Raw genomic sequence first — 113,252 nt, 5'->3', positions numbered from 1 at the left:
CGGCGTCGTCACCGGCCTGCTCGGCGGCGGCTACCTGGTGTGGCTCCTGGCCACCGAACGCAGGGCGGGCCGGATATGAGCCACCCGCACGGGCCGGGCAGCGCGCGTGAGGGCGCGCCCGGCTCCCACGACGCACCGCACGACGAATCGAGGACGGACATGGGGCACCCCGGCTCGCCCGCCCGGCTGCGCGGCGAAGGGCTCACCCTCGCCTACGACCAGCGCACCATCGCCGAACACCTGGACGTCGCCGTCCCCGACGGGTCCTTCACGGTGATCGTCGGGCCCAACGCCTGCGGCAAGTCCACGCTGCTGCGCGCCCTGTCCCGGATGCTGCGCCCGCAGCGGGGGCACGTGCTGCTGGACGGCGAGGACCTGCACCGCAGGTCCGCCCGCCAGGTCGCGCGCACGCTCGGTCTGCTGCCGCAGTCCTCCCTGGCGCCCGACGGCATCACCGTCGCCGACCTCGTCGCCCGGGGCCGCTACCCGCACCAGAGCCTGCTGCGGCAGTGGTCGAAGGCGGACGAGCGGATCGTCGGGGAGTCCATGGCGGCCACCGGCGTCGCCGACCTGGCCGGCCGGTACGTGGACGAGCTGTCCGGCGGGCAGCGGCAGCGGGTGTGGATCGCCATGGCCATCGCCCAGCAGACGCCGCTGCTGCTCCTGGACGAGCCGACGACGTACCTGGACATCCAGCACCAGGTCGACGTGCTCGACCTGTGCGCCCAGCTCCACGAGGAGCAGGGCCGCACCCTGGTGGCCGTCCTGCACGACCTCAACCACGCCGCCCGGTACGCCACCCACCTCATCGCCATGCGCGCGGGCCGGATCGTCGCCGAGGGGCCGCCCGGCGAGGTGGTCACCGCGCCGCTGGTGGAGGAGGTCTTCGGCCTGCGCTGCCAGGTCATCGACGATCCCGAGACCGGTACGCCGCTGGTCATTCCCGCCGCCCGCAGGCGGGCCGCCGTGTAGCGTCGGGGGCATGGACCGCCTGTACGCCGCGGGTGCCGACGCCGCCGCGGAGCCCGCGCCCGCCGCAGACCTCGGGGACGCCGCAGCGCCCGCGCCCGCCCCGGCCGCCCCGCCCGCCGCCGGGGCGGCGGAGACCGGACCGGCCGGGGCCGCCGCCGGGCCGCCGGAGCCGGAGGCCGGGTCCCGGCCGCTGGGCGTCGGCGTGCGGCCCACCGGCCACCCGGGCGTGGACGCCGGCCTGCGGCGGCTGGAGGCCGCGGACCACCTCGCCGTCGCCGCGCACCTGTCGGTGTACGAAGATGTGCACCGCGGCCTGCGCACGACGCTGGCCGCGCTGGACGAGCACGAACCGGGGAGCTGAACCACAGGTGGCCGCCACACGCCCACGCCGCGTACGTCTCGACGCGGAGCTGGTGCGCCGCGGACTCGCGCGCTCCCGCGAGCACGCGGGAGCGCTCATCGCCGCCGGACGGGTCACCGTCGGCGGCGCCACGGCGGCCAAGGCGGCCACCCAGGTCGAGACGGCCGCCGCCCTCGTCGTCCGCGCCGACGACAGCGACCCCGACTACGTCTCGCGCGGCGGGCACAAACTCGCCGGTGCGCTGGCCGCGTTCACCCCGCGCGGTCTGCGGGTCGAGGGCCGCCGCGCCCTGGACGCGGGCGCCTCCACCGGCGGCTTCACCGACGTGCTGCTGCGCGCCGGAGCCGCCCGGGTCTTCGCCGTGGACGTCGGCTACGGCCAGCTCGCGTGGAGCCTGCGCGGCGACGAGCGGGTCGTCGTCCGCGACCGCACCAACGTCCGGGAGCTGACGCCCGGACACCTCGACGGCGAACCGGTCGGCCTTGTCGTCGGGGACCTGTCCTTCATCCCGCTCGGTCTGGTGCTGCCCGCGCTCGTCAACTGCTCGGCTCCCGACGCCGACCTCGTACTGATGGTCAAGCCGCAGTTCGAGGTCGGCCGCGAGCGGCTGGGCAGCGGCGGCGTGGTGCGCGGCGCGGCGCTGCGGGCCGAGGCCGTGCGCACGGTCGCCCGGCAGGCCGCGGCCCACGGGCTCGGCGTCCTCGGCGTCACCGCGAGCCCGCTGCCCGGACCGTCCGGCAATGTCGAATACTTCCTGTGGCTGCGCGCCGGGGCACCCGACCTCGACCCGGCCGACGTCGACCGAGCCGTGACGGAGGGGCCCCAGTGACGACCGGACCGCAGACGAGCACCGCACGCACCGTCTTCCTGCTGGCCCACACGGGCCGCCCCGCCGCCGTGCGCAGCGCCGAACTCGTCGTCCAGGGCCTGCTGCGGCACGGGCTCGGCGTCCGGGTCCTCGCCGACGAGGCGCGCGACCTGCCGCTGCCCGCGACCGTCGAGGTGGTGGAGGCGGAGCCCGTCGCGGCGGCCGGCTGTGAACTCCTCGTCGTGCTCGGCGGCGACGGCACCCTGCTGCGCGGCGCCGAGTTCGCCCGCGCCTCCGGCGTCCCGATGCTCGGCGTCAACCTCGGCCGCGTCGGCTTCCTCGCCGAAGCCGAACGCGACGACCTCGAACGCGTCGTCGGCCGCGTCGTCGCCCGCGACTACGAGGTCGAGGAGCGCATGACGATCGACGTGCTCGTCCGCACCGGCGGGCGCGTCGCGCACACCGACTGGGCGCTCAACGAGGCGTCGGTGGAGAAGGCCGCCCGGGAGCGGATGCTGGAGGTCGTCACCGAGGTGGACGGCCGCCCGGTGTCCCGCTTCGGCTGCGACGGCGTGGTGTGCGCCACACCCACCGGCTCCACGGCCTACGCCTTCTCGGCCGGCGGCCCCGTGGTGTGGCCCGAGGTGGAGGCGCTGCTCGTCGTGCCGATCAGCGCGCACGCCCTGTTCGCCAAGCCGCTGGTGACCTCGCCCGACTCCGTCCTGGCCGTCGAGGTGCAGCCGCAGACTTCGGGCGGGGTGCTGTGGTGCGACGGGCGGCGCACGGTCGAGCTGCCCGCCGGCGCGCGGGTGGAGGTGCGGCGCGGCACGGTGCCGGTCCGGCTCGCCCGGCTGCACCACGCGCTGTTCACCGACCGTCTCGTGGCCAAGTTCGCGCTGCCGGTGGCCGGATGGCGCGGCGCGCCGCAGTGACCGTGCCGCCCGCCACGAGCGCCGCGCCGCGCGGCGACACCCCCTGGGCGGGGCTCGGTCCCGCAAGCGGCCCGGAACCTCGTATGGTCGTATCCGTGTTGGAGGAGATGCGGATCCAGGCCCTGGGCGTGATCGACGACGCCGCGTTCGAGCTGTCCCCCGGCTTCACCGCCGTGACCGGTGAGACGGGCGCCGGCAAGACCATGGTCGTCACCAGCCTCGGGCTGCTGCTCGGCGGACGCGCCGACGCCGCCCTCGTCAGAGTGGGCGCCAAGTCCGCCGTGGTGGAGGGCCGCATCGCCGTGCCCGCCGGCGCGCCCGCCGCCCGCCGCGCCGCGGAGGCCGGGGCCGACCTGGACGACGGCGCCCTGCTCATCACCCGGACCGTCTCCGCCGAAGGCCGCTCCCGCGCCCACGTCGGCGGACGCTCGGTGCCCGTCGGACTGCTCGCGGAGCTGAGCGACGACCTCGTCGCCGTCCACGGCCAGACCGACCAGCAGGGCCTGCTGCGCCCCGCCCGGCAGCGCCAGGCGCTCGACCGGTACGCGGGCGACGCGGTCGCCGGGCCGCTGGCCCGGTGGACCGGAACCTACCGCAGGCTGCGCGCCGTCACCGCCGAACTGGACGAACTGACCACCCGGGCCCGCGAACGCGCCCAGGAGGCGGACCTGCTGCGGTTCGGCCTCCAGGAGGTCGCCGACGCCGGGCCGCGCCCCGGGGAGGACACCGAGCTGGCCGCCGAGGCCGGACGGCTCGGGCACGCCGAGGCACTGGCCTCCGCCGCGGCCACCGCGCACGGCGCGCTCGCCGGCGACCCGGCCGACCCCGAGTCCGTGGACGCCGCCGCCCTCGTCGCCGGCGCGCACCGGGCCCTGGACGCCGTGCGCTCCCACGACCCGGCGCTCGGCCAGCTCGCCGAACGGCTCGGCGAGGTGCAGATCCTCCTCGCCGACGTCGCGGGCGAACTGGCCGGATACGCCGACGACCTGGACGCCGACCCGCTGCGGCTGGCCGCCGTCGAGGAGCGCCGCGCGGTGCTGACCCAGCTGACCCGCAAGTACGGCGAGGACATCGCCGCCGTGCTCGCCTGGGCCGAGGAGGGCACGGCCCGGCTCGCGGAGCTGGAGGGCGACGACGAGCGCATCGGGGAGCTGACCGCCGAACGCGACGCGCTGCGCACCGAGCTGGCCGGACTCGCCCAGCTCCTCACCGAGGCCCGCGCGGACGCCGGGAAGCGCTTCGCCGACGCCGTCACCGGGGAGCTGGCGGAACTGGCCATGCCGCACGCCCGGGTCTCCTTCGCGCTGCGCCGCGCCGACGACCCGGACGGCCTGGACGTCGACGGCCGCACCGTCGCCTTCGGACCGCACGGCACCGACGAGGTGGAGCTGCTGCTCGCCCCGCACCCCGGCGCCCCGCCGCGTCCCATCGCCAAGGGCGCCTCCGGCGGTGAACTCTCGCGCGTCATGCTCGCCGTCGAGGTCGTCTTCGCCGGGACGGCACCGGTGCCCACCTACCTGTTCGACGAGGTGGACGCGGGCGTGGGCGGCAAGGCCGCCGTCGAGGTCGGCCGCCGGCTGGCCCGGCTGGCCCGCACCGCGCAGGTCGTCGTCGTCACCCACCTGCCGCAGGTGGCCGCCTTCGCCGACCGCCACCTCGCCGTCCGCAAGACGAGCGAGGGCTCGGTGACCCGCAGCGGCGTGCAGGCCCTGGACGGCGAGGAGCGCGTGCGCGAGCTGTCGCGGATGCTGGCCGGCCAGGAGGACTCCGAACTGGCCCGCGCGCACGCCGAGGAACTGCTCGCCGCCGCCCGCGCGGACCGCTGAGGCGGCGGCCTCCCGTGCCCGGCCGTCCGCCGCCCGCTCCGTTCGGCCCGCCCCCGCAGGGCCGGCTGCCGCTGCACACCGTCCTGGTGCTCGGCGCCGCCGGCACCGCCACCGGCGCCCACGTGCGCTCACTGGCGGCCGGGCTCGCCGCCCGCGGCGTCCGCGTCACCGTCTGCGCGCCGCACGAGGCCGAGCGCCGGCACGGGTTCACCGCCGCGGGGGCCCACTTCGCGGCCGTCCCCGGACAGGGCGGGGCGCAGGCGCTCGCCGTGCTGCGCGCCGTCAGCGCGGACGCCGACCTGGTGCACGCGCACGGGTTGCGCGCCGGTGCGCTGGCGTCCCTCGCCCTGCCGGCCCGGCGCCGCGTGCCCCTGGTGGTCACCTGGCACGCGCGCGGCCAGGCCGAGGGGGTGCGGGCGTCCCTGACGCGGATGCTGGAGCGCCGGGTGGTGCGGGCCGCGCACGTCGTCCTCGGCGCCAGCACCGACCTCGTGGACCGGGCCCGCCACCGGGGCGCCCGCGACGCCCGGCTCGCGCCCGTCGCCGTGTGCGACGGGGAGGCCGCCGACGGGACCGGCGGCGGCGACCGCGCGGCCCAGTCCCCCCGCCACAAGGCGCGCGCCGACCTCGGCGCGGTGGAACGGCCGCTCGTCTTCGCCCTCGGACGGCCGGGCCCGCACCAGGGCCACGGCACGCTGCTGACGGCCGCACGGGCCTGGCGGCACCTGGACCCGCAGCCCCTCGTCGTCATCGCCGGCGACGGGCGGGGCCGTGCGGCGCTCCGGCAGCGCATCGACGAGGAGGGGCTGCCCGTGCGGCTGCTGGACCACGCCGAGGCCGCGCTGCGGCTGCCCGCCGCCGCGGACGTCGCCGTGCTCTGCGGCCGGGGAGCGGCCCGCCCCCTCGGTGTCCAGGAGACGCTGCGGGCGGGGGTGCCCCTGGTGGCGGCGCGGGTCGGCAGCGTGCGGGAGCTGGCGGGCGACGCCGCGGTCCTGGTGCCGCGCGGCGACGCGGAGGCCCTCGCGGACGCCGTCGCCGCGCTGCTGGCCGACCCGGCGCGGCGGGCCCGGCTCGCGGCGGCCGGACGGGCCCAGGCCGCCGCCTGGCCGAGCGAGGACGCGACCGTGGCGCAGGTCCTCAGCGTCTACGACGAACTGGCCCGGCGCGGCTGAGGCTCAGGAGGAGTCCCGCACGACGAGGCGGGCCTCCGTGACCACCGGTGCCAGCCGCCGCGCGCCGTCCGCGTCCGCGCCGCTGTTCAGGACGCGCAGCAGCAGCCGGGCCATCAGGGAGCCCATCTCCTCCACGTCCTGCCGCACCGTCGTGAGCGGGGGCTCCGCCCAGGCGCCCGGCGCCAGGTCGTCGTAGCCCACGACGGCCACGTCCTGCGGCACCCGGCGGCCCCGCGCGCGCAGGACGTGCAGCGCCCCCGAGGCCATCAGGTCGCTGCTGGCGAAGACGGCGTCCAGGTCCGGCGAGCGGTCCAGCAGCTCGGCCATGGCCCGCTTGCCGCCCTCGGCCGTGAAGCCCCCGGTGGCGACCAGCGCCGGGTCGGCCTCCGTGACGCCGAGCGCGTCCCGGTAGCCGGCGAGCCGGTCCAGCGCCGACGTCATGTCCAGCGGGCCGGTGATCAGCGCGATCCGGCGGCGGCCCCGCTCCAGCAGGTGCGCGACGGCCTGCCGCGCGCCGCCGCGGTTGTCGGTGTCCACGTACAGCAGCCCGGCGTCCCCCGCGGGGCCCGTCCACCCGGGGCGCCCGCCGAAGACGGTCGGGACGCCGGAGGCCGCGGCCATGCCGGGCAGCGGGTCGCCGCCGTGCAGGGAGAACATGAGCGCGCCGTCCACGTGCCCGCCGGACAGGTACCGTCCGATCCGCGCGTGGTCGCCGCGGCCCTCGGAGAGCAGCAGCAGGAGCTGGAGGTCCTCCCGGGACAGCTCCCGGCTGATGCCGCGCAGCTGGCGGGCGAAGAACGGATCGGAGAACACCCGCGTCTCCGGCTCGGCGATGACGACGGCGACGGCCCCGGTGCGCCGGGTGACCAGCGAACGGGCCGCCTGGTTCGGCACGTACCCGAGCGCCGCCACGGAGTGTCTGACCCGCTCGATGACCTCCTGGCGCACTCCCGCACCGCCGTTGACGACCCGGGAGACCGTCGCCCGGGACACTCCGGCGTGCGCGGCGACGGCTTCGAGCGTGGGACGGGATGGGGGCACGTGCTGACTCCTTGCTGTCACGACCCCCTGACGCTACCGCCCCGGTGCCGCCCTGTGCAGGGCGGCCCGGAGCCGCCGCTCCCGCCCCGCCGGGCGGACCGCCCGTCCGGCGGAACCGTCCGTCCGCCGGACCGCGCGTCCGTCCCCGTCAGCCGCCGTAGGCGCCCGAGGCCGTGAGCCGCAGCGCCGTGTCGATCATCGGCACGTGGCTGAACGCCTGCGGGAAGTTGCCCACCTGGCGCTTGCGCTTGGGGTCCCACTCCTCGGCGAGCAGCCCGAGGTCGTTGCGCAGGGAGAGCAGCTTCTCGAACAGCTGCTGCGCCTCGTCCACCCGGCCGATCATCGCCAGGTCGTCGGCCATCCAGAACGAGCAGGCCAGGAACGCGCCCTCGTCGCCCTCCAGCCCGTCCACGCCCGCCGCGGCCCCGGCCGTCGGGTAGCGCAGCACGAAGCCGTCCTCGGTGGACAGCTCCCGCTGGATCGCCTCGATGGTGCCGATGACGCGTTTGTCGTCCGGCGGCAGGAAGCCCATCTGCGGGATGAGCAGCAGCGAGGCGTCCAGCTCCCGGGAGCCGTAGGACTGCGTGAAGGTGTTGCGCTCCTTGTCGTAACCCTTCTCGCACACCGTGCGGTGGATCTCGTCGCGCAGCTCCCGCCAGCGCTCCAGCGGGCCGTCCACCTCACCGGACTCGATGAGCTTGACCGTGCGGTCCACGGCCACCCAGGCCATCACCTTGGAGTGCACGAAGTGCCGGCGCGGCCCGCGCACCTCCCAGATGCCCTCGTCCGGCTCGTCCCAGTGGTCCTCCAGGTACCGGATGAGCTTGAGCTGGAGCAGGCTCGCGTAGTCGTTGCGGGCCAGGCCCGTCATGTGCGCCAGGTGCAGCGCCTCGGTGACCTCGCCGTAGACGTCGAGCTGGAGCTGTCCGGCGGCGCCGTTGCCCACGCGCACCGGCGTGGAGCCCTCGTAGCCGGGCAGCCAGGTCAGCTCCGTCTCGCCGAGTTCCCGCTCGCCGGCGATGCCGTACATGATCTGGAGGTTCTCCGGGTCGCCCGCGACCGCGCGCAGCAGCCACTCCCGCCAGGCACGGGCCTCCTCGCGGTACCCGGTGCGCAGCAGCGAGGACAGCGTGATCGCCGCGTCCCGCAGCCAGGTGAAGCGGTAGTCCCAGTTGCGCATGCCGCCGATCTCCTCGGGGAGGGACGTCGTCGGCGCGGCGACGATGCCGCCGGTGGGCGCGTAGGTGAGGGCCTTGAGCGTGATGAGGGAGCGGACGACCGCCTCACGGTAGGGGCCGTGGTAGGTGCAGTGGGCCACCCAGTCGCGCCAGAACTCCTCGGTGTTCGCCAGCGCCACCGCCGGTTCGGGCAGCGGCGGGGGCGGCAGGTGGGACGCCTGCCAGCTGATGGTGAACGCCACCCGGTCACCGGGGGCCACGGTGAAGTCCGAGTACGTCGTCAGGTCCTTGCCGTGCGTCTCGGCGTCGGTGTCCAGCCAGACGGAGTCCGGCCCGGCGACGGCGACGGTGCGGTGGTCCACCTTGTGCACCCACGGCACGACCCAGCCGTAGGAGAACCGCATGCGCAGCGCCGAGCACATCGGCACCCGTCCGCTGACGCCCTCCACGATGCGCACGAGCTGCGGGGCGCCGTCGCGCGGGGGCATGAAGTCCGTCACCCGGACCGTGCCGCGCTCGGTGTCCCACTCGGATTCCAGGATGAGGGAGTCCCCGCGGTACCGCCGCCGGGTGGCCGGGGCCGGAGCCCCGCCGCCCAGGGGCGTGGGGCCCAGCCGCCAGAAGCCGTTCTCCTCGGTGCCGAGGAGCCCGGCGAACACGGCGTGCGAGTCGAAACGCGGCAGGCACAGCCAGTCGGCTGTGCCGTCCCGCCCGATCAGGGCAGCGGTCTGCATGTCCCCGATGAGTGCGTAGTCCTCGATGCGCCCGGCCACATGCATCTCCAGTCGAACGGCGTGCCGCCCCCCGTGGGACGTGCGGAATCAGTGGTCTGCCCTGCGAAATTCCGAGCAGCATACGACGGGGGCAGGACTTTTGCCCCGTGGTCACGATAGGCAGAAACCATCCCCGCGGTCACATCGCCGGGTCATCGGCATGCACCTGGCGTTCATCGTCGCACCTCTCACTCGACTGATACCCTGGTAGCCCGTGGAGCGGCGGGTGAATGCCCCCCGAACCTCAAGCAGCGGCACCCCTGCCGGACTCCGGCCCGTCCCGGGGTGGCCGCCAGCGCACCCCACCTCGCGACCACGGGAGCCCCCTCTTGGCCATGCCGCCCAAAACCATGACGACCAAGCACCTCTTCGTCACCGGAGGTGTCGCCTCCTCCCTCGGCAAGGGCCTCACCGCTTCCAGCCTCGGAGCGCTGCTCAAGGCGCGGGGACTGCGGGTCACCATGCAGAAGCTCGACCCGTACCTGAACGTCGACCCGGGCACGATGAACCCGTTCCAGCACGGCGAGGTCTTCGTCACCAACGACGGCGCCGAGACGGACCTGGACATCGGCCACTACGAACGGTTCCTCGACGTGGACCTGGACGGGTCCGCCAACGTCACCACCGGCCAGGTCTACTCCTCGGTCATCGCCAAGGAGCGGCGCGGCGAGTACCTGGGCGACACCGTCCAGGTCATCCCGCACATCACCAACGAGATCAAGCACCGCATCCGCCGCATGGCCACCGACGACGTGGACGTCGTCATCACGGAGGTCGGCGGCACGGTGGGCGACATCGAGTCGCTGCCGTTCCTGGAGGCCGTGCGCCAGGTGCGGCACGAGGTGGGCCGGGACAACGTCTTCGTCGTGCACATCTCGCTGCTGCCCTACATCGGGCCGTCCGGCGAGCTGAAGACCAAGCCCACCCAGCACTCGGTCTCCGCGCTGCGCAGCATCGGCATCCAGCCCGACGCGATCGTGCTGCGGGCCGACCGCGAGGTGCCCACGGCCATCAAGCGGAAGATCTCGCTGATGTGCGACGTGGACGAGGCCGCCGTCGTCGCCGCCATCGACGCCAAGTCGATCTACGACATCCCCAAGGTGCTGCACGCCGAGGGCCTGGACGCCTACGTGGTGCGCCGCATGGACCTGCCCTTCCGCGACGTGGACTGGACGCAGTGGGACGACCTGCTCTCGCGCGTGCACCAGCCCGACCACGAGGTGACCGTCGCGCTGGTGGGCAAGTACATCGACCTGCCGGACGCCTACCTGTCGGTGACCGAGGCCATCCGCGCGGGCGGGTTCGCCAACCGCACGCGGGTGACGATCAAGTGGGTCACCTCCGACGACTGCCGCACGCCCGGCGGTGCCGAGCGGCAGCTCGGGGACGTGGACGCCGTCTGCATCCCCGGCGGGTTCGGGGAGCGCGGTGTGGAGGGCAAGGTCGCGGCCATCCGCTACGCGCGCGAGAACAAGGTGCCGCTGCTGGGCCTGTGCCTGGGCCTCCAGTGCATCGTGGTGGAGGCCGCCCGCAACCTCGCGGGCATCGAGGGCGCGGGCTCGACGGAGTTCGACTCCGGCGCGCCGCACCCGGTGATCTCCACGATGGCCGAGCAGCTCGACATCGTCGCCGGGGAGGGCGACATGGGCGGCACCATGCGGCTGGGCATGTACCCGGCGAAGCTGGCCGAGGGCTCGATCGTGCGGGAGGTGTACGGCGGTGAGCCGTACGTCGAGGAGCGCCACCGCCACCGCTACGAGGTGAACAACGCCTACCGCGGGGAGCTGGAGAAGAAGGCGCAGCTCGTGTTCTCCGGCACCTCCCCGGACAACAAGCTCGTCGAGTACGTCGAGTACCCGCGCGAGGTGCACCCCTACCTCGTCGCCACGCAGGCCCACCCCGAGCTGCGGTCCCGGCCCACCCGGCCGCACCCGCTGTTCGCCGGCCTGGTCAAGGCGGCCGTCGAGCGCAAGCAGGGGGTCTGAGCGATGACCGGGAAGCTGACCGACATCCCGCAGGAGTGGCCGGTCACCGCCACCTCCGTCCCGTTCACCGGCGCCAAGACCGGCGTGCGGACCGACGAGGTGGAGCTGCCCGACGGCACCGCCGTGCGCCGCGACTACCAGACGCACCCGGGCTCCGTGGCCATCGTGGCCCTGGACGAGGAGGGGTGCGTCGTCGTGCTGCGGCAGTACCGGCACCCGGTGCGGCACAAGCTGTGGGAGGTCCCGGCCGGGCTGCTGGACGTGCCGGGGGAGAACCCGCTGCACGCGGCGCAGCGGGAGCTGTACGAGGAGGCGCACGTCAAGGCCGAGGACTGGCGGGTGCTCGTCGACGTCTACCCGAGCCCCGGCGGCACCGACGAGGCCGTGCGGGTCTTCCTCGCCCGGGACCTGTCCGAGGCCGCGGGGGAGCGGTACGCGGCCGAGGAGGAGGAAGCCGACATGGAGCTGGCCCGGGTCCCGCTGGGCGACCTGGTGCGCGGGGTGCTCGCCGGTGACCTGCACAACACCTGCCTGGCGGTCGGCGTGCTGGCGCTGAGCGCGGTGCTGGCGGGGGACGGCCCGGACGCCCTGCGCCCGGCCCAGGCACCCTGGCCCGCCCGTCCGTACCGGACCTGAGGGCGGGGGCCGGGCGCGCCGGGGCCGCCCGGCCGGGCCGCCGGGCCCTCCGCCGCCCCCCCGTCCGGCCGGGTGCGGGCGGGGGTGCGGTGACCCGATGCGGTGATATGCCAAACCGCCGAACCGATCGTCAGCCTGTCGCGTAGCGCTGCGTGACCGGCCCTGCACTACGCTCGCCGCGTGACGGATCAGGCGGTGCACAGCAGTGTCAGCGGTGCCGGCGACGCCCAGCGGGCGGCGTCCGCGGCACCGGCGTTCACCGGCCGCGCGCGGGAGCTGGCCGCGCTGCGCGAGGACCTCGGGCGGTCCGGCCTGGACACCCTGGCCGGGCGTACCCCGCCGCGCGCCCGGGTGCTGCTCGTCGCGGGACCGCCCGGCTCGGGACGGACCGCGCTCGCCGAGGAGTTCGCCCGCCGGGTCGCGCCCGACCACCCGGACGGCGTCCTGCGGACCCGCCTCACCGATCCGGGCGGCGCGGTGGTGCCCATCGAGCGCGCCGCCCGCGAACTGCTGGACGCCCTCGCCGTGCCCGCCCCGCCCGGCGCGGACGAGGACGAGCTGACCGAGGCCCTGCGCACCGCCCTGCGCGACCGCAGGGCCGTCCTGCTCCTGGACGACGTCGCCGCCGCCGAGCAGCTCACGGAACTGCTGCCCGACGCCCCCGGCTGCCTGGTCCTGGCCACCGCGGAAGGCCCGCTCAGCGGCGTCTGCGGCGTCCGCCCCTGCACGCTCGGCCCGCTGGCCGCGGGGTCGGCCGTCGCCCTGCTCGCCCGCCGCGCGGGCAGCGACATCCGCATCACCGTCGACCCGCGCGCCGCCGAACTCCTGGCCGAGGGCTGCGAACGGCACCCGGCCTCCCTCGTCCTGGCCGGGGGCTGGCTCGCCGCCCACCCGCACGCCTCCGTCCTGGACGCCGCCCGTGCCCTGGCCGCGACGGCGGGCCGCGGCACCCCGCTGGAACGCACGTTCGGGCTGGTGCTCGCGTCGCTGCCCGCCCCCGCCGCCCGGCTGCTGCGTCTGCTGTCGCTGGCCCCGGCCGGGTACGTGGACCCGGCGCTCGCCGCCGGACTGGCCGGCTGTTCGGTGCCCGCCGCCCGCGGCGCGTTGCAGGAGTTCGTCCGCCGGGGCCTGCTGCACACCCTGCCCGGGGACGCCTACCGGGTGCCCGGCTGCCTGGACGGGCTGCTGCGCGCCGAGCTGGAGGCCAGGGAGCGCCCGGGGGAGGTGCAGCTCGCCCGCGCCCGCCTGCTGGAGCGGGCCCTGCGCCAGCTGCACGCCTGCTGGGCCGTCACCGAGCCGCCCGGATCGGCACCGCGCCGGGAGCTGGCCGGGCAGCCGCGGCCGCTGCGGTTCGAGACCGCGCGGGAGGCCGCCGCCTGGCTGGACTCCCGGCTGCCGGCGCTGCTGGCCGGGGTGCGGCTGGCGGTGGCCGACGGGGAGCTGGACACCCTGGCCCGGCGGTTCGTCGCCGCTCTCGGCCGGGCGCTGAACGCCCACCGCTCCCCGGAGCGGACGGCCCCCGAGCAGTACCGCCTCCACGAACTGGTCCTCACGGTGGCCGAGCGGCGCGAGCTGCACCGCGAACGGGCCGCCGCGCTGCTGAACCTGGGCGACCTCGACGCCTGGGCGGGACGGCCGCGCGCCGCGCTGGAGCGCTACCGGACCGCGCTGGCCGCCGTACGGGCGGACGGCGGCGGCGACGTGGCGGCCGGAGTGCGGGCGATGGACTCACTCGGCGGCACCTACCTCGGGCTGCGGGACTGGCAGCGGGCCGCCGACTGGTACGGACGGGCCCTCGCGCTGTGCCAGAACCACGGGGACCAGGAGGGCGTGGCACGGCTGCACGGCCGGATCGGCGCCGTCCACCTGGGCGCCGGGCAGTGGGGCGAGGCGCTGCGGTCCTGGCGGGCGGCGGCCGGCGCCTACCGGCGGCTGCGCGACCCGGCCGCGCACGCCCGGGCGCTCGCCGAGGTGGCCAGGGCCCAGGAGGGTGCGGGACACCTGCACGACGCCCTGCGCACCTGCCACCAGGCACGGGAGCGGGCCCGCAAGGCGGACGACGCCCGCCTGGAGGCGGCACTGACCCTGCGGCTGGCCGACGCCTGCGCCCGGGTCGGGGACGCCGAGGCGGCCGCCGCCCACCGCGCCGCCGCCGGACGGCTGACGGACCGGGACGCCGGAGGCGGACCCGGCACCGCCCCGGCGGGCGGCCCGCTGGTGCGGCCCCGCCCCGGGCCGCCGCCCGCCGGGGGCGGGACGGCGGGCGGCGGCGGAGGAGGAGCCTCCGCGGCCGTGACCGGGAACGTCGTGCCGCAGCCGGGCGTCAGCGTCCCGCCCGGCGCCGTTCCGCGTTCCTCCACCTGAACCACAGGAGGCCCGGAGCCTACGAAACCCACGGTGATTACGGAAAAGGTTCCTCCTTTGTAAGGCTGGACACGACACCATCCTTCATTAGACTGGTTGAGCCGCGGCCATCCCGGTCGGTAGCCGGCTGCTCCCGTCACAGGCCCGTTCGTGGCGCCTACCGGCGATCCCGGTGGCGGGGCGGGCCTGCGCAGCCGCACGCGCGGTGTCTCCAGCACCCCCGAAGTCAAGGACCGTGATCGACGTGAAGGTCGGCATCCCCCGCGAGGTCAAGAACAACGAGTTCCGCGTGGCCATCACCCCGGCCGGCGTCCAGGAGCTCGCCCGAGGCGGCCACCAGGTCTACGTGGAGCAGGGCGCAGGGCTCGGCTCCTCCATCACCGACCAGGAGTACGTCGCCGCGGGCGCCGCGATCCTGGCCACCGCCGACGAGGTGTGGGCCACCGCCGACCTGCTCCTGAAGGTCAAGGAGCCGGTCGCCGAGGAGTACCACCGGCTCCGCAAGGACCAGACCCTCTTCACCTACCTGCACCTGGCCGCCTCCCGCGAGTGCACCGACGCCCTGCTGGAGTCCGGGACCACGGCCATCGCCTACGAGACGGTCGAGACCGCGGGCCGCGCGCTGCCGCTGCTCGCCCCGATGTCCGAGGTGGCGGGCCGGATCGCCCCGCAGGTCGGCGCCTACCACCTGATGCGCTCGGCCGGCGGCCGCGGCGTCCTGCCCGGCGGTGTCCCCGGCGTGCACGCGGGCCGGGCCGTCGTCATCGGCGGCGGCGTCTCGGGGTGGAACGCCACCCAGATCGCGGTGGGCCTCGGCTTCCACGTGACGCTGCTGGACAAGGACATCGCCAAGCTGCGGGAGGCGGACCGCATCTTCGGCACCCGGGTGCGGGCGATCTCCTCCAACTCCTTCGAGCTGGAGAAGGCCGTGCTCGACGCCGACCTCGTGATCGGCGCCGTGCTCGTCCCCGGCGCGAAGGCGCCGAAGCTGGTCACCAACGAACTGGTCTCCCGCATGAAGCCGGGAAGTGTCCTTGTCGACATCGCGATCGACCAGGGCGGCTGCTTCGAGGACTCCCGCCCCACCACGCACGCCGAGCCCACCTTCCGGGTGCACGACTCGGTGTTCTACTGCGTCGCCAACATGCCGGGCGCCGTGCCCAACACCTCCACCCACGCGCTGACCAACGCCACGCTGCCGTACATCCTGGAGCTGGCGAACCGCGGCTGGGCCGCGGCCCTGCGCCGGGACGCGGCACTCGCCAAGGGGCTCAACACGCACGACGGCAAGGTCGTCTACGGTCCCGTCGCCGAGGCCCACGGGCTCGCCAGCGTCGAACTCGCCGACCTGCTGGGCTGACCGGCCGGCCCGCCCCCGCCGGACCGGCCGGGCCGGGGGTGCCGCCGTGTCAAGGCGGCGCGTCAACCCGCCGGTCCGTCAACCCACCGGCTCCGCCCGGGCCTCGGCGACCGAGGCCCGGGCGGAGCCGTCCGTCGTGGTGGCGCCGACACGCGGGCCACCGGCACGCTGACCCAGGGTCAACACGCGGGGAACGTGACTGTTTAACCGATTCGTGCGCCCCCGAAACCTCGGTGCCGACTTCTTACGCCCTTGACAAGCGGGTGTTCGGTTCCCGACACATCGTGCCGACTCCGGCGGATTGTGTTGCTGCGGACTACCGACACGCCATAGAGTCACCAATCGTCGGCATGGTGCCACGCTGACCTGTCTAGAAGTTTCCTGGTCGCCAAGGAGGTAAGACGACTTGTGAATGAGTCGACATTTGCTCCCGGAGGTGGTCATCCAGGAATGCCCGCGCCGGGGCAGGGGCCCGCAGGGCGGGGCGCTGTCGGCTCCGTCGCTGTCCGCACCTTCACCGCACACCAGGACCTCACGAGCATGACAGCCCACCAGAGCCACCCCCGCACGGACGGACACCAGGTGAACGCCATGGCCGGCAACCCGCCGTCGGACGGCTTCCCCGAGCCCACCGGCGAGCTGCCCGAGGGACACTTCTACGACCCGGACGCCGAGTTCGAACCCGACCCGGAGTACGCGGCCACCCTCGCACCCGACGCCGCGCGCCAGCGCCGCGAGCGCATCGGCCCGACCGGACGGCCGCTGCCGTACTTCCCGATCCCCGGCCCGGTCAGCGAGCACGGCCCGGCGAAGATCATCGCGATGTGCAACCAGAAGGGCGGCGTGGGCAAGACCACGTCGACCATCAACCTCGGCGCCGCGCTCGCCGAGTACGGACGGCGCGTCCTCCTCGTCGACTTCGACCCGCAGGGAGCGCTCTCGGTCGGCCTCGGCGTCAACCCGATGGAGCTCGACCTCACCGTCTACAACCTGCTCATGGAGCGGGGCATGTCCAGTGACGAGGTGCTGCTCAAGACCGCCGTCGCCGGGATGGACCTGCTGCCCAGCAACATCGACCTGTCCGCCGCCGAGGTGCAGCTCGTCAGCGAGGTGGCCCGCGAGTCCACCCTCCAGCGCGCGCTCGAACCGCTGCTGCCCGACTACGACTTCGTCGTCATCGACTGCCAGCCCTCGCTCGGCCTGCTGACCGTCAACGCCCTGACCGCGGCGCACAAGGTGATCGTGCCGCTGGAGTGCGAGTTCTTCGCGCTGCGCGGTGTCGCCCTGCTGACGGAGACCATCGAGAAGGTGCAGGAGCGGCTCAACCCGCAGCTCGAACTCGACGGCATCCTCGCCACCATGTACGACTCGCGCACCGTGCACAGCCGGGAGGTGCTGGCCCGGGTGGTCGAGGCGTTCGACGACAACGTCTACCACACGGTCATCGGGCGCACGGTCCGCTTCCCGGAGACCACGGTCGCCGGCGAGCCCATCACCACCTACGCGTCCAACTCCGTCGGTGCCGCCGCCTACCGCCAGCTCGCCAGGGAGGTGCTCGCCCGGTGCCACGCCGAGTGAGTCTCCCGGCAGCCGACGAACTGTTCCGCACGACCGGGGGGAACGGCGTACAGCCTTCGGCCCCGCAGCAGACACCGCAGCAGGGCCCGCCCCCGCAGGGCCGGCGCCCCACGGGCGGCGAGCAGCCCGCCGCCCCCGACGCGCCCCGCCGGAGGCCGGGCCCGCCCGCCGGCCCGGACGGCGAGCGGACCACACCCGGCCAGGGCGAGCCGGAGGGCGCCGAGCCGGACGAGCACGGCGGGCGCGAGCGCGGCTCCGCGCGCCCCGCCGCGCCGGGACGGCCGGACCGGCAGCCCCCCGCGCCGCAGCCCCCGCAGCCGCGCGGCCGCCAGGCCACCGGCGGGCAGGGCCGCAGGCCCCGCGCCCCGCGCCGCCCCAGCGGGCGCGAACGGCACGACGAGAAGATCACGGTCTACGTCTCCGCCGAGGAGCTGATGGACCTGGAGCACGCGCGGCTCGTCCTGCGCGGCGAGCACGGCCTCGCGGTGGACCGCGGCCGGATCGTGCGCGAGGCGGTGGCCGTGGTCCTGGCCGACCTGGAGTCCCGCGGCGACGCCAGCATCCTGGTGCGCCGGCTGCGGGGCAGGTGACCGGGCGGGCAGACCGGCGGCGGTCCCCCGTGCGCCACGGGCCGCTCCGCCGCCCCTGGCCGGTAGTGTGCCCCACGCCATGAGCACGTCCGACCCACCCGGCCCCCGCCCCGTCCGCCGCCGCCTGGGCCCCGGCCCCGCGTCCGGCCCGGACCCCGCGCCCGCCCCGACCGGCGCGGGGGAGAGCACCGCGGCGCCGAGGGACCCGGAGGCGCCCGCCCCGCCCGCCGACGCCGGGCAGCCCGGCCCGGCGCCGCCCCCGCCCGGCGCGGCGCCTCCGCCCGGGGACGTCCGCGCGGCGCCCGACGGTGGCGGGGGAGGGGCGGACGGCGGAGGCGGCGAGGCGGAGAACGCGCGGTTCACCGTCGTGCTGGACAACTTCGAGGGCCCCTTCGACCTGCTCCTCCAGCTCATCGCCAAGCACAAGATGGACATCACCGAGGTCGCCCTGTCCCGGGTCACGGACGAGTTCATGGCCCACCTGCGGGCCATGGGCCCGGGCTGGGACCTGGACCAGACGACGGAGTTCCTGGTCGTCGCGGCCACCCTGCTCGACCTCAAGGCGGCACGGCTGCTGCCCTCCGCCGAGGTGGAGGACGAGGCCGACCTCGCGCTGCTGGAGGCCCGTGACCTCCTGTTCGCCCGGCTGCTCCAGTACCGCGCCTACAAGCGGGTCGCCGACGTCTTCGCCGGGCGGCTCACCGAGGAGGCCCGGCGGCACCCGCGCACCGTCGGACTCGAACCGCACCACGCGGAGCTGCTGCCCGACGTGGTCATCCGCATCGGCCCCGAGGGCTTCGCCCGGCTCGCGGTCAGGGCCATGCAGCCCAGACCCAGGCCGCAGGTGTACGTGGACCACATCCACGCGCCGCTCGTCAGCGTGCGCGAGCAGGCCGGGATCGTCGTGGCGCGGCTGCGCGCGCTGGGCGAGGCCAGCTTCGCGGCGCTCACCGAGGACGCCGCGGACACCCTCACCGTCGTGGCCCGCTTCCTGGCGCTGCTGGAGCTGTACCGGGAGCGCGCGGTCACCCTGGACCAGGACGAGGCGCTCGGCCCCCTCACCGTCCGCTGGAGCGGCGGCGAGCGGGCGGCGCCCACCGTCACCGACGAGTTCGACCGGGCACCGCAGCCGGCCGGTCAGGAGGAGAGCCACCCATGAGCGAGCAGCCCGACACCCCCGCCGGGGCCAGCCGCGTCGCCGAGCTGGAGCTGGGACCCGCCCTGGAGGCGGTGCTCATGGTCGTCGACGAGCCCGCCACCGAGGAGCACCTCGCCCGCGTGCTCCAGCGCCCCCGCCGCGCCGTCGCCGAGGCGCTGCGCGAACTGGCCGACGACTACGCCCGCACCGGCCGCGGTTTCGAACTGCGGTACGTCGCCGGGGGCTGGCGCTACTACACCCGCCCGCGCTACGCCGACGCCGTGGAGAGCTTCGTCCTGGACGGCCAGCAGGCCCGGCTGACGCAGGCCGCGCTGGAGACGCTGGCGGTCGTGGCCTACCGCCAGCCGGTCAGCCGCTCGCGCGTCTCGGCCGTGCGCGGGGTGAACTGCGACGGCGTGATCCGCACCCTCCTCCAGCGGGGCCTGCTGGAGGAGGCGGGCACCGAACCCGAAACAGGTGCGATCCTGTACGTGACGACGCACTACTTCCTGGAGCGGATGGGCCTGCGCGGCCTGGACGAGCTGCCGGAGCTCGCGCCCTTCCTCCCCGAGGCGGACGCGGTCGAGGGCGAGAGCCGGGAGGGCGTGCCGTCGTTCGATGCAGACGACGACAGCGGCGACGCTCGGACGTAAGACGGATTCTCATGCGAAGCAGCGGCAGGAACAGCAACCGGAACGACCGGGGCGCGGGCAGCGGCCGCGACGACAGGCGCCAGTCCTCGGGGCGGCCCCGCCCCGAGGAGCGCCGCTACCCGGACACCGGGTCCGGCGCGGGCGGCCCCGGCGGCGGCCAGGGCGGCGGTAAACCGGGCGCCCGCGGCGGCAAGCCCGGCGCGGGCGGCAAGCCGGGCTCCGGCGGCGGCAAGCCCGGGACGGGCGGCGGCAGGCCCGGCGCCCGCGGCGGCGCGCAGGGCAGGAAGCGGACGGCGCCCGCGCGCTCCCGCGAACTGGACGCCCAGATCGAGGAGCGCAACCGCGCCCGCCACGACAAGCCCCAGCTCAAGCTCCCCAAGACCTTCGACGAGCCCGAGGGCGAGCGCCTCCAGAAGGTGCTGGCCCGCGCGGGCATGGGCTCCCGGCGCGCCTGCGAGGAGCTGATCGACCGGGCGCGGGTGGAGGTCAACGGGCAGATCGTGCTGGAGCAGGGACTGCGCGTCGACCCCGAGAAGGACGAGATCAAGGTGGACGGCCTCACCGTGGCCACCCAGTCCTACCTGTTCTTCGCGCTGAACAAGCCCGCCGGGGTCGTCTCCTCCATGGAGGACCCCGAGGGCCGCCAGTGCCTGGGCGACTACGTCCAGAACCGCGAGACGCGCCTGTTCCACGTGGGGCGGCTCGACACCGAGACCGAGGGCCTGATCCTCCTCACCAACCACGGGGAGCTGGCCCACCGCCTCACCCACCCCCGCTACGGCGTGCGCAAGCACTACCTCGCCGCCATCCAGGGGCCCATCCCGCGCGACCTGGGCAAGCGGCTCAAGGACGGCGTCAAGCTGGAGGACGGGTACGCCCGCGCCGACCACTTCAAGGTGGTCGAGAACACCGGCAAGAACTACCTCGTGGAGGTCTCCCTGCACGAGGGGCGCAAGCACATCGTGCGCCGCATGCTCGCCGAGTCGGGCTTCCCCGTCGACAAGCTGGTGCGCACCCGGTTCGGGCCGATCCCGCTGGGCGACCAGAAGTCCGGCTGGCTGCGCAGGCTCACCAACACCGAGGTCGGCATGCTGATGAACGAGGTCGGCCTCTGACATGCGCACCGCCCTCGTCATCGGCACCGGGCTGATCGGCACCTCCGCCGCGCTCGCGCTCACCGCCCGGGGCGTCACCGTGTACCTCACGGACCGGGACACCGAACAGGCCAGGACCGCCGCCGCGCTCGGCGCGGGGACCGCGCAGCCGCCCGAGGCGCCGGTGGACCTCGCCGTCGTCGCCGTCCCCCCGGCCCGGATCGCGGAGGTCCTGGCCGACGCCCAGCGCCGCGGCACCGCCCGGGGCTACCTCGACGTGGGCAGCGTCAAGGGCGTGCCGCGCCGGGAGCTGGCCGGGCTCGGCGGCGACCCGCGCAGCTACCTCGGCACGCACCCCATGGCGGGGCGGGAGCAGTCCGGGCCGCTGGCCGCCACCGCCGACCTCTTCGAGGGACGGCCCTGGGTGCTCACCCCGGGCGCCGAGACCGACACCGAGGTGCTCAACCTGGCGCTGGAGCTGATCGCCCTGTGCCGGGCGGTGCCGGTGATCATGGACGCCGACGCGCACGACCGGGCCGTCGCGCTCGTCTCGCACACCCCGCAGCTCCTGTCCAGCCTCGTCGCCGCCCGCCTCACGGAGGCGGACGAGACGGCCGTGCGGCTGTGCGGGCAGGGCATCCGGGACGTGACCCGCATCGCCGCCTCCGAGCCGAGGATGTGGATCGACATCCTCTCCGCGAACCCCGGGCCCGTCGCCGACGTGCTGGCCGCGGTCGCCGGCGACCTGGACGAGACGGTGCGCGCCCTGCGGGCCCTGGAGTCCGCCGACGAGGCCAAGCGCGGCGCGGGGGCGGAGGGCATCGCGGGCGTGCTGCGCCGGGGCAACGCCGGACGGGCCCGCATCCCCGGCAAGCACGGCCAGACGCCGACCGCCTACGCCACCGTCGCCGTCCTCATCAGCGACCGTCCCGGCGAGCTGGCCCGGATCTTCGCGGACGCCGGGGCCGCCGGGGTCAACATCGAGGACGTCCGCATCGAGCACGCCACCGGGCAGCAGGCGGGCCACGTCCAGCTCATGGTCGAGCCGCAGTCCGTGACCGCGCTCACGGAGGTGCTGCGCGGCCGGGGCTGGGCGATCAGGCAGTCGTAGCCAGCCGGTAGCCTGGGGCGGGGCCGAAGGCGCCCCGTTCGTCCGGCGGTATCCGCGGACCGGCCCCGCCGTCCGCCCGCCCGCCGCACCACCGTCCGCCGTGATCCAGAGAGGTCCTCTTCACCGTGGCTGCAACCCTCCAGGGCGCGACCCCCGGTCCGCAGGGCGCCCCCGCGCCCGTCGTCGTCGCCATCGACGGCCCCTCCGGCACGGGCAAGTCCAGCACCTCCAAGGCGGTGGCCGCCACACTGGGCCTGAGCTACCTGGACACCGGGGCGCAGTACCGGGCGATCACCTGGTGGATGCTCACCCACGGCGTGGACGTGAACGACGCCCGCGCGGTGGCCGGGGCGGCGTCCCGGCCCGACGTCGTCTCCGGCACCGACCCGGCCGCCCCCACGATCACCGTGGACGGCGTGGACGCCGCGGGCCCGATCCGCAGCCAGGAGGTGACGGCGGCCGTGAGCGCGGTCAGCGCCGTCCCCGAGGTGCGTGAGCGGATCACCGCGCTCCAGCGCGCCATCGCCGCCGGGGCGGCGCGGGGCATCGTCGTGGAGGGCCGGGACATCGGCACCACCGTGCTCCCGGCCGCCGACCTGAAGATCTTCCTCACCGCCTCGCCCGAGGCCCGCGCGGCGCGGCGCAGCGGCGAGCTGAACGGCCGCGGCGGCGGGCAGGCCACCGACCTCGGGGCCACGCGTGAGGCGCTGCTGCGCCGGGACGCGGCCGACTCCACCCGCACGACGTCCCCGCTGGCCAAGGCGGCGGACGCCCTGGAGGTGGACACCACGGAACTGACCCTGGAGCAGGTCGTCGAGTGCGTCGTCACGCTGGTCCAGGAGAGGCAGCGGCCGGCGTGAGCGACCACGGAAGACCGCTGCCCAGCGCGCGCGGCGCCGCGGCCGGGCGGGGCATCGGCATCGGGCTCATGCACGGCCTGTGGCGGCCCCGGGTGCTGGGCGCCTGGCGGGTCCCGTCCGCCGGGCCCGTCATCTTCGCCGTCAACCACGCGCACAACCTCGACGGCCCGATGCTGATGGGCACCGCGCCGCGCCCCGTGCACTTCCTCATCAAGCAGGAGGCGTTCGTCGGCCCGCTCGGCCGGTTCCTGCGCGGCATCGGGCAGCTCCCGGTGGACCGCTCCACCGTCGACCGGGCCGCCGTCACGGACGCGCTCGGCGTGCTGGAGCGCGGCGGCGCGCTCGGCATCTTCCCCGAGGGCACCCGCGGCGCGGGCGACTTCGCCGCGCTGCGCGCCGGGCTCGCCTACTTCGCCGTCCGGTCGGGCGCGCCGGTGGTGCCCGTCGCGGTGCTGGGCAGCGCGGGACGGCGCAGCCGCGCCGTCCCGGCCCTGCCGCCGCTGCGCAGCCGGATCGACGTCGTCTTCGGCGATCCGGTCGGGGTCGGCGGCGGACGGCGCACCCGGCGGGTGATGGACGAGGCGACCGGGCGCCTCCAGGAGCGGCTGGCCGCCCACCTGACCGCCTCCAGGCGGCTGACCGGCCGCTGAGCCACACTTGACCCGTGCCACCCGCCCGACCAGGCGGCCCCACCCAGCAAGGACAGGACGTCATGAACGAGCAGACCCCCTCCGGCGACGAGCACCAGCACGGTGAGCTGGCGGACGCCGAGTACGCGGAGTTCATGGAGCTCGCCGCGCAGGAGGGCTTCGACGCCGAGGACGTCGCGGGCGCGCTGGACGAGGCCGGGCACGGCCCGCTGCCGGTGCTCGCCGTCGTCGGCCGGCCCAACGTCGGCAAGTCCACCCTGGTGAACCGCATCATCGGCCGCCGCGAGGCCGTCGTGGAGGACCGGCCGGGCGTGACCCGGGACCGGGTCACCTACGAGGCCGAGTGGGCGGGCCGCCGCTTCAAGGTGGTGGACACCGGCGGCTGGGAGCAGGACGTGCTCGGCATCGACGCCTCCGTCGCCGCCCAGGCCGAGTTCGCCATCGAGGCCGCCGACGCGGTGGTGTTCGTCGTGGACGCCGCCGTGGGGGCCACCGACACCGACGAGGCCGTGGTCAAGCTGCTGCGCCGCGCCGGGAAGCCCGTCGTGCTGTGCGCCAACAAGGTGGACGGCCCCTCCGGCGAGGCCGACGCGGCGATGCTGTGGTCGCTGGGCCTGGGCGAGCCGCACCCCGTCTCCGCGCTGCACGGCCGGGGCACCGGCGACATGCTGGACGAGGTCCTGAAGGCGCTGCCAAAGGCCCCGGCGCAGACCTTCGGGACCGCGCTGGGCGGGCCGCGCCGCGTCGCGCTCATCGGCCGCCCGAACGTCGGGAAGTCCTCACTGCTGAACAAGACGGCGGGCGAGGAGCGGGTCGTCGTCAACGAGGTCGCCGGCACCACCCGGGACCCGGTGGACGAGCTGATCGAACTGGGCGGCAAGACGTGGAAGTTCGTGGACACCGCCGGCATCCGCCGCCGGGTCCACCTCACCGAGGGCGCGGACTACTACGCCTCGCTGCGGACCGCCGCCGCGCTGGAGAAGGCGGAGGTCGCGGTCGTCCTCGTGGACGTGAGCGAGTCGGTCAGCGTGCAGGACCTCCGCATCATCTCCATGGCGGTCGACGCCGGGCGCGCGCTGGTGATCGCCTACAACAAGTGGGACACCCTGGACGACGAGCGCCGCTTCTACCTGGAGCGGGAGATCGAACGGGATCTGGTGCAGGTCCAGTGGGCGCCGCGGGTCAACATCTCGGCCCGCACGGGGCGGCACGTCGAGAAGCTCGTGCCCGCCATCGAGACGGCGATCGAGGGCTGGGAGACGCGGGTGCCCACCGGGCGGCTGAACGCCTTCCTCGGCGAGCTGGTGGCCTCCCACCCGCACCCGGTGCGCGGCGGCAAGCAGCCGCGCATCCTGTTCGGGACCCAGGCCGGCACCCGGCCGCCCCGGTTCGTGCTGTTCGCCTCGGGCTTCCTGGAGGCCGGGTACCGGCGGTTCATCGAGCGGCGGCTGCGCGAGGAGTTCGGTTTCCCCGGTACCCCGGTCCACATCTCCGTGCGGGTGCGGGAGAAGCGCAAGAAGCGCAAGTGAGGCCCACGGCGACGGCCCGCACCCCGACACGGGGGTGCGGGCCGTCGCCGTGGGCGCCGTGCGGCCGGCCGCACGCGCCGCCCCGGCCGTGGCGGGCTCACCGGCCGTGCCCGTCGCCGGGCGGCAGGGCGGCGGGCAGCGCGGCGACGCGGCGTCCGCGCTCGTCGTACCAGCCGCCCTGGGCGGTGCCGGTGCCGCGTACCGTCCCGAAGCCGTCGAACCGCAGGTCCTCCTCGCCGGACCGGTCGCCCGGCAGGGCCCGGAACAGCCGCCGGTACTCGTTGTACAGGGCGTCGAAGATGGGCGTCGCCGAGTGGCCCCGCCGCTCCTGCGCCGTCTCGTAGGACGGCCGCATGCCGGGGATGCCGGGCACGTGGCCGACGTATCCGGGGTACGGGTGGCGGGCGCGGGAAGGTTCGTAGGAGTGCACGCCTGGGCCAACGAGGGCACGGCCCCGCTGGATGCGGGGCCGGGCGGGGGAATCGGGCCGGGCGGCCGTCAGGTGCCGGCCAGCGGCATGGTGGCGGCCACGAGCACGCCGCGTCCGGCGGCCTGCTCCAGCGCGTCGCGCATCAGGTCCTCACGCGGCTGCTGCCCGATCGAGCCGACCGGAGCGGCGTAGACGACGACGGAGTTGGTCTTGTTGGCGGTGGCCCGCCATTCGTCCGTCACCGGCAGCGGCTGGTGCGCCTGCCACCAGGAGGTGGGCTGCCGCCCCTCCTCGGCGGGCTGGAGCACCGCGTGCAGCCGGCCCATCGCCATGAGGACGGACCAGCCGCGCAGCGGGTCCGGCGCCTTGCCGACGTCGGTCACGGGCATGAACCCGGCCTCGATGAGCAGTGGCAGGAACTCGTCACCCCCGCCGGTGGTGCCGGGGCGGGAGATGGCCGTGGTGGGCTCCACCACGATCGCGGGGTGCAGCTGTTCGCCGATGAGCACCTGACCGCACGTCACGCCGAGGACGGCCTGGCCCTCTTCGGCGCCCTCGGGGGTGTCGGCGGCCGGGGACGCCCCGCCGGCGGCCTCCCCGGAGATGGTGCGCACGGCGCTCTGGATCTGCTCCTCGGTGACCCGGACGATCTGCGAGGGGATGCAGTGGGCGTGGGCGAAGGCCAGCACGGCCGTCTCATCGCCGACGAAGAGGACGGTGCTGGTGCGCTCCCGGCCGGTGCTGCCGGGGGCGCGGCACGAGGTGCAGTCGTAACTGGCGGGCACGGACTCGCCGGTGAGCAGCTTGGCCGCTTCGGCTTCGCCGATCTCGGCGCGTACGTCGTCGCTGACGTCGAGCATGGAGGACACAGAGGGCTCCTGGCTTTCGGTACTGGTTCGTCTGGACAACGGAGGACCTGTGGTGACGGTCACGCGTCCGGCCCTGTTTCATCCCTCATCCGGATGCGTGTGGTGATCAGTGCGTCGAATTCGGTCACGGATAGTCAAATGCCGTGCAAGCCCCGCACGTTCTTGCGGTGAGGTGAAACACAACCCGGCGCGGCGACGAACTGCCATTTCACGCCCTAAGCGGGCGAATCGGGCAGGAATTGGCCGATGTTACTGAAGGTAACAAGCAACTGACCTGCGACGCAACGTTGTTGTTTGTCCCTCATGACGGCTTCTCCCTACATTCGACAACTGTGTGCACCGAGCACCGCCCGGGGCAGTCCGCCGCACACACGCAGTACCGGACACCACCCGTCGGCGGACGGCCCACGGTCCACGGCACGGGACGCGGAAAGCGTCACGCGGCCGTGCCGTTCCGGGGGACCCCGGGTCCATGGAGAGGAACTACATGTCCATTCGTCGTGGCAAAGCAGTACGTGCGGGCGCGCTCTCGCTGGCCGCCGCCACTCCGCTGGCACTGCTCGCCCTCGCCTCCGGCCCCGCCCAGGCGGCGGACGCAGGAGTGTGGGACCGCCTCGCCCAGTGCGAGAGCGGCGGCAACTGGCAGATCAACACCGGCAACGGCTACTACGGCGGCCTCCAGTTCTCGGCCTCCACCTGGGCCGCGTTCGGCGGTACGGCCTACGCCTCCACCGCGGACCGCGCGAGCCGGGCGCAGCAGATCGAGATCGCCTCCAAGGTGCAGGCCGGACAGGGCTGGGGCGCGTGGCCCGCCTGCTCCGCCCGCCTGGGACTCCAGGGCAGCCCCCCGGCGTCGTCCGGCGCGCAGGCGCCGGCCCAGCAGCCCGAGGCCGCCCAGCCCTCCCGCCAGGCCGCCCCGCCCCGGGACTCCGGCAGCGCGGCCAACCGCTCCGCGCCGCGCACCGGGCACGACCACCCGCAGGCGAACTACACCGTCAAGGCGGGGGACACCCTCAGCCTCATCGCGCGGGCGCACGGCGCCGACTGGCGCGCGGTGTACGAGGAGAACACGGACGTCATCGGGGCCGACCCGGACGTCATCCGGCCCGGACAGCGCCTGAAGGTCTGACCCCTTCCGGTCCCGTCCACGGCCACCCGCCCCGCCGGTCACCGACCGGCGGGGCGGTCCCGCGCCGGGAGCCCGGCCCGCCGCCCCGGCCCGCCGGGACGCCCCTTCCCGAGGACCAGGTGAACACGTGAGCTTACGGACGCAACCCGCGAGCGGCACCGGCGGTCTCACCCAGTACCAGGCGGACGGCGGCGACGGCGGACCGCCCGCCCGCCGTGGCGCGAAGGAGGCCGAGGCCATGACCGCCCCCGCGGGACGCTCGCCGCACCGGGTGCGGCCGCGGGCCGACTGCACCGCCGACAGCGCCGGAGGGCTGACCTTCGACATCGCGCACGGCGCCGCCTCCGGCCCCGGCGCGGCCGCCGACGCCGGACGCTGGGACGCCGCGCTGCTCCTGCGCCGCCGCCCGGCAGCGGGGGAGCGAGCCGCCGAAGAGGTGCGGCTGCCGCTCGTCCCCGCCGGGCCCGGTGCCCTGCGCGCCGTGCTTCCGAGCACGATGCGGCTCACCGAGGGCGTCTGGGACGCCCACCTCAGCACCGGCGGCGGCACGTGCGGACGGCTGCTGCCGGGCACCGACGACCTGCGCTCGCTGGTGGACCGGGTCCCGCGCGCCGACCGCACCTGGCTCGGCGTGCGCATCCCCTACACCACGGGCCGGGGCCACCTCGCGCTGCGTTCCTGGCACCGCTGGCCGCACGCCGAGGCCGGCGACCTGCGTCTGGCCAAGGGCGTCCTCACTCTGCACGGCCGTCTCTACGGCGCGGCGCTGGCCCGCGGGGCCCGGCTGGAGGCCCGCACCCCGGGCGGCGGGGAACCGGTCGCGGCCGGGCCCGCCCGCGAGGACGGGGACGGCTTCGCGGCGCGGCTCCCGCTCGCCGGAGCCGCCCGTGACGCCGCGGGCGACGCCCAGTGGGAGGTGTGGCTGCGCCCGGGCGCAGCCGCGGCGCCGGTCCGCGTCGCCCGCATCCTGGACGACGTCAAGGACAAGCGGCGCTCCCTGCGCTACCCGGCCGTCCCGCTCGCCGGAGGCGCCCGCCTGGTCAGGGCCTGCTACACGTCCGCGAACGAACTGGCGGTCCGCCTGGAGGCGGGGCCGCCCCGCGGCTGACCGCACCCGCCCGGCGGCGGCGGGCGGGTGCGGGGGCTGGCAGACTCGGCGCCATGGTGGAGACCTCGGCACGTCTGCTGCGTCTGCTGTCCCTGCTCCAGACGCACCGCGAGTGGTCGGGGGCCGACCTCGCCGAACGGCTGGGCATCAGCGCGCGCACCGTGCGGCGCGACGTGGACCGGCTGCGCGGGCTCGGCTACCCCGTGGACTCCGCGACCGGCACCGCGGGCGGGTACCGGCTCGGCGCCGGGGCCGAACTGCCGCCGCTGCTGCTGGACGACGAGGAGGCCGTCGCCGTCGCGGTCGGCCTCAGGGAGGCCGTCGGGGCCGGAGTGCAGGGCATCGAGGAGTCCTCGGTGCGGGCGCTGGCCAAGCTGGAGCAGGTCCTGCCGCACCGGCTGCGGCGCCGGGTCGGTGCCCTGACCGCCTACACCGTCCCGCTGCGCCGCGGGCACGACGGCGCGGAGGGCGTGGACCCGGACACCATCACCGAACTGGCCCACGCCTGCCGCGACCACCAGGAGCTGCGCTTCACCTACCGCTCCCACGACGGCGGCGCCACCCGCCGGACGGTGGAGCCGCACCGGCTCGTCAGCAGCTACCGGCGGTGGTACCTCGTCGCCTGGGACGCGGACCGGGCGGACTGGCGCACGTTCCGCGCGGACCGCGTCACCCTCACCCCGCCGCACGGCCCCCGCTTCACGCCGCGCACCCCGCCGGCCGAGGACCTGGCCGCCTACGTGAGCGAGGGCATCTCCACCCGCGCCTACCCGGCCCGCGCCACCGTGCTCCTGCACGTGCCCGTCGAGGAGGCCGCGCGGTGGCTGTCCCCGGCCGCGGGGACGCTGGAGGCGGTGGACGCCGGGAGCTGCCTGCTGCGCACCGGCGCCAGCTCACCGGTGGCCATGGTGGTGCACCTGCTGATGCTCGACGTCGAGTTCGAGGTCCGCGAACCGGCCGCACTCGTCAGCCACCTCACGGCCATGCGGGACCGGCTCTCCCGTGTCGCGGAAAGGTCGGCACCGGCGGGACAGGCGCCGGGGGAAGTGCGGCCCCGCGTCAATTCGGCGCCGTAAGGGCAGGGGTTTGGCCGCTGGAATCCGGGGCAGCAGCCCGTGAATTGGACCCGCTTCACCGCCCGGTAATTCGCCTCCGCCGAAAGGCCCGGAAGAGTGAAGCGGAGCCGGGAACCGCTCACGCAGCGCTGTGACGGAAGAGTGACACCGTCCTCACGAGGTCCGCACTTCCCGGTGCTGCCGTACGCGCCGTACGGTGGCGGTATGGCACAGATACCGCTCGGATCGGCCGAACCCGACGACGACCCCGAGGCGTACGCGGGGATGCCCGTGCAGGACGCCGGGGAGCTGGCCCGCTCCCGGGGCTGGAGCACGGTGCGGACGCTTCCGCCCGACGCCGTCATCACCATGGAGTACCAGGCGGGGCGGCTGAACCTCACCGTCGAGAACGACACCGTCCTGCGGAGCTGGAAAGGCTAGCGGAAGGGCTGGGGAGCCCCGCGGCGGGCCGGGGCGCCACCCGTACCGGGAGGACCCGGCCCGCCGTCAGGTGCGCGGTCCCAGCGGCGCGGTGCGGCCCGGCGTCCGGTCGGACGCCGGGCGGCGGCTCCCGGCCGGCGTCACCGGTGAGCGCTCGGAGCGGACGGTGTACGGCCGGGCCGCGTGCGCGGCGTGCGCCGGGTGGGCGTGCCGCGCCACCGGCTGCCCGGCGCCCCGCGCGGGCTGGCCGCCGCCCTCCGCGGCCGTCGACGCCGCGTCCCGCGGGGCCGCGTGCGAGGCGCGGGGCCCGCCCGCGGCGACGGCGGCGGGGCCGGGCGCGGGCGCGACACCGCCCGTCACCACCCGTCCGGCGGCCCGCAGGCGTGTCCAGTAGGCCAGCACGTGCTCCTCCACCCGGGCCGCCAGCGGCTCGCACCAGGGGAGCGCCAGGAGGATGAGCAGTCCGGCGGCCCAGCCGAGGAGCACGTCGCTCAGCCAGTGCGTGCCCAGGTAGACGGTGGTGGCCCCCACACCGAGCGCGAAGACGGCGGCGACGACCGACAGCCGGCGCCTGGCGGGCTGGGTGCTGGCCAGATAGGCGAGGATGCCCCAGGTCACGACCGCGTTGGCGGTGTGCCCCGAGGGGAATATGTCCCCGGTCAGGAACATCTCGTTCGAGCCGAGTGAGGTCGCGTAGTGCGGCCCCTCCCGGCCCATGCCCAGCTTCGCCGCGCCCACGGTCACGTTCAGCAGCAGCAGCGCCGCGCCGAGCATCAGCAGCGGGCGCAGGGTGCGCTGCCGCCAGGACCGCCAGCCCAGCCACGCCGCCACCAGGACGGCGGTCGGCCCGCGCTGCCCCAGCACCACGAAGTAGTCGAGGAAGGGGTGCAGCTGCGGCCACTGCTTGTAGGGACGGAACAGCATGAGCTGCCAGTCCAGCCGCACGAGCTGCGACGTCCGCAGTACCGCCGCCACGATGGCCACGTAGAACGCCAGCGTGGCGACGAAGAGGGACCTGCGGACGACGCTCATCCCCGGGGCCGGGTTCGGCGGCCGCGCGGGCTCCTGTTCCAGGCGGGCGAAGATCCGGTCGGTACGCACCCAATCGACATTACAGCGGGTGACGGCACGGGACGGCACGGAACCGGCCTTCGTAATGCCGATGTGATGTGGATTCTGTCTCATCCGGCGGTCCGGGAGGCTGTTTTACCGGGAAATGGGGCACGGGGGTTTTCCTATCCAAGGCATTCGCGGGGGCGGTGGCCCTTATTGGCCGGGTCTTTCGGCGTAGTCCATCCGTGCTTAACCTGCCGGAGCCCCCGCGCGGGGCCCGCCGCCCCGCGCGCCCGGCCTTCAAGGGCCGGGGCCGCGGCGTGAACCACGCCACATGACCGGGCGCGGGACTCGCGTACGCTACGGACCACTCGCCCCCCGCGCCGCCGGTCCCGGCTCAGCCCGCGTCCGCGTCCCCCCGGCCGCAGGGGCGCACGGAGGAGGTGCGTACATGCCCGGCATGCCCGGCACGGACCCGGCAGCCGTCCCGGCCGGCGTTCCCGCTCAGCGTCCGGGTCCCCGCCGCGGCGGACGGAAGGACGCGTCCCGCTGGACCGTCCTCGCCGTCCTGTGCGGCAGCCTGCTGCTCGTGGCCGTCGACGCCACCGTGCTGCACGTCGCCGTGCCCGCCGTCACCGCCGACCTGCGTCCCGGGCCGGTCGAGCTGCTGTGGATCGTGGACGCCTACCCGCTGGCGTGCGCCGCGCTCCTCATCCTCTTCGGCTCGCTCGGCGACCGGATCGGGCGGCGCCGGGTGCTGCTGCTCGGCTACGCGGTGTTCGGCCTGGCCTCCGCGCTGGCCGTCCTCGCCCAGGGTCCGGGCACCCTCGTCGCCGCCCGCGCCCTGCTCGGCGCCGGCGGCGCGATGATCATGCCCGCCACGCTCTCCCTGCTGCGGCACGTCTTCCCCGACCGGCGGGAGCGGGCGCTGGCCATCGGCGTCTGGAGCGCCGTCGCGGCCGTCGGAGCCGCCGCCGGGCCGCTGGTGGGCGGGGCGCTGCTGGAGCACTTCTGGTGGGGTTCCGTCTTCCTCCTCAACATCCCGCTCATGGCCCTGGCCGTCCCCCTGGGCCGCTGGCTGCTGCCGGAGTCCACCGGCCGGGCGACGGGCCCCTGGGACGCGGCCGGGGCGCTGCTGGCCGCCGCGGGCCTGTTCTGCGCCGTCCTCGCCGTGAAGCGGGTGGGGGACGGGCAGCTCCTGAGCCCGGCCACCGCGGCCCTGCTGGCCGCCGGGGCGGGGCTGCTGACCCTGTTCGTACGGCGCCAGCGGGCCAGGAAGCACCCCCTCGTGGACTTCTCGGCCTTCGCCCGGCCCGCGTTCGGCACCGCCGTGGGCTGCATCGTGCTCACCGTGCTCGCGCTCGTCGGCCTCGCCCTGCTCGCCGCCCAGTACCTCCAGCTCGTGCTCGGGCTGTCACCGCTCCAGACGGGCCTGCGGCTGCTGCCGCTGTCCGTCGCCGCCATCGCCGCCGGACTCGCCGGACCCCGCCTGCTGCGCGCGCTGGGACCGCGCACGATGGTGGTCTGCGGCTTCGTGGCCACCGCCCTCGCGGTACTGAGCCTCACCACGCTGGGCCTGCGCGATGACCCGGCCGTGTGCGCGGGTGCCTTCGTGCTGCTCGGCCTGGGCCTGGAGACGGTGCTCTTCGGCTGCTACGAGTCCATGCTGAGCGACGCGCCGCCGGAACGGGCGGGCGGTGCCGCGGCCATCGGCGAGACGGCCTACCAGCTCGGGGCGGGGCTGGGCATCGCGGTGCTCGGCAGCGTCATGAACCGCGCCTACGGCTCGGCCGTCACGGCGGCGCCGGGGGTGCCGCCCGGGGCCGCCGACGCCGCGGCGCGCTCGCTCGGTGAGGCGTACGCCGTCGCGGCCGGGCTGGACGGCGCGGCCGGCGAGCTGCTGCGCGACTCCGCCCGGCTGGCCTTCGTACAGGGCCTGCACGTCACCCTGCTCGTCAGCGCGGGCCTGCTGCTCGCCGGGGCGCTGGCGGCGCTGCGGCTGCCGCGCACCGCCTCCGGCGTCCCCCCGGCCGCGCCGTCCCTCCCGGCCGCCCGCTCCGGTGCGCCCGCCGTGCCCGGCGCGCCCGAGGAGGGGCCGCAGGACGGCGCTGGACGGTTCCCCGCCCCGTCCGCGCCGGCGGACGGACCGCCCTTGCCGAGCCGGGTTACCCGCCCGTAACGTCCGTGCGAGACGTCCCCTTCCCCGCCGCGCAACCCCACGGAGGCCGCGCATGTCCAGCCGCACCCTGCCGCCGTTCGACCCCGCCGATCCGATCGGGCTCGACGACCTGCTCGGCCCCGAGGAACTGGCGGTGCGCGACACCGTGCGGTCCTGGGCCGCCGACCGGGTGCTGCCGCACATCGCCGGGTGGTACGAGAGCGGGGAACTGCCCGTCGTGCGGGAACTGGCCCGCGAGCTGGGCCGCATCGGCGCCCTGGGCATGTCCCTGGAGGGGTACGGCTGCGCGGGCGCCTCGGCCGTGCAGTACGGGCTGGCCTGCCTGGAGCTGGAGGCCGCCGACTCCGGCATCCGCTCGCTCGTCTCGGTGCAGGGCTCGCTCGCCATGTACGCCATCCACCGCTTCGGCTCCGAGGAGCAGAAGCAGCGCTGGCTGCCCGGCATGGCGGCCGGCGAGACGATCGGCTGCTTCGGGCTCACCGAACCCGACCACGGCTCGGACCCCGCGGGCATGCGCACGCACGCCCGTCGCGACGGCGGCGACTGGGTGCTCAACGGGCGCAAGATGTGGATCACCAACGGCTCGGTCGCCGGGGTGGCCGTCGTCTGGGCGCGGACGGACGAGGGCGTCCGCGGCTTCACCGTCCCCACGGACGCGCCCGGTTTCTCGGCCCCGGAGATCAGGCACAAGTGGTCGCTGCGCGCCTCGGTCACCAGCGAACTCGTCCTGGACGACGTGCGGTTGCCCGCCGACGCGGTGCTCCCGGGCGTGACCGGGCTGCGCGGTCCGCTCAGTTGTCTCAGCCACGCCCGCTACGGCATCGTGTGGGGCGCCATGGGCGCCGCCCGCGCCAGCTTCGACGCGGCGCTCGCGTACGCACGGACCCGGGAGCAGTTCGGGCGGCCCATCGGCGGCTTCCAGCTCACCCAGGCCAAGCTGGCCGACATGGCCGTCGAACTGCACAAGGGCGTCCTGCTGGCCCACCACCTCGGACGGCGGATGGACGCGGGGACGCTGCGGCCCGAGCAGGTCAGCTTCGGCAAGCTGAACAACGTGCGGGAGGCGATCGAGATCTGCCGCACGTCCCGCACGATCCTGGGCGCCAACGGCATCTCGCTGGAGTACCCGGTGATGCGGCACGCCACGAACCTGGAGTCGGTGCTCACCTACGAGGGCACCGTCGAGATGCACCAGCTCGTGCTGGGCAAGGCGCTCACCGGCTGCGACGCCTTCCGCTGAGCCGCCGGGGCCGCTGGGCCGCGCCGTGTAGCCGTGCCGCCGCGCCGCGCCGTGCCGCCGTGCCCGCCCGGAGCCGGAGGGCTCCAGGCGGGCAGGTCAGCTCTGGTTGAAGAAGCCGCTCTCCCCCGGGCGGCGCCGCTCGCCGCTGACGACCTGGTAGTCGCCCGGGGTCAGCAGGAAGACGCGGGTGGCGACCCGCTCGATGGAGCCGCGCAGCCCGAAGGTCAGCCCGGCGGCGAAGTCGATGACCCGCTTGGCGTCGCCGGACTCCATGGTGGTGAGGTTGACGATGACCGGGACGCCCTCCCGGAACAGCTCGCCGATGGTACGGGCGTCCCGGAAGCCGTCCGGGGTGATGGTCGCGATGCGGGTGCCCGCGTCCTGAGCGGTCTCCGCCGTCGCCCGGATGCGCGGGTCGGTGACCCACGGATCCCGTGCGGCGTCGCCGGGTTCCGGGTCCTCGGCGTAGTCGTCGTCGTAGTACCGCATCTCGCTGTCGTCGACGAGGCCCAGCCAGGCACTCGCCTTGCGCACCGATCCCATGGACGCCTCCTCTCGCATGCGGTCCGTACCGTCCGCACGCCTATCGTCGTCCATCATGCGGAGGACGCGCCAAGCGGATATACGTCGCGGACGTGATTCGTGACAGTTCTGGTGCACACACCTGCCCCGTGGAACAGGGGATGTGCGGTATACGAGTGTGCGAGTAGGAAGGATCATCACGAACCGCCGCGTGGGTGAGGTGCGCGGACAACCGGGTGAGAGACCCCACCATCGGGTGACGCGGCGTCATGGCAACGTCCCCGCAAGGGAGTGCGCGGCCCGTTCCGCGCGCGGCGGCGGCCTCCGGCCGCGCGGCGCGTCCTGCGGTGACGGGCCGTTGTGTGGCAGGTTGAGCGCATGAACGCTGAAACACCATCAAATCCAGCGAACCCGGTCATGCCCGGCTCGTCGGCGGTGCAGCAGTGGCAGGAGTGGCACCAGCGCCGTCTGGAGACGGTCGTCGCCCCCTACGGCCCGCTGTCGGTGACCGGCACCCACTGGCTCGCCGACGCGGACGGTGAGGGGTGCCTCGAAGGCGTTCCCGGGCGGTGGCACGAGACGCCCGACGGCAGGGGCGTGGTGCTGCGCGCCGACGTCATGGACGCCCTCACCGTCGACGGCGAGGTGCTGGCCGGTGAGCGGACGCTGGGCACCGAGGCGGTGAGCGGGGGCGCGGAGCCCGCCCGCGTCGGCTGGGGCGAGCGGCGGCTGGAGCTGCTGCGCCGCGAGGGCCGGTGGGCGGTGCGGGTCCACGATCCGGCGGCGCCGGCGCGCCGGGCCTTCACGGGCATCAGGACGGCTCCCCACGACGGACGCTGGGCGCTGCCCGGCACCTTCCACGCCTACGAGGGCACGCGCCGGGTGCCGGTGCCGAACGCGGACGGCCGTGAGCGCGGGCTCGAACTGGGCGGCGAGGTGCGGTTCATCGCCCCGGACGGCAGCGTGCACGCGCTCCAGGTCTCGGTGGTGGGCAGCGGTGCGCTGTGGGCCGTCTTCGCGGACGGCACCAGCGGCCGGGGCAGCTACCGGTTCCGCTTCCTGCGCACCGGCGCGCCCGCCCCTGACGGCTCGGTCACGGTGGACTTCAACCGGACGACGCTGCCGCCCTGCGCGTTCGCCGACCACTTCCTGTGCCCGCTGCCGCCCCCGGGCAACGTCCTGGACCTCGACGTGCCGGTGGGCGAGCGGGACCTCTCCGGCTGACGCCGCGCGGCCCCGCGACGCCCAAAACCCCCGGGAGCCGTGCGGCACCGGGGGCTTCGGCGTGGGCGGGGCGGGGCGCGGACGCGCGGCGGGCCCGCCGGTGCCGTGCGCGGAGGGTCAGCCGCGCTCGGCCGCGACCAGTTCCGCGATCTGCACCGCGTTCAGCGCGGCGCCCTTGCGCAGGTTGTCGTTGGACAGGAACAGCGCGAGGCCGTGCTCCACCGTCTCGTCCCGGCGGATGCGGCCCACGAAGCTGGGGTCCTGGCCCGCCGCCTGGAGCGGGGTGGGGATCTCCGAGAGCGCCACGCCCGGCGCGCCGGCCAGCAGCTCGCGCGCCCGCTCCGGGCTGATGGGCCGCTCGAAGCGGGCGTTCACCTGGAGGGAGTGGCCGGTGAACACCGGCACGCGGACGCAGGTGCCCGAGACCTTCAGCTCCGGGATGTCCAGGATCTTGCGGCTCTCGTTGCGGAGCTTGTGCTCCTCGTCCGTCTCCTCCTGGCCGTCGTCCACGATCGAGCCCGCGAGCGGGAGCACGTTGAAGGCGATCGGGCGCTTGAACTTGTCCGGCGCCGGGAAGTCGACGGACGAGCCGTCGAAGGCCAGCTGCGTGGCGTCGGCCTCGACCGCCTTGCGGGCCTGGCCGTCCAGCTCGGCCACGCCGGCCAGCCCGCTGCCGGACACCGCCTGGTACGTGGAGACGACCATGGCGGCCAGCCCGGCCTCGTCGTGCAGCGGGCGCAGCACCGGCATGGCGGCCATGGTGGTGCAGTTCGGGTTGGCGATGATGCCCTTCGGGCGCTCCAGCGCGGCCTGCGGGTTGACCTCGGAGACCACGAGCGGCACCTGCGGGTCCAGCCGCCACGCGGAGGAGTTGTCGATGACGACGACCCCGGCCGCCGCGACCTTCGGCGCCAGCTCCCTCGACGTGGCGCCGCCGGCGGAGAACAGGGCGATGTCCAGCCCCGTGTAGTCGGCCGTGGCGGCGTCCTCGACGGTGATCTGGCCGTCCTTCCAGGGCAGCGTGCGGCCCGCGGAGCGCGCGGAGGCGAACAGCCGCAGCTCCTCCACAGGGAAGTCCCGCTGCGCCAGGATGTCGCGCATCACGCTGCCGACCTGGCCCGTGGCTCCGACGATGCCGATCCTCATGGGGCTCCTTCTCTCCGTGCGTGGGTGTCCCGGCTCGGCCCCTACCCCGCTCTGGGAATCCTATGACGTGCCGGTTCTTTGACCTCCGTCACACCGCGTGACGGGCGCGGGGGGTCCTTCCATCGTAGCCAGGGCGCCGGTGCCCGGTCCGTGCCCGAGGCGGCGGGCCCCGGCCCGTGGCCGGGGGCGGCGGGGCGTGACGCCCGTCTCGCACACGAGCGCCCGCTTCCGTTCGAACGGATATTCGATACGGGGTTAGGGTGGGAGCGCAAGGACGGACGGACGTCGTGGTCAGGGGGTGGCTGGTGTGGCGAGGAGGAGCGGATGGGCGGCTTTACGCACCTGCACGTCGCCTCCGGCTGCTCCGTGCGGTACGGCGCCTCGCACCCCGAGCGGCTGGCCGAGCGGGCCGCCGAGCGGGGGATGGACGCCCTCGCGCTGACCGACCGGGACACCCTCGCCGGGGCCGTGCGGTTCGCCGGGGCCTGCGAGAAGGCCGGAGTGCGGGCGGTGTACGGCGTGGACCTGGCCGTCGCGGAGGGCGCGGACGGCGCGGAGGGCGGTGCCCCGGGCGGCCCGGCCGTGCGGCGCCGCGCGCCCGTGCGCGGCGGGGCCTTCCGGGACGAGCCCGCGCAGCGCGTGGTGTTCCTCGCCCGGGACGGCGCCGCGGGCTGGGCCGAGCTGTGCCGCCTGGTCACGGCCGCCCACGCGGGGCCCGGGGAGCGGCCGCTCCTGGAGCGGGCCGACCTGCCCGCCCGGGGGGTGACCGCCCTGCTGGGGCCGCGGTCGGACGTGGGCCGTGCGCTGGCCGCCGGGCGGCCGGACCGCGCGGCCCGGCTCCTGGGGCCGTGGCGCGAGGTGTTCGGGGACGACCTGCGCCTGGAGGTCGTCGGCTCGGTGCCCCGGCGGGAGGCCGCCCGGATGCTGGGTCTGGCCGCCGAGCAGGGAGTGGCCCCGGTGCTGACCAACGCCGTGCGCTACGCCGACCCCGGGCTCGGTCCCGTCGCCGACGTGCTGGACGCCGCGCGGCGGCTGGTGCCCGTCGACCCGCGCGGCGGGCTGGACAACGGCGAGCGCTGGCTCAAGGACCCCGCCGGGATGGCCGCCGTCGCGGAGGAGATCGCCGGGGCGGCCGGGTTCCGCCGGGACCTGGCACACCGGCTGCTGGCCCGCACCGAGGAGACCGCGGCGCGGTGCCGGGTGGACTCCGGGGACGACCTGGGCATCGGCAGTGCGCACTTCCCCGAGGCCCACCTGGTGGGGGCCGGGGCCAGGACCGCCGACCGGGTGCTGCGCTCGCGCTGCACCGCCCAGATGGTCGCCCGCCGCTACGACCGTGACCGGCGCCGCTGGGACCGGCTGGAGGACGAGCTGCGGATGATCGCGGACCATGGCGTCGCGTCGTACTTCCTCACCGTCGGGCAGGTGGTGGACGACGTGCGGGCGATGGGCATCAGGGTGAGCGCGCGCGGCTCGGGCGCGGGTTCGCTCGTCAACCACCTGCTGGGCATCGCCGCCGCCGACCCGGTCGGGCACGGCCTCCTGATGGAACGCTTCCTCTCCGAGCACCGCGAGGCGCTGCCGGACATCGACGTGGACGTCGAGTCCGCCCGCCGCCTGGAGGTGTACCGGGCGGTGTTCGAACGGTTCGGCGAGGAGCGGGTGGCCACCGTCGCCATGCCGGAGACGTACCGCGTCCGGCACGCCGTCCGGGACGTGGGGGCCGCGCTCGGCCTGGACCCGGCCGAGGTGGACCGGCTGGCCAAGGCGTTCCCGCACATCCGGGCCCGCGACGCCCGCAGCGCGCTGGCCGAGCTGCCGGAACTGCGCGGCATCGGCGCCGAACGGCACGGGCCGCGGATGTGGGAGCTGGTCGAGGCGCTGGACGGCCTGGTGCGCGGGGTCGCCATGCACCCGTGCGGGCTGCTGCTCTCCGACGCCGCCCTGCGCGCCCGCACGCCGGTCGTCCCCACCGGCGGCGAGGGCTTCGCCATGTCCCAGTTCGACAAGGACGACGTGGAGCGGCTCGGGCTGCTCAAGCTGGACGTGCTCGGGGTGCGGATGCAGTCCACGCTGGCGTACGCCGTCCGGGAGGTCGAGCGCACCACCGGGGAGCACGTCGACCTGGACGCGCTCCCCGGGCTCGACGGCACCGGCCCCGGCGACCCGGCGACGTACGAGCTGATCCGCTCCGCCGAGACGCTGGGCTGCTTCCAGATCGAGTCGCCGGGCCAGCGCGACCTGATCGGGCGGCTGCGGCCGTCCACGTTCCACGACCTGGTGGTGGACATCAGCCTGTTCCGCCCGGGGCCGGTCGCCGCCGACATGGTGCACCCGTTCATCGAGGCCCGGCACGGCCGCAAGCCCGCCCGCTACCCCCACGAGGACCTGGTGGACGCGCTGCGCGAGACGTACGGCGTCGTCGTCTTCCACGAGCAGGTCATCGAGATCGTGCACACCGTCACCGGCTGCACGAAGTCCTTCGCGGACGAGACCCGCAGGGCGCTGGCCGACCCCGCGCTCCAGCCGCGCATCCGGGCCTGGTTCGAACGGGAGGGGGAGCGGCGCGGCTACGACCGTCCGGTGGTCGAGCGCACCTGGGCGATCGTCGAGGCGTTCGGCGCGTACGGCTTCTGCAAGGCGCACGCCGTCGCCTTCGCCGTGCCCACCTACCAGTCGGCCTGGCTCAAAGCGCACCACCCGGCGGCGTTCTACGCGGGCGTGCTCACCCACGATCCGGGGATGTACCCCAAGCGGCTGCTGCTCGCGGACGCCCGGCGGCGCGGGGTGCCCGTCCTCCCGCTGGACGTGAACCGGTCCGGCGCGGCCTATCGGATCGAACTGGAGTCCGAATCCGGGCGGTGGGGGGTGCGGCTGGCGCTCGGCGAGGTGCGGGGCATCAGCGCGGCGGACGCCGAACGCATCGAGGCCGGGCAGCCCTACCAGTCGCCCCACGACCTGCTGGAACGGGCCCGGCCCCCGCGCCCCGTCGCCGAGCAGCTCACCCGCGTCGGCGCCCTGGACGCCTTCGGCGGCAACCGGCGCGACCTGCTGCTGCACCTGGCCGAGCTGTACCGCGGGCGGCGCTCGGGCGGCGGTGCCGGGCAGCTCCCGCTGGACGCGGCGGCCCCCGCCGGGGAGCGGGCACCGGCCCGGCCCGCCGCCCGCACGGCACCGCCCCCCACCCGGGCGGCGGTGCCGCCCGCCGGCCTGCCCGACCTGGACCGCGACGAGCGCCTGGACGCCGAACTCGACTCCCTCGGAATGGACATCTCCCGCCACCTCATGAGCGAGCACCACGCGTTCCTGGCCGAACTGGGCGTCCGCCCGGCCAGCCGGCTGCGCGAGGCGCGGCACGGCGAGACGGTGCTGCTGGCCGGGGCCAAGGTGGCCACCCAGACCCCCGCGATCCGCTCCGGACGGCGGATCATCTTCGCCACCCTGGACGACGGCACCGGCCTCAGCGACCTGACGTTCTTCGAGGACAGCCACGCCGCCTGCGCGCACGCCGTCTTCCACTCCTGGGTCCTGCTGGTGCGCGGCACCGTCCAGGAACGCGGCCAGCGCGGCTTCACCGTGATGGGCACCGCCGCCTGGGACCTGGCCGAACTGGCCGGGCTCCGCCGCACCGGCGGCCTGGACGCCGTCGCGGCCCGCCTCGCCGGACCGCCGCCCGGAGGGCCGGACGCGCCGGGCGGCCCCGGCGGGCCGGAGGCGTCCGCGCGCGGCATCCGGATGGCCACCGGCTACACGATGCACCCGTGGGCCGACCTCCAGCCGCCCGGCGAGTCCGCCAAGGCGGGCCCGGGCGGACGCAGGCTCTGGCACGCCAGTCCGGGAAGCGCGGGGTGACGCCGGTGGGCACCGTCCTGTACGTCCACTTCGGCGGCTGCGCCGAGGAGCGCTACCCGGAACTGCTCGGCCTGCTCGCCGACATCACCCCCGTGGTGCAGGCCCTCCCGCCCGACGCCGCGCTCGCCGACGTCCGCGGCGCCCTGCGCTACTTCGGGCGGACCGCCGTCGAACTGGCCGAGGTCATCGCCCTGCGGGCGGCGGCCCACCACGGCGTCCAGTGCACCGTCGGAGCCGGGGGCAACCCGCTGCTGGCCCGCATGGCCGCCCAGGACGGCCCGCCCGGCCGGGTGCGCTCGGTACCGGACGACCCCGGGGACGTCGCCGCCTTCCTGGCGGACAAGCCGGTGGCCGCCCTCCACGGTGTCGGCCCCGCGACCGCCCGCGCGCTGGGCACCTACGGCCTGCACACCGTGGGCCGGGTGGCCGCCGCGTCCCCGGTCACGCTCCAGCGCATCCTCGGTGCCTCCGCCGCCCGCCGGGTCCAGGCCCGCGCCCAGGGCAGCGACCCCACCCCCGTCGTGCCCAGCGCCCCGGCCCGCTCCGCCGCCGCCGAGCACCGCTTCGGCCGGGACGAGCTGGACCAGGAGCTGCGCCGCCGCGCCCTGCTCACCCTCGCCGACGGCCTCGGCTTCCGGATGCGCCGCGACGGCCAGGTGGCCCGCGCCCTGACCCTCACCGTCCGGTACGCCGACCGCTCCACCACCACCCGCTCCCGCACGCTGCCCGAACCCACCGCGCACACCCCGGCGCTGACGGCCCTGGCCTACGCCCTGCACGACGCGCTCGGCCTCCAGCGGGCCCGGGTGCGCTCGCTCGCGCTGCGCGCGGAGGACCTGACCGCCGCCGGACTCGCCGCCCGGCAGCTCTCCCTCGATCCGGGCGAGGAGCGGGCGCGCCGGGCCGAGGCCGCCGCCGACCGGGCCCGCCACCGCTTCGGCGCCGGTGCCGCCCACCCCGCCGGGGCGTTCCCCCCGCTCGACGACGCCGCCTGAGCACCGGCCGCTCCGGCGCGGGGAGCACGCGCCGGCGCGGCCCGGCTCAGGGCCTCTAGAGCGGGCCCTTGCGCCACGGCCCGGTGATCGCGAAGGTGATGCCGGGCGTCTGGATGTTCACGAACAGCCAGTTGCCGTTCTTCGGCTCGAACACCGAACCGGCCCACTCCGAGCCGGTGTGGTCGGCGGCCGGGACGTCCTTGCCCGCCGTGCCGCCGCGCAGGTCCACGGTGTTGGCGGCGAAGCGGAAGATCTCGCCCTCCTGGGTGAGCCCGTGCACGTACTCCGTGCCGCCGCCGTCCTCGCACAGCACCAGGCCGCCGCGCGGGCTCACGCACATGTTGTCCGGCGCGTTCAGCACCTCGGGGCCGGGCGAGGCGAACAGCACCCGGAACCGGTCGGTGGCCGGGTCCAGCTCGAAGACCTGGCCCTGCCCGGCGGGGCCGCCGTCGGTGGAGATCACGTAGATCCGGTCGTTGCCGTACCAGGCGCCCTCAAGGCGGCCGAACACCGCAGCGCCGTTCGCCTGCGCCTGACGGCGCACGGTGTCCTGCGCCGGGTCGGCGTCCTCCACGGGGACCCAGGAGACGGTGCCGTAGGCCACGTCCCCGTCGCGCCGCGTGTCGTAGGAGGTCCCGCCGATGCGCAGCGCCTCCAGGCGGCCGCCCCTGGCGAGGTTCCCCGGCACCGTGGGCGTGAACCGGTACAGGCAGGCGTCACCGCGGTCCTCGGTCTCGTACACCCGGCCCGTCGCCGGGTCGACGGCCACGGCCTCGTGGTTGAACCGGCCCATGGCCGTGTGGGGGACGGGGTTGCCCTTCCCCTGCGAGGGCACCTCGAAGACGTAGCCGTGGCGCTTGCCGACCGTCGTGCTGAAGGTCTCCTCGCAGGTGAGCCAGGTGCCCCACGGCGTCGGCCCGCCCGCGCAGTTGCGGATGGTGCCGCCCAGGCTGCCGTAGGACTCCAGCCAGCGCCCGGCGTCCGGGTCGAACACCAGCGTCGTCGTGCCGCCGCCGGCCGCCGGGTTGTAGGCGGGGGAGGTGAACGCGTCCCCGGCCCCCCGCTCGTGGTTGCGGACCAGGTGGACCCGGTCGCCGTGCCGGAAGGCCGCCATGCCGTCGTGCGCGCCCGGGGTGCGGACCCCGTCGTCCATGGGGTCGTTCGTCCAGCCGTAGGTGACGTACTCGAAACCGCGCGGCAGCGCGAGCAGCTCCAGGCCGGTCGTCTCGTCCTTCACCGGCCGCAGCGGCCCGTACCCGGGCCCGAAACGCGGCTTGCCCGGGGCCGGGGCCGCGACCGCGTTCCGCGTGCTGAGCGACTGGAACGCGACGGTCGCGGCGGCGACGCCGGCGGCGCCGCGCAGGAGGCCGCGCCGCTCCACCGGGAAGGCGGTCGGCCGCTCGGCTGAGGTGTCTGCCATGGGGTCCCTTTCGGACGCGTGCTCGTGAACAAGGCGCCCTCACCCTAGGAAGGCATGCGTCGGCCCCGTCCCAACAGGAGGAGACCGTTCGGGAAACGTTCGCACGGCCCGGCACCGCGCGCCACGGCACTTCACGCCACGTCACCGCAGGCGGCGGGGACACTCCACCGGCCCCGCGCGGCTGCGCCGGGCGGGTGAGCCGCCGGTATGGCGTCCCGCCCCGTCCGGCGCGGACCCCCATGCTCGGCGGTGCGTGGACGGTGCCGTCACGGGCCCGTGCGGGGACCCCGCACCCAGGCCACGGCCCGGCCCGCGAACACCTCGATCAGGAGAGAACTGTGCTGAAGACCGTGAAGACGTCCGTCGCGCTGACCGTCGGCGCGCTGGCCCTCGGCGTACTGGGCGCGGCGCCGTCGCTCGCCGACGACCAGGACCCCAAGGCGGGCACCGCGACCGCCAACGAGACCGCCGACCACACCCAGGAGGCCCAGCCGCAGCCGGGCTCCGCCGCGGAGGACGAGCAGGCAGCCGCGTGGGCCCGCCACGGCCGCGTCGTCTCCCGCGCCGCCCTCAACGTCCGCGCCGAGCCCACCACGCGTTCCCGGGTGCTGGGCAGCGTGCGCTCCGGCGCGAAGGTCGCGCTGGCCTGCAAGGTGCGCGGCCAGAACGTCCTGGGCAACGACATCTGGTACAAGCTCGACGACCGCAAGGGCTGGCTGACCGCCCGCTACGTGCGGAACCTCGACACCATCCCCTGGTGCCGCTGAGGCACCGCCGGACGCCACGGGCCGGGAACGCGCGACGCGTTCCCGGCCCGTGGCGTGCCGCCCCTTGCCCCTATCGTCATAGGGCCGGACGGAACGCGCCCGGCGTCCGTGTGACCGCGGACCTCTTCCCGTCCCGCCCAGCCGTCCAGGAGCATTCGTTGTCCCTGCACATCGCCGTCGACCCCGCCGGGCCGACCGCCCCCTACGAGCAGTTGCGCGCCCAGATCGCCGAACAGGCCCGCGACGGCCGCCTGCCGGCCGGATACCGGCTGCCGACCGTGCGCGGGCTCGCGGCGGAGCTGGGTCTCGCGGCGAACACCGTGGCCAAGGCGTACCGCGCCCTGGAGGGCGACGGCGTCGTGGAGACCCGGGGCCGGGCCGGTACGTTCGTGGCCGCCGCCGGGGACGCGGCGGCGCGGGCCGCCGCCGAGGCCGCCCGCGCCTACGCCGGGCACGCCCACCGCCTCGGACTGGACGAGGCCGCGGCGCTCGGCGCCGTCCGCGAGGCCCTCCGGGCCCGCTACGGGGCGTAGCGGATCCGGACCGGGGGAGCGGGGGAGGGGAGCGGCGCGGGCACCGCGCGCGTCAGGTGATCGGCTTGAACGCCGGGCCGAAGCTGTCCATCGTCACGGTGAAGCGGGTGGTCCTGTACTCGTCCCGCAGCTGGCACCGGTGGCCGGTGTCGGTGTTCAGGTCGACCGCCTCGGCGGCGGGGATCTCGTCGCACGTCAGTGCCTCGACGTACGGGTCGTCCTCGCCCTTCTGCTTCCAGAAGGTGTCGTACACCGCCTCGGCGACGAGCAGGCCCTTTTTGGGGACCGCCTTGTACTGGGTGAGGAAGTCACCCTCCTGGTAGCTGTCGCTGATGACGATCTCGTACGGGATCTCCACACCGTCGTAGGTCACGGTGCACCGGCTGGTCGCCCCGGCCTCCCGGGTGACGCCGTCCGGGCACGTGGCCGTGGTCTCACCCGCGACCTTGGCCGAGCGGAGCACGTTCGCGCGCAGCTTGTGCTCCACCTTCCGCGCGAAGTCCGCCGAGCTGTCCGGCTCGTCCGGGGGCTGGAGGGCGTCGTCATCGGTGTCGAGGACGTCGGGGCGGGGGCCGGTGACCGCGACCGGGAGGTCCTCCTGCTCGCTCGGCTCGTTCTGCTCCTCCGCGGCGGCGCCCCCCGGTCGGCTGTCGCCGTCGCCGGAACCGTCGTCGGAGCCGCAGCCGGCGGTCAGTGCGGCAGCCGCGACGACACCTATGAGGATCTTGGGGAATCGCATGGCCCGCACCTTAGTACGGGCGTGAAGTTCCCTCCCCTCAGGGGGGTTTCGCCAACCCGAGGAGTGGGTAAGGGGCGCCGCGCGCACCCTCGACTCCCGCATGGCCGTCGTTCCGCTCTGTGCGCCTGGAACACAGCGAAGCCCCACCCTGCGCGGGGCACGGTGGGGCCGCTTCGACACTGGTGGCTGGCCGTCTGGTCAGACGGCGCTGAACTCGCCGCTCTTGACGCCCGCCACGAAGGCGGCGAACGAGCCAGCCGGGATGCCCAGAACCGGACCGGCCGGGTTCTTGGAGTCGCGGACGGGGACGGTGCCGCATGTGGCGGCGAGGTTGGCGGCGACCTCGACGCACTGGCCGCCGTTTGCGCTATACGAGGACGTGAACCACTGCGGGTCTTCGGTCGTCACGGGGTGTCCTTTCGAAGTTGCTCGATCATGGCCACGGAAGCCGCTTGGGGCATGGCTTCGGCCTGCAACTGATGGTAGGCCCGCACCAAGGGTTGAAGGAATCTGGTATCTCGCTCTAGGCGGCCCTGTAGCGCGGACTCGGCGTACGCGACATAGGACCAGTCGGGAAGGGTCAACAGGGTCACGGGCAGATGGAACGCCCGCCGTTCGCCAAGTGCGTATGGTGCCACTTGGAGGATCGTGGAGGGCAGTCCAGCGAACTCGACCAGCCGATCTAGCTGAGCTGCCATGACGTCCGGACCGCCCACGGGCCGCCTGATGCAGCTCTCGTCTAGTACCGCGTGAACCATGGGCGTTGGTGTGCGCTCTAGGGACGCCTGGCGCTCCAAGAGCTTGGACAGACGTTCTTCTGCCTGCTGCTCCGTGCTCGCTCCTCGCAGCACTTCACCCCTGGTGACCGCGGCGGCGTACTCCGGGGTTTGGAGCAACCCCGGGATGATGCCCAGCTCAAAGAGTCGGATCTCTACGGCGCGTACCTCTTGTGCAACGTAGTCCGGGAACCCTTCCAACAGCGCCGTATGCCGAACCGCTCGGCACTGGCGTTGGAGCCTGTCCCCCGTACCTAGCACTCTGTCAGCGTTTGCCGCGAAGCGTTGAGTTGGTGGGCGTCGACCAGTTTCGACGGCGGAAACGTGCGTTCCGGTACAGCCCATGCGCGTTCCCAGCTCGTCCTGCGTCCACCCGCGTTCGTCACGAAGCTGCCGTAGACGCTGGCCGAAGCGTGCCGAGGGGGACTCTTCGGGGTCCAGTTCCTTTCGGTTCACCATGCCGAGTTCCTAACTCTCCGAGCAAATGACGCAAGTTGATGACACCGCGCCTGTAGGTCACGCTGAGCCGTCTTGGTAGTGGAGTCACTACGGAGAGGAGCGGCCGTGCCTGCGCAGAACATTCCCACAGACCGACGCGACCCCGTACCGGAAACGGGCACGTTGATAGTGGACACCCGCGATAACCGGGTGGGTGAGTTCCGCGGGGTCGCTGGCCCCTGCTGGTCGCTGCGGCCGGTCTGCGGCGGTGCCGAGTGGGAAGCGGAGCCCGAGCACGTTCGCCCCGCCGAGCCGATAGAGCGCCTGCGTGCCGAGACCGCCCGCGCCAACGCGCGGAGCCGGGGTGAGTACCTGTGACCACGCCTGCCCGCCGCACGTTCGGGTTCGACAACTGGGGCCGCGAGGACGACGCCCCTCCCCGGGCGAGGTGGCGAGGTGCCCGGGTATGACCGGATATCCCGAGCCGTCGGGCTACTGGTGCGACGTGCGCGCCGAGGGGTTCGTGTACGGCACGGGCGAGAGCGTCCCCTACGTCCTGGGCACCTTCCCGACCATTTCCCCGGTCCTCGCCCTGCGCTGGCTCCGTAGTCAGGCGCTGCGGATCGCGGACCGGCTCGACCCCGACCCACAGCGCTCGGCGTGGGTCCGGCCGTTCATGCGCCGCCCGTCCGTCCCCGCCCCCGACTGCCCCACCGGGCTCCGGGCCTGGGTCGCGGAGCCGGACGGGGAACGCATGGCGCGCGCGCACGTCAAGGCCGGGCATCCGCTGTGCGTCGCGTTCCCGGATGAGGACTGCACGTACACCCTGTCCGTCTGGCCGGTGCACCTGCCCGCCGACGAACCCGCCCAGCCGATACCCGAGCCGATACGCCACCGGATCGGTCAGTCGTCGCACTCGTCGTACGTGCTCGCCGAAGCCCCGTGGGGATGCGCCGCCGCGGTGCCGCGCGTCGACGGCGACCGGCGCTACGAGACCCCGCCCCCGCCACACAGGTCCCCGTCCCATGGACAGCACGGGGTCCGCGACGCGCTCTGTGGCGGGGGCGGCACCAACCCGGTTCGGCATACCGCTTGATGACCGGCCCCGCACACACCACCAGCCACACCACGGAAGGAACCACCATGACCACGCTCCTTGAACCGCCCCCCGCGTCCCCGGCTCCCGGCCTCACCTCGCTTGAGCTGGAGATCACCGGAAAGTGCCAGCTCACGTGCACGCACTGCCTGTCCGAGTCCAGCCCCCAAGCCACGCACGGCACCATGACCCCCGCCGACTGGCGCACAGCGATCACCGACGCGGCAGCCCTCGGCGTGCGCTCCGTCCAGCTCATCGGCGGCGAACCGACCGTTCACCCGCACTGGCAGGAGTTCGCGCAACCGGCGCTCTCGCTCGGGCTGCACGTGGAGGTCTACAGCAACCTGTTCCACGTCGCCCCCGACTGGTGGGACCTGCTCACCCGCGACGGCGTGACCCTGGCGACGAGCTACTACAGCAACGATCCGGCAGAACACGACAAGATCACCGGACGCACGGGGAGCTACGCCCGCACCCGGTGCAACATCCGGGAAGCCGTCACCAGGGGTGCGACCGTCCGGGCCGGCCTGGTCGAAGTCCTGCCGGGGCAGCGCGTCGCCGAAGCCCGCGCCGAGCTGGAATCCATGGGCGTCACGCACATCACCACCGACCGGGCACGAGCCGTCGGACGCGCCGCCCTGCCGGGGCAGTCCCCGACGCTGGAGGAGATGTGCGGCCGGTGCACGCGCGGACGGGCCGCGATCCTTCCCGACGGTGACCTCACCGGCTGCGTGCTCTCCCGCGACTTCCCAGCGGGCAACGTCCGGGAGACCCGACTCGGCGATCTGCTCGACGGGCAGGCATGGACGGAACTCGCCGCGAAGATCCCGGCACCGAGCGGTGCCCGGTGCTCGCCGGATGACTCCGCGTGTCAGCCGGGGCAGCCTGCTTGTCTGCCGAAGTTCCCGAACTCTCCGGACGGTGCGCGATGACGGAATGGACCGAACATGCCGCCGCCCTGGCGGACGAAGTGACGCACCCGCAGTCGCGGTGGCGTGACGCCGTACGCTCCACCCCCCGCCACCTGCTCGTACCCCGCTGGTGGTGGGCCGAGCAGGACGGCGCGCTGCTGGCGGACGGCCCGGCCGACCCCGAGCTGTGGATGCGCGCCACCTACAGCAACACCACCCTCGTCACGCGTATCGGGGCGCTGCACGCCGACCATGCCGAGCCCGGCAACCGGCCCGCATGGTGGCCCACCTCGTCGTCCACGCTGCCTTCGCTGGTAGTGCAGATGCTGCGGCATGCCCGACCGGCTGAGGGGATGAAGATCCTCGACGTGGGCACCGCGTCCGGGTACTCCACGGCCCTCCTGTGCCACCGCTTCGGCGCACAGCACGTCACCAGCGTGGACGTGGACCCCTATCTCACCGACGCCGCCCGTGACCGGCTCGCAGAAGTCGGGCACCGCCCCGAGCTGGTGACCGTGGACGCCACGAAGGAACTCCCCGGCACCTATGACCGGATCGTGGCCATGGTGGCGATGCCCCGCGTACCCGCCTCGTGGTTGCGTGCCCTGCGGCCCGGCGGACGGCTGGTCACCACCCTGACCGGGACGACCATCATCATCGGAGCCCAGAAGACACCGGACGGAGGCGCCGTCGGCCGGGTCGAACGCGACTGGGCCGGATTCATGCACGCCCGGCACGGCCCCGCCTACCCGCCCCGCCTCATCGAACAGTTCCCGCAGGCCAGGGAACAGGAAGGGGAAGAGGTCAGCACCGGTCGCTACCCCGTGCTCAACGTCTCCGACGCCTGGGAGGTGAGCACGCACCTCACGCTCACCGCCCCGGGGGTGGAGACCCACTACGAAGAACTCGGCGACCGTCGCACGGCATGGCTGTTCCACCCGGACGGTTCGTGGGCGCGTGCGTCCGCCGAGTGGACCGACCCGCCCGAGGTGCACCAGAGCGGCCCGCGACGCCTGTGGGACGCCCTCGAACGCATCCGTAACCGGCTGAACACCGAAGGCGCGTTGCCGCTCTACGGCGCCCACGCCCGCATCACCCCCGACGGCGTGGTGCACCTGTCACGCGGAAAGTGGCACGCCTCGATCGGCGACCAGTAACCCCCGGCCCCCTTGCGGGTGCCACCACGTCTCCCGCCCGTGTGCTGCCCCTGTGGCACACGGGCGGGGTCCCCACACCCCGACCAGAACCCCGACCAGACGAAGGCCCTGTTCATGCTCCAGTGCACCGCCACCGCGCTCCTGCACCCGCCCGAAGAGGTGAGGCGCCTGACCCCGCCGGAACGTCTCCTGGAACCCGGCTACGTCACGTGCGAGCTCGGCGAGGGCCACGACGCCGCCCACGCGCGGATGCTGTGGGCGGACGCCGAGGACGACGGCGCCCTCTGGGTCCGCTGGAAGGAAGGACGGGCCACGTTCACCGAACTGCGCTGGTGCACCGCCCTGAGCCCGCAGGACGACGGATGCGGCCTGTTCACCGACCACCCCTCCGCCCACTCGTGGGACGTCACCGACCCCACCCGGGAAGCCCTGGTGAAAGCACTGGAACTACGCCACCCCCACCTGTTCCCCGAACCCAGCAGGCCGCACGCGCCCTAACCGTCCTGGTGCCCGCCCTCGCGGGCCCTCACAGGTACAGGCCCTCCTGGACGGGGCCGGGCTGGGCCGGGACGCCGGCGGGGGAGACGCCGCGGCGCAGCGCGTACAGCTCGGCGAGCGTGGCGCCGTCCGGGCCGACGCCCTCGGAGGTGCCCAGCCAGTTCACCGCCTCCGGGCGGGTCAGCGGGCCCACCTCGACGCGGGCCAGGCAGCGCCCCGGGCGCACGACGGCCGGGTGCAGCCGCTCCAGGTCCTCGTTGGTGGTGATGCCGACGAGGACGTTCCGCCCCTGGCCCAGCAGACCGTCCGTCAGGTTGAGCAGCCGGGACAGCGCCTGGCCCGCCGCGTGCTTGGCCTCGCCGCGGATCAGCTCGTCGCAGTCCTCCAGCAGGAGCAGCCGCCAGCGGCCCTTGCCGCCCGAGCCGTCGTCCTCGCCGATGGCGATGTCCATCAGGTAGCCGACGTCGTTGAACAGCCGCTCCGGGTCCAGGACGCAGTCCACCTGGCACCACTCGCGCCAGGAGCGGGCGAGCGTGCGCAGCGCGGACGTCTTGCCGGTGCCGGGCGGGCCGTGCAGCAGGAGCAGCCGTCCGGCGATGTCGTCGGGGGTGAGCTTCATCAGCCCGGTCAGCGACTCGGCCACCGGAGCCGTGTAGTTGCCGCGCACCTCCTCCCACGACCCGGCGGAGATCTGCCGGGTCGTGCGGTGCGGGCCGCGCAGCGGCGAGACGTACCAGAAGCCCATCGTGACGTCGGTGGGCTGCGGCTCGGGCTCGTCCTCCGCGTCCTGAAGGGCCTGGCGCAGCCGCTCGTCGGCGAGTTCCGCGCTGACGGCGGTCACCGTCACGTCCGCGCGGCGGCTCCACCGCGACACCAGGACCGTCCAGCCCTCGCCCTCGGCCAGCGTCGAACGGTGTTCGTCCTCCCGCGCCGAGCGCAGCACCCGGGCCTGCGGGGGCAGCAGGGAGAGGTTCTGGCGGGCCCGCTCCACCGAGCGGCGGCGGGCGTAGGGCTGCGCGCCGGAGGCGAAGCGGGTGAGCAGCAGGGCGTCGATGACGTCGCAGGGCGAGTCGGCGTCGTCCATGGTGAGCCGCAGCGGCACGGCGGCGTCGGGGGCTACGGCATGCGGGTCCTCGGTCTGATCGGGCATGGCGCCCATGATCCGTCACGCGCGCCCCCGGCGCACGGCATTTGCCCTGTCGGCTGCCTGGGCACCGCCCGGCGGGCTGACTACGGTGGGAGCATGGCACGTCACCCAGTGGCAACGAAGGCGGCAGCGGCGGCAGCGTCCCCCAGACGGCGGGCGGGGGCGGCGGCCGTTGTCCTCACGCTCGCCCTGCTGCTCGCGCTGTGTACCGGAACGGCCGCGGGCCCGCGCGACGACAGCGCCGGCCCGTCCGCCCCGGGCCCGTCCGCCGGGCCGCCCCGGGCAGACCTCGGCTGGGGCTTCACCCACACCCGGGCCAGCGCCGACGGCGGGACGGACGCCGCCCGGCGCCGCGCCGTGCGCACCCTCACCCCGCACCGGCTGCCGCAGAACCAGCACCTCATGGGGTGGGGCGCCGAGAACCCCGAACCCTCCCCGGGCCGCTACGACTTCGCCGCGCTCGACAGCCGGATCGCCTTCATCCGCGAGACGCAGGGCGTGCCCGTCCTCACGCTGTGCTGCGCCCCGGACTGGATGAAGGGGGGACGGGCCGGGCACACCGACTGGGACGACCTGGAGAAGGCGCCGCTGCCCGAGCACTACGCCAACTTCGCGCGGCTCGCCGGGCACGCCGCCCAGCGCTACCCGCAGGTGCGGCACTTCCTGGTGTGGAACGAGCTGAAGGGCTTCTTCGACGACGAGCGGGGCCGCTGGGACCACGAGGGCTACACCGAGCTGTACAACCTGGTGTACGCCGAGGTGAAGCGGGTGCGCCCCGACGCGCTGGTCGGCGGGCCCTACGTCGTCATGGACAGCGTCACCGGGGACAGCCCGCACGCGTCCGCCGAACTGCGCGGCGCCTGGGGCAGCGCCGACCAGCGGGCCCTGGACGCGGTGCGCTACTGGAACACGCACCGGATCGGCGCCGACTTCGTCGTCGTGGACGCCTCCAGCTACACCAAGGACAGGCGCCTGCTGCCCGACGCCTTCGGGGCCACCGCCAAGTTCACCGACATCGGCCGCTGGGTGCGCGGGACGACGGGACTGCCGCTGTGGTGGGCCGAGTGGTACGTCGAGCCGGGTGACGCGCACGACCGCCGCGACGACTGGACCGAGGGCCACCGCCTGGCCGTCCAGGCGGCGGGCCTCATCGCCATGGCCCGCGGCGGTGCCGACACCGGCCTCTACTGGAACCCCCAGCTCCGCGAGGGCCGGTGCCCCGGCTGCCTGTGGGAGGGCACCGGCGAGGCGTCGGGCGGCGGACCGCTGCCGATACTGGACCTGCTCACCCGCTTCGCCACCGCCTTCGGCCCCGGGACCGGCTACGAGAGCGTCACCGCGCACCCCCCGGCGGGCCTGCACCTCCTCGCCGACGACCGCACGGTCCTCGCCGTCAACCCCGGTACCGAGCCGGTGCGCACCCGGATCGACGGCCGCCCGGTCGAGCTGGCCGGACACGAGGTGCGCTGGCTGGACCGCTGACCGGACGGACGCCGCCGAGAAGGGTTGTCAGGACAGCGTCATCAGCCGGTGGACCAGCGCGGCCGCCGCCACGAGCATCAGCGGCACGGTGAACCACAGCGTGGCGGGCAGCCACGCGTCCCGCCGCGGACCGGGCGGCGCGAGCACCCGCAGCAGTTCGCGGCCCGTGAGCAGGAGCAGCACCAGCAGCACGCACAGCGCCCCGGTCACCGACCAGTCGGTCCACGTCACCCGCGGGCCCGGCGGTCCCGGGTCCGCGGCGGCGCCCGCGCCCGGGGGCGGATCGCGCAGCGTGTACACGGCGGCGTCGCGGTGCTCGAACACCCGCCGCAGCTCCGGCCGCGCCTCCAGGGCCTCGCGCAGCCGCGCCTCCCACGTCGCCGGGTAGCCCGCGTCCAGCTCCAGGTACGCGGACTGGCCCGCGTTCACCATCAGGAGCCCCCCGGGACCGGCGGCGCGCAGCCCGGCCACGAGATCGTCCGTACGGGTGGGGTCGGTCGGCGCCTGCACGGGCAGGTAGCGCACCCGCTCCATGTCGCGCGCGCCCCACGGCAGGGCGGGGGTGAGGTTCGTCGCCGGATCGCTGCTGAGCCACAGCAGCCCGGCCGACGGACGGTCGTGGGCGTACACGTACTCCATCGCCGCGACCTCCCCCGGCCGCACCCGCTCGAAGCTCTCGTTGCCCCACCGCGCGACGAGGAACCCGCCCAGCAGCACCAGCCCGGCCAGCAGGGCGGCGCCCGGTGCCGCCCACCGGCGCACCCGGCCCGGCGCCCCGGCGCGGTCCCCCTCCCGGGGGAAGAACGCGAGGGCGGCCAGCAGGCAGGCGCCGGGGGCGGTGAACAGGAACACCCGCAGCGCCATCTCGCCGCCGTACGACTGGAGCCCGAAAGCGCCGAACGGCACGGCGGCCAGCAGCAGCAGGCAGCGGTCGCCGTACCCGGCCCGGCGTCTGCGCCACGCCCCGAAGGCCGCCAGCGCCAGCGTGCCGCCCGCCAGGGCGACGCGGGTGTACAGCACCAGCTTGTGCGTCTGGCTGCCGCCCTCGATGCGGCCGGCCACCGAGGAGGACACGTTACCGGTCAGGCCGCCGAGGCCGCCGAACAGCTCGTCGAAGTGCCCCGACCAGTACGACTCGGCCAGGAACCCCACCCAGGCGGCCACGAGGACGGTGCCGAGCAGCGGCAGCCCGCGCGGCCCGAGCCGCCGGGCGAGCAGCAGCCCGCCCGCCAGGCCCAGCATCACGAACGGCGTGAGCTGGTGCGCGGTCACCGACGCCGCGAACAGGGCGAGGACGACGCCCAGCAGCACCGCCCGGGTGGAGCGGGACACCTCCGGGACGGCCGCCTCCCCCGGCGTGCGCGGACCCGGCCGCGCCGGCCGCGGGCGCAGCCACCGCAGCAGGACCGCGGCGAACGCCAGGTACAGCAGGTAGGTGAACCCCTGCGGTGAGAAGTAGTCCTGGCCCACCCAGCCGCACAGCACGAAGAACCAGGCGGCCGTCCACCGGGCCCGCCAGTGCACGCGGAAGGCCCGCAGCAGCACCGCGAAGGGGGCCAGGTACAGCACCTGCATGGCCGTCGGCCACCAGCGCAGCACGCCGGTGAGGTCCTCGACGCCGCACGCCTGGGCGACGAAGGCGGTGACGGCGAAGAAACCGGGCCAGCTCCACCGCGCGTCCAGCTCAGGCGCGGTGACGCCGGTGCGGTCGATGTAGTCGAGGAAACCCAGGTGCTGCCAGGCGGTGGCGAACCGCGGCTCGGCCTCCACCACCGCGGGGACGGCGTGCAGCGCGAGGAGGGTCAGCACGAGCGTGGCCCCCAGCAGCGCCCGGTCGGGGACCCGCCGGGCCAGCGCGAGCCCGAAGCACACGGCGAGCCCCGCGGCGCCCAGCAGCGTCGGACCGGGCAGGACGGAGACGAGCCCGAGGCCGCCCATCGCGTCCAGCTCCGCCTCGCCGAACCCGCGCAGCGGCACCCAGAACAGCGCGGTGGCCGCCGCGAGTCCAAGCCACCGTGCGAGCGCCGCGGGCGGGGGCCGTCCGGGCCCCGCCCACCGCGCCGGGAGCCGGGCGCGCAGCCGAGCGGCGGGGGAGGGGCGCGGCTGCGGGTCCGGGCGGCGGTCCGGGCCCTCGTCCGGGCCCCCGCCCGCCGGCGGGCCCCCGCCCGTCCCGCCGCCGTCCGCGCCCCCGGCCGTGGCACTGGCCGTCCCGCCGTCCGCGCCCCCGGCCGTGCGCGGGCCGTCCACCGTCCGCGCGGAACCGTCCGCGCCGCCGGGTCCGCGCAGCACGCCGCGCAGCCGCACCGCGGCCACCACGGCGACCACGCCGAGGCTGGCGACCTCCGCCATCCCGGCCCCGGCCAGCCCCAGGGCGGGCAGCAGCACCAGCGTCAGCGTCAGCACCAGCGTGCACAGCACGCCCTGCAACCAGGCCAGCCCCGCCGTGCGGCTGCGCGCCCGCAGCACCGCGAAGTACAGCTCGATGACCACCCGCAGCAGCGCCCCCACGGCGTACCAGCGCAGCAGCCCGGTGGCGGACGCCGCGTAGCCGGGGCCGAAGACGCCGAGGATCTGCGGCGCGAACACGAACAGCAGCGCGCAGACGGGGACCATGATGCGCAGCATCCGGCCCAGCGCCGCCCGGCAGTGCGCGGCCAGCAGCGCCGGGTTGTGCGCGCCCTCCACGGTCAGCGAGGACCCCATGTTGAGCGCGAGCAGGTTCACCGTCCCGGAGATGGTGACGGTGACGTAGAAGTACGCGTTGTCCGCGGCGCTGACCTGCGCGGCCACCAGCACCGGCACCAGGTAGACCACGGCCAGCGAGAACAGCGCCCCGGTGTAGTCCCCGGCCAGGAAGCGGCCCATCTCCCGCCACGGCGCGGGCCGGGCCGCCCGTGCCGTGGCCGCGACGTGCCGGGGCACCAGCCGCCGCAGCACCAGCCATCCCAGGGGCACCACGGAGACGGCGATGGCCGCCGCCCACGAGACGAACACCCCGGCCGTCGGCACCGCCGCCGCCAGCCCCACCAGCAGCGCCAGCTTGACCACCGAGAACGCGGTGTTGCCGGCCGGCACCCAGGCGGCGCTGCGCAGCCCCGTGAGCACGCCGTCCTGGAGGGTCAGCAGCGACCAGCCGACCACGGCGGCGACGAACCCGAGCCCCGGCAGCCAGCCGCGCAGGAACCCGTACGAGGGCCCCCACAGCCCGAGCGTCAGCAGGAACACCGTGGCGGCGAGCGCCACCAGCAGCGAACTGGCCGCGTACGTCCGCAGGATGAGCGTGCGGGTGGTGCGCCCGGCCACCGGGATGAAGCGGGCCAGCGCCCCGATGAGGGTCACCGCCGTCAGCCCGGCCAGGAACTTCATCGCGGCGATCGCCGCCGATCCCTGGCCGACGGCCTCGTCCGAGTAGTAGCGGGCGGCCACCAGCCAGTACCCCAGGCCCAGCACCGCGCTGATGCCGGTGTTGACCATCAGCGCGTAGGCGTTGCGGAACAGGTGGCCACCGCCGGCGGAGGCCCGCCCGGGAGGGGTGTCCCGGGCCCGCGGCCCGGCGGTGGTCGTCGTCACGGCGTCAGACACGAAAGCGCTGAACCCTTCCCGCCGCGACTCCCGCCGCGGCGCGGGCCCGGCGCCAGACGCCGTAGCCCGTGGTGAGTGCCCGGTCCCCCGCGAAACTGCGGGCGACGCCGACGCCGTCCACCAGCCGGGCGAACTCGGCCGGTGTGGTGGTGCGCCGGATGGTCAGCCGGGCCAGCGAGTACGGTCCCTGGCGCCGCGCGTCGGCCAGCGCGTTGCGGACGGCCAGCGACTGCGTGAAGCCCGCCGTCCGCACCGCGTCGCGCACCCGGCGGCTGGAGTAGCCGAACGGGTAGGCGAAGGAGCGCGGCGCCCGGCCGAGCGCGTCGGCCAGCAGCGCCCGGCAGTGCCCCACCTCCCGCCGCAGCGCCGCGTCGCCGAGCTGGTCGAGCTGCGGATGGGAGTGGCTGTGCCCGCCGATCTCCACCCCCGTGTCGGCCAGTTCGCGCAACTGCGCCCAGTCGAGCATGGCGTCGGGCGCGCCGCCGCAGTGCTGCGGCCCGCGCAGCCACCCCGTCGCGGCGAACAGGGTGGCGCTGAACCCGAGCCGGGTCAGGACGGGCAGGGCGTGCCGGTGGACGCCCGCGTAGCCGTCGTCGAACGTGACGAGGACCGGACGCCGGGGCAGCGGGCCGCCGCCACGCCACGCCCGGGCCAGTTCGGACACCGTCAACGGGGTGTGGCGCCGTTCGGCGAGCAGTTCCATCTGGGCGGCGAACGCCTCGGGGGAAACGGACAGCCGCCGGGCGGCGGGCGCCGGGAAGCGGGCGATCGTGTGGTACATGAGGATCGGTACCGGGCCGTTCACCGTGGTTCCTCCTCCCGGGCGGCCCGGTCCGCGCCCTCCCGGCCCGTCCTCGGCGCGGGAGCGGCGGCCCCGGCGGCGAACCCGGCGCCGCGCCGGGCCCGCACCGAGCCCACCGCGTAGCCCGCCACCGCAGCGCCCGTCCCGGTGAGGACGGCCACGGCCCGTCCGCCACCGCCCGCGCGGGCGGCCAGGAAGTCGCGCACGCCCCGGCCCAGCGCGGCGGGCAGCACCCGGGTGGCGTACCGCCGTTCGCTGGACAGCCCGTCCCGGGCGCCCACGCTCCGGGCGACCAGCGCCTTGGACACCCCCTCGGCGTACGCCCGGGTCACGAGGTACGCGAGGCGCTCCCGGACGGCGGGCACCCGGTGGTGGATCACCGCGCGGTCGTCGATGAGCAGCACCGCGTCGGGGCGGGCCTGGGCCAGCCGGATGCACAGCTCCGTCTCCTCGCAGCCGAGCGGGAGCCGGTTCCCGTCCCGGCCGATCCCGCTGGCGAACCCGCCCGTCGCGGTGAACGCCGAGCGCCGGAAGGAGGCGTTCCCGCCCAGGACGTTGCGCACCCGCACCCGTCCGGGCGGCAGACCGCGGTAGGTGCAGCCCACCGCCCAGTCGAACTCCTCGGGGAACCACGGCGGGCGGCGGCCCGACGCCCACAGCGGTTCGGTCCGGCCGCCGACGGCGAGGACGGCCGGGTCGGCGAAGGCGTCGGCGAAGTGCCGCAGCCAGTCCGGTTCCGCGACCGCGTCGTCGTCCAGGAAGGCGATCAGGTCCCCGGCCGCCGCGGCGATGCCGGTGTTGCGGCCGGCCGACAGCCCGCGCGGCCCGGCGTTGGCGAGCACCCGCACCCCGGGCGTGCCCGCGTAGTGTCCGGACAGGCGGTCGAACAGCGCCGGGTTGTGGTCCACGACCAGCAGGGTCTCCAGGGCGGGCAGCGACTGCGCCCGCACCGAGGCCACGGCGGCGAGGATGTCCTCCCAGCGGTCCTCGGTGTAGACGCACACCACCACCGAGAACGCGGACGGCGTGCCGTGCGTCACCGGCCCTCCCGCAGGGCCATCGGACGTGCGGCGGTGCCCCGGCCGCGTCTGCCGCCCTCGCGCAGGATCACCGACAGCACCCGCAGTCCGTCCCGCACCGCGTTCAGGTTGCTGACGCCGTGGATGCGCTCGTACTCGTGGCTGGGTATCTCCTGGACCCGCAGCCCCGCCTTGACGACGCGGATGTTCATCAGGGTCTCCACTTCGAACCCGTTGCAGTCCAGGGCGATGTCGTCCAGGCATCTGCGCCAGAACGCGTTGTATCCGTAGCACAGATCGGTGTACCGCGCGCCGAACTTGGCGTTGACGACGGCGGTCAGCAGCCGGTTGCCGAGCTTGCGCACGGGCGTCATGTCGTCCGTGCCGCCGCCGTTGGCGAAGCGCGAGCCCTTGGCGAAGTCGGCGCCGCCGACCAGGGCGGAGACGTAGGTGACGATCTCCGTGCCGTCCGCCGACCCGTCCGCGTCCACCATGACGATGATCTCGCCGGTGCAGGCCGCGAAGCCGCTGATGAGCGCGTCGCCCTTGCCCTTGCCCCGCTGGGGCACCACCACCACGTCGGGGCGCAGGTCCCGGGCCACGGCGACGGTGTCGTCGGTGGAGTTGCCGTCCACGAGCACCACCTCGTGGACCCAGTCCGGCAGCGTCTTGAACACGTACGGCAGGTTCTCGGCCTCGTTCATGGCCGGGATGACGACGCTGACCGGTGGTGCGATGGCCAGGTGCGAGGAGACGGGCCGGTAGCGGCCGGGGGACGGTTCGGCCAGCGGGTGTGCGGAGGCGGTCATCGGGGCATTCCCTCTCGTCCGGTGGACCGCGCCCAGCGGGGCGGTCCGAGCGGTGGTGGACAGGTGCACAAGGGGGATCACGCCCGCGACGGACCGCCCGGAACCTCCGGGCACGCCGGCGGCGCGCCCGGGGGGACCAGGTGAGCGGCGAGGTCTCCGGCCGCGTCGCGGCCCGGCCGGCGCGCGGCTGCGCACCGGCGGGACGGCACCCCCCTGCCCCGTCCCGCCCGGCGTCTGGCGTATCCGGCCCCTCCCCGAGGCGGAACGCCCGCCGGTGCGGACGGCGGCGTTGTGTGTCGAATGGCGGTTGACGTGTGGCGGTTCGGACGCTGGGTGGGGCCAGCGCGCGAAGCCGGTGGCTCGTGACGGACGGCCACAGTCCGGGAGGGGACGGGGGCGGTCCGGACGGAAGGGGTCATCCGCGCGTCGTGCGCTCACCTCCCGAGCGCATCGCGCCCCACCGTTTGAGCAACCGGTCGGCTGGGGCGAACAGTTCCGGCCGGGAGACGACAAGGTGGCGCAGGGCGCGGACCGGCGCCCTCCTGGCGCGGTGGCCCAGCGCGACCGGGTGGCGGCGGGCCGCCCAGCCCTCGTAGACGGTGAGGTCCCCCGACTTGAGGGCGTCCTTGTACCGCTTGTCGCCGCGCCCCATGTCCACGTGGCGCAGCCCCTCGGCCGCCGCGGCCTCGGCCAGCCGCAGGTGCAGCACGAGGCCGGGCGAGTAGCGGGCGAACGCCGGGTCGTAGGCCGGGAACCAGGTGGCGAGCGTCGTGCGCGACCGCAGGCCGAAGTGCGCGGCCACCGGGCGCCCGCCCGCGTACAGCACCGACAGCCTGCCCGCGCAGGAGCCGGCGGAGGTGTGGAAGAGGCGCTCCACCAGTTCGACGATCCAGGGGCGGGCGAACCGGTCGCTGCGCCCGGTGCGGCGGTACTGCGCCGACTTCCAGGCCAGCAGCGTGCGCAGCACCCGCGGATCGCGCTCGTCGTGGACGTAGACCACCTCGCCCGCCTCGCGCCCGAGCTTGCGCTCCTTGGACAGCGTCCTGCGGGTGAAGCCCGGCGACCGCTCGCGCAGCCCGTCCCAGAACGCCCGCGGGCCGCCCGCGACGTCGATCACCGGCGAGGCGTGGGCGCTGGAGGCGAACCGGGCGAAGGGCTGCGGACCGGCGGCCAGGTGGTCGAACTCCCACACCGCGAGGCCGCAGGCCCGCAGCAGTTCCCGCGCGTCGCAGGTGAACCCGGGCCGGTGCACCACGCCCTGGCAGTCGGACAGCCCGAGCCCCACCGCGCGCCCCACGCCGAACGCCGAGCGCTGGTAGGGGAAGAACCCCTCGAACGCCCCCTCGCGGCCGCCCTGCTCGCGGATCACCGCCACCCGCACCCCGCGCCGCACCCGGCCGACCGCCAGCGTGAACTCCGGGGAGAGGAACGGGTTGGCGAGCTGCCCGGCCCCCTCCCGTGCGGCCCGCTCCTGGAGCGCTGCCCACGCCGCCAGGTCGGCGGCGGCTAAGTCGCCCGGTTCGCAGATGTCGATGCCCACGTCACCGTCTCCTGAGGGCGGCTTCGAAGCCGGTGCGGAGGCCGGGGAAACGGCGGCCCAGCCAGACGGAGAGCAGCGTCAGGGCGCTCAGCGCCGCGACGGCCGCCACCCCGCCCCGGACCGACCAGGCACGGGCGGCCAGCAGCGTCTGGGCCACCAGCACGTTGACCGCGATGGAACCGGCCAGGGCCACGACGGCCCGGCTGAGCGGGTCGAGACCCGGCAGCGCCGCGGCCAGCGCCGCACCGGGCGCGGCCAGCAGGAAGAAGAACGTCAGCGGTGCCCGCAACGGCGGCCCGAGGTCGCCCAGAGCCAGGCCCGCCCCGGCCGCCCCCACGGCGGCGCCGGCCAGCAGCGGCGCCGGCAGGCCGGTCCCGCCGCGGTCGTCAGTGATGTGCATCGACGGCTGTGCCCCCCGTAGCGCCGTTGTGTCAGGCCACAATCTCGTGGTCCGGCCGTGCTCCCGTCAAGAGCACCCGGACACCGTGTCCGGCGGAGCCGGGCGCACGGGAACACAGCGGGCGCAGGGGATGGCAAGCCGGGGCGCACGCCTTCCGGCGTCCGCTCTCAGCCGCCCCGCGGTGCGGCGCTGCGGACACCGGGAGATTTGTCAACGCGCGTGCGGGGCAGGTGATTACCATGACCGGGATACCCGCGGACTCGCGTCGGGCGATAGGGTGAAGGCTGCCCGGGGCCGGGTGCCGTCGTACGGGTGGGGAGTGTCATGGAACAGATAGCAATGCCCAGCAGGCCGCGCGTGCCTGCCGTCAACTGCCGCTCCGGCGCGAACGCGTCGCGCCTGGACCGGCACCTGAGCGTCCTGGGCGGACCCGCCGTGCCCGCGGGCCGGGCGGAGGAGGCGACGACGCTGATGCGTGAGCTGACCACGCGTGACGTCACCCGTTCCCGCACCAGCCGGGGCGCCCGGGTCTCGCTGTTCGCTCCCCTGCGCCGGCTGCGCCGCTCCCTGTTCGGGGGCCGCGGCTGACGGCTGCCCGGGGCGCGGCCACTGCGGCAACGGCACCGGCGCCGGTCAGTGGTCCGACACGTCGGAAATGTTCTCCACCGTGACGGAGAAGGAGAACCGGTCCCCCCGGTAGTGGATGCGCGCCACGTCGACCGCTCGCCCCCGCTCGTCGAACGTCACTCCCGTGTAGTGCAGGATCGGGCTCAGCAGCGGCACGTCGAGCAGCCTGGCCGTCTCGGGGTCGGCCAGTCTGGCCTCGACGGTGTCGGTGATCCGGCTGATCCGCACCCCGGCCTCGTCGCGCAGCACCTTCGTCATCGGCATGCGCCGGAGCGCGTCCGGGGCGACGCGTCCGGCTATCTCCGGGTGGATCAGGTTCTCGGCCCAGTTCGTCGGCTCCCCGCTCGTGCGGTCGCGGCGCAGCCTGCGGAAGGACACCGCCTCGCGGAGGCCGGGGAAGTACTCCGCCAGCTCCGGCGGCACCGGCACGGGGCCGTGGCCCAGCAGTGTGGTGTCCTCACCCGACTGCTGGGCCACGATCGCGTCCACCGACCCGAGGACGCGCACCGGGCGGCCCCGCCGCGCCTCGGGCTCGATGAACGTGCCCCGGCGGCGGTGCCGGCTGATCAGGCCCTCCGTCTCCAGCTCCTTGAGCGCCTGGCGCATGGTCAGCACGCTCACCCCGTAGTGCTCGGCCAGCGACTCCTCCGTGGGCAGCCGCAGCGGGGCCTCCGGCGGCCTGCCCAGTATCGAGGCCCGCAGGGACTGCGAGACCTGGTACCACAGCGGCAGCTTGCGGTTCAGCTCGACCGAGTCGGGAGCGAAGAGGGTCACCGTGCCTCCGGTCCAGCCGGGTGACGTGGGGTACGTCAGTCGCGGAAGTGTCGCTCAAGACCCTGCCACACATCGTCGTAGGAGCGCTGCCGGTGTGCCGCCCCGAGCGCCTGGCCGGTCACCGTGACCGGCCAGCGGGTCTCGAACATGAAGGCCAGGCCGTCGTCCACCTTCTGCGGGCGCAGCTCGGCGGCGCTGGCCCGGTCGAAGGTCTCCCGGTCGGGGCCGTGCGCCGACATCATGTTGTGCAGCGAGCCGCCGCCGGGGACGAACCCCTCCGCCTTGGCGTCGTAGGAGCCCTCGATGAGACCCATGTACTCGCTCATCACGTTGCGGTGGAAGTACGGCGGCCGGAAGGTGTCCTCGCCCACCAGCCAGCGCGGGGCGAACACCACGAAGTCCACCCCGGCCAGCCCCGGGGTGTCCGAGGGGGAGGTGAGCACCGTGAAGAGGGACGGGTCGGGGTGGTCGTAGCTGATGGAGCCGAGCACGTTGAAGCGGCGCAGGTCGTAGACGTACGGCACGCAGGTGCCGTGCCAGGCGACGACGTCCAGCGGCGAGTGGCCGTACTCGGCCGCCCAGAGGTGGCCGCAGAACTTGTTCACCACCTCCACCGGCCCGGCCACGTCCTCGTAGCGGGCCGTCGGCGCGAGGAAGTCCCGCGGGTTCGCCAGCCCGTTCGCGCCGACCGGGCCGAGGTCGGGCAGGGCGAACGGCCGGCCGTAGTTCTCGCAGACGTAGCCCCGGGCGGTGCCGTCCGGCAGCTCGACCCGGAACCGCACCCCGCGCGGTACCAGCGCCACGTGTCCGGGCCCGGCGTGCAGGACGCCGAACTCGGTGCGCAGCACGAGACGGCCCCGCTGCGGGACGATCAGGAGCTCCCCGTCGGCGTCGCTGAACACGCGGTCGGTCATGGAGGCGTTGGCGCTGTAGAGGTGGACGGCCATGCCCGCGCGCTGGGTGGCGTCGCCGTTGCCGCCCAGCGTCCACAGCCCGGCGACGAAGTCGGTGCCCGCCTCCGGTTCCGGCAGCGGCCCCCAGCGCAGCCGGTTGGGGTCGGGGATCTCGGTGAAGGGCGCGGTGCGCAGCGCCGGGTTCGCCCGCCCGTCCGTCAGCCGGGTGAACGCCGGGTGCGCGGCGGAGGGCCGGATGCGGTAGAGCCACGAGCGCCGGTTGTGCGCCCGCGGTTCGGTGAACGCCGCGCCGCTGAGCTGCTCCGCGTACAGCCCCAGCGGGGCGCGCTGCGGGGAGTTGCGGCCGACCGGGAGCGCTCCCGGCACCGCCTCGCTGCTGTGCTCGTTGCCGAAGCCGGTGAGGTACGCCGGTTCCTCCGCCGTCCCGCGCGTCTGCCCGTCGCCGCTCATGGGGTGCTCCTGCCGCCGTCGATTCCTATGTCTCAGCATAGGAATGGGGGTGCGCCGGGGCAACAGCCGCCGCGGAACTCCGTCCACACGGTGGGATCGAAGGATTTCTGAAGCCTGTCGTGGCAAGGTGCCGCCGGCCGGTGTCCATGCCGTCGGAGGACGGAGATCTGGAAGAGGTGACCCAGCCGGGCCGGGGAGTGATCGCGGTCCCGGTGCGCGAGTGCGGTGAGAAGCTCGTCGATCTGCGGGCGGTGCGCGCGCTGCGGCTCACCGGCCGGCTCGCGTCGTCGGCACCAGCCCTGCTGCGGCTGGGGGTCGTGGACCGCCTGGTCACCGCGCAGACCATGCTGCCGGTGGGTCTGCGGCTGCTGGTCCTCGACGCGTACCGGCCCGCCCCGGCGGGGGCCCGGCCCGGATGCTCCGGGCACGAGACCGGTGCGGCAGCCGACCTGACGCTCTGCATGACCGACGGCGCCGAGCTCTGGCCGGGAGCCGTGGGGTTCTGGCCGGACAGGGGGGCGGATGCCCGTACGGCATGCTCTGCGCTCGACCCCGTCGCAGCCGAGCACCTGAGTGTGCTGAGTGAGGCGTTGAGCTTCGCGGGGATGAGTAACTACCCTGAGGTGTGGTGGCATTGGTCCCACGGCGACCGTTCCTGGGCGTATCAGCGGGGTGTCGGCCATGCGCGGTACGGCCCTGTCGGTCGCTGAGTGACGGCGCGCCCGCCGGCTACTGCCGCCTCACAGCGTCGTTGAGGGGGCCAGCGTGCTGCACGTGAGGCTGCTCGGCCCGGTCGAGGCCGGGAGCGGGGACGGACGGATCGAACTCGGCGGGGCCAAACCACGCGCCCTGCTGGCGGCACTGGCGCTGGACCCCGGCCGGGTGGTGCCCATCGACCGGCTCGTCGACGTCCTGTGGTCCGAGAACCCGCCGCCCAGCGCCCGCGCCCTCATCCACTCCTACGTCTCCACCCTGCGCCGCTCCTTCGCCCGAGCGGGGCACCCCAAGGTCGTCGTCACCCGCGCGCCCGGCTATGTACTGCGCCCGGAGTCGGTCACGGTGGACGCGCACCGTTTCACCGCTCTGCGGAGGCAGGCCAAGGACCGCACCGCCGCCCGGGACTTCGCCGGGGCCGCGACACTGCTGTACGAGGCCAGGGCGCTGTGGCGCGGCCCCGCCCTCTCCGGGCTGGCGGACTCGCCCCTCGGCGGGGAGGCCCGGCGCCTGGACGAGCTGCGGACCTCGGCCGCCGAGGAGTTCTACGCCGCCGAGCTTGCTCTGGGCCGGCTGGATCACCTCGCGGAGCTCACAGCTCTGGTCGAGGCGTACCCGGCCGACGAACGGCTGCGCGGCCTGCTGATGGTGACCCTCCGCCGCCTGGGCCGGCAGGCGGACGCCCTGGCCTGCTACCGGGCGGGCCGCGACGCCCTCGTCGAGGAGCTCGGCATCGAGCCGGGACCCGAACTCAGCGGTCTGCACGCGGTCATCCTGCGCGGTGAGGACGACCGGCTGCCCGGGAGCCCGCTCAGCCCGCCCGCCCCCGCCGACCACCAGCCTCCGGCGCACCTCCCGCCCCGGTCAGGTGACTTCACCGGGCGGCGCGCGGAACTGAGCCTCCTCCGTGAGGGCCTGACGGGCGAGCCGAGTGTGGTACAGGTGGTGGCCGGGCCCGGCGGCAGCGGCAAGTCGGCGCTGGCGGTCCACGCTGCACACCAGGTGGCGGGGCACTTCCCGGACGGCCAGCTGTTCGCGGAACTACGGGGCATGTCCGACTCCCCGGCCACCACGGAGGAGATCCTGGGCGGCTTCCTGCGGGCGCTGGGTGTGCCGGACGGACAACTGCCGCCCAGCACCCAGGCGAGGGTGGAGCTGTACCGCACCCTGCTCGCGGAGCGTCGGCTGCTGATCCTGCTCGACGACGCCGCGAACGAACAGCAGGTGCGGCCCCTGCTGCCGGCGGGCAGCGACTGCGCCGTGCTGATCACCGCACGGGACCGGCTGGGCGGACTCGCGGGGGCGCGCCTCACCGAGCTGGACGTACTGGCTCAGGCGGAGGCGCTCTCGCTGTTCACCACGATCGTCGGTGCCGGCCGGGTGCGGGCGGAACCGGACGCGGCGGTCCGCATCCTCGCCGCGTGCAGCCATCTGCCGCTGGCCATCCGTATCGCCGGGGCACGCCTGGCGGTGCGCAGCAGACTGCCGCTGGCGGTGCTGGCCGACCGGCTGGACGACGAACGCCACCGGCTCGACGAGCTGCGCGTCGGGGACCTCGCGGTACGCACCACCATCAGCCTGAGCTTCCAGCTCCTGGACGAGCAGGCCCGGACGGCGCTGGGGCGGCTCGGCCACCTGGGGCTGCCGGACTTCTCCAGCTGGGTCGTCGGCTGGCTGCTGGGAATGGCGGAGGCCGAGGCACAGCGGCTGCTGGAGGTGCTGGTCGACACCCAGTTGGTGGAGTTCACCGGCGTGGACACGGCGGGCGCCGGCCGTTACCGCCTGCACGACCTGGTACGGCTCTTCGCCCGGGAGTACGCGGAGGAGAAGGAACCGGCCGACGTCCTGCGGGCGGCCGTGGCGGAGACCCTGGGCGGCTGGTTGGGGCTGCTGCACGCGGTCGCGGCCAGCCGTCCGCCGGCGGAGATGGTCTGGCAGCCCGGTCACTGCTCGGGCGGCGACGTCAGCGGCCGTCACTCGGCTGCGGCGCCGTCGTGGCCGGGCACCCCCCGCGGCGGAGCCGCACACCGATACGGTCCCGCGCCCCTGGTGCCTCCCCGGGGCACTGCCGTACCGCCGCCCGAGCCGCCCGGCGACTACATCGAGCATGTCCGGCAGCCGCCTCCCGCCACCTCTGCCCCGCCGCCCGACCTCCCCCGCGCCTACACCGGGCGTGTCCTCGCCGATGTCGCCGGATGGCTGGCCGGTGAAGAGCCCGCGCTGGCGCTTGCCGTCGAGCGTGCCGCCGCGCTGGGACTCGACCGGCTGGTGTGCGAGGTGCTGTCGGCCCACACGGCGGTCGAGCTCGGCAACAACCGCTTCGAGTTCCGCGAACGGATCACCGGCCTCGCCCTTGAGGCCGCCCGGCGCGTCGGCGACCAGCGCAGCAAGGCCGTCATGCACGCCGAACTCGCCCAGATGCGCTATGCACAGGACCGGTTCACCGAGGCTCGGGCGCACTACGGGGAAGCACTCGACGGCTTCCGCGTCGAGTGCGATGTCCGGAACCAGGCAACCGCACTGGCCGGGCTGGGCACCGCATGCCGCGAGCCGGGGCATCTGACCGAGGCCCTGCACTTCCTGGACCAGGCCGGCGTCCTGCTACGGGCCCTGGACGACCACCGCGGCATCGCCTACGTCCACCGGATCCGCGGCTCGGTCCGGCTGGAGCAGGGAGACTACCCGGGCGCGCGGGACGACATCGACGTAGCGCTGTGGGGATACCGCAAGGCCGGCAGCCGCCGCGGTGTCGCCCTGGCACTGCGCACCGAGGGCCTGTACCACCGCGCCCGCGGTGACTACGACGAGGCACTGCGTACCTGCGCCGAGGCCGCCGAGATCTTCGCCGGGCTCGGGGACGAGCTGATGTGCTCCTACGCGGTACGGGCCCATGCCAAGGCGCGGTTCCGGCTGGCCGGGGGTGCCGGGGCGCTGCCCCGGCTGGAATGGGCGCTGGGGGTGGCCGGCAGCGCGAACGACCGCTTCGGCCAGGCGGTGACACTGCGGGTGATGGGTCAGCTGCATCTGGCCGAGGGACGGCTCGACCTCGCACTGGGCTGCCTGGACTCCGCGATGACCCTGTGGGAGACGATGGACGTCCGGTTGTGGCGGGCCCGAACCGAGTACGACCTGTCCCTCGTCCACGCCGCGCTGGGTGACACGACCGCCGCGCAGGCGGCCCGGACCCACGCCATGGGCGTCTTCGCGGACCGCGGCGCCCGCGAACATGCCGAGCTGAGCGGCCAGTGCGTGTCGGCGCAGATTGATTGAAGGGAGATTGAAGGGGGCGCGTCGAGGCTGTGCAGTGCAACGACCGCTCACTCCCCAGGGGGAAACACCATGCGCAGAACCCTGCGGCGCTTGATGACGGCGATGACCTGCGCGCTCGCCGTCACCCTGCTCGCCCTCACCACCGCCGTCGTCGGTGAAGTCTCCGCACCCACCACCGCCCACGCCTCGTCGGTCGGCGGGTCGGTCAGCCGCAACGAGATCCTGAACCGCGCGAAGTGGTGGATCGACAACTACGACGTCATCTACAGCCAGAACATCGCAGACGCCAAGCCGTCCGTGACCGGCGAGAAGTACCGGCCGGACTGCTCCGGCTTCGTCTCCATGGCCTGGCGGCTGCCCAAGAACGGCGGCAACGACCGCGTCACGGGCAACCTCAACTCCTTCGGCGACACCACCACCTTCTCCAACCTGGACAACCTCCAGCCGGGCGACGCGATCCTGGGCAAGGAAGCCGGCCACGTCGCCCTGTTCCACCGGTGGACCGACTCCAGCAAGACCAGGATGCAGGTCTACGAGGAGTACAACTGGGGCAAGGCCGGCCGTCACGCCACCCACACCAAGTCGTCCTACGCGAGCGCCAAGTTCGTAGGCGTCCGATACGACGAGATCGTCAACTCCACCGGCCGCGCCGTCGTCTACGGAGCCCTGAGCGACGGCCGCCTCACCTACACCCAGCTCGACACGGAGACCGGCAAGCGGACCCACGGCGCGGTGACCTCCACGGCCACACTGGGCTTCACTCCCAAGACCCTGGCGACGCTCAACTTCAACACCCTCCTCGTGACCTCCACCGCCGGTCGTCTGTACCGGGTCGACATCATCACGAACAACACCTCGCTGTCCTTCTCCAAGCCGGTCGACCTGGGCAAGGGATGGACCCATGACCTGCTCACCTACGACGGAAGCGGCCACCTCTTCGGCATCGCCGACGGCACTCTGCGCCGCTACAACATCGGAGCCGCCAAACCCAACGCCTCGCACATCACCGGGAACACCCTCATCGACACCGGGTTCGCCCTGAAGACCCTCGCCTCCACCGGCCCGGACTGGTTGCTGGGCACCACGAGCGCCGGGAAACTGTTCTCGTACAGGATCGACGGCGCCGGCGACTGGACCCGCTACGAGCTGAAGTCGTCCACCTGGCAGAACATGGACGCCCTCATCGCCCCGGGCGGCGGCGCCTTCTACGGTCACCGTGCCGAAGGCTCGCTGCACGCTTACGTCGACACCCTCCCGTACAACGGCAGCGGCGCCGACCTGCGCGGCACCGGCACCGTGGACAGCAGCGGCTGGACCCAGACCCTGCTGTCCGCCCAGCCCCGCACCGCGGCCTAGGAGCACTACCTTGTAAGCGGGCGTGGGGCTGATGTGCCAGGGGCCCCCGTCCTGGAGAGCGGCGGAGCCGTGCGGCCCCGTCACGACTGGGCGTGTGGACATTCCTGGTACCGCGGGGCGCCGTGCCGCCGGAAGGCGTACCGGCGCCGCCGCGCGAGTGGCACGCTCAGCTGTGACGCGGCGGGCGCCCCGGTAGCGACGGCGGCTTGGTGGTGGGCAAGGAGGCACCGGCTGGTGACGACGCCCGCCCCCTGGCCCCGGCGGTGGTCGCTGCTCGCAGCGCTCGGGCGCCCGCCCGGGGCCTGGGCGGGCGCGCGGGGCGGGGCACGGGTGGGACGCCGGGCGGGACGCGGGGTGAGGCACGGCACGCCGGGGGCTGGTGACACCGTCAAACTAGCGGCGCTAGTTTGGGTCCATGCAGGCACATGACGCTCTCTACCGTGACGGGGCCTGGCGGCCCGCCGTCGGCACCGGCCTGATCGAGGTCACCAACCCGGCCACCGAGGAGGTCATCGGCCGTGTCCCGGCGGGCACCGCCGAGGACGTGGACGCCGCGGTGCGCGCCGCGCGCGCCGCGCTCCCCGGCTGGACCGCCACCGCACCCGCCGACCGCGCCGCCCGGCTGGCGGCCCTGGGCGAGGCGCTGGCCGCCCGGCGCGAGGAGATCGCCGCGACGGTCAGCGCGGAGCTCGGCGCGCCGCTGTCCTTCTCCCGCGCCGTGCACGCCGACCTGCCCATCGCCGTCGCCGGTTCCTACGCCACCATCGCCGCCGAGTACGCCTTCGAGGAGCGCATCGGCAACTCCCGCGTCCTCCACGAGCCCATCGGCGTCGTCGGCGCCATCACCCCGTGGAACTACCCGCTGCACCAGATCGTCGCCAAGGTCGCCCCGGCGCTGGCCGCCGGCTGCACCGTCGTGCTCAAGCCCGCCGAGAACACCCCGCTGGTGGCCCAGCTGTTCGCCGAGGCCGTGGACGCGGCCGGGCTGCCCGCGGGGGTGTTCAACCTCGTCACCGGGTACGGCCCGGAGGCCGGTGAGGCGCTGGCCGGGCACGCGGGCGTGGACCTGGTCTCCTTCACCGGCTCCACGGCCGTCGGGCAGCGGATCGGGGCGCTGGCCGGCGCCGCCGTGAAGCCGGTCGCGCTGGAGCTGGGCGGCAAGTCGGCCAACGTCATCCTCCCCGGCGCCGACCTCGTGCGGGCCGTCAAGGTGGGCGTGGCCAACGTCATGGCCAACTCCGGCCAGACGTGCAGCGCCTGGACGCGGATGCTCGTGGACGCCGACCGCTACGACGAGGCCGTCGCGCTGGCCGCCGAGGCCGCCGCCAAGTACGTGCCCGGGGACCCGTCCGACGAGAAGACCCGGCTCGGGCCCGTCGTCAGCGAGCGCCAGCGCGAGCGCGTCACCGGGTACATCGACCAGGGCGTCGCCGAGGGCGCCCGGCTGGTGGCCGGGGGAGCGGACGCCCCCGAGGGGCACGAGCGCGGCTGGTACGTGCGGCCGACCGTCTTCGCCGACGTCACCCCCGGTATGACGATCGCCCAGGAGGAGATCTTTGGCCCCGTCCTCACGCTCCTGAAGTACGAGGACACCGAGGAGGCCGTGCGCATCGCCAACGACACCGTCTACGGCCTGTCGGGCGCGGTGTGGGCGGCCGGGGAGGAGGAGGCCGTCGCCTTCGCCCGCCGCCTGGAGACCGGCCAGGTGGACATCAACGGGGGCCGGTTCAACCCGCTCGCGCCGTTCGGCGGCTACAAGCACTCCGGCGTCGGGCGGGAGCTGGGCACGCACGGCCTGGCCGAGTACCTCCAGACGAAGTCGCTCCAGCTCTGAGCAGCCCGCCCGTCCCGCTATGCCCGAACCGTTCCCGTCCTAAGGAGCCACGCGCCGTGGTCCGTGCCGCCTTCCTGCCCGCTGTGGGCGCCCCGCTGGAGATCGCCGACATCGACCTGCCCGAGCCGGGCCCGGGGCAGGTGCGCGTCCGGCTCGCCGCCGCCGGTGTCTGCCACTCCGACCTGTCCCTGTCCAACGGCACCCTGCGCCAGCCGTTCCCCGTCGTGCTCGGGCACGAGGGGGCCGGGACGGTCGTCTCCACCGGCGAGCAGGTCACGTCCGTGGCCCCGGGGGACGCCGTCATCCTCAACTGGGCGCCGTCCTGCGGGGAGTGCCACTACTGCGCCCGGCTCCGGGAGCCGTGGCTGTGCGAGCACGCCAACGCGGCCAGCGCCGTGCCCTACGCCAGGACGGGGGACGGGCAGGAGCTGTACGCGGGCCTGGGCACCGCCGCCTTCGCCGCCGAGACGGTCGTGCCCGAACGCGCGGTGCTGTCCCTGCCCGACGGTGTGCCGCTCACGGACGCCGCGCTGCTGGGCTGCGCCGTGCTGACCGGCTACGGGGCCGTGCACCACCACGCCCGCGTCCGTCCCGGCGAGTCGGTGGCCGTGTTCGGCATCGGCGGGGTGGGCCTGGCCGTCCTCCAGGCCGCCCGCATCGCGGGGGCGGGCCAGGTCGTCGCCGTGGACATCGCGCCCGGCAAGGAGGAGCTGGCCCGTGCTGCCGGGGCCACCGACTTCCTGACCGCCTCGGAGACGACGGCGAAGGACATCAGGAAGCTCACCGGCGGGTACGGCACGGACGTGGCGGTGGAGTGCGCCGGGCGGGCGGACTCCATCCGGGCCGCCTGGAGCTCCACCCGGCGCGGCGGCCGCACGACGGTCGTCGGCATCGGCGGCAAGGACCAGCAGGTCACCTTCTCGGCGCTGGAGATCTTCCACTTCGCCCGGACGCTGTCCGGCTGCGTGTTCGGCAACAGCGACCCGGCGGCGGACGTGCCGGTGCTGGCGGAGCACGTCCGCGAGGGGCGTCTGGACCTGGGCATGCTGGTCACCGAGCGGATCGGCCTGGACGACATCCCCGAGGCGTTCGACGCGATGCGCGGCGGCCGGGGCGGCCGGGCGCTCGTGGTGTTCTGAGGCCCGGTGCCGCCGGGCCCCAGGCCCCGTGTCCCGTGGTCCCGTGTCCCGGGCCCCGCGCCCGGCGGCGCGGGGCCCGGCGGCTCACCTGGCCGGTGCCGGGTCCGTCTCCGCGTCCGTCCGCCCGGCCGGGGCGTTCCCGGCGGGGGCGCCGGTGGCGGCCGGGTACCGCAGGGCCAGCCCGTCGACCAGGGCGCGCAGCCCCGTCTCGAAGGCGCCCTGGTCCACCCTCTGCTGGTGCTCGGCGAGCAGGTGGGCCTGGTCGAGGTGCGGGTAGTCGCGGGCGTAGAGGGCCGCGTCGTCCACGAAGCCGCGGGCGAAGGAGCCGAGCGCGGACCCGGCGACGAAGTAGCGCATGAGCGCGCCGATGTGCGTGGCGTGGGCGCGCGGCCAGCCCGCGTCCGTCATGGCCCCGAAGACCGCGTCGGCCATGCGGAGCTGGCTCGGCCGTCTGCCGGGCCCCTGCGCCAGGTAGGGGACGATGTTGGGGTGCGCGGCGAGTGCGGCCCGGTAGGAGCGGGCCCAGGTCTCCAGCGCCTCCCGCCACCCCGTCCCGTCCTCGAACATCGACAGGTCCACGGCGGCGCAGACGTGGTCGGCGACCGCGTCCAGGATCTCGTCCTTGGTGCGGAAGTGGTGGTAGAGGGAGGGCCCGCTCACGCCCAGTTCGGCTGCGAGCCGGCGGGTGGACACGGCCTGGAGCCCTTCGGTGTCGACCAGGGCGAGAGCGGTCGCCACGATCCGGTCTCGGCTCAGCAGGGGCTTGCGGGGACGGGCCATGCGCCCATGGTATCCGCCGCACCCCTGAAACTAGCACTGCTAGATTAATGCTGCTAGGTTACGGCTGCCCGGCACACCCCGTGCCGTGCGGCCGGCGTGTGAGACTGCGACGAAGGGCGAGGTGGGCCGTGGATCTGGGACTGACCGACGAGCAGCGGGCCGTCCGCGAACTGGCCAGGGACTTCACCGACCGCGAGATCGTGCCGCACGCGGCCGCGTGGGACCGGGCGGAGTCCGTGGACCGGGGCGTGGTGCGCCGGCTGGGGGAGCTGGGCTTCCTCGGCCTCACCATCCCCGAGGAGTACGGCGGCTCCGAGGGCGACCACCTGGCGTACTGCCTGGTCACCGAGGAGCTGGGGCGCGGCGACTCCGCGGTGCGCGGCATCCTGTCCGTCTCCCTGGGCCTCGTCGGCAAGACGATCGCCGCCTGGGGGAGCGAGGAGCAGAAGCAGCGGTGGCTGCCCGGCCTGTGCTCGGGCGGGCTGCTGGGCTGCTTCGGCCTCACCGAGCCCGGCACCGGGTCGGACGCCGCCAGCCTCACCACCCGCGCCCGCCGGGACGGCGGCGACTGGGTCATCGACGGCGCCAAGATGTTCATCACCAACGGCACCTGGGCCGACGTCGCCCTCGTCTTCGCGCGCAGCGGCGAGGAGCCCGGCCACCGGGGCGTCACCGCGTTCCTCGTCCCCACCGGCGCCCAGGGCCTGGACCGCCGCGAGATCCACGGCAAGCTCGGGCTGCGCGGCCAGGCCACCGCGGAGCTGTCGTTCGACGGCGTCCGGGTGCCGGACTCCGCACGGCTCGGCCCCGTCGGCAAGGGCTTCTCGGTCGCCATGTCCGCCCTCGCCAAGGGCCGCATGTCCGTCGCGGCGGGCTGCGTCGGCATCGCCCAGGCCGCCCTGGAGGCGGCCGTGTCCTACGCCGGCGGGCGCGAGCAGTTCGGCAAGCCCATCGCCCGCCATCAGCTCGTGCAGGAGCTGATCGCCGACACGGCCGTGGACGTGGACGCCTCCCGGCTGCTCACCTGGCGGGTCGCCGATCTCATCGACCGGGGGCTGCCCTTCGCCACCGAGTCCTCGGTCGCCAAGCTCCACGCCAGCGAGGCCGCGGTGCGGGCCGCCAACAACGCGCTCCAGGTCTTCGGCGGCTACGGCTACATCGACGAGTTCCCGGTCGGCAAGCTGCTGCGGGACGCCCGCGTCATGACGCTGTACGAGGGCACGAGCCAGATCCACAAGCTCCTGATCGGCCGCTCCCTGACCGGCGTCTCGGCGTTCTGAGCCGCGCGGCGCCCGCCGGGCACCCGTGCTGACCAGCGGTTTGGGCGACGGGGCTTCCCGTGTATGGTGTTCGCCCGGCCAACGGGAAGCGGGGCGAACACAGATGGCACAGGCGGCCAGGGCGGGGGCACAGGGCCGGGGCAGCGTCCCGGACGACTCCTGGCGCGGCGTCGAGCCCGACGCCGCGCGACGGCTGCTGGTGGCCGCCGTGGAGGCGTTCGCCGAGCGCGGCTTCCACGCCACCACCACGCGCGACATCGCGGGCCGGGCCGGGATGAGCCCGGCCGCCCTCTACATCCACTACCGGACGAAGGAGGAGCTGCTCTACCAGATCAGCCGGGTGGGCCACGAACGCTCGGTGCGGCTGCTGTCCGACGCCGCCTCCGGCGAGGGCCGCCACGCCGACCGGCTGGCCGCCGCCGTCCGCACCTTCGTGCGCTGGCACGCCGAGCACCACACCACCGCGCGGGTGGTGCAGTACGAGCTGCACGCGCTGGGCGAGGAGCACTACGCCGAGATCGTCGCCCTGCGCCGCCGCTCGGAGACCGTCGTGCGCGACCTGCTGGCCGACGGGGCACTGGCCGGCGAGTTCGACGTCGCCGACCCGCGCGGCACCGCGCTGGCTGTGCTCTCGCTGTGCGTGGACGTGGCCCGCTGGTTCACCCCCGGCGGGCGCCGCACGCCGGACGAGATCGGCGCGTTCTACGCCGGTCTCGCCCTGCGCATGGTGGGAGCGCCCCCGGCCGCCCCGGCGTGAGGCGGCGCCCGGCGGGGCCGGTCCCGGCCCCCCCCCTGGCGCACACGCTCACACGAAGTAGCGGCTGACGCTCTCCGCGACGCAGACGGGCTTGTCGCCGCCCTCCCGCTCGACGGTCACCTGCGCCGTGAGCTGCACGCCGCCGCCCGCCTCCGCCACCTCCGCGACGCGGACCCGGGCCCGCAGCCGTGAGCCGACCGGCACCGGGGCGGGGAAGCGCACCTTGTTCACGCCGTAGTTCACGCCCATCCGGACGCCCTCGACGCGCAGCACCTGCGGCACGAGCGCGGGCAGCAGCGACAGCGTCAGGTAGCCGTGCGCGATCGTCGTGCCGAACGGGCCGCCGGCGGCCCGCGCGGGGTCGGTGTGGATCCACTGGTGGTCACCCGTGGCGTCCGCGAACAGGTCGATCCGCTTCTGGTCGACCTCCAGCCAGTCGCTCGGGCCCAGCTCCTCGCCGACCGCCGCGCGCAGTTCCTCCACCGACCCGAAGACCCGGGACTCCGCCATGTGTGCTCTGCCTTTCGCTGAGGTGAACCGAAGCGCGCGGCCCGGCACGGGCCCGCCCGCGCCGGGCGCGGGCCGACCGCGAGGGGCCTAAGCGCCCGCTCAGCATGGGCGGGCGTGCGGCCGCTGTCAACGGCCGCACGCTCACCCGGGCACGAGGGCCGGGACGCGTGCGTCACCGCTCACGCTGGCCTCCATCGCGGCGATCAGGCCGCGCAGCACCACCGCGAGCCGGGCGCCCGGCGCCCTGGCCGGATCGTCGAAGCACAGCAGCGCCCGGCCGCCCCACGTGCGGCGGTGCCAGTCGTCCAGCGCCGTGGGCTGCCGGATGCCGAGGTACTTCTGCTCCTTGCGCCGCCGCGCGAACTCCTCCTCGTAGTCCAGCCAGACCGACCGGGCCTCCTCCAGCTCCTCCAGGGCGGCCACGAGCCGCCCGGGGTCGGGCGAGCGGTCGTCGGGCGCGATCCCGGCGCGCGCGCACAGGTGGAGCCAGGTGGCCCGGTGGCCGTAGGGGGCGAATCGTTCCAGGCATTTGCGCAGCGCCTGGCGCCGCTGGCAGGGCGCGCGGCCCGGGTCGCGCACCTGTGCGGCGAGTGCTCTGAAGCCGGCCAAGGTATCCCACCTCCGTCTTGCGGGGTCCTCCATGCACCGAGTGGCTGCGGATGGGACGTGCCACACCCTCGATCGGCTCCCGTCTACCCGGAGACCCGCCGCGCAGTGCTCCTGGCTTCGGATCGGCCGGTTCCGGCACCTCGCCCGCCGGGTTCCGCGCCGCGAGGGAAGCCCTCCGGCGCCCTTCCGTCCTCGCATACCGACCGGTTAGTCTGCCGCTGGGCCCGTGCCGGGACGCGCCCGCGACGAGGGAGGACGGACGGATGGCGAGCATGCGTGACACGACGGTCGTGGTGACGGGAGCGGGCGGCGGGATCGGCGCCGCACTGGCCCGCAGCTTCGCGGAGCGCGGTGCGAGGGTGGCCGTCAACGACCTCGACGCCGCGCGGGCCGGGGAGGTGGCGGAGTCGATCGGCGGCGTCGCCGTCCCCGGGGACGCGTCCGCCGTCGTGCCCACCGCCCTGGAGGCGCTCGGCGGCGCCGTCGACGTCTTCTGCGCCAACGCGGGCATCGCGCCGCACGGCGGCCCCGAGGCGGCCGAGGACCTCTGGGAGGCGGCCTGGGACGTCAACGTCATGGCGCACGTGCGCGCCGCCCGGGAACTGCTCCCGCAGTGGCTGGAACGCGGCCGGGGCCGGTTCGTGTCGACCGTGTCGGCCGCGGGGCTGCTCACCATGTTCGGCTCCGCCCCCTACAGCGTCTCCAAGCACGCGGCGCTGGCCTTCGCCGAGTGGCTCTCGGTCACCTACCGGCACCGCGGCATCGACGTGCACGCCATCTGCCCGCAGGGCGTGCGCACCGACATGCTGCGCTCCGCGGGGGCGACGGGGCAGGCGGTGCTGGCCCCCGACGCCATCGAGCCCGAGCAGGTCGCCGACGCGCTCCACACGGCGATCGGCGAGGGGCGGTTCCTGGTGCTGCCGCACCCGGAGGTGGCCCGGTACGCTGCGGCCCGCGCCGCCGAACCGGACCGCTGGCTGGGCGGCATGAACCACGTCCAGCAGAAGCTGGAGCAAGGAGCAACCCCGTGACCGCCACCGCCCCCACCCCGGGCACCGAGCAGCGGCCGGTGCCGCAGCGGCTGCTGGCCACCGCCACCCGCCTCTTCGCCGACCAGGGCTACGACCGCACCTCCGTCCAGGAGATCGTGGAAGGGGCGGGGGTGACCAAGGGGGCCCTGTACCACTACTTCGGCTCCAAGGACGACCTGCTCCACGAGATCTACGCGCGGCTGCTGCGCCTCCAGCAGGAGCGGCTGGACGCCGTCGCCTCGGGCGGCGGACCGGTGGAGCAGCGGCTGCGGGACGCGGCGGCCGACGTCGTCGTCACCAGCATCGAGAATCTGGACGACGCCCGCATCTTCTTCCGGTCCATGCACCAGCTGAGCCCGGAGAAGCAGCGGCAGGTCAGGTCCGAGCGGCGGCGCTACCACGAGCGCTTCCGCGCCCTGATCGAGGAGGGCCAGCGCGCCGGGGTCTTCCACGCGGCCACCCCCGCCGACCTCGTCGTGGACTACCACTTCGGCTCCGTGCACCACCTGTCCGCCTGGTACCACCCGGGGGGCAAGCTCACCCCGCGCGAGGTCGCCGACCACCTCGCGGACCTGCTGCTGCGCGCCCTGCGCCCGTGAGCGCCCCCGCCGCGGCGCGCCCGGCGGAACGCGGAACCCCAAGACGACACGCGAACGACGACCCCGTGAAGGACCGGTGAGGAACAGCATGAAGGCCTGGCGCGTCCACGAGAACGGCCGACCCCGCGACGTGATGCGGCTGGAGGACGTCCCCGAGCCCGAGCCCGGCCCCGGCGAGCTGCTGGTCCGGGTGCGCGCGGCGAACGTCAACTACCCCGACGCCCTGCTGTGCCTGGGGCAGTACCAGATCCGCCCGCCGCACCCGTTCACCCCGGGAGTCGAGCTGTGCGGCGAGGTGCTGGCGGGGGAGGGGGCCGAGCCGGGCACGCGGGTGATCACCCAGGCCGCGCTGCCGGGCGGCGCCTTCGCCGAGCACGCCGTGGTGAGCGCCGACTCCGTGCTGCCCGCGCCCGGCGCGCTGGACGACGCCGAGGCCGCCGCCCTGCACATCGGCTACCAGACCGGCTGGTTCGGGCTGCACCGCCGGGCCCGGCTGCGGGCGGGGGAGACGCTGCTCGTGCACGCGGCGGCCGGCGGGGTGGGCAGCGCCGCCGTCCAGCTCGGCAAGGCGGCCGGCGCCACCGTCATCGGCGTGACCGGCGGCCCCCGGAAGGCGGCGATCGCCCGGGAGCTGGGCTGCGACCTCGTCATCGACCGGAACACCGACGACCTGGTGGCCGCGGTGAAGGAGGCCACCGGCGGGCGCGGGGCCGACGTGGTCTACGACCCGGTCGGCGGCGACGCCTACACGAAGTCGGCCAAGTGCGTGGCCTTCGAGGGGCGCATCGTGGTGGTGGGCTTCGCCAGCGGCACCGTCCCCACCCCGGGGCTCAACCACGCCCTGGTGAAGAACTACACGATCCTCGGCCTGCACTGGGGCCTGTACCGGCAGCACGACCCGGCGGCCGTGCGCGCCTGCCACGAGGAGCTGACCCGGCTCGCCGCCGAGGGCGCCGTCCGTCCGCTGGTCAGCGAGCGGGTGGCGCTGGACGGCGCGGCGGACGCCGTGCAGCGGGTCTTCGACGGCGTGACGACCGGCCGCGTCGTCGTCGTGCCGTAACCCGCACCGGGACCGGTGCCGCCACGGCGCCGGTCCCGGTGACCGGCGCCGCCCGCCGGCGCACTCCGGCACGGAGTGCGCCGGCGGGCGGCGTCTCAGCGCAGGTACGGCTTCAGCTCGCGGCGGGCCAGGGAGCGCTGGTGGACCTCGTCCGGGCCGTCGGCCAGTTGCAGCGTGCGGGCCCCGGCCCACAGCTCCGCCAGCGGGAAGTCCTGGCTGACGCCGGCCGCGCCGTGCAGCTGCACGGCCCGGTCCAGGATGCCCACCACCGTGCGCGGCACGGCGATCTTGATGGCCTGGATCTCGGTGTGCGCGCCCCGGTTGCCGACGGTGTCCATCAGCCAGGCCGTCTTCAGCACCAGCAGCCGCATCTGCTCCACCGCCACCCGGGCGTCGGCGATCCACTCGTGCACCACACCCTGCTGGGCCAGGGGCCTGCCGAACGCGGTGCGGGAGACGGCCCGGCGGCACATCAGCTCGATCGCCCGCTCCGCCATGCCGATGAGCCGCATGCAGTGGTGGATGCGGCCGGGGCCGAGCCGGGCCTGCGCGATGGCGAAGCCGCCGCCCTCCTCGCCGATCAGGTGGTCCGCCGGGACCCGCGCCCGGTCGAAGACGACCTCGGCGTGCCCGCCGTGCCAGTGGTCGGCGTAGCCGTACACGTGCATGGCGCGCCGGACCTCCACGCCGGGCGTGTCACGCGGCACGAGGACCATCGACTGCTGCCGGCGGACGTCCTCCCCGTCCGGCGCCGTCTTGCCCATGACGATGAAGACGGCGCAGTCCGGGTTCATCGCGCCGGAGATGTACCACTTGCGGCCGGTGATCACCCACGCGTCGCCGTCCCGCTCGATGCGGGTCTCCACGTTGGTGGCGTCGGAGGAGGCGACGTCGGGCTCGGTCATGGCGAACGCCGAGCGGATGTCTCCGGCGAGCAGCGGCTCCAGCCACCGCGCGCGCTGTTCGGCGCTGCCGAACTCCGCCAGCAGCTCCATGTTGCCGGTGTCGGGCGCGCCGCAGTTCAGCGCGGCGGGCGCGAGCTGCGGACTGCGTCCGGTGATCTCGGCCAGCGGCGCGTACTGGAGGTTCGTCAGCCCGGCCCCGTAGGCCGCGTCCGGCAGGAACAGGTTCCACAAGCCCTGGCGGCGCGCCTCGGCCTTCAGCTCCTTGACCACCGGCGGTGTGAGCCACGGCGAGGCCAGCTCCGCCCGCTGTCCGGCGGCCACCGCCTCCGCCGGGTACACGTGCTCGTCCATGAAGGCCAGCAGCCGCTTCCGCAGTTCCTCGGTGCGTGCGTCGTACGCGAAGTCCATGTGCTCTCCTCAGCCCTTCCGCAGTGTGTCCAGTCCGCTGTCCGTCAGCAGCGGCACCAGGCCGCCGATCCGGTCGAAGCCCCCGCCGACCGTCTGGCCCAGGGTGAACCGGTAGTGGATGCCCTCGCAGATGACCGCGAGCTTGAAGTAGGCGAACGCCGTGTACCAGGCGATCCGCGAGACGTCACGGCCCGAGCCCGCGGCGTACCGCTCGATCAGCTCGGCCGGGCCGGGGTGGCCCGGGGCCTCGCGCGTGGTGGCGATCGGCGCGCCGGGCACCGCCCGCTGCTGGCTGTACATGACCAGCAGCCCCAGGTCGGTGAGCGGGTCGCCGAGGGTGGACATCTCCCAGTCGAGCACCGCCGAGATCCGGTCGTCGGCGGTGACCAGGACGTTGTCGAGCCGGAAGTCGCCGTGCACGATGGCGGGGGCGGGAGAGCCGGGCAGGTCCCGGGCGAGCGCCGCGTGCAGTTCGTCGATGCCCGGCAGGTCCCGGCTGCGCGAGGCGTCGAGCTGCTTGCCCCAGCGCCGCAGCTGCCGTTCGAGGAAGCCGTCCGGGCGTCCGAAGTCGCCGAGGCCCACCTCGGCCGGGTCCACGGCGTGCAGGTCCACCAGGGCGTCCGGCAGGGCGAGCACCACCGCGCGGGTGCGCTCCGGGCCCAGCGCGGCCAGCTCCCCGGCACTGCGGTACGGCGTCCCCCGCACGTACTCCATGACGTAGAACGGCGCCCCGAGCACGTCGGGGTCCTCGCACAGCAGGAGGGTGCCGGGCACCGGCACGGCGGTGGGGCCCAGCGCGCTGATCACCCGGTACTCGCGGGCCATGTCGTGCGCGGTGGCCAGCACGTGCCCCAGCGGCGGGCGGCGCAGCACCCACGCGCCGGTGCCGTCGGTGATGTGGTAGGTCAGGTTCGACCGCCCGCCCTCGATGAGCCGGGCCCGCAGCGCGGCGCGCACCAGCCCGGGGGCCACCTCGTCCAGGTGGCGGCGCAGGCGGACGGTGTCGAGCCCCGGAGGGTTGTCGCTGCTCATCGGATCTCCTCCAGCGGAGTGGTCGGCGGGGTCACCCGGGCGGACGGTCGCATCCGATCATGCCGACTAGTCGGTATGGCGTCCAGAGGCTGACCGTACCCGGACGGAACGCGCGGGGTGAACACGGGCGTCCGCTGGGTAGACGGCCCTCCATGCCGAGCCGACTGCGCGCCTGGGACCAGGCACTGTTCTCCACCGTGGCCGCCCGTCACTGGCCGGGGGCCGAACGGGTGCTGCCCAGGCTGAGCCAGGCCGCCAACCACAGCAGGCTGTGGTGCGGCATCGCCGCGGGAATGGCCCTCTCCGGCGCCGGCGGCGTGCGGACCCGCCGCGCCGCCGTGCGCGGCGTCGCCTCCCTCGCCGTGACCTCCGCCACGGTGAACACGGTCGTCAAGTGGGCCGTGCGCCGCCACCGGCCGCTGCTGGACGACGTACCGCTGGTGCGCAGGCTCAAGCGGCAGCCGCTCAGCTCCTCCTTCCCGTCGGGGCACGCCGCGTCCGCCGCGGCCTTCGCCACCGGCGTCGCCCTGGAGTCCCGGGGCTGGGGCGCGGCCATCGCGCCGCTGGCCGCCTCGGTGGCCTTCTCCCGCGTCTACACCGGAGTGCACTACCCCAGTGACGTGCTGGTGGGCGCCGTGATCGGGGCCGGCACGGCCTTCGCCGTCCGCGCCGCCCTCACCCCGCGCCCGCCCGCGCCGCCCGCCCAGCCGCTCGTGGCCGCGCCCGCGCTGCCCGCGGGGCGCGGGCTCGTCGTGGTGGCCAACCCCGCCTCCGGCACGTCCGACGCGCTGCACGCGACGCGGACGGCCCTGCCGGAGGCCGAGTTCACCGTCTGGGAGGAATCCGCGGGACCGCTCGACGCGGTGCTGGAGAAGGCCGCCCAGCGCGCCGCCGACTGCGGGGGCGCGCTCGGCGTGCTCGGTGGCGACGGCACCGTCAGCGCCGCCGCCCCCGTGGCCCTGCGGCACGACGTCCCCCTCGCCGTGCTGCCGGGCGGCACCTTCAACCACCTCGCCCTGGACCTGGGCATCAGCCACCCGGCGGACGCCTGCCGCGCCCTGGAGAGCGGTGACGCCATCGCCGTGGACCTGGCCCGCTTCGTCCCCGGTCCCTTCCCGGAGCGGGAGGGCGGAACCGGCCACTTCGTCAACACCTTCAGCCTCGGAGCCTACGGCGAGCTGGTGGAGACACGGGAGCGCTGGAAGGGCCGGATCGGCTCCTGGCCCGCCTCCGTCGTCGCCGCCACGCGGGTGCTGCGGCACTCCCAGCCCGTGGAGGTGACCGTCAACGGGCGGCGGCAGCCGGTGTGGCTGCTGTTCGTCGGCAACTGCTCCTACGCCAGCCTCAGCAGCGGCGCCGCCCGGCGGCACAACCTCTCCGACGGACAGCTCGACGTCCACCTCGTGCGCGGCGGGAGCTGGGCCCGCACCCGGCTGCTCGCCGCGGCGGCGACGGGGCTGCTGCACCGCTCACCGGTGCACGTCGCCGCCCGAGTGCCCGCGGTGCGCATCACCGGCATCGAGCCGGGCACGGTCTGCGCGTACGACGGGGAGACGGCGCCCGCGCCCCCGGAGCTGCTGCTGACCAAGGAGAAGCGGACGCTGACCGTCTACCGGCCGCTGCCGGTCTGGATGACCGGGCTCGACCCGGCCTGGTGACCGCGGCCAGGGTCCGGCCGCGCCCGGGGACGGCCGTCCCCGGGGGCGCCGGACCGGCCGTCAGCGCGGCACCGCGGCCAGGGCCCGCTCCACGGTGTCCTCGGCGCTGCCCTCGATGGAGACGGCGGCCCCCGGCTCGTCCCCGGCCAGCGGCTCCAGCGTGTCGAACTGGGAGCGCAGCAGGCTGGACGGCATGAAGTGCCCCCGCCGCCCGGACAGCCGGTCCGCGATCAGCTCGGGCGACCCGTCCAGGTGCACGAAGAACGCGCCGGGTGCCGCCGCGCGCAGCCGGTCCCGGTACCCGCGCTTCAGCGCCGAACAGGTCACCACCCCGCCCGCGTGCTCCGCGCGCCCGGCCAGCCAGGCCCCGATGGCGTCCAGCCACGGCTCCCGGTCGGCGTCGTCCAGCGGCGTCCCGGCCGCCATCTTCGCCACGTTCTCTGGCGGGTGGAACTCGTCGGCGTCCGCGTACGGCACCGCGAGCCGTTCGGCGAGCAGCGTGCCCACCGTCGTCTTCCCCGACCCCGACACGCCCATGACCACGACCAGCGCCGTCATACCAGCATCACCATCCCCACCATCGCGAGTGTCACCGTGCATCCTGCCGCCAGCGCGGCTCCCGGGAGGGCCAGCGGCGCCGGGCGCGGCGCGGTGAGCCCGTGTCCCCGGCGCCGCGCCAGCCAGGCCAGCACCAGCCCGGCCCCGAGCCCGGCCGCCAGCACCGCCGCCGACACGGCGGGACCGGCGTCCTCCCGCGCCAGCACCTGCCGCGCGAACAGGGCGCACGCGACGGCGTAGGCGAGCGTCGTGCGCCGCCAGGCCAGCCGGGTGCGCTCCGGCTGCGCGCCCGCGTCACGCGCAGCCCCCGGCGCCGCGCCCGCCGGGCTCACCGGCCCGCACCGCCCAGCACCACCACGCCGACGACCAGCAGCGCGGCCAGCGCCGTGCCGAGGGCCAGCAGCGCGGGGAAGCGGGAGACGGGCAGGTCCCGGCCTTGCCGCATGGCCCGCTCGCAGCGCACCCAGTGGTGCACGGCCCGCAGGGCGCACAGGGCGCCGCCGGCCAGCAGCGCCACTGCGAACACCTTCCGCACGCCCGGCGCGTACCCGGTCAGGAACTGGTCCGCCGCGATCCCCCCGGCCACCAGTGCCAGCGCCGTGCGGACCCAGGCGAGGAAGGTGCGCTCGTTGGCCAGGGAGAAGCGGTAGTCCGGAGTGCGGCCCTCGTCGCGCACGCGCTGCGGCGTCCACAGCGTCCGCACCGCGCCCACGAACCGTCCGATCATGTCCGCGAGCCTATACACGGGCACAACATCGCAGCCCAGTGCCCCTCCGGCATGCGCCGGGCGATCCGGTCCGCACGGTTGACGCGGTGACTACCGGTGGGTAAGCCTGCGGCATGGCGTACGACGCGGACGTGATCGTGATCGGGGCGGGGCTGGCCGGGCTCGCCGCCACGGCGGAGCTGGCCGAGGCCGGGCGGAAGGTCATCCTCCTCGACCAGGAGCCCGAGCAGTCGCTCGGCGGCCAGGCGCACTGGTCCTTCGGCGGCCTCTTCCTCGTGGACTCCCCCGAGCAGCGGCGGCTGCGCGTCCGGGACAGCTTCGCCCTCGCCTGGCAGGACTGGCTCGGCACCGCCGGGTTCGACCGCGAGGAGGACCACTGGCCGCGCCGGTGGGCCGAGGCGTACGTCGACTTCGCGGCGGGGGAGAAGCGGTCCTGGCTGCGCGCCCAGGGCCTGCGGATCTTCCCCGTCGTCGGCTGGGCCGAACGCGGCGGCTACGACGCGAGCGGCCACGGCAACTCCGTGCCGCGCTTCCACATCACCTGGGGGACCGGCCCCGGCGTCGTCGAACCCTTCGAGCGCCGGGTGCGGGCCGGTGCCGCCCGGGGCCTGGTGGACCTGCGGTTCCGGCACCGCGTCACCGCCCTGGGCCGCTCGGCGGGCGCCGTGGACACCGTCACCGGCGAGGTGCTGGTGCCCAGTGGCGCGCCGCGCGGCACCGCGAGCAGCCGCGAGGTCGCCGGGGCCTTCGAACTGCGCGCCCAGGCCGTCGTCGTCACCTCCGGGGGCATCGGCGGCAACCACGACCTCGTCAGGGCCAACTGGCCGCGGCGGCTGGGCGCCCCGCCCCGGCGGATGCTGTCGGGCGTCCCCGCCCACGTGGACGGCGCCGTGCTGGGCATCGCCGAGCAGGCCGGCGCGCGGATGATCAACCGCGACCGGATGTGGCACTACACCGAGGGCATCGAGAACTGGGACCCCGTCTGGGCGCGGCACGGCATCCGCATCCTGCCGGGCCCCTCCTCGCTGTGGCTGGACGCCACCGGGCAGCGGCTGCCGGTCCCGCTGTTCCCCGGCTTCGACACCCTCGGCACGCTGGAGCACATCATGCGGACCGGGTACGACTACACCTGGTTCGTCCTCACCCGGAAGGTCATCGAGAAGGAGTTCGCGCTCTCCGGCTCCGAGCAGAACCCGGACCTGACCGGGCGCAGCGTCCGGGAGGTCCTGGGCCGGGCGCGCTCCGGCGCCCCGGGCCCCGTGCGGGCCTTCATGGAGCACGGCCGGGACTTCGTCGTCGAACGCGACCTGGGCGCCCTGGTGCGCCGGATGAACGAGCTGACCGGCGACGCCCTCATCGACGAGGCCGCCCTGCGCCGCCAGATCCTGGCCCGCGACCGGGAGATCGGCAACCCGTTCACCAAGGACCTCCAGATCACCGCCCTGCGCGGCGCCCGCGGCTACCTCGGCGACCGGCTGGTGCGCGTCGCCGCCCCGCACCGCCTCCTCGACCCGCAGGCGGGCCCGCTGATCGCGGTGCGGCTGAACATCCTCACCCGCAAGACGCTCGGCGGCCTGGAGACCGACCTGTCGGCGCGGGTGCTCACCGAGGAGGGCGGGCCGCTGCCCGGCGTGTACGCGGCCGGGGAGGCGGCCGGCTTCGGCGGAGGCGGCATGCACGGCTACCGCTCCCTGGAGGGGACGTTCCTCGGCGGCTGCCTGTTCTCCGGCCGCGCGGCGGGCCGCGCCGCCGCCCGCGCGGTCGGCTGACCCGGACGCGCCGGACGCGCCGACGGAGCCGTCCGGGTCCGCCCGGGCCGCGGGCCGCTCATGCGCCGCCGCCGTCCAGCACCTCGGCCAGGTCGTAGCGCACGACCTCCTCCAGCTGCGCGTACGTGCACTCCCCGGGCTGCCGGTCGGGCCGCCAGCGGCGGAACCGCGCGGTGTGCCGGAAGCGCGCACCCTGCATGTGGTCGTAGGCCACCTCGCACACCCGCTGCGGGCGCAGCGGCAGCCAGGACAGGTCCTTGGTCCCGCTCCAGCGGCTCGGGCCGCCCGGCAGCCGGTTCGCGGCCTGCGCCTCCTCGTCGCGCCAGGCGGCCCACGGGTGTCCCTCGGCGCTCTCCATCCGCAGGGGCGCCAGCTCCTCCATGAGCTGGCGGCGCCGCTGCATGGTGAAGGCGCCGCACACGCCGACGTGCTGGAGCCGCCCGGCGTCGTCGTACAGGCCGAGCAGCAGCGAGCCGACGACCGGGCCCGACTTGTGCTCGCGCACCCCGGCCACGACGCAGTCCGCCGTCCGCTCGTGCTTCACCTTCACCATCAGCCGCTGGTCCGGGCGGTACGGCAGGTTCAGCCGCTTGGCGACGACGCCGTCCAGACCGGCGCCCTCGAACCGCTCGAACCACTCCCTGGCCACCGCCACGTCCCGGGTGGCGGGAGCCAGGTGCACCGGCGGGCCCGCGTGGCGCAGGGCCGCCGCCAGCACCTCGCGGCGCTCGGTCAGCGGGACGTCCAGCAGCGGGGTGTCGTTCAGGGCCAGCACGTCGAACGCCACGTAGGCGGCCGGTGTCGTCCGTGCCAGCATCCGCACCCGCGAGTCGGCCGGGTGGACGCGCTGCTGGAGCGCGTCGAAGTCCAGCCTCCCCTCGCGCGCGACGACGATCTCCCCGTCCAGCACGCAGCGCCGCGGCAGGTGCGCGCCGAACGCCTCGACCAGCTCGGGGAAGTAGCGGGTCAGTGAGTTGGCGGAGCGGCTGCCGATCTCCACCTCGTCACCGTCCCGGAAGACGAGGGCCCGGTAGCCGTCCCACTTGGCCTCGTAGTGCATGCCGGGCGGGATGCTCGCCGCCGGCTTCGCCAGCATCGGTTTCACGGGGGGCATGACGGGGAGGTGCATGCCGCGATTGTGCGCCCGCAAACGCCGGTGCGCCCGCCGGGCGAGCGGGCGCCGCGAGACGGCGTTAGCGTGGCGGTATGGGCGAGGCGGTGGAACTCGACGTCGGCGGCCGGGCGGTACGGCTGTCCCATCCGGAGAAGGTGTACTTCCCGGAACGGGGATTCACCAAGCGGGACGTGGCCGAGTACTACGTCGCGGTCGGCGGCGGAATCCTGCGCGCTCTGCGGAACCGGCCGACGACGCTCCAGCGCCACCCGGACGGCGTCACCGGCGAGTTCTTCTACCAGAAACGCGCTCCGAAGAACCTGCCCGCATGGATTCCCGTCGAACGCATCACCTTTCCCAGCGGGCGGCACGCCGACGAGATCTGCCCGACCGAGACCGCCGCCGTCGTCTGGGCCGCGAACCTCGGCACGCTGAGCTTCCACCCCTGGCCCGTGCGCCGGGGGGACGCCGACCACCCCGACGAGCTGCGCATCGACCTCGACCCGCAGCCCGGCACCGGCTACGCCGACGCCCGCTGGGCCGCCGGACGGCTGGCGGAGCTGCTGGACGAACTCGGGCTGCGCGGCTGGCCCAAGACCTCCGGCGGCCGGGGCCTGCACGTCTTCGTGCCCATCGCGCCGCGCTGGCAGTTCACCGACGTGCGCCGGGCGGCCATCGCCGTCGCGCGGGAGCTGGAGCGGCGGGCGCCCGACCGCGTCACCACGGCCTGGTGGAAGGAGGAGCGCGGCGCGAAGATCTTCGTGGACTACAACCAGACGGCCCGCGACCGCACCATCGCCGCCGCCTACTCGGTGCGCCCCCACCCGCGGGCCCAGGTGTCCGCCCCGCTGCGCTGGGCGGAGCTGGAGGACGCCGTTCCCGAGGACTTCGACCTGGCCTCCATGCCCGCCCGGTTCGCCGCGCTCGGTGACGTGCACGCCGACATGGACGAACACGCCTTCGGGCTCGAAGGGCTGCTGGAGATGGCCGAGCGCGACGCGGCCGACCACGGGCTCAGCGACCTGCCCTATCCGCCCGACCACCCGAAGATGCCCGGGGAGCCCAAGCGCGTCCAGCCCAGCCGCGCCCGCCCCTGACGGCCCCCCGCTCCTCCCGGCGGGGCGCCGGTGTCCCCCGGGCCCTCGGCGGACCGCCGTAAGCGTCGGCCCCGCCGCTTCTCCCCTTCGGGCGCCGCGTGAGGATGACCCGTGCGGCGCGATGACGCGTACTCACCCGGAGGTGAATCCCCGGTCCGCCCTGTGACGCACGCGGGACGTCGGCCCCGGGGCAGCGCGGATTTTCCAGTCCATCCCATTGTCGAACAGCGGCTGAGCTTTTCAGGTGACTTGTCTGATCGCGGTCCACGACTCTTCCGGAGGAGTGGTGTATGCCTGTTCATGTGCAGACGCTTCTTCGGCAAAGAGAAAGCGCAGAGCGACCCGTGCGAGACCCCGTGGCCCCGGCTGTGCCGGGCGCCGAAGCACCGGATCACCGGCCGCCGGAGCCGGTGACGTGCTGACGGAACGCAGCGTCGCCTTCGCATTCGCCCACACTTCGCGCCCCTCGCGGACCGGCCCGGTGCCCCGCACCTGCGGGCCGCCCGACGCCCACCGCTGAGCCGCCTGGGGAGACGTTTCCGCACCCGGGGGAGGACCACGCGTGCCGTTCCACGACCACCGACCGCGTCCGCTGGCGGTCCTGCACCTCGCGCAGCCCGCCGACGGCGGCGTGGCCACCGTCGTCACCGACCTGGCCGCCGCCCAGTGCGCGGAGGGACTGCGCGTCCACCTCGCCTGCCCGCCCGGCGGCACGCTCACGTCGGCCGGGCGGCGGGCGGGAGCCGAGGTGCACGCCTGGCCGGCGACGCGGGCACCGGGCCCCGCGCTCGCCGCCGAGGTCCTGCGCGCCGACCGCCTGGTGCGCCGCCTGCGCCCCGACATCGTGCACCTGCACAGCGCCAAGGCCGGACTGGCCGGACGGCTCGCCCTGCGCGGCCGGGTCCCCACGCTGTTCCAGCCGCACGCCTGGTCCTTCGACGCCCTCGGCCCCACGGGCGCCGCCCTGGCCCTGCGCTGGGAGCGGGCCGCCGCCGGCTGGGCCGACCGGATCGTGTGCGTGAGCGCGGACGAACAGCGCCGTGGCGCCCGCGCGGGCGTCACCGGCCGCTGGGCGGTCGTCCGCAACGGCGTGGACCTGGACCGGTTCGCGGCCGCGGCCCCCGCGGCCCGGCGGGAGGCCCGCGCCGCGCTCCCGGCGCTGGACGGGCTGCCGCCCGGCGCGCCGCTCGTCGTCTGCGTCGCCCGGCTCAGCCGGCAGAAGGGACAGGACGTGCTGCTGCGCGCCTGGCCCGCCATCGCCGCCCGGCACCCCGGAGCCCGGCTGGCCCTGGTCGGCGCCGGACCCGAACGCGGCGCCCTGCTGCGCCGCGCCCCCGCGGGCGTGGTCTTCGCCGGAGCCGCCCGCGACCCCGTGCCCTGGTACCGCGCGGCGGACCTGGCCGTCCTGCCGTCCCGCTGGGAGGGCATGGCCCTCGCACCGCTGGAGGCCATGGCCTGCGGACGCCCCGTGGTGCTCACCGACGTCACCGGCGCCCGCGAGAGCCTGCCCGCGCCGCTGCGGGGGCCCTGCCTCGTACCGCCGGACGACGCCCCGGCGCTCGCCCGCGCCGTCGGCGACCTGCTGGCCGCTCCCGGACGGCGCGCCGCGCTCGGACGCGCCGCCCGGGACCACGTACGGACCACCCATGACGTGCGGCACACCGCGGCGCAGGTCCTCGGCCTGTACCGCGACCTCGTGCGCCTGCCGCACCCGGAGCACAGGGAGCGCACCCAGCGATGACCACGGAAAGCGCCGACGCGCCGGGCACCGGCCGCACCCTCGCCCGCGCCCCGGCCGCCCCGGCGCCCCCGGCCGCCGCGCCCGCCGACCACGGGGTCCCCGGCGCCTTCCCGCCGCCCCGATCGTCCGGCGGTCCCGGCCCGGGGCCCCGGCGGGCCGGGGCGGCACGCCGGACGGTGGTCCCGTGGCTGGCGGCGGCCGACTGCCTCGCGGCCTGCGCCGCCGCGGCCCTGGTCGCCCACACCGCCGCCGTGCCCACCGCGCAGACCCTCGCCACCCTCGCCCCGGCCTGCGCCCTCACCGCCTGCCTCAACGGCGCCGCCGGCCTGTGCCGGCCGCCCGCGCCGGGCGCCGCCGCGGCCGACGCGCTGCCCGCCCTGTGCGGCCGGGCCGCCGTCGCCTGGGCGCTGCCCGCGGCCGTGTGGGCAGCCCTGCACCCGGGGCAGGCCCTGGCGCTGACGACGCTGCTGGCCCTGGTCGCCGCCCACACGCTGCTGTCGGCGGCGGGACGCGGCGGCGTGCTCGCCCGGCACCGCCGCGCCGTCCGGCGGCGGCCGAGCGCCACCCTCGTCGTCGGGGACGGACCGTCCGCCCGGCGGCTCGCCGCCGTCCTGCACGCCCACCCGGAGTACGGCCTGCGCCCGGTGGGCCTGGTGGCGGCTCCCGGGCACGAGAGCGCCGAGGTCCCGGCAGACGAGCGGCCGCTGCCCGTGCTCACCTCACCGGAGGACGTCGCCCGGGCCGTCGCGCGGCACGCCGTCACCGAGGCCGTGCTCGTCCGCGCCCCCGGCGGCGACCCGCACCCGGCCGCCGAGGCGGTCGCGGCCCTCACCGCGCACGGCTGCGCCCTGTGGCTCACCGACGGCCTGGCCGGCGGTCCCGGCGCGCCGGGGACTCCCGCGCCCGAGACGCACCTGTGGGGCCACGGCTGCCGCCGCGTCGAACCGCCGCGCCCCCGCCCCGGCAGCGCCGCAGCCAAGCGCGCGCTGGACCTTCTCCTGGCCGCCCCCGCCCTGCTGCTGGCCGCCCCGCTGCTGCTGCTGTGCGCGCTGGCCGTCCGGCTCCTGGACGGTCCCGGCGTCGTCTTCCGGCAGGAGCGCGTCGGGCTGGGCGGGCGCTCCTTCACGCTGCTGAAGTTCCGCACCCTGCGCCCGGCCGACGCCTACGAGTCGGCCACCCGGTGGAGCGTCGCGCACGACCGGCGGATGAGCCCCGTCGGACGGCTGCTGCGGCGCACCTCGCTGGACGAGCTTCCGCAGCTGTGGAACGTCCTGCGCGGCGACATGAGCCTGGTCGGCCCGAGGCCCGAACGCCCCTACTTCGTCGCCCGGTTCAGCGAGACCTACCCCGGCTACGCGCACCGGCACCGGATGCCCGCGGGCATCACCGGGCTCGCCCAGGTCCACGGGCTGCGCGGTGACACCTCCATCGAGGACCGCGCCCGCTTCGACAACCACTACGTGGCGAGCTGGTCGCTGTGGCAGGACGTGCGCATCCTCGCCCGCACCGCCACCTCGCTGTTCCGGCACTCGGGGAGCTGAGGATGACGGCGGCGGCCACGGAGGCGGTGGCGGCGGGCGGCGCGGCCGTGACGGGCGGCGCGCCCCCGGCCGTCCCCGGTCCGCGCGCCCGGCTCGCGCGGTGCGCCCCGGCCCTGCCGGTGGCGGGCGTCGTCCTCCTGCTGTGCTGGCCGCAGGGCAGCGGGGACGCCCGGGTCACCCCCGCCGACGCCGCCTCCGGACTGCTCGTGGTGTGGTGCGCCGTGCGGCTCCTGCGGGACCGCGCCCGGCCGCTCACCCCGCTGGCCGCCCTCGTCCTCGCCGCGCCCGCGGCCGGGTGCGCGCTGGCCACCGTCACCGCCCAGGACCCGGCCGCCGCGCTGCCCGGACTCGTGCGCCACCTCCAGGTCTTCGTCCTCGTGCCCGCCGCCGTCCTCCTGCTGCTGCGCCACCCGCGGGACCTGCGCGCCGCCGCCGGGTCCGTCCTCGCGCTGGCCCTCGTGCAGGGCGCCGTCGGCGTCCACCAGTACGCGACCGGCGGCGGCGCCTCCTACGGCGGGCAGGACATCCGGGCGGTGGGCACCTTCGGGGCGCTGGACGTGATGGGCATGTCCACCGTCGTCTCCTACGGGATCGTCATCGCCCTCGCCCTCGGCCTCGCGCCGCCCCCCGGCAGCCCGCGCTGGCTGCGGCCCGCCGCGCTCGGCTGCGCCGCCGCCCTGCTGGTGCCGCTGGCCGTGTCCTTCAGCCGGGGCGCCTGGATCGCCACCGCCGTGACCGTCGTCGCGGTGCTGCTGCTCGCCGGGCGGGGCCCGGCCCTGCGCGGCCTCGCGGCGCTGGTCTGTGCGGCCGTGGTGCTGGCCGGCGGGTCCGGCACCGGCCCGCAGCTCATCGGGGAGCGGCTGAGCAGCATCGCGCAGATCACCGCCGCGCCCGACCAGTCGGTCACCGACCGCTACGCCCTGTGGGCCGCGGCCGCCGCCATCTGGCGCGAGCAGCCGGTGACCGGCGTCGGCCCCCGGGGCTTCCCGGAGCACCGCGACGCGCACGCCTCCCTCGCCCTGTCCTCCGGCAGCGACACCGCGGGCGCCGGACGCGGCTTCGCCCGGGAGCCGCTGCTGTCGCCGCACAACATGTACCTGCTCGTGCTCAGCGAGCAGGGGCTGGCCGGACTGGTGGCCCTCGCCGGTGCCTGGGGCGCGCTGCTGGTGTGCACGCTGCGCCGCCTGCGGGCCGAGCGCCGCGCGGGGGGCGGCGGCGTCGACTGCGGCCTCGCCGCCGCCGGGCTGCTGCTGTGGCAGCTGGCCGACTTCGCCTACGCCGACCTCGGCGGGCCCTCCACGGTGCTGACCGGCGTGCTGCTCGGGCTGGTCGCCCGGTGGGCGCTGGCGCCCGGCGCGGACACCGGCGCGGACACCGGCGCGGCGGCGGTCGCCCGGTGAGCGGCACGGACACCACCGGACCGGACCGGACGGGCCCGGACCGGGCGCACGCGGACCGGACGGGCCCCGGCGGCCGGACGCGGGCGGGGAGGCGGGCGGCGGCGGCCGGCGCCGACTCGCCGCTCGGGCGCGTCCTGGCCCGCGCCGCCGTGCTCACCGCCGTCCTGACCGCCACGGGCTCCCTGCTCGGACTCCTCCGCGACCAGACCATCGCGCGCCTCTTCGGCGCGGGCAGCGCGACCGACGCGTTCCTCGTCGCCTGGACCCTGCCGGAGCTGGCGGCGACCCTCCTCATCGAGGACGCGATGGCCCTCCTGCTCGTGCCCGCCTTCAGCCTCGCCCTCGCCCGGCGCGCGGCCCTCAGCGGTCCGGCGGCCGGACACCCGCAGGCGCCCGGGGACCCGGTGCGGGAACTGCTCGCCGCCACCTTCCCCCGGCTGGCCGCCACGCTCGCCGCGAGCGCCGCGCTGCTGGCCGCCGCCGCGCCGTGGCTCGTGCGCGCCCTTGCCCCCGGCCTCGCCGACCCCGGGCTGGCCGTGGAGTGCACCCGGCTGACCGCGCTCACCGTCCTGGCCTTCGGCATCGCCGGGTACTTCAGCGCCGCCCTGCGGGCACACCGCTGCTTCGCGCCGCCCGCGGCGATCTACGCCGCGTACAACCTCGCCGTCATCGTCACGGTGCTCGCCGCGCACCCCTGGCTCGGGGTGCGCGGCGCGGCGCTCGGCGTCGCGCTGGGCGGCGGGCTCATGGCCGTCGTCCAGCTCCCGGCCGTCCTGCGCCACCTGCCGGTCCGCGCCGGGCTCGCGTCCGGGTGCCGGGCGGGCCGGGCACGCCGGGCACGGGGCGGCGGGCGCCGCCGGGCCGGACGGGAGCGGCGCCCGCCCGGCCGCCCCGCCCTGCTGGGCGTCGGCCTGCTCGCCCCCGTGATCCTCTTCGCCGTCAGCCGCCAGTCCCAGGTGCTGATCGAGCGGTACCTCGCCTCGTCGCTGCCGGCCGGCGCCATCTCGCACCTCAACTACGCGCAGAAGGTCGCCCAGCTGCCGATGGTGCTGTCCCTGATGATCTGCACCGTCACCTTCCCCGTCGTCGCCCGCGCCATGGCCGACGGCGCGGCCGGCGACGTCCGGCGCCGCGTCGAACGCGACCTGCACCTGGCCGCCGTCGTCGTCCTGCTCGGCGCCGCCTACGTCCTGGCCTGCGCGCCCCAGCTCGTGCGCGTCCTCTTCGAGCGCGGCGCGTTCGAGGCCGGGGACACCGCCGCCACCGCCTCGGTGATGCGCGTGTACGCCCTCGGACTGCTCGGCCACAGCCTCGTGGGCGCCCTCGTGCGGCCGTTCTTCTCGGCGTCCCGGCCGACCTGGTACCCGGCGGTGGCCATGGGCACCGGGCTGCTCGTCACCGTCCTGGCCGGGGCGCTGGCGGCCCCGCACTGGGGCACGCACGGCATCGCCGCCGCCAACGCCGCGGGCATCACCGTGAGCGCCGCCCTGCTGCTGCACGGCCTGGCCACCCGCGTCGTCCCCTTCCCGGCGGGCCGCATGACGGCCGGGCTGGCGCGGCTCGTCCTGACCGCCGCGCTGGCCGCCGCCGCCGGCTGGGCCGCCGCCGCGGCCTGCCCCCACCCCCTCGGCGCCGCCGTGGCGGCGGGCGCGGCCACCTGCGCCGCCTTCGCCGCCGCCGGAACCTGCCTGCGCGCCCCGGAGGTGTCCCGGCTGACCGCCGCGGCCCTGCGCCGGGGCCGTCTCCTGCCCGCCCGCCGCGACCGAAGGACCGAGGAGAGCGACCATGCCCGCTGAACCGGTGACCGTCCCCGCCGTCCGCCGCACCGCGCACCGGCGCCGCGGCGCCCCGGCCCCGTGGGTGCTGATGTACCACTCCGTCCACCCCGACGCCGACGACCCCTACGCCGTCACCGTCCCGCCGGACCGCCTGGACCGGCAGCTCGCCTGGCTCGGCCGGCGCGGGCTGACCGGCGTCGGCGTGGGCGAACTGCTGCGCGCCCGCGCGGCGGGACGCGCCGCCGGGCTCGTCGGCCTCACCTTCGACGACGGATACGCCGACTTCCTCACCCACGCCCTGCCGCTGCTGCGGCGCCACACCTGCACCGCCACCGTCTTCGTCCTGCCCGGGCGGCTCGGCGGCGACAACGCGTGGGACCCGCACGGACCCCGCAAACCGCTGCTCACCGCCGACGGGGTACGGGCGGTGGCCGGGGCGGGCATGGAGATCGGCTCCCACGGCCTGCGCCACGAGCGCCTCACCACCGCCGACGACGCCGCCCTGCGCGAGGAGACCGTCCGCAGCCGTGCCCTGCTGCGGGAGATCACCGGGCAGGACCCCGAAGGCTTCTGTTACCCCTACGGCGCCGTGGACGCCCGCGCCGTCCGGGCCGTGCGGGCGGCCGGGTACGGCTACGCCTGCGCCATCGACCCGGGCCCGCTCAGCGGTCCGCACGCCCTGCCCCGGGCCCACGTCGGAGCCGGGGACACCGCCTGGCGGCTGCGCGCCAAACGGCTGCTGCACCCCGTCCGCCGCGCCCCGCTCCCCGCCGACGCCGACGCCGCCGTGTCCGGCGCGGGAGCCCTCCGGTGAGGGCGCTGCACGTCATCACCGGCCTCGGGGTGGGCGGCGCCGAGCAGCAGCTCCGGCTGCTCCTGCGCCACCTGCCGATCGGCTGCGACGTGGTCACCCTCACCAACCCCGGCGCCGTCGCCGCCGGCATCCGCGACGACGGCCGCCGGGTGGCCCACCTGGGCATGGCCGGGAACCGGGACGTCACCGCGCTGCCGCGGCTGGCCCGCCTCGTCCGCACCGGCGGCTACGACCTCGTCCACACGCACCTGTACCGGGCCTGCGTCTACGGACGGCTGGCCGCCCGGCTGGCCGGGGTCCGCGCGGTGGTGGCCACCGAGCACTCGCTCGGCGCGGCCCGGATCGAGGGCCGCCCGCTCACCGCCTCCGCCCGCGCCCTGTACCTGGCCACCGAACGCCTCGGCGGGGCCACCGTCGCCGTCTCGGCCACCGTGGCACGGCGGCTGCGCGAGTGGGGCGTGCCGCCGCCCCGCATCGAACTCGTCCCCAACGGCATCGAGCCCGCCCGGTTCCGCTTCGACCCGGCCGCCCGGCGCGAGGCCCGCGCCCGGCTCGGCCTGCCCGGGGACGCCTTCGTGGTCGGCGGCGTCGGACGGCTGGTGCCGGGCAAGCGGTTCGACGTCCTGCTGCGCGCCGTCGCCGCCCTGCCGGGCGCGCGGCTCCTGCTGGTCGGGGAGGGGCCCGAACGCCCGGCGCTGCGGCAGCTCGCGGTGCGCCTCGGCGCCGCCGACCGGATCTGCCTGCCCGGCGAGCGGGACGGTGCCGTCGCGGACGGCGGTCCCCCCGGTGAGCCGTCGCTGCCCGCGCTGCTGGCGGCGATGGACGTCTTCGCGTCGCCGTCCGACGAGGAGGCGTTCGGGCTGGCCGTCCTGGAGGCGCTCGCCGCCGGGCTGCCGGTGCGGCACGTCACGTGCCCCGCCGTGGACGAACTGCCCTCCGCCGCCGCCCCCGGAGCCCGCCGGGTGGGTCCGCACGCGGCGGACCTCGCCCGCGCGGTGCGGGAGGTGCGGGACGCCCGGCTGCCGCGGCAGCCGGTGCCCGCCGCCGTGGCCCGCTACGACATCGCCCGCAGCGCCGACCGGCTGATGTCCCTCTACGCGGCCGTCCACGGCCGCGCCGCCACCACCCCGTCCCACCGAGAGAGGTGACCCGGCCATGCCCGAGACCGCATCCGCCGCTCCGCCCGGACCGGCCGCCCCGGCCCCGGCCCCGCCCGCCCGGACCGCCGCCCCGCGCCGCCGGTGGCCGGCCCCCACGGCCCGCACCCTGCCCCGCTGGTGGCCGGTGGCGCTCTGCGCCCTGCTCGGCCTGCTGGCGGGCGGCGGCTGGGGGCTGCTGGCCACACCCTGGTACACGGCGACCGGCTACGTCGTCGCGGTGCCCGGCAAGGGCTCCGACCCGTCCGCCGCCCTCGGCTACGCGCAGGCGTACGGGCGGGTGGCCACCAGCGACACCGTCCTGGCCCGCGCGCAGCGCACGGGCGGCGTCCCGGCGGACGCCCTGCGGGAGGACGTCCGCTCGGCGACCTCCCCCGACGCCCCGATGATCCAGGTCACCGGGACGGCCACCCGCCCCGCCCGCGCCGCCGAGCTGGCGAACGCGGTGGCCGCGGCGCTGACGGAGGAGGGCAACAGGGCCGCCGGGTCCACCGGTGTCGGGCTGGTGCTGTTCGCCGAGGCCCTGCCGCCCGCCGCGCCCGCCTCGCCGTCCGCCCCGCTGTCGGCCGCGGTCGGCGGCTGCGCGGGCGGACTGGCCGGTGCCCTGCTCCTGCTCGTGCGGCCCCGCGCGGAGCGCCGCCCCGCCGCGTCCGCCTCCCAGGCCGTCCCGTCCGCCCCCGCCCCGGCGTCCGCCCCCGCCCCGGCGTCCGCCGCCGTGACGGCCCCGGAGCGGCGGACCCCGGAGACGAAGCCGGCGGGCACGAAGCCGGCGGGCACGAAGCCGCCGGGCACGAAGCCGCCGGGCACGAAGCCCGCGGGCACGAAGCCGCCGGGTACCCAGGCCCCGCGCACCCGGGCCGCCCGCGAGGAGGCGGCGCGATGACCGTGACGACGCCCCGCGCGCCCGCCGTCCGCGCGGCGGGCGCCACCACCCGGCCCGGGGACGAGCTGACGGTGAGCCTGTGCCGCGACCCCGAGCGGTTCGCCGCGCTCGCCCCCCGGTGGCACGCCCTGCACCGGCGCTGCCGCGAGGCGACCCCGTTCCAGAGCCACGCCTGGCTGCACTCCTGGTGGCTGTCGTACGGGCGGCCCGGCCGCCTGCGGCTCGTCCTCGTGCACGAGGGGGAGCGGCTGGTCGCCGCGGCGCCGCTCATGCTCGTCCACCGGCCGCTGCCCGCTCTCGTGCCGCTCGGCGGCACCATCTCCGACTTCTCCGACGTGCTGCTCGACGCCTCCTGTCCGGGCGCCGCCCCGGCCCTGCTCGCCGGGCTGCGCCGGGCCGCCCGGGGCGCCGTCATCGACCTGCGGGAGGTCCGGCCGGGCGCGGCCGCCGAGCGGCTGTTCCGCGACTGGACCGGGCCGCGCAGCAGGCTGTGCGACTCGGTGTGCCTGGAGCTGCCCGGCGCCCCCGTGCACGAACTGCTGGAACGGCTGCCCAGCCGCAACGCCCGCCGCTTCCGGGCCAAGCTGCGCAGACTGGAGGCGCTGGGCGTCGAGGAGCGCGTCGTCCCCGCCGAGGAGGTCCCCGACGCCGTCGCCACCCTGCTGCGGCTGCACGCGCTCCAGTGGCGCGGCCGGGGCGTGACGCCCGAGCACCTGCGGCCCCGCTTCGCCGCGCACCTCGCACGCGCCGCCCGGCGGATGGCGGAGACCGGCGACGCGGCCGTCACCGAGTACCGCATCGACGGACGGGTGGTGGCCACCGACGTGACCCTGCTCTCCGCCGAGCTGGCCGGGGGCTACCTCTACGGCGCCGACCCCGGGCTGCGCGAGCGGAAGGTCGACATCACCGCCATGCTGCTGCGGCACGACGCCCGGCAGGTCGCCGAGAGCGGGCGGCGGGTGCTGAGCCTGCTGCGCGGCACCGAACCGTACAAGCAGCACTGGCGGCCCGTCACCGTCACCAACCAGCGGCTCCTGCTGGCCCGGCGGCGGCTCACACCGGCACTGCGGCTGCTCACCGCGCAGGCGGCGGGCCGCGCGGCGGCGGCGCACGCGGTCCGGACGCGCCTGCCCGCCGCGCGGCGGTGGTACGGCGGGCTCACCGCCCGGCTGCACGCGGCCCCGGCTGTGCGCTGACGCCGCCCGCCGCGCCCCGCCGGCGTCCCGGCCCGCAGGCGGTGCCCGGGGGCGGGACGCCGGCGGGGCGCGGCCGGGTGCCAGCGGGCCGGGCGTCAGCGGGCCGGGACGTCCGGCCGGGCCGCCGCCCACTCCAGCCGCAGGCACAGCCGTCGGCCGCCCAGCCACCGCTCCAGCCAGTCGCCCAGCTCCAGCGGGGCGCAGGCCGTCTCACGCCCCTGCGCGGCGGCGACGGCGGGGGGCCCGGCCTCCCCGGACGGGCCCTGCGCCGCGGGCGGGCCCGGCACGGCCAGGTCCGAGAGCGCCTCCCGGTAGACGGCGGCGGCCTCGGGGTTCTCGTCGCACTGCCACACGCCGTGCGGGCAGTAGTCGGTGATGGTCTGGTAGAGCGGCCGGTGCTGCGCGAACCACTCCAGCATGCCCCGCATGTACGCGGGGTTGTCGCCGTTGCGGAACAGTCCCCACTCGGGGTAGGACACCGGCTTTCCGCGGGCGGCCGCGAAGTCCACGTGGTGCTGGAGCCCGTAGGGCTGGCTCACGTGGTCCGCGAAGTCCTCACCGGGCGGCTGGTCGTAGGAGTCCAGGCCGATGACGTCCACGACGTCGTCCCCCGGGTAGCAGCGGGTCCACGGGATCGCGTCCCGGCCCCGGTTCGGGGCGAAGTCGAAGCGGAACCGCTGCCCGGGGACGGCGCGCATCGTGGTGACGACGCGCCGCCAGTACCGCTTCCAGGCCCCGGGGTCGGGCGCGCAGCGGTGCGTGTAGGTGGTCCCGTTCATCTCCCAGCCGAGCACGACGACGGTGTCGGGGATGCCCATGCGCACCATGCGCTCGGCCAGGACGCGGAAGTGGCGGTCGAAGTCGCCGCGCGCCCCCGCCCGCAGCAGCCGCCGCACCTCGTCGTCGGGCAGGTCCGCCTCGTTGCGCTCCAGCAGGGGGACGTTGAGCACCAGCAGCCGGTCGGGACCGGCCCGGCGCCAGCGCGCCCAGGCGTTGAGGAAGGCGGGCCGCCCCTCGATGTTGGACCACAGGTCGCCGGGCAGGTAGGTGTGGCCCACCCGCAGCCGGGTGCCGTCCAGCCAGCGCTGGAGGGCCGGGATGCGGGCCACGCCGTCAGGGCCCGAGTCGAGGAAGGCGCCCAGCGCGGGAGCCGCGGGGGCCGGGGGAGCCGGGGACGCCGGGGGAGTGGCCGGGGAGGGCGGCGGCCCGGGAGGCGCCGCCGGGTCCGCCGGGGACGCCACCGGGGCGGGCGGGGCGGAAGCGGCGGGCGGGACGCCGGGGCCGGACGGCTCCCCGGGGGGGCCGGCCGCCGCGAGCAGCCCCGCCGCGACCACCCCCGCGCACGTCCCCGCCAGGCGGCGGCTCGCCTGCGACATGGTGGCTCCTTCCGGGACGCCCGCGGCTCCGACGCACCTCATCGGCGCGCGGCCTCCCGTAAGGATGATGAGCTGACACGTGCCCCGGGCCCGCCGCGCTGCGCGGGGACCACCCGTCCGCCGCCCACGTCCGCCCGGCCGGGTGTCCGCCATCCGGCCCCCGCCGTCGGGGAGGTCCGCCGCCGCGCCGTGTTCAGGAGGGCGGCCGCGCCGGGTCCGCCGGTTCGTCCAGGAGGCGGCCCAGCACCTCGCGCAGGTGGGCGGCGGACGTGGCCGACAGCACCAGTTCCGCGCCCGCGTCCTGCGTGGTGTGGCCGAAGGCGGCCAGCGGTATCCGCACCTCGCGGGGCCGCTCGGCGCCCCGCCCGGGGGCGGCCCGCTCCCCGGCGGGGTGCTGCGGTTCCGCGCCGCCGCCGGGCGCGGTTCTCACCTGGTCGCCGCCGGCGTGCTTGGCGGCGCGCAGCGCCACGTCGCAGTCCAGCAGCAGATCGAACAGGGCCTCCTCGGCTGAGGCGCGCGGAACGCACCCGGCCACGCCCACGGAGACCGTCTGGCCGGTGAGCGCCACCGTCGCGCTGCGGCTCGTGCGGGCTCCGACGGTCTGCGCCCGCACGCCCTCCTGGGCCTGCCGGGCCAGGCGCAGCGCCCGTTCCGGGCCGGTGTGCGGCAGCAGCACGAGGAACTCGTCGCCCGTGTGCCCCCCGTACCGGCCGACGACCGCTCCCTCGACGCGGCTCAGCACGGCGGCCACCGAGCGCAGCACCGCGTCCCCCGCGAGGTGCCCGTAGGTGTCGTTGACGCTCTTGAACCGGTCCAGGTCGGCCAGGAGCAGGGCCACCGGCCGTCCGGCGTCGCGGGAGGCGGCCAGCTCGGCTAACGCGCGGTTCTCCCAGGACCGCCGGTCCAGCACTCCGGTCAGTCCGTCGGTGAGGTGCCGGCCGCACGCCGCGCAGTGGCCGCCCGCCCCGGCGGCCCCGGCCGTCCCGGGGGCGGCCGTAACCGGTGGTGACGGGCCGTTGACGATGCTTGGCGCGGTCCTCATCGATCCCCTCTTCCCGTCTGCCGGCGACACCCGGTCCGGCGGTGCCGGACCGCCGGGGTGTCGGCGTGACGCTTGCTGAGCCGTGCGGCCTGGACCGGCGGCCCGGGCCGTGCCGCGTGCCCGCCGCCCCGCGTGCGGCCGTGCGGCCCGTGTGGTGGTGCGGCCCGGCGGTGCCGGATCGTCGGCCGCCGTGCCGGAGCCCCGTCGCCGGCCGCACCGGCGGACGTCCGGGCACGCCCGCTTATTCAACCAGTAGTTGATCCCGTGCGCTGTGTGAGTCTAGTCGTGCGGCCGGTCCATATGTCAACCACCAGTTGACCCCGGCAGGTTGACGGGGGGTTAGGATGCCTCCTGCCGGTATCGGGCGGGAGGGGTGAGGACGATGCCCGAGAGCAAGGGTCTGCCGACACCGGCGGGCCGACTCAACCGCCTCTTCGAGACGATCCGCCCGCACGGGCCCCGAGGACGCGTCTACACCAACGAGGAAGTCGCCACCGCCGTCAAGGAGTCCCACCCGCACATCCGCGTGGGCGGCGCCTACCTCTCCGCACTGCGCACGGGCACCAAGAAGAACCCGTCCACCGAGCTGCTCACCGCGCTCGCCCGGTTCTTCGGCGTGCCCGCCTCCTACTTCCTCGACGACGAGACGGCCGCCCAGACCGACGCCGAACTGGCGCTGGCCCAGGTCGCCCACAACCTCGGCGTGCGCCGGCTCGCGCTGCGCGCCCTGGAGCTGACGCCCGAAGGGCTCGCGGCGGTCACCCGGATCGTCGAGCACGTGCTCGACGGCTCCGTACCCGGGGCCGTGCAGGACGACGGCGGAACACGGAACCACCCGGCCCCATGAGGGGCCCACAGCAGCAGTCCGGCACGGGAGGGCGGGGGACAGCGGCGTGGTGACACGATGAACATCAAGGCCATGCGGCGCAGCTGCGCGGCGCTGGTGGGCGACCTCGACCTGCCGCTGCCGGCCGAGCCCGCGCAGGTCGTGACGGCGCTGTGCGCCCGGATGAAACAGCGGCTCGGCCGCGACGTGCACCACCGTCTGGTCTCCTTCCCGCCCGACACGGTCAGCGGCCTGTGGGTGGCCACCGACGACGCCCACTTCATCCTGTGCGAGGAACGCACCAGCCCCTGGCACCAACTTCTCATCACCTGCCACGAGTTCTGGCACATGGAGGCCGACCACCAGGCCACCCCCGGCGGCGACGAGCACGACGACGGGCTGCTGTTCCCCTCCCTCGACGCACGCACCGTCGGCCGGATCGTCGCCCGCCGCACCCACTGCTCGGCCGAGGCCGAACAGGAAGCCGACTTCTTCGCCTCCCTCCTCATGGCCAAGGTCAGCCGCTGGCTGCCGGAGCAGACGTGGACCGTCCCCGCGTCCGCGGCGGCCGTCGTGGACCGCCTGGAGGACGCCCTCGGCCGCACCGGCGACGGCGGCACCGCCGACGGCGGCACGGCGGCCGACCGCACCCGCGACGGAAGGACCACGTGAAGGAGGACCCCTCCGCGCTGTACTGGACGTGCTCCGCCGCCGCCTGGACGGCACTCGCCTTCAAGGTGCGCGACCTGTGGAAGGCCCCGCGCAACGCGATGCGCTGGTCGGTCTGCGCGACGCTGCTGCTGGCCGGCACGGCCATGTTCTTCGCCGCGCCCACGACCATCGCCCACGTCAACCGCCTCTCCGGCATCCCCAACCTGGCGGCCCCGCTCGTCTACAGCCTGCTCACCGCCCTCAGCGTCTCCGCCCACGTGCTCATCGCCTACTGGCGCCACCCCGCCGACCGCGCCCGGCCCGTCGCGCTGCGCTGGATCGGCACCTACGCCGCCGTCATCGCCGCCCTCGTCGTCCTGTTCGCCCTCGGCGACACGCCGCAGGAACGCCGCACCGACTTCGACACCCACTACGCCACGACGCCCTACACGTGCGTCTTCATCGTGCTCTACCTGGTGGCCCTGGCGGTGGCCATGACCGTCCTCATCCGGGAGGGACGCCGCTGGGCCGCCGTCGCCGGACGGCCCTGGCTGCGGCGCGGCCTGCGCTTCATCGTCGCCGGCGCGGCCGGCGCCCTCGGCTTCTGCCTGGCCAAGCTCGCCGCCGTCGCCGCCCGCTGGACCGGACGCGACTGGGACCCCCTCAACACCGAGGTCGCCCCCGCCCTGGCCGTCCTGGGCCTGCTCTGCAGCGCGCTCGGCTACGCCCTGCCCGCCTGGGGCGAGCAGCTCACCGCACTGTCCGGCCGCCTGGCCCGCCACCGCGCCTACCGCGACCTGTACCCGCTGTGGGACGCGCTGCGCCGCGCGACGCCCGCCATCGTCCCCCCGGTCCGGGTGCCCTGGTGGGACTTCGAACTGCGGCTCACGCGCCGGCTGGCCGAGATCAACGACGGCCGCCTCGCCCTGCGCTCCCACACCGACCCCCGGGCCGGGGCGCTCGCGCTGCGCCGGGCCACCGGGGCCGGGCTCACCGGCACCGAACTGCACGCGGCCGTGGACGCGGCCCGGCTGCGCGCGGCGGTGGCCGCCAAGGCCGCCGGCCGCACCTACCCCCACGACACCGCCACCGGGCCCGCGGGCCCCTACGGCGGCGTCGACGGCGTCGGCGAGCTGGAGTGGCTCGTCCGGGTCTCGCGGGCCTTCGCCGCCTCACCCGTCGTCCGCGCGGCGGCCGACGAGGCGGCGCGGGACGGCGGCGACCTGACGGCGCCGACCCGGAACAGAGAGGACTGAGACAAGGCAGTGGCGCACAGACCGACACACGCCGTGGTGCTGGGCGGCGGACTGGCCGGCACCCTGGCCGCCGCGGCGCTGGCCCGGCACCTGGACCGGGTCACCCTGGCCGAACCCGACGTCCTGCCGGACGCCCCCGCACCGCGCAAGGGCGTGCCGCAGGCCCGGCACACACACCTGCTGTGGTCCGGCGGCGCCCGGGCCATCGAGGACCTCGTGCCCGGGACCACCCAGCGCTGGCTCGACGCCGGAGCCCGCCGCATCGGCATGCCCGGCGGCATCGTCTCGCTCTCCGCCCAGGGCTGGCTGCGCCGCTGGCCGGGCCTGGAGCACCTGATCATCTCCAGCCGGGACCTCATCGACTGGGGCGTGCGCCACCAGGTGCTCGCCGACACCCGGGTGACCCTGCGCCAGGGCGTCCGCGCCACCGCGCTCAGCGGGGACGCCGCCCGCGTCACCGGCGTCGTCCTGCGCGACGAGGCCACCGGCGAGTCCACCACCGTCGAGGCCGACCTCGTGGTGGACGCCACCGGACGCGGCTCCCGCGCCCCGGCGTGGCTGACGGCGCTCGGCCTCCCCGGGGTGACCGAGACCGTCATCGACTCCGGACTCGCCTACGCCACCCGCGTCTTCCACGCCCCCGAAGGCGCCGGGCGCGACGTGCCCGTCATCAACGTCCAGGCCGACCCGCGCGAACCCCGCCCCGGACGCACCGCCACCCTCGTGCCCATCGAGGGCGACCGCTGGCAGGTCACCCTCTCCGGCACCCGTGGCGGCGAGCCCCCGCGCGACGCCGAGGGGTTCGTGGCGTTCGCCCGCGCCGTACGGCACCCCGTGGTCGGCGACCTGATCGCCGGGGCCCGGCCCGCCGGGCCCGTGCACAGCTCCCGCGGCAACGTCAACCGCCGCCGCTTCTTCGAGCGGCTCCCCGCCTGGCCCGACGGCTTCCTCGTGCTCGGCGACGCGGTGGCCACCTACAACCCCGTCTACGGGCACGGGATGTCCGTCGCGGCACACGGCGCCCGCGCGCTCGGCGACCAGGTGGGGCGGCGGGGCCTCGCCCCGGGCACCGCCCGCGCCGCGCAGCGCGCCGTCGCCGGTGCCGTCGAGGGCGCCTGGACCACGGCCACCAGCCAGGACGTCCTCTACCCCGAGACGGTCGGCCCCCGCCCGCCGGTGCACGCCCGCGTCCTCCAGCGCTACGTCGAACGCCTGATGGCCACCGCCAACACCCGCTCTCCCGCCGCGAGGGCCCTCTACACCGCCTTCACCCTCTCCGGCCCGATGACGGCGCTGGTCTCCCCGGGAGCGCTCGTGGCCACCGCGCGCGGCCCGCGCGCCGCCCCCGTCCCCGAACCCCCGTTCACCCGCGAGGAGCGCAGGGCGCTGGCGCTCCCGGTCCTCCCCGCGGGCGGCTGAGCCGCCGGGCCGCGGCGCGGAGCGCTCCGACGGGCGCCCCGCGCCGCGGCCCGGCGTTCCACCGGGTGTCGTCCTCGCCGCCGCGCACACCGGCCGGATCGCCTTCGGTGAGCAGGCGCAGCAGGCGTCCGCCGAACAGGGTGTGGCGCTCGCCCTCCGGGGCGAAGGACAGCGCGTAGGGGAGGCCGAGGTGAGCGGGAAACTGCCCTTGGACAGGCCGGGCAGCTCCGACCCCGGGTCGTGCGTCCCGGTGCTGACGAGCACGGCACGGGCGTCCCGGCTGTTTCCCGGTGCCACCGGACACGCGCTGGTCACGGCGCGCACCCTGCCTCAGACGTGGGTGAGGCGCAGGGCAGGGGTCCCAGGGGGAGCGACCCACGGTCGGATCAGGCTGGTCAGGCCCGCCTGACGAGCGAGATCCTTCACGCCGCTGGTCACGGTGGACCTGTGGCGACAGGAAAACCCCACGCGTGGTGGGGTTTCTGCTGGTGTCCGAGGGGGGACTTGAACCCCCACGCCCGATAAAGGGCACTAGCACCTCAAGCTAGCGCGTCTGCCATTCCGCCACCCGGACCCGGTGGACCGCGCGGCCCTCGGCCGCCCGGCGCGACGCCCACGATAGCACTGTGACCGGGGGCGTCGATCACCCTGGCCTTGGGCCCGGGGAGGGGGAGGCGCCAGGATGGGAGCCGGACCCCGTCACCACCAGGAGGCAGTGTGAGCGAGTCGAACCCGACCACGGCAGCGGGTGCCGTCACCGGCGAGGACGAGGTCGTCGGCATCTGCCGGGACCTCATCAGGATCGACACCAGCAACTACGGCGACGGCCGGGGGCCGGGGGAGCGGGCCGCGGCCGAGTACGTCGCCGCGCAGCTCGCGGACGTCGGCCTGGAGCCGGAGATCTTCGAGTCCCGGCCCGGCCGCGCCTCGACCGTGGCCCGCATCGCGGGGACCGACCCCTCGCGTCCCGCGCTGCTCATCCACGGCCACCTCGACGTCGTACCGGCCAACGCCGAGGACTGGACCCGGCACCCGTTCTCCGGCGAGGTGGCCGACGGCTGCGTGTGGGGCCGCGGCGCGGTGGACATGAAGGACATGGACGCCATGACGCTGGCCCTCGTCCGCGACCGCCTGCGCAGCGGGCGCAGGCCGCCGCGTGACGTCGTGCTCGCCTTCCTGGCCGACGAGGAGGCCGGCGGGGTGCACGGCGCCCGCTACCTCGTGGACCGCAAGCCCGAGCTGTTCGAGGGCGTCACCGAGGCGATCGGCGAGGTCGGCGGCTTCTCCTTCACCGTGAACGAGAACCTGCGGCTCTACCTGATCGAGACCGCGCAGAAGGGCATGCACTGGATGCGGCTCACCGTGGAGGGCACCGCCGGCCACGGCTCGATGACGAACGACGACAACGCCATCACCGAGCTGTGCGAGGCGGTGGGCCGGCTGGGACGCCACCGCTTCCCCGTGCGCGTCACCAAGACCGTCCGCGCCTTCCTGGACGAGCTGTCCGACGCCCTCGGCACCGAGCTGGACCCGGAGGACATGCAGGAGACGCTGGCCAAGCTGGGCGGCATCGCCAAGATCATCGGTGCCACGCTCCAGAACACCGCGGCTCCCACCCAGCTCGGCGCGGGCTACAAGGTGAACGTCATCCCGGGGCAGGCCACCGCGCACGTGGACGGGCGCTTCCTGCCCGGCCACGAGGAGGAGTTCCTCGCCGATCTCGACCGCGTGCTCGGTCCCAGGGTCAGGCGCACGGACGACCACGCCGACAAGGCGCTGGAGACGACGTTCGACGGGCCGCTGGTGGACGCCATGCAGTCCTCCCTGCGGGCGGAGGACCCGGCCGCACGGGCGGTGCCGTACATGCTCTCCGGCGGCACCGACGCCAAGCACTTCGACGACCTGGGCATCCGCTGCTTCGGGTTCGCCCCGCTGAAGCTGCCGCCGGAGCTGGACTTCGCCGGGATGTTCCACGGTGTGGACGAGCGGGTCCCGGTGGACGGCCTGCGGTTCGGCGTGCGGGTGCTCGACCGCTTCCTGGACCAGTGCTGAACCGGCCGGCCGCCGCCGGATTCGGTCAGGCGTGCGGGTTTGGCCAGGAAGGGTGAATGGGCCACGGCAGTCGTAGCCCCACCTCTCACTCCTCGTTACACGGGGTGCGGTCCGTGGCTGGGGCCGCATGGCCAACAAGGAGGAAGAATGATCAAGAAGGTCGTCGCTGCTGCGGCTGCCACCGGTGGACTGGTGCTCGCGGGTGCGGGCGTCGCCGTCGCCGACGCCGGCGCCCAGGGTGCCGCCGTCGGGTCCCCCGGGGTGATCTCCGGCAACGTGGTGCAGGTGCCCGTCCACGTGCCGGTCAACGTCTGCGGGAACACCGTGGACATCATCGCGCTGCTGAACCCCACCTTCGGCAACACCTGCGTCAACGACTGACACCTGTCGTGACTCGGCCCGTGAGGGTTTGACTCTGGCCCCGGAGTGCGGACCACGCACTCCGGGGTTCTCACTTCCGGCGAGCAGGCGTCCCGGCGCAGCACGGTGCCGCTCGCGTCCACGCAAGCAACGAAGACAGGACACAACCATGCGACAGGTCTCCAGGAAGGGCCTGATCACCGTCGTGGCGGCGGGCGGTGCGCTCGCCCTCTCGGGCGGTGTGGCGCACGCAGACGCGTCCGCCGAGGGCGGCTCCTACGGGTCACCGGGTGTGGCCTCGGGGAACACCGTGCAGGTGCCCGTGCACGTGCCGGTGAACGCCTGTGGCAACACCGTGAACGTCGTCGGCGCCCTCAACCCGTCCATGGGCAACAAGTGCGTCAACAACGGCGGTGCCCACGCGGGTCACGACGGGAAGGACGGCGGCCACCACGGGCACGACGGCGGCGGCCACCACGGGCACGAGGGCGGCGGTCACCAGGGTGGCAGCCACCAGGATGGCGGCCACCAGGGCGGCGGCGCTCAGGCCGACGGCGCTGCCGTGGGCTCCCCGGGTGTCGTCTCCGGCAACACCGCGCAGGTGCCCGTCCAGGCCCCGGTGAACGTCTGCGGCAACACGGTCGACGTCGTGGGCGTGCTCAACCCCGCGATGGGCAACGAGTGCGTCAACGGCCACGCTCCCGAGGGCCCCGCCGAGGAGAAGCCGGAACCGCCGCAGGAGGAGAAGCCCGAGGCGCCCGCCGAGGAGAAGCCGGAAGCGCCGGAGGAGGAGAAGCCGGAGAAGCCCGGTCCCTCCGCTCCCGAGGCCCCTGGCACGGGAGACGACGGCGGGCAGCCGAAGCAGCCCGGCACCGGGCCCGCGCCGCAGCTCGCCGAGACCGGCGGCCCCGCGCTGACCACCGCGTTCCCCGTCGGCGCCGGGATGCTGCTGGGCGGCTACGTGCTCTACCGGCGGGCCCGCGCGGCACGGCTCTGACCTCTCCCCGGCTTCGGGAGAACATCACACCGGTGCGCGACGTGCCGTAGCGCGGCGCACCGGTGCGGGCCCCGCCGCGGCGGGGCCCGCACCGCGTTCCGGGGCGCGGGCCGCCTGCGGGCGGCGGGGCGGGGACGCACTCAGCCGCCCCGCCGGCTCACCACGTCGCCCGCACCTGGCGGATGATGCGGCGCCGCAGCCGTACCCGGCGGCTGCCGTCGGGGAACAGCCGCAGGCGGTCCAGCTCCCAGTAGCCGTACTCCGCCTGCTCGGTCAGCAACCGCGCGGCAGCGTTCCGGGAGACCCCGCGCGGCACGTACACATCGCGAAATTCATATTCCGGCATCGCATCTATTGTGCGGACTGGGCCCCGCTACGGATAGCGTCTGCACTATGTCTGATGCTGCGCAGCCGACCGCTGCCGAGGTACGCGCCTCCGCCGAAGCGCTGAAATCCGCGCTGGACCGTCACCTCGCTGCCATCGAGCGCCGGTCCTACGGCACCGCTGCGGCCGCCGACGCCGACGCCGAGGTCAACTCCGCGTTCAACGAGCTGGCCGCCGCGGGGGAGGCGTACGACGCCCTCCTCTACGACGCCTACGACGAGGTCACGCCCTTCGAGATCCCCGGTGGGGACGCTCCGCCGGCCTACCTGGGTCCCGACGATCCGGCGGCCCTGAGCGTGTTCATGCGCCGTGACTACACGGTGGGCGAACCGCTGCGGCTGCTCGCCCAGGCCCAGCGCATCACCGAGCTGGACCCGGACGCCGTGGACCCCTCCCAGGGCGGCCCGGAGACGGCGGGCACCAGCGTGCACGCCGCGCTCGGCGTGCTGTTCGGCGAGTTCGAACCGGACGAGATCGCCACCCGGCACAAGGAGTTCGGCCTCGAAGAGGGCGACTCGACGCTGTGGGTGGTGGCCGACGAGGAGCCCGCCGAGCCGGGGGAGTGGCTGGAACAGCCCTTCGACGCGGCCGACCCCGAGCGGGTCGTCTGCCGTTTCGACATCAGTTCCGTCTTCGACGAGGACGACCTCTACGACGACGAGGCCGACGACGAACCCGACGGCGGGGACGGGGGCGGGGCGGACGGCACGGCGGTGCGGGACGCCGACGACGCCTCCTCCGCCCTGCGCTAGGCGGGGTCCGTACGCGGCTCCGGCTGCGGACGCAGCAGCGTGCGCAGCCGGGTCGCGCGCACCGGGCCGGGGCGCTCGGCCACGGCGCGCGGCAGGGCGTCCGCCACGCCGTGCACGACCGAGAGGTGGCGTTCGGCCCGCCCGAACGCGGTGTAGACCCAGCTCCGGTCCAGCGCCTGGGCGGCGTCGCCCGGGAGTACCACGACGGCGGCGGGCCAGCGGTGGCCCGCCGCCTGGTGGGCCGTCACCGCCCAGCCGTGCCGCACGGACGCCGCCACCCGGTCCCGCGCCACCGTGACCGCACCGTCCGGCGTGGCCAGCCGCAGCCCCGACTCGTCCGCTCCGGAGACCGTGGCGAGGACCGTGCGGCCCGGCACCGCCGCGTACGCCACCCGGTCGCCCGGATCGAAGCCGCCGAAGCGCCCCGGGCCCGGGTTCAGCCGGGCCTTGAGCGCCGCGTTCAGGGTGCCGGTGCCGGCCCCGCCGCCGTGCCCGGGGACGATCACCTGCGTGTGCGCGGCCTCGATGCCCAGGGCCCGCGGCACCGAGTCGGCGACGAGCTGCACCGTGCGGTGCACCGCCTCGGCGGCCTCCCGCACGGGGACGATGACGACCTCCTTGCCGGGCGCCGCCACCTGCGGCAGCTCCCCGGCCCCGACGCCCGACACCAGCTCGCCCAGCGGCCCCGGGTCCGGGGTGCGGGAGGCGACGTGCGGGCAGACGCGCGCCGCCAGCACGTCGGCCAGCACCTGCCCGGCCCCGGCGGGGCCCAGGAGCTGCGGGTCCCCGCTCAGGACGAGACGGGCGCCGTCCGGCAGCGCCTCGACGAGCGCCGCCGCCGCCTCGGCGTCCAGCAGCGGGGCGTCCAGCACGGCGAGGACGTCCAGCGCGAGCGCGCCGTCCTCGTCGTGGCCCGGGCCCTCCCGCCCGGCCAGCAGCCCGGCGACGGTCACGGCCGCCTCCGCCCCCGTCGGCGCCTCCGCGCCGTCCTCCGCCTCCGGCGGGGAGGGGGCCGCCGGGTACGCCTCCTGCGCGGCGGCGACCAGTTGCGCGAGGCGCCGCCGTCCGTCCTCGGTGTGGGCGGCGGCGCAGGCGCGCAGCCCGGCGGCGCGGGCGGCGGCGACGAGCGCGGCGGGCTCCGCGCGTGACGCCTCGCCTCCGGTGTGCACCACCAGCGCGCTGCCCCCGGCGGCGCGGATCAGCGCGGCGGCCGAGGGCGAGGGCGCCGCGTCGGCGGCCGACGTCCAGGCGCGGCCGTCCGCGCCGGCCGGGACGGCGAACGTGCTCTGCAGCCGGTGCAGCCCGTCGGCCAGGCTCTCCTCCGCCAGCGCCCACCGCTCCAGGCCGAGCAGCAGCGGCACGGCGTCCTGCGGCTGCGCCGCCTCCTCCTCCCCGGCGGTGCCGTCGGCTCCGGCGTCCTGCGGTTCCGCGCGGAAGACCAGCACGGCCCCCGCGTCCACCGCCTCGCGCACCGCCTCCTCAGGCTCGGGCACGCCGTGCCGGGCGAGCCCCTCGGCCACGGTGGCCGACTCCAGCACGGTGTGCCCGGCGCGGGCGGCCCGCTCCAGCAGCCACCCGGTCAGTGCCTGGACGCGGCGGGACCCGGCGGGGCCCTCCTCCTCACCGAGCGCCGCCGCGAAGGCGTCGGCCTGCTCGGGCCGGACGCCGTCGACGGCCAGCAGCCGCCACGGATCCTCCCGCAGCTCCTGCGCCGCCTGCGGGCCGAGCGCCCTGGCGGCCGGTTCGCCCAGGGCCTGCGGTGCGCCGCCGTCGGCCAGCGCCTGGCGCAGCTCCTCGGGGACCGGTACCGGGCCGTTTGCCGGCCTGCCCCCGGCCGGCCCGCCCCCGGCCGGGCCGCCGCGCGGCACGGGGGCCGGGGCGCGGCGCGGGGGCCGCGCCGGTTCGGGGGCGGGGAAGAACTCCGCCGCCGAGCGCTCGCCGCTCTCCACCGCCCGCACGGCGGCCATCAGTTCCGCCGCCTTGCCGCCCGCGGCCCCGCCGTCCGCAGGTTCGCCGCCCGTGGCACGGCCGTCAGCGGGCCCGCCGTCCGCAGGTTCGCCGCCCGTGGCACGGCCGTCAGCGGGCCCGCCGTCCGCAGGCCCGCCCGCGGCGGGGGAGTCGTCGTCGCCGGCGGTGCCCTGGGGGGTGGTCACAGCGCGCTCCAGTCGTGGTCGGGGTAGCGGTGCAGCGGGGCCGACACGTCGTCCAGCGCCCGGTTGATCTCGTCAGGAAGCGTAAGGGCCTCCGCCGACAGGGCCTCCGCGAGCTGCTGCGCCGTGCGCGCGCCGACCAGGGGCGCGGCCACGCCGGGGCGGTCCCGCACCCAGGCGAGCGCGACCTGCGCGGGGGTGACGGCCAGTCCGTCGGCGGCGGTGGCCACCGCGTCCACGACGCTCGCGGCCGCCGGGCCGAGGTACGGCTCGACGAAGGCCGCGAGCCGTTCGGAGGCGCCCCGCGAGCCCGCCGGGCGGGCTCCGCCCCGGTACTTGCCGCTCAGCACCCCGCGGCCCAGCGGCGACGACGGCAGCAGCCCGAGGCCGAGGTCCCGCGCGGCGGGCAGCACCTCCCGCTCGGCGCCGCGCTGGAGCAGCGAGTACTCCACCTGCGCACCGGCCAGCCGCACCCGGGCGCCGGGCGCGGCGAGCTGCCACGTCGCCGCCTTGGCGAGCTGCCAGCCGCAGAACCCGGCCACGCCCGCGTACCGGGCGCGTCCGCTGCCCACGGCCAGCTCCAGGGCGTGCAGCGTCTCCTCCAGCGGCGTGACCGGGTCGAAGGCGTGCACCTGCCACAGGTCGACGTGGTCGGTGCCCAGCCGTTCCAGGGAGGCGTCGAGCGCGTCCAGCAGGTGGCCGCGCGAGCCGTTCGCCGGCCGTTCGGGGTCCGCCACGCTGCCCGCCTTCGTGGCGATGACCAGGTCGCGCCGCGCGACCAGGCCGTGCAGCAGCCGTCCCAGCAGGTACTCGGCGCCGCCGTCCCCGTAGACGTCGGCGGTGTCCACGAGGGTGCCGCCCGCCTCCCAGAAGGTCTTGAGCTGCTCCGCCGCCCGGCTCTCCGCGGACGCCGGCTCCCCGTCGTGCGCGGGCCCCGCCCAGGTGAGTGTGCCGAGGCCGATGCGGGACACGCGCAGGCCGGTGCGGCCCAGCTGCCGTTGCTCCATGGCCGTTGAGACTACTTCCGGGCTCGCGTACAGTCCGAGGGACACTGACGTTACTGACCAGTAAGGGGGTCGCCATGCGGCTCGGTATCAACCTCGGCTACTGGGGTGCCGGGATGGACCAGGACAACCTGGCCGTCGCCCGGGAGGCCGACCGGCTCGGCTACGCGGTCTGCTGGGCCGCCGAGGCGTACGGCTCCGACGCGCCCACCGTGCTGTCCTGGGTCGCCGCGCAGACGGAGCGCATCGACGTCGGCTCCGGCATCTTCCAGATCCCCGCCCGCACCCCCGCCATGACGGCCATGACGGCCGCCACCCTCGACTCCCTGTCCGGCGGCCGCTTCCGACTCGGCCTCGGCGTCTCGGGTCCCCAGGTGTCCGAGGGCTGGTACGGCGTGAAGTTCGACAAGCCGCTCGCCCGCACCCGCGAGTACGTCGAGATCGTCCGCAAGGCCATGTCCCGCGAGCGGCTCACCCACGAGGGCGAGCACTGGACGCTGCCGCTGCCCGACGGCCCCGGCAAGCCCATC

The 113,252-nt window shown here is 75.6% G+C and carries 102 protein-coding genes and 1 tRNA gene (2 of these 103 cut by a window edge); 68 read left to right on the top strand and 35 right to left on the bottom strand.

Annotated features, from left to right (window positions below; genetic code table 11):
* From V1J52_RS14100 to V1J52_RS14070, 7 genes are all read left to right on the top strand, one after another.
* A protein-coding gene (locus V1J52_RS14100; RefSeq protein WP_330140089.1) for a FecCD family ABC transporter permease crosses the window boundary here: on the top strand, positions 1-79 show its end. It extends 956 nt beyond the left edge of the window; the window shows 79 of its 1,035 coding nt (coding positions 957-1,035); its start codon lies off the left edge, out of view; it ends in the stop codon at positions 77-79.
* 80 nt (positions 80-159) lie between these two features.
* Complete coding sequence (locus V1J52_RS14095; protein ID WP_330140123.1) at positions 160-972, top strand: ABC transporter ATP-binding protein; 813 nt, start codon at positions 160-162, stop codon at positions 970-972.
* Positions 973-982: 10 nt separating this feature from the next.
* The gene (locus V1J52_RS14090) at positions 983-1,333 is read left to right on the top strand and encodes a hypothetical protein (protein WP_330140088.1); all 351 of its coding nucleotides are present in this window, start codon (positions 983-985) and stop codon (positions 1,331-1,333) included.
* Between the two features lie 7 nt (positions 1,334-1,340).
* Positions 1,341-2,162 (top strand): TlyA family RNA methyltransferase, encoded by an 822-nt coding sequence (locus tag V1J52_RS14085; protein ID WP_330140087.1) that lies wholly within the window; start codon positions 1,341-1,343, stop codon positions 2,160-2,162.
* A complete protein-coding gene (locus tag V1J52_RS14080; RefSeq protein WP_330140086.1) occupies positions 2,159-3,073 on the top strand; it encodes an NAD kinase in 915 nt (304 codons plus the stop codon). Before V1J52_RS14085 ends, V1J52_RS14080 begins: the two co-directional genes overlap by 4 nt.
* Before the next feature lie 83 nt (positions 3,074-3,156).
* Entirely contained in the window at positions 3,157-4,899 is a 1,743-nt protein-coding gene (recN, locus tag V1J52_RS14075) for a DNA repair protein RecN (RefSeq protein WP_330140085.1), read from the top strand.
* 14 nt (positions 4,900-4,913) lie between these two features.
* Positions 4,914-6,071 (top strand): glycosyltransferase family 4 protein, encoded by a 1,158-nt coding sequence (locus V1J52_RS14070; protein ID WP_330140084.1) that lies wholly within the window; start codon positions 4,914-4,916, stop codon positions 6,069-6,071.
* A gap of 3 nt (positions 6,072-6,074) precedes the next feature.
* On the opposite strand, the gene V1J52_RS14065 is transcribed toward V1J52_RS14070, so the two are convergent.
* Together V1J52_RS14065 and V1J52_RS14060 are read right to left on the bottom strand one after the other, a co-directional pair.
* Positions 6,075-7,112, bottom strand: a complete 1,038-nt coding sequence (locus V1J52_RS14065; protein ID WP_330140083.1) for a LacI family DNA-binding transcriptional regulator — start codon at positions 7,110-7,112, stop codon at positions 6,075-6,077.
* A 148-nt stretch (positions 7,113-7,260) separates the two neighbouring features.
* Positions 7,261-9,069 carry a glycoside hydrolase family 15 protein gene (locus V1J52_RS14060; protein WP_330140082.1) on the bottom strand — a complete coding sequence of 603 codons (1,809 nt, stop codon included), beginning with the start codon at positions 9,067-9,069 and terminating at the stop codon, positions 7,261-7,263.
* Positions 9,070-9,398: 329 nt separating this feature from the next.
* On the opposite strand from V1J52_RS14060, the gene pyrG reads away from it, so the two are divergent.
* The 13 genes from pyrG (at position 9,399) to der (ending at position 24,611) form a co-directional block, all read left to right on the top strand.
* A complete protein-coding gene (gene pyrG, locus V1J52_RS14055) occupies positions 9,399-11,048 on the top strand; it encodes a CTP synthase (protein WP_330140081.1) in 1,650 nt (549 codons plus the stop codon).
* A gap of 3 nt (positions 11,049-11,051) precedes the next feature.
* Entirely contained in the window at positions 11,052-11,684 is a 633-nt protein-coding gene (locus V1J52_RS14050) for an NUDIX domain-containing protein (protein ID WP_330140080.1), read from the top strand.
* Between the two features lie 180 nt (positions 11,685-11,864).
* The gene (locus tag V1J52_RS14045; protein WP_330140079.1) at positions 11,865-14,048 is read left to right on the top strand and encodes a tetratricopeptide repeat protein; all 2,184 of its coding nucleotides are present in this window, start codon (positions 11,865-11,867) and stop codon (positions 14,046-14,048) included.
* 244 nt (positions 14,049-14,292) lie between these two features.
* Positions 14,293-15,408, top strand: coding sequence for an alanine dehydrogenase (gene ald / locus V1J52_RS14040; protein ID WP_330140122.1), 1,116 nt, complete (start codon positions 14,293-14,295; stop codon positions 15,406-15,408).
* A 450-nt stretch (positions 15,409-15,858) separates the two neighbouring features.
* Positions 15,859-16,986, top strand: a complete 1,128-nt coding sequence (locus V1J52_RS14035) for a ParA family protein (RefSeq protein WP_330140078.1) — start codon at positions 15,859-15,861, stop codon at positions 16,984-16,986.
* Complete coding sequence (locus V1J52_RS14030; protein ID WP_330140077.1) at positions 16,971-17,576, top strand: hypothetical protein; 606 nt, start codon at positions 16,971-16,973, stop codon at positions 17,574-17,576. Before V1J52_RS14035 ends, V1J52_RS14030 begins: the two co-directional genes overlap by 16 nt.
* A 79-nt stretch (positions 17,577-17,655) precedes the next feature.
* The gene (locus V1J52_RS14025) at positions 17,656-18,735 is read left to right on the top strand and encodes a segregation and condensation protein A (protein ID WP_330140076.1); all 1,080 of its coding nucleotides are present in this window, start codon (positions 17,656-17,658) and stop codon (positions 18,733-18,735) included.
* The gene (gene scpB / locus V1J52_RS14020; RefSeq protein WP_330140075.1) at positions 18,732-19,367 is read left to right on the top strand and encodes an SMC-Scp complex subunit ScpB; all 636 of its coding nucleotides are present in this window, start codon (positions 18,732-18,734) and stop codon (positions 19,365-19,367) included. Before V1J52_RS14025 ends, scpB begins: the two co-directional genes overlap by 4 nt.
* An 11-nt stretch (positions 19,368-19,378) precedes the next feature.
* Positions 19,379-20,482, top strand: a complete 1,104-nt coding sequence (locus V1J52_RS14015) for a pseudouridine synthase (protein WP_330140074.1) — start codon at positions 19,379-19,381, stop codon at positions 20,480-20,482.
* 1 nt (position 20,483) lies between these two features.
* Positions 20,484-21,572 carry a prephenate dehydrogenase gene (locus tag V1J52_RS14010; RefSeq protein ID WP_330140073.1) on the top strand — a complete coding sequence of 363 codons (1,089 nt, stop codon included), beginning with the start codon at positions 20,484-20,486 and terminating at the stop codon, positions 21,570-21,572.
* 125 nt (positions 21,573-21,697) lie between these two features.
* Entirely contained in the window at positions 21,698-22,432 is a 735-nt protein-coding gene (cmk, locus tag V1J52_RS14005; protein ID WP_330140072.1) for a (d)CMP kinase, read from the top strand.
* On the top strand, positions 22,429-23,082 hold the full coding sequence (locus V1J52_RS14000) for a lysophospholipid acyltransferase family protein (RefSeq protein WP_330140071.1): 654 nt from the start codon (positions 22,429-22,431) through the stop codon (positions 23,080-23,082). The genes cmk and V1J52_RS14000 overlap by 4 nt, the downstream gene beginning before the upstream one ends.
* 62 nt (positions 23,083-23,144) lie before the next feature.
* A complete protein-coding gene (gene der, locus V1J52_RS13995) occupies positions 23,145-24,611 on the top strand; it encodes a ribosome biogenesis GTPase Der (protein WP_330140070.1) in 1,467 nt (488 codons plus the stop codon).
* Positions 24,612-24,708: 97 nt separating this feature from the next.
* Here the strand turns inward: der and V1J52_RS13990 are convergent, their stop codons facing one another.
* A complete protein-coding gene (locus V1J52_RS13990; protein ID WP_330140069.1) occupies positions 24,709-25,041 on the bottom strand; it encodes a hypothetical protein in 333 nt (110 codons plus the stop codon).
* Between the two features lie 68 nt (positions 25,042-25,109).
* Positions 25,110-25,901, bottom strand: a complete 792-nt coding sequence (locus V1J52_RS13985; RefSeq protein WP_330140121.1) for a DUF8842 C-terminal domain-containing protein — start codon at positions 25,899-25,901, stop codon at positions 25,110-25,112.
* Between the two features lie 496 nt (positions 25,902-26,397).
* Here V1J52_RS13985 and V1J52_RS13980 point away from each other — a divergent pair, with 496 nt between their 5' ends.
* The 4 genes from V1J52_RS13980 (at position 26,398) to V1J52_RS13965 (ending at position 29,643) form a co-directional block, all read left to right on the top strand.
* Positions 26,398-27,039, top strand: a complete 642-nt coding sequence (locus V1J52_RS13980; protein ID WP_330140068.1) for a transglycosylase family protein — start codon at positions 26,398-26,400, stop codon at positions 27,037-27,039.
* 127 nt (positions 27,040-27,166) lie between these two features.
* Positions 27,167-28,147: a hypothetical protein gene (locus V1J52_RS13975; RefSeq protein WP_330140067.1), complete on the top strand. Its 981-nt coding sequence runs from the start codon at positions 27,167-27,169 to the stop codon at positions 28,145-28,147.
* 53 nt (positions 28,148-28,200) lie between these two features.
* Positions 28,201-29,223 carry a helix-turn-helix transcriptional regulator gene (locus V1J52_RS13970; RefSeq protein ID WP_330140066.1) on the top strand — a complete coding sequence of 341 codons (1,023 nt, stop codon included), beginning with the start codon at positions 28,201-28,203 and terminating at the stop codon, positions 29,221-29,223.
* A 204-nt stretch (positions 29,224-29,427) separates the two neighbouring features.
* Positions 29,428-29,643, top strand: a complete 216-nt coding sequence (locus V1J52_RS13965) for an I78 family peptidase inhibitor (RefSeq protein ID WP_330140065.1) — start codon at positions 29,428-29,430, stop codon at positions 29,641-29,643.
* 66 nt (positions 29,644-29,709) lie between these two features.
* Here the strand turns inward: V1J52_RS13965 and V1J52_RS13960 are convergent, their stop codons facing one another.
* Complete coding sequence (locus V1J52_RS13960; RefSeq protein WP_330140064.1) at positions 29,710-30,744, bottom strand: phosphatase PAP2 family protein; 1,035 nt, start codon at positions 30,742-30,744, stop codon at positions 29,710-29,712.
* 412 nt (positions 30,745-31,156) lie between these two features.
* Here V1J52_RS13960 and V1J52_RS13955 point away from each other — a divergent pair, with 412 nt between their 5' ends.
* Positions 31,157-32,875 carry an MFS transporter gene (locus V1J52_RS13955; protein WP_330140120.1) on the top strand — a complete coding sequence of 573 codons (1,719 nt, stop codon included), beginning with the start codon at positions 31,157-31,159 and terminating at the stop codon, positions 32,873-32,875.
* Between the two features lie 52 nt (positions 32,876-32,927).
* Entirely contained in the window at positions 32,928-34,115 is a 1,188-nt protein-coding gene (locus tag V1J52_RS13950) for an acyl-CoA dehydrogenase family protein (protein ID WP_330140063.1), read from the top strand.
* Between the two features lie 96 nt (positions 34,116-34,211).
* Here the strand turns inward: V1J52_RS13950 and V1J52_RS13945 are convergent, their stop codons facing one another.
* Positions 34,212-34,658, bottom strand: coding sequence for a cell division protein SepF (locus tag V1J52_RS13945; RefSeq protein ID WP_330140062.1), 447 nt, complete (start codon positions 34,656-34,658; stop codon positions 34,212-34,214).
* A gap of 357 nt (positions 34,659-35,015) precedes the next feature.
* Between V1J52_RS13945 and V1J52_RS13940 the strand changes: the two genes are divergently transcribed.
* Positions 35,016-35,861 carry a DUF1684 domain-containing protein gene (locus V1J52_RS13940; RefSeq protein ID WP_330140061.1) on the top strand — a complete coding sequence of 282 codons (846 nt, stop codon included), beginning with the start codon at positions 35,016-35,018 and terminating at the stop codon, positions 35,859-35,861.
* Between the two features lie 117 nt (positions 35,862-35,978).
* On the opposite strand, the gene V1J52_RS13935 is transcribed toward V1J52_RS13940, so the two are convergent.
* Positions 35,979-37,007: an aspartate-semialdehyde dehydrogenase gene (locus V1J52_RS13935; RefSeq protein ID WP_330140060.1), complete on the bottom strand. Its 1,029-nt coding sequence runs from the start codon at positions 37,005-37,007 to the stop codon at positions 35,979-35,981.
* 324 nt (positions 37,008-37,331) lie between these two features.
* On the opposite strand from V1J52_RS13935, the gene V1J52_RS13930 reads away from it, so the two are divergent.
* Positions 37,332-40,859 (top strand): DNA polymerase III subunit alpha, encoded by a 3,528-nt coding sequence (locus V1J52_RS13930; protein WP_330140059.1) that lies wholly within the window; start codon positions 37,332-37,334, stop codon positions 40,857-40,859.
* Positions 40,856-41,854: a DNA polymerase Y family protein gene (locus V1J52_RS13925; RefSeq protein WP_443075818.1), complete on the top strand. Its 999-nt coding sequence runs from the start codon at positions 40,856-40,858 to the stop codon at positions 41,852-41,854. Before V1J52_RS13930 ends, V1J52_RS13925 begins: the two co-directional genes overlap by 4 nt.
* A gap of 55 nt (positions 41,855-41,909) precedes the next feature.
* On the opposite strand, the gene V1J52_RS13920 is transcribed toward V1J52_RS13925, so the two are convergent.
* Positions 41,910-43,274, bottom strand: a complete 1,365-nt coding sequence (locus tag V1J52_RS13920) for an alkaline phosphatase PhoX (protein WP_330140057.1) — start codon at positions 43,272-43,274, stop codon at positions 41,910-41,912.
* A gap of 338 nt (positions 43,275-43,612) precedes the next feature.
* Between V1J52_RS13920 and V1J52_RS13915 the strand changes: the two genes are divergently transcribed.
* Positions 43,613-44,041 (top strand): SH3 domain-containing protein, encoded by a 429-nt coding sequence (locus V1J52_RS13915; protein WP_330140056.1) that lies wholly within the window; start codon positions 43,613-43,615, stop codon positions 44,039-44,041.
* A 158-nt stretch (positions 44,042-44,199) separates the two neighbouring features.
* Positions 44,200-44,574, top strand: a complete 375-nt coding sequence (locus tag V1J52_RS13910) for a GntR family transcriptional regulator (protein WP_330140055.1) — start codon at positions 44,200-44,202, stop codon at positions 44,572-44,574.
* Positions 44,575-44,626: 52 nt separating this feature from the next.
* On the opposite strand, the gene V1J52_RS13905 is transcribed toward V1J52_RS13910, so the two are convergent.
* The 3 genes from V1J52_RS13905 to V1J52_RS13895 form a co-directional block, all read right to left on the bottom strand.
* Positions 44,627-45,313 carry a hypothetical protein gene (locus V1J52_RS13905; protein WP_330140054.1) on the bottom strand — a complete coding sequence of 229 codons (687 nt, stop codon included), beginning with the start codon at positions 45,311-45,313 and terminating at the stop codon, positions 44,627-44,629.
* A 198-nt stretch (positions 45,314-45,511) separates the two neighbouring features.
* Positions 45,512-45,721, bottom strand: coding sequence for a DUF397 domain-containing protein (locus V1J52_RS13900; protein WP_330140053.1), 210 nt, complete (start codon positions 45,719-45,721; stop codon positions 45,512-45,514).
* Complete coding sequence (locus V1J52_RS13895) at positions 45,718-46,548, bottom strand: helix-turn-helix domain-containing protein (RefSeq protein WP_330140052.1); 831 nt, start codon at positions 46,546-46,548, stop codon at positions 45,718-45,720. Before V1J52_RS13895 ends, V1J52_RS13900 begins: the two co-directional genes overlap by 4 nt.
* Before the next feature lie 105 nt (positions 46,549-46,653).
* Here V1J52_RS13895 and V1J52_RS13890 point away from each other — a divergent pair, with 105 nt between their 5' ends.
* From V1J52_RS13890 to V1J52_RS13870, 5 genes are all read left to right on the top strand, one after another.
* Positions 46,654-46,905: a hypothetical protein gene (locus V1J52_RS13890; protein WP_330140051.1), complete on the top strand. Its 252-nt coding sequence runs from the start codon at positions 46,654-46,656 to the stop codon at positions 46,903-46,905.
* Between the two features lie 88 nt (positions 46,906-46,993).
* Positions 46,994-47,623, top strand: coding sequence for a hypothetical protein (locus V1J52_RS13885; protein WP_330140050.1), 630 nt, complete (start codon positions 46,994-46,996; stop codon positions 47,621-47,623).
* A gap of 47 nt (positions 47,624-47,670) precedes the next feature.
* Positions 47,671-48,555 carry a radical SAM/SPASM domain-containing protein gene (locus V1J52_RS13880; RefSeq protein WP_330140049.1) on the top strand — a complete coding sequence of 295 codons (885 nt, stop codon included), beginning with the start codon at positions 47,671-47,673 and terminating at the stop codon, positions 48,553-48,555.
* Complete coding sequence (locus tag V1J52_RS13875; protein ID WP_330140048.1) at positions 48,552-49,691, top strand: methyltransferase domain-containing protein; 1,140 nt, start codon at positions 48,552-48,554, stop codon at positions 49,689-49,691. Before V1J52_RS13880 ends, V1J52_RS13875 begins: the two co-directional genes overlap by 4 nt.
* 114 nt (positions 49,692-49,805) lie before the next feature.
* Positions 49,806-50,189: a hypothetical protein gene (locus V1J52_RS13870; protein WP_330140047.1), complete on the top strand. Its 384-nt coding sequence runs from the start codon at positions 49,806-49,808 to the stop codon at positions 50,187-50,189.
* A 28-nt stretch (positions 50,190-50,217) separates the two neighbouring features.
* Here the strand turns inward: V1J52_RS13870 and V1J52_RS13865 are convergent, their stop codons facing one another.
* Positions 50,218-51,339: a DUF5925 domain-containing protein gene (locus V1J52_RS13865; RefSeq protein WP_330140046.1), complete on the bottom strand. Its 1,122-nt coding sequence runs from the start codon at positions 51,337-51,339 to the stop codon at positions 50,218-50,220.
* Positions 51,340-51,432: 93 nt separating this feature from the next.
* On the opposite strand from V1J52_RS13865, the gene V1J52_RS13860 reads away from it, so the two are divergent.
* On the top strand, positions 51,433-52,818 hold the full coding sequence (locus tag V1J52_RS13860) for a xylan 1,4-beta-xylosidase (protein WP_330140045.1): 1,386 nt from the start codon (positions 51,433-51,435) through the stop codon (positions 52,816-52,818).
* Positions 52,819-52,845: 27 nt separating this feature from the next.
* Here the strand turns inward: V1J52_RS13860 and V1J52_RS13855 are convergent, their stop codons facing one another.
* The 6 genes from V1J52_RS13855 to V1J52_RS13830 form a co-directional block, all read right to left on the bottom strand.
* Positions 52,846-56,400, bottom strand: coding sequence for a lipopolysaccharide biosynthesis protein (locus tag V1J52_RS13855; RefSeq protein WP_443075817.1), 3,555 nt, complete (start codon positions 56,398-56,400; stop codon positions 52,846-52,848).
* Positions 56,393-57,181, bottom strand: a complete 789-nt coding sequence (locus tag V1J52_RS13850; protein ID WP_330140118.1) for a polysaccharide deacetylase family protein — start codon at positions 57,179-57,181, stop codon at positions 56,393-56,395. Before V1J52_RS13850 ends, V1J52_RS13855 begins: the two co-directional genes overlap by 8 nt.
* Positions 57,182-57,201: 20 nt before the next feature.
* Positions 57,202-58,242 (bottom strand): glycosyltransferase family 2 protein, encoded by a 1,041-nt coding sequence (locus V1J52_RS13845; RefSeq protein WP_330140044.1) that lies wholly within the window; start codon positions 58,240-58,242, stop codon positions 57,202-57,204.
* Positions 58,239-59,030, bottom strand: coding sequence for a glycosyltransferase family 2 protein (locus V1J52_RS13840; protein ID WP_330140043.1), 792 nt, complete (start codon positions 59,028-59,030; stop codon positions 58,239-58,241). Before V1J52_RS13840 ends, V1J52_RS13845 begins: the two co-directional genes overlap by 4 nt.
* 415 nt (positions 59,031-59,445) lie before the next feature.
* Positions 59,446-60,570: a GNAT family N-acetyltransferase gene (locus V1J52_RS13835; protein ID WP_330140041.1), complete on the bottom strand. Its 1,125-nt coding sequence runs from the start codon at positions 60,568-60,570 to the stop codon at positions 59,446-59,448.
* 1 nt (position 60,571) lies between these two features.
* Positions 60,572-60,970 (bottom strand): hypothetical protein, encoded by a 399-nt coding sequence (locus V1J52_RS13830; RefSeq protein WP_330140040.1) that lies wholly within the window; start codon positions 60,968-60,970, stop codon positions 60,572-60,574.
* A gap of 324 nt (positions 60,971-61,294) precedes the next feature.
* Between V1J52_RS13830 and V1J52_RS13825 the strand changes: the two genes are divergently transcribed.
* On the top strand, positions 61,295-61,558 hold the full coding sequence (locus V1J52_RS13825) for a hypothetical protein (RefSeq protein WP_330140039.1): 264 nt from the start codon (positions 61,295-61,297) through the stop codon (positions 61,556-61,558).
* A 45-nt stretch (positions 61,559-61,603) separates the two neighbouring features.
* Here the strand turns inward: V1J52_RS13825 and V1J52_RS13820 are convergent, their stop codons facing one another.
* Together V1J52_RS13820 and hmgA are read right to left on the bottom strand one after the other, a co-directional pair.
* Positions 61,604-62,371: a GntR family transcriptional regulator gene (locus V1J52_RS13820; RefSeq protein ID WP_330140038.1), complete on the bottom strand. Its 768-nt coding sequence runs from the start codon at positions 62,369-62,371 to the stop codon at positions 61,604-61,606.
* 35 nt (positions 62,372-62,406) lie between these two features.
* Positions 62,407-63,735 carry a homogentisate 1,2-dioxygenase gene (gene hmgA / locus V1J52_RS13815; RefSeq protein WP_330140037.1) on the bottom strand — a complete coding sequence of 443 codons (1,329 nt, stop codon included), beginning with the start codon at positions 63,733-63,735 and terminating at the stop codon, positions 62,407-62,409.
* A gap of 140 nt (positions 63,736-63,875) precedes the next feature.
* On the opposite strand from hmgA, the gene V1J52_RS13810 reads away from it, so the two are divergent.
* From V1J52_RS13810 to V1J52_RS13790, 5 genes are all read left to right on the top strand, one after another.
* Positions 63,876-64,445 carry a M15 family metallopeptidase domain-containing protein gene (locus V1J52_RS13810; protein WP_443075816.1) on the top strand — a complete coding sequence of 190 codons (570 nt, stop codon included), beginning with the start codon at positions 63,876-63,878 and terminating at the stop codon, positions 64,443-64,445.
* Positions 64,446-64,500: 55 nt separating this feature from the next.
* Positions 64,501-67,719, top strand: a complete 3,219-nt coding sequence (locus V1J52_RS13805; RefSeq protein ID WP_330140036.1) for an AfsR/SARP family transcriptional regulator — start codon at positions 64,501-64,503, stop codon at positions 67,717-67,719.
* 69 nt (positions 67,720-67,788) lie between these two features.
* Complete coding sequence (locus V1J52_RS13800) at positions 67,789-69,075, top strand: tachylectin-related carbohydrate-binding protein (protein ID WP_330140035.1); 1,287 nt, start codon at positions 67,789-67,791, stop codon at positions 69,073-69,075.
* Between the two features lie 415 nt (positions 69,076-69,490).
* Positions 69,491-70,909 (top strand): aldehyde dehydrogenase family protein, encoded by a 1,419-nt coding sequence (locus V1J52_RS13795; RefSeq protein ID WP_330140034.1) that lies wholly within the window; start codon positions 69,491-69,493, stop codon positions 70,907-70,909.
* 56 nt (positions 70,910-70,965) lie between these two features.
* On the top strand, positions 70,966-72,048 hold the full coding sequence (locus V1J52_RS13790) for a Zn-dependent alcohol dehydrogenase (protein ID WP_330140033.1): 1,083 nt from the start codon (positions 70,966-70,968) through the stop codon (positions 72,046-72,048).
* Positions 72,049-72,132: 84 nt separating this feature from the next.
* On the opposite strand, the gene V1J52_RS13785 is transcribed toward V1J52_RS13790, so the two are convergent.
* Positions 72,133-72,828, bottom strand: a complete 696-nt coding sequence (locus V1J52_RS13785) for a TetR/AcrR family transcriptional regulator (protein ID WP_330140032.1) — start codon at positions 72,826-72,828, stop codon at positions 72,133-72,135.
* A 128-nt stretch (positions 72,829-72,956) separates the two neighbouring features.
* Between V1J52_RS13785 and V1J52_RS13780 the strand changes: the two genes are divergently transcribed.
* Both V1J52_RS13780 and V1J52_RS13775 read left to right on the top strand, forming a co-directional pair.
* The gene (locus V1J52_RS13780; protein ID WP_330140031.1) at positions 72,957-74,108 is read left to right on the top strand and encodes an acyl-CoA dehydrogenase family protein; all 1,152 of its coding nucleotides are present in this window, start codon (positions 72,957-72,959) and stop codon (positions 74,106-74,108) included.
* 103 nt (positions 74,109-74,211) lie between these two features.
* Positions 74,212-74,865 carry a TetR/AcrR family transcriptional regulator gene (locus V1J52_RS13775; RefSeq protein ID WP_330140030.1) on the top strand — a complete coding sequence of 218 codons (654 nt, stop codon included), beginning with the start codon at positions 74,212-74,214 and terminating at the stop codon, positions 74,863-74,865.
* Positions 74,866-74,913: 48 nt separating this feature from the next.
* Here V1J52_RS13775 and V1J52_RS13770 read toward each other — a convergent pair whose 3' ends face one another.
* Positions 74,914-75,375 carry a MaoC family dehydratase gene (locus V1J52_RS13770; protein WP_330140029.1) on the bottom strand — a complete coding sequence of 154 codons (462 nt, stop codon included), beginning with the start codon at positions 75,373-75,375 and terminating at the stop codon, positions 74,914-74,916.
* 141 nt (positions 75,376-75,516) lie between these two features.
* The gene (locus V1J52_RS13765) at positions 75,517-75,984 is read right to left on the bottom strand and encodes a hypothetical protein (protein ID WP_443075815.1); all 468 of its coding nucleotides are present in this window, start codon (positions 75,982-75,984) and stop codon (positions 75,517-75,519) included.
* Between the two features lie 263 nt (positions 75,985-76,247).
* On the opposite strand from V1J52_RS13765, the gene V1J52_RS13760 reads away from it, so the two are divergent.
* From V1J52_RS13760 to V1J52_RS13750, 3 genes are all read left to right on the top strand, one after another.
* Positions 76,248-77,015 (top strand): SDR family oxidoreductase, encoded by a 768-nt coding sequence (locus V1J52_RS13760; RefSeq protein ID WP_330140028.1) that lies wholly within the window; start codon positions 76,248-76,250, stop codon positions 77,013-77,015.
* A complete protein-coding gene (locus tag V1J52_RS13755) occupies positions 77,012-77,614 on the top strand; it encodes a TetR/AcrR family transcriptional regulator (RefSeq protein ID WP_330140027.1) in 603 nt (200 codons plus the stop codon). The genes V1J52_RS13760 and V1J52_RS13755 overlap by 4 nt, the downstream gene beginning before the upstream one ends.
* Positions 77,615-77,702: 88 nt before the next feature.
* Positions 77,703-78,674: an NADPH:quinone oxidoreductase family protein gene (locus V1J52_RS13750; RefSeq protein WP_330140026.1), complete on the top strand. Its 972-nt coding sequence runs from the start codon at positions 77,703-77,705 to the stop codon at positions 78,672-78,674.
* A gap of 95 nt (positions 78,675-78,769) precedes the next feature.
* On the opposite strand, the gene V1J52_RS13745 is transcribed toward V1J52_RS13750, so the two are convergent.
* Positions 78,770-79,987 (bottom strand): acyl-CoA dehydrogenase family protein, encoded by a 1,218-nt coding sequence (locus V1J52_RS13745; RefSeq protein WP_330140025.1) that lies wholly within the window; start codon positions 79,985-79,987, stop codon positions 78,770-78,772.
* Positions 79,988-79,996: 9 nt separating this feature from the next.
* Positions 79,997-81,019, bottom strand: coding sequence for a phosphotransferase family protein (locus V1J52_RS13740; RefSeq protein ID WP_330140023.1), 1,023 nt, complete (start codon positions 81,017-81,019; stop codon positions 79,997-79,999).
* Positions 81,020-81,171: 152 nt separating this feature from the next.
* On the opposite strand from V1J52_RS13740, the gene V1J52_RS13735 reads away from it, so the two are divergent.
* Positions 81,172-82,677, top strand: coding sequence for a bifunctional phosphatase PAP2/diacylglycerol kinase family protein (locus V1J52_RS13735; protein ID WP_330140022.1), 1,506 nt, complete (start codon positions 81,172-81,174; stop codon positions 82,675-82,677).
* Between the two features lie 60 nt (positions 82,678-82,737).
* Here V1J52_RS13735 and V1J52_RS13730 read toward each other — a convergent pair whose 3' ends face one another.
* The 3 genes from V1J52_RS13730 to V1J52_RS13720 are packed head-to-tail and all read right to left on the bottom strand — an operon-like array spanning position 82,738 to position 83,962.
* Complete coding sequence (locus tag V1J52_RS13730; protein WP_330140021.1) at positions 82,738-83,235, bottom strand: gluconokinase; 498 nt, start codon at positions 83,233-83,235, stop codon at positions 82,738-82,740.
* Positions 83,232-83,567 (bottom strand): DUF202 domain-containing protein, encoded by a 336-nt coding sequence (locus tag V1J52_RS13725; protein WP_330140020.1) that lies wholly within the window; start codon positions 83,565-83,567, stop codon positions 83,232-83,234. Before V1J52_RS13725 ends, V1J52_RS13730 begins: the two co-directional genes overlap by 4 nt.
* Positions 83,564-83,962: a YidH family protein gene (locus tag V1J52_RS13720; protein ID WP_330140018.1), complete on the bottom strand. Its 399-nt coding sequence runs from the start codon at positions 83,960-83,962 to the stop codon at positions 83,564-83,566. Before V1J52_RS13720 ends, V1J52_RS13725 begins: the two co-directional genes overlap by 4 nt.
* A gap of 113 nt (positions 83,963-84,075) precedes the next feature.
* Here V1J52_RS13720 and V1J52_RS13715 point away from each other — a divergent pair, with 113 nt between their 5' ends.
* On the top strand, positions 84,076-85,731 hold the full coding sequence (locus V1J52_RS13715; protein WP_330140017.1) for an FAD-binding dehydrogenase: 1,656 nt from the start codon (positions 84,076-84,078) through the stop codon (positions 85,729-85,731).
* A 58-nt stretch (positions 85,732-85,789) separates the two neighbouring features.
* Here the strand turns inward: V1J52_RS13715 and V1J52_RS13710 are convergent, their stop codons facing one another.
* On the bottom strand, positions 85,790-86,860 hold the full coding sequence (locus tag V1J52_RS13710; RefSeq protein WP_330140016.1) for an ATP-dependent DNA ligase: 1,071 nt from the start codon (positions 86,858-86,860) through the stop codon (positions 85,790-85,792).
* Positions 86,861-86,937: 77 nt separating this feature from the next.
* On the opposite strand from V1J52_RS13710, the gene ligD reads away from it, so the two are divergent.
* From ligD to V1J52_RS13665, 9 genes are all read left to right on the top strand, one after another.
* Positions 86,938-87,942 carry a non-homologous end-joining DNA ligase gene (gene ligD / locus V1J52_RS13705; RefSeq protein ID WP_330140015.1) on the top strand — a complete coding sequence of 335 codons (1,005 nt, stop codon included), beginning with the start codon at positions 86,938-86,940 and terminating at the stop codon, positions 87,940-87,942.
* A gap of 562 nt (positions 87,943-88,504) precedes the next feature.
* On the top strand, positions 88,505-89,683 hold the full coding sequence (locus tag V1J52_RS13700) for a glycosyltransferase (RefSeq protein WP_330140014.1): 1,179 nt from the start codon (positions 88,505-88,507) through the stop codon (positions 89,681-89,683).
* Positions 89,680-91,224 carry an exopolysaccharide biosynthesis polyprenyl glycosylphosphotransferase gene (locus V1J52_RS13695; protein ID WP_330140013.1) on the top strand — a complete coding sequence of 515 codons (1,545 nt, stop codon included), beginning with the start codon at positions 89,680-89,682 and terminating at the stop codon, positions 91,222-91,224. The genes V1J52_RS13700 and V1J52_RS13695 overlap by 4 nt, the downstream gene beginning before the upstream one ends.
* Before the next feature lie 2 nt (positions 91,225-91,226).
* The gene (locus V1J52_RS13690) at positions 91,227-92,624 is read left to right on the top strand and encodes an O-antigen ligase family protein (RefSeq protein WP_330140012.1); all 1,398 of its coding nucleotides are present in this window, start codon (positions 91,227-91,229) and stop codon (positions 92,622-92,624) included.
* Positions 92,621-94,420: a lipid II flippase MurJ gene (locus V1J52_RS13685; protein WP_330140011.1), complete on the top strand. Its 1,800-nt coding sequence runs from the start codon at positions 92,621-92,623 to the stop codon at positions 94,418-94,420. The genes V1J52_RS13690 and V1J52_RS13685 overlap by 4 nt, the downstream gene beginning before the upstream one ends.
* Positions 94,410-95,216 (top strand): polysaccharide deacetylase family protein, encoded by an 807-nt coding sequence (locus V1J52_RS13680; protein ID WP_443075814.1) that lies wholly within the window; start codon positions 94,410-94,412, stop codon positions 95,214-95,216. The genes V1J52_RS13685 and V1J52_RS13680 overlap by 11 nt, the downstream gene beginning before the upstream one ends.
* Entirely contained in the window at positions 95,213-96,364 is a 1,152-nt protein-coding gene (locus tag V1J52_RS13675; protein ID WP_330140010.1) for a glycosyltransferase, read from the top strand. Before V1J52_RS13680 ends, V1J52_RS13675 begins: the two co-directional genes overlap by 4 nt.
* A gap of 7 nt (positions 96,365-96,371) precedes the next feature.
* Positions 96,372-97,256, top strand: coding sequence for a lipopolysaccharide biosynthesis protein (locus V1J52_RS13670; protein ID WP_330140009.1), 885 nt, complete (start codon positions 96,372-96,374; stop codon positions 97,254-97,256).
* A complete protein-coding gene (locus V1J52_RS13665) occupies positions 97,253-98,452 on the top strand; it encodes a GNAT family N-acetyltransferase (protein WP_330140008.1) in 1,200 nt (399 codons plus the stop codon). Before V1J52_RS13670 ends, V1J52_RS13665 begins: the two co-directional genes overlap by 4 nt.
* A 95-nt stretch (positions 98,453-98,547) precedes the next feature.
* Here V1J52_RS13665 and V1J52_RS13660 read toward each other — a convergent pair whose 3' ends face one another.
* Positions 98,548-99,828 carry a glycoside hydrolase family 26 protein gene (locus V1J52_RS13660; protein ID WP_330140007.1) on the bottom strand — a complete coding sequence of 427 codons (1,281 nt, stop codon included), beginning with the start codon at positions 99,826-99,828 and terminating at the stop codon, positions 98,548-98,550.
* A gap of 193 nt (positions 99,829-100,021) precedes the next feature.
* Positions 100,022-100,870 (bottom strand): GGDEF domain-containing protein, encoded by an 849-nt coding sequence (locus tag V1J52_RS13655; protein WP_330140006.1) that lies wholly within the window; start codon positions 100,868-100,870, stop codon positions 100,022-100,024.
* 382 nt (positions 100,871-101,252) lie between these two features.
* On the opposite strand from V1J52_RS13655, the gene V1J52_RS13650 reads away from it, so the two are divergent.
* From V1J52_RS13650 to V1J52_RS13635, 4 genes are read left to right on the top strand one after another with little or no spacing between them, the layout of a single operon-like run.
* Positions 101,253-101,717 carry a helix-turn-helix transcriptional regulator gene (locus V1J52_RS13650; protein ID WP_330140005.1) on the top strand — a complete coding sequence of 155 codons (465 nt, stop codon included), beginning with the start codon at positions 101,253-101,255 and terminating at the stop codon, positions 101,715-101,717.
* A 57-nt stretch (positions 101,718-101,774) separates the two neighbouring features.
* The gene (locus V1J52_RS13645) at positions 101,775-102,368 is read left to right on the top strand and encodes a hypothetical protein (protein WP_330140004.1); all 594 of its coding nucleotides are present in this window, start codon (positions 101,775-101,777) and stop codon (positions 102,366-102,368) included.
* On the top strand, positions 102,365-103,603 hold the full coding sequence (locus V1J52_RS13640; protein WP_330140003.1) for an MAB_1171c family putative transporter: 1,239 nt from the start codon (positions 102,365-102,367) through the stop codon (positions 103,601-103,603). The genes V1J52_RS13645 and V1J52_RS13640 overlap by 4 nt, the downstream gene beginning before the upstream one ends.
* A gap of 9 nt (positions 103,604-103,612) precedes the next feature.
* Positions 103,613-105,022, top strand: a complete 1,410-nt coding sequence (locus V1J52_RS13635; RefSeq protein WP_330140002.1) for an NAD(P)/FAD-dependent oxidoreductase — start codon at positions 103,613-103,615, stop codon at positions 105,020-105,022.
* Between the two features lie 486 nt (positions 105,023-105,508).
* Here the strand turns inward: V1J52_RS13635 and V1J52_RS13630 are convergent.
* Positions 105,509-105,596, bottom strand: a tRNA-Leu gene (locus V1J52_RS13630).
* A 143-nt stretch (positions 105,597-105,739) separates the two neighbouring features.
* Here V1J52_RS13630 and V1J52_RS13625 point away from each other — a divergent pair.
* From V1J52_RS13625 to V1J52_RS13615, 3 genes are all read left to right on the top strand, one after another.
* Entirely contained in the window at positions 105,740-107,074 is a 1,335-nt protein-coding gene (locus tag V1J52_RS13625; RefSeq protein WP_330140001.1) for a M20/M25/M40 family metallo-hydrolase, read from the top strand.
* Between the two features lie 147 nt (positions 107,075-107,221).
* Positions 107,222-107,455: a chaplin gene (locus V1J52_RS13620; RefSeq protein WP_330140000.1), complete on the top strand. Its 234-nt coding sequence runs from the start codon at positions 107,222-107,224 to the stop codon at positions 107,453-107,455.
* 148 nt (positions 107,456-107,603) lie between these two features.
* On the top strand, positions 107,604-108,431 hold the full coding sequence (locus V1J52_RS13615; RefSeq protein ID WP_330139999.1) for a chaplin: 828 nt from the start codon (positions 107,604-107,606) through the stop codon (positions 108,429-108,431).
* Positions 108,432-108,588: 157 nt separating this feature from the next.
* Here V1J52_RS13615 and V1J52_RS13610 read toward each other — a convergent pair whose 3' ends face one another.
* Positions 108,589-108,777, bottom strand: coding sequence for a DUF5703 family protein (locus V1J52_RS13610; RefSeq protein ID WP_330139998.1), 189 nt, complete (start codon positions 108,775-108,777; stop codon positions 108,589-108,591).
* Between the two features lie 47 nt (positions 108,778-108,824).
* Between V1J52_RS13610 and V1J52_RS13605 the strand changes: the two genes are divergently transcribed.
* The gene (locus V1J52_RS13605; protein ID WP_330139997.1) at positions 108,825-109,568 is read left to right on the top strand and encodes a hypothetical protein; all 744 of its coding nucleotides are present in this window, start codon (positions 108,825-108,827) and stop codon (positions 109,566-109,568) included.
* On the opposite strand, the gene V1J52_RS13600 is transcribed toward V1J52_RS13605, so the two are convergent.
* A complete protein-coding gene (locus V1J52_RS13600) occupies positions 109,565-111,535 on the bottom strand; it encodes a helix-hairpin-helix domain-containing protein (RefSeq protein ID WP_330140115.1) in 1,971 nt (656 codons plus the stop codon). The genes V1J52_RS13605 and V1J52_RS13600 overlap by 4 nt on opposite strands.
* Before the next feature lie 182 nt (positions 111,536-111,717).
* Positions 111,718-112,725: an aldo/keto reductase gene (locus V1J52_RS13595; RefSeq protein ID WP_330139996.1), complete on the bottom strand. Its 1,008-nt coding sequence runs from the start codon at positions 112,723-112,725 to the stop codon at positions 111,718-111,720.
* 74 nt (positions 112,726-112,799) lie between these two features.
* Here V1J52_RS13595 and V1J52_RS13590 point away from each other — a divergent pair, with 74 nt between their 5' ends.
* Positions 112,800-113,252, top strand: the start of a protein-coding gene (locus tag V1J52_RS13590) for an LLM class F420-dependent oxidoreductase (RefSeq protein WP_330139995.1). Its footprint extends 609 nt past the window's final position; the window shows 453 of its 1,062 coding nt (coding positions 1-453); its start codon is at positions 112,800-112,802; the stop codon falls past the right edge of the window.

The organism is Streptomyces solitudinis (genome assembly GCF_036323765.1).
In the GTDB taxonomy this organism is placed as follows: Bacteria; Actinomycetota; Actinomycetes; order Streptomycetales; family Streptomycetaceae; genus Streptomyces.
This window is presented reverse-complemented; position numbering and strand designations above follow the sequence as displayed.

What these genes read in the sequence shown, in the direction of transcription:
- V1J52_RS13850 (WP_330140118.1), bottom strand. Translation starts at nt 57,181, where the DNA reads ATGTACCACACGATCGCCCGCTTCCCGGCGCCCGCCGCCCGGCGGCTG.
- V1J52_RS13905 (WP_330140054.1), bottom strand. Translation starts at nt 45,313, where the DNA reads ATGCGATTCCCCAAGATCCTCATAGGTGTCGTCGCGGCTGCCGCACTG.
- V1J52_RS13745 (WP_330140025.1), bottom strand. Translation starts at nt 79,987, where the DNA reads ATGGACTTCGCGTACGACGCACGCACCGAGGAACTGCGGAAGCGGCTG.
- V1J52_RS13670 (WP_330140009.1), top strand. Translation starts at nt 96,372, where the DNA reads ATGCCCGAGACCGCATCCGCCGCTCCGCCCGGACCGGCCGCCCCGGCC.
- V1J52_RS13895 (WP_330140052.1), bottom strand. Translation starts at nt 46,548, where the DNA reads ATGGTGAACCGAAAGGAACTGGACCCCGAAGAGTCCCCCTCGGCACGC.
- V1J52_RS13875 (WP_330140048.1), top strand. Translation starts at nt 48,552, where the DNA reads ATGACGGAATGGACCGAACATGCCGCCGCCCTGGCGGACGAAGTGACG.
- V1J52_RS13980 (WP_330140068.1), top strand. Translation starts at nt 26,398, where the DNA reads ATGTCCATTCGTCGTGGCAAAGCAGTACGTGCGGGCGCGCTCTCGCTG.
- V1J52_RS13720 (WP_330140018.1), bottom strand. Translation starts at nt 83,962, where the DNA reads ATGATCGGACGGTTCGTGGGCGCGGTGCGGACGCTGTGGACGCCGCAG.
- V1J52_RS13955 (WP_330140120.1), top strand. Translation starts at nt 31,157, where the DNA reads ATGCCCGGCACGGACCCGGCAGCCGTCCCGGCCGGCGTTCCCGCTCAG.
- V1J52_RS13965 (WP_330140065.1), top strand. Translation starts at nt 29,428, where the DNA reads ATGGCACAGATACCGCTCGGATCGGCCGAACCCGACGACGACCCCGAG.
- V1J52_RS13760 (WP_330140028.1), top strand. Translation starts at nt 76,248, where the DNA reads ATGGCGAGCATGCGTGACACGACGGTCGTGGTGACGGGAGCGGGCGGC.
- V1J52_RS13595 (WP_330139996.1), bottom strand. Translation starts at nt 112,725, where the DNA reads ATGGAGCAACGGCAGCTGGGCCGCACCGGCCTGCGCGTGTCCCGCATC.
- V1J52_RS13860 (WP_330140045.1), top strand. Translation starts at nt 51,433, where the DNA reads ATGGCACGTCACCCAGTGGCAACGAAGGCGGCAGCGGCGGCAGCGTCC.
- scpB (WP_330140075.1), top strand. Translation starts at nt 18,732, where the DNA reads ATGAGCGAGCAGCCCGACACCCCCGCCGGGGCCAGCCGCGTCGCCGAG.
- hmgA (WP_330140037.1), bottom strand. Translation starts at nt 63,735, where the DNA reads ATGAGCGGCGACGGGCAGACGCGCGGGACGGCGGAGGAACCGGCGTAC.
- der (WP_330140070.1), top strand. Translation starts at nt 23,145, where the DNA reads ATGAACGAGCAGACCCCCTCCGGCGACGAGCACCAGCACGGTGAGCTG.
- V1J52_RS13865 (WP_330140046.1), bottom strand. Translation starts at nt 51,339, where the DNA reads ATGCCCGATCAGACCGAGGACCCGCATGCCGTAGCCCCCGACGCCGCC.
- V1J52_RS14050 (WP_330140080.1), top strand. Translation starts at nt 11,052, where the DNA reads ATGACCGGGAAGCTGACCGACATCCCGCAGGAGTGGCCGGTCACCGCC.
- V1J52_RS13645 (WP_330140004.1), top strand. Translation starts at nt 101,775, where the DNA reads ATGAACATCAAGGCCATGCGGCGCAGCTGCGCGGCGCTGGTGGGCGAC.
- V1J52_RS13740 (WP_330140023.1), bottom strand. Translation starts at nt 81,019, where the DNA reads ATGAGCAGCGACAACCCTCCGGGGCTCGACACCGTCCGCCTGCGCCGC.
- V1J52_RS13885 (WP_330140050.1), top strand. Translation starts at nt 46,994, where the DNA reads ATGACCGGATATCCCGAGCCGTCGGGCTACTGGTGCGACGTGCGCGCC.
- V1J52_RS13660 (WP_330140007.1), bottom strand. Translation starts at nt 99,828, where the DNA reads ATGTCGCAGGCGAGCCGCCGCCTGGCGGGGACGTGCGCGGGGGTGGTC.
- V1J52_RS13770 (WP_330140029.1), bottom strand. Translation starts at nt 75,375, where the DNA reads ATGGCGGAGTCCCGGGTCTTCGGGTCGGTGGAGGAACTGCGCGCGGCG.
- V1J52_RS13665 (WP_330140008.1), top strand. Translation starts at nt 97,253, where the DNA reads ATGACCGTGACGACGCCCCGCGCGCCCGCCGTCCGCGCGGCGGGCGCC.
- V1J52_RS13870 (WP_330140047.1), top strand. Translation starts at nt 49,806, where the DNA reads ATGCTCCAGTGCACCGCCACCGCGCTCCTGCACCCGCCCGAAGAGGTG.
- V1J52_RS13710 (WP_330140016.1), bottom strand. Translation starts at nt 86,860, where the DNA reads ATGCACCTCCCCGTCATGCCCCCCGTGAAACCGATGCTGGCGAAGCCG.
- V1J52_RS14035 (WP_330140078.1), top strand. Translation starts at nt 15,859, where the DNA reads ATGCCCGCGCCGGGGCAGGGGCCCGCAGGGCGGGGCGCTGTCGGCTCC.
- V1J52_RS14025 (WP_330140076.1), top strand. Translation starts at nt 17,656, where the DNA reads ATGAGCACGTCCGACCCACCCGGCCCCCGCCCCGTCCGCCGCCGCCTG.
- V1J52_RS13985 (WP_330140121.1), bottom strand. Translation starts at nt 25,901, where the DNA reads ATGCTCGACGTCAGCGACGACGTACGCGCCGAGATCGGCGAAGCCGAA.
- V1J52_RS13775 (WP_330140030.1), top strand. Translation starts at nt 74,212, where the DNA reads ATGGCACAGGCGGCCAGGGCGGGGGCACAGGGCCGGGGCAGCGTCCCG.
- V1J52_RS13920 (WP_330140057.1), bottom strand. Translation starts at nt 43,274, where the DNA reads ATGGCAGACACCTCAGCCGAGCGGCCGACCGCCTTCCCGGTGGAGCGG.
- V1J52_RS13940 (WP_330140061.1), top strand. Translation starts at nt 35,016, where the DNA reads ATGAACGCTGAAACACCATCAAATCCAGCGAACCCGGTCATGCCCGGC.
- ligD (WP_330140015.1), top strand. Translation starts at nt 86,938, where the DNA reads ATGGGCGAGGCGGTGGAACTCGACGTCGGCGGCCGGGCGGTACGGCTG.
- V1J52_RS13730 (WP_330140021.1), bottom strand. Translation starts at nt 83,235, where the DNA reads ATGACGGCGCTGGTCGTGGTCATGGGCGTGTCGGGGTCGGGGAAGACG.
- V1J52_RS13935 (WP_330140060.1), bottom strand. Translation starts at nt 37,007, where the DNA reads ATGAGGATCGGCATCGTCGGAGCCACGGGCCAGGTCGGCAGCGTGATG.
- V1J52_RS13735 (WP_330140022.1), top strand. Translation starts at nt 81,172, where the DNA reads ATGCCGAGCCGACTGCGCGCCTGGGACCAGGCACTGTTCTCCACCGTG.
- V1J52_RS13825 (WP_330140039.1), top strand. Translation starts at nt 61,295, where the DNA reads ATGGAACAGATAGCAATGCCCAGCAGGCCGCGCGTGCCTGCCGTCAAC.
- V1J52_RS13830 (WP_330140040.1), bottom strand. Translation starts at nt 60,970, where the DNA reads ATGCACATCACTGACGACCGCGGCGGGACCGGCCTGCCGGCGCCGCTG.
- V1J52_RS13620 (WP_330140000.1), top strand. Translation starts at nt 107,222, where the DNA reads ATGATCAAGAAGGTCGTCGCTGCTGCGGCTGCCACCGGTGGACTGGTG.
- V1J52_RS13695 (WP_330140013.1), top strand. Translation starts at nt 89,680, where the DNA reads ATGACCACGGAAAGCGCCGACGCGCCGGGCACCGGCCGCACCCTCGCC.
- V1J52_RS13950 (WP_330140063.1), top strand. Translation starts at nt 32,928, where the DNA reads ATGTCCAGCCGCACCCTGCCGCCGTTCGACCCCGCCGATCCGATCGGG.
- V1J52_RS13795 (WP_330140034.1), top strand. Translation starts at nt 69,491, where the DNA reads ATGCAGGCACATGACGCTCTCTACCGTGACGGGGCCTGGCGGCCCGCC.
- V1J52_RS14090 (WP_330140088.1), top strand. Translation starts at nt 983, where the DNA reads ATGGACCGCCTGTACGCCGCGGGTGCCGACGCCGCCGCGGAGCCCGCG.
- V1J52_RS13930 (WP_330140059.1), top strand. Translation starts at nt 37,332, where the DNA reads ATGGGCGGCTTTACGCACCTGCACGTCGCCTCCGGCTGCTCCGTGCGG.
- V1J52_RS14095 (WP_330140123.1), top strand. Translation starts at nt 160, where the DNA reads ATGGGGCACCCCGGCTCGCCCGCCCGGCTGCGCGGCGAAGGGCTCACC.
- V1J52_RS13615 (WP_330139999.1), top strand. Translation starts at nt 107,604, where the DNA reads ATGCGACAGGTCTCCAGGAAGGGCCTGATCACCGTCGTGGCGGCGGGC.
- V1J52_RS14010 (WP_330140073.1), top strand. Translation starts at nt 20,484, where the DNA reads ATGCGCACCGCCCTCGTCATCGGCACCGGGCTGATCGGCACCTCCGCC.
- V1J52_RS14060 (WP_330140082.1), bottom strand. Translation starts at nt 9,069, where the DNA reads ATGCATGTGGCCGGGCGCATCGAGGACTACGCACTCATCGGGGACATG.
- V1J52_RS13690 (WP_330140012.1), top strand. Translation starts at nt 91,227, where the DNA reads ATGACGGCGGCGGCCACGGAGGCGGTGGCGGCGGGCGGCGCGGCCGTG.
- V1J52_RS13600 (WP_330140115.1), bottom strand. Translation starts at nt 111,535, where the DNA reads ATGGCCGCCGTGCGGGCGGTGGAGAGCGGCGAGCGCTCGGCGGCGGAG.
- V1J52_RS13680 (WP_443075814.1), top strand. Translation starts at nt 94,410, where the DNA reads ATGCCCGCTGAACCGGTGACCGTCCCCGCCGTCCGCCGCACCGCGCAC.
- V1J52_RS13800 (WP_330140035.1), top strand. Translation starts at nt 67,789, where the DNA reads ATGCGCAGAACCCTGCGGCGCTTGATGACGGCGATGACCTGCGCGCTC.
- V1J52_RS13605 (WP_330139997.1), top strand. Translation starts at nt 108,825, where the DNA reads ATGTCTGATGCTGCGCAGCCGACCGCTGCCGAGGTACGCGCCTCCGCC.
- recN (WP_330140085.1), top strand. Translation starts at nt 3,157, where the DNA reads ATGGTCGTATCCGTGTTGGAGGAGATGCGGATCCAGGCCCTGGGCGTG.
- V1J52_RS13945 (WP_330140062.1), bottom strand. Translation starts at nt 34,658, where the DNA reads ATGGGATCGGTGCGCAAGGCGAGTGCCTGGCTGGGCCTCGTCGACGAC.
- V1J52_RS13785 (WP_330140032.1), bottom strand. Translation starts at nt 72,828, where the DNA reads ATGGCCCGTCCCCGCAAGCCCCTGCTGAGCCGAGACCGGATCGTGGCG.
- V1J52_RS13750 (WP_330140026.1), top strand. Translation starts at nt 77,703, where the DNA reads ATGAAGGCCTGGCGCGTCCACGAGAACGGCCGACCCCGCGACGTGATG.
- V1J52_RS13610 (WP_330139998.1), bottom strand. Translation starts at nt 108,777, where the DNA reads ATGCCGGAATATGAATTTCGCGATGTGTACGTGCCGCGCGGGGTCTCC.
- V1J52_RS13655 (WP_330140006.1), bottom strand. Translation starts at nt 100,870, where the DNA reads ATGAGGACCGCGCCAAGCATCGTCAACGGCCCGTCACCACCGGTTACG.
- V1J52_RS13650 (WP_330140005.1), top strand. Translation starts at nt 101,253, where the DNA reads ATGCCCGAGAGCAAGGGTCTGCCGACACCGGCGGGCCGACTCAACCGC.
- V1J52_RS13715 (WP_330140017.1), top strand. Translation starts at nt 84,076, where the DNA reads ATGGCGTACGACGCGGACGTGATCGTGATCGGGGCGGGGCTGGCCGGG.
- V1J52_RS14015 (WP_330140074.1), top strand. Translation starts at nt 19,379, where the DNA reads ATGCGAAGCAGCGGCAGGAACAGCAACCGGAACGACCGGGGCGCGGGC.
- pyrG (WP_330140081.1), top strand. Translation starts at nt 9,399, where the DNA reads ATGCCGCCCAAAACCATGACGACCAAGCACCTCTTCGTCACCGGAGGT.
- V1J52_RS13880 (WP_330140049.1), top strand. Translation starts at nt 47,671, where the DNA reads ATGACCACGCTCCTTGAACCGCCCCCCGCGTCCCCGGCTCCCGGCCTC.
- V1J52_RS13840 (WP_330140043.1), bottom strand. Translation starts at nt 59,030, where the DNA reads ATGACCGCCTCCGCACACCCGCTGGCCGAACCGTCCCCCGGCCGCTAC.
- V1J52_RS13970 (WP_330140066.1), top strand. Translation starts at nt 28,201, where the DNA reads ATGGTGGAGACCTCGGCACGTCTGCTGCGTCTGCTGTCCCTGCTCCAG.